Below are 113,743 nucleotides of genomic sequence, written 5' to 3' on the forward strand. Positions count from 1 at the left end.
CGTGCCGGACGACCGCGGGCCGATGCTGTGGAGGGGACACCTTTGCGGTCCATGCCAGTTGCTGCCCTCCGGGGTTGGGGACGTCGACGGATACCAAACGCGGGGTGGGGACACTGCGTTCATCCGCAGAGTCCACGCCGCGGCCCCGGCGTTCAGCTCGCCCCCACTCCCGCCCACACCTCGGCTCCGAACGTCCCCTTGACGTCTGATGCCAGGGTTGTCGGGTCGACTCGTGCGGCCAAGGCGTAGCGGGTGGTGGTTTCGGGGCCGCGGACGGACAGGTGGACGGGGGTGGTTCCCGGGTGTTCGGCGAGGAGGCGTTTGAGGGCGGCGACGGTGGCGGGGGTGATGCGGTGGTGCGGGAGCAGCAACTGGACCGGGGGGTGGGTTCCGGTGTTGCTGATGTCGAGTTGGCGTAGGTCTTTGGCGTGGAGGTTGACGGTGCCGTCACGGTCTTCGAGGCGGCCGAGGACGCTGATGGCGTTGTCTTCGGCGAGGGCGTGTTCGGCGAGGTGGTAGTCGGCGGGGAAGAACAGGACGTCGAGGGAGGCGTCGCGGTCGGCGAGGGTGATGATTGCCCACGCGTTGCCTTGTTTGGTGAGTTTGCGTTGGAGGCCTGTGACGAGGCCGGCGAGGCGGACGTCGCCGGAGGTGCGGCCGGAGGCCAGGAGGTCGGTGATGGTGCAGTCGCGGGCGGGGGAGAGGATGTGGTCGGCGCCGTCGAGGGGGTGGGCGGAGACGTAGAGGCCGAGCATGTCGCGTTCCGCGGCGAGGAGTTCGCGGCGGGGCCATTCGGTGTCGTCGACGGCGAGGTCGAGGGCGAAGGCCGGGTTGTCGGCGGGGGAGCCGGCGGCGAAGAGGTCGTCCTGGCCGAAGGCGGCGGCCTTCTTCACCGGGATGACGGCGTCGACGGCCTGTTCGTGGATGGCGGCGAGGCCTTTGCGGGTGTGGCCGAGTGAGTCGAACGCGCCGGCCTTGATGAGGGACTCGACGGCGCGTTTGTTGAGCGCGGGCAGGTCGGACTTGTCGAGGAAGTCGGTGAACGAGGCGTACTTGCCGCGGGTGCGGCGGGCTTCGGTGATGGCGGTGATCACCCCGTCGCCGACGTTGCGTACGGACAGGAGGCCGAACCGGACGTCGTCGCCGACGGCGGTGAATTCCGCCGCGGACTCGTTGACGTCCGGTGGCAGCACCCGAACCGCGTTGGCGCGGGCGTCGGCGAGGTAGGCCGCGGCGCGGTCCTTGTCGTCGCCGACCGAGGTGAGCAGCGCGGCCATGTACTCGGCGGGGTAGTTGGCTTTCAGGTAAGCCGTCCAGTAGGAGACGAGGCCGTAGCCGGCGGTGTGCGACTTGTTGAAGGCGTAGCCGGAGAACGGCAGCATCACGTCCCACAGCGACTGGATCGCCGCATCCGAAAACCCGTTCGTGCGCATGCCTCCGTGGAACTTCTCCCACTCGGCGGCCAGCACCTCCGGCTTCTTCTTGCCCATGGCGCGGCGCAGCATGTCCGCGCCGCCGAGGGTGTAGCCGGCGAGTTGCCGGGCGATCGCCATGATCTGCTCTTGGTAGATCAGCAGGTGGTGGGTGGATCCGAGGATGGGTTCGAGGGCGTCGGCGAGTTCCGGGTGGATCGGGTCCGGGTCCTGTTTGCCGTTCTGCCGCAGGGCGTAGTTGGTGTGCGCGTTCGCGGCCATCGGGCCCGGGCGGTAGAGGGCGTTGGCGGCGGCGATGTCCTCGAATCGGGTGGGTTCCATGAGCTTGAGGAGGGACCGCATGCCGGTGCCGTCGAGTTGGAAGACGCCGAGGGTGTTGCCGTCGGCGAGGAGGCGGTAGGTCTTGGCGTCGTCGAGCGGGATGACGGTGACCGGGTCTCGGCGCTCGTCGAGGGGGTCGACGGTGGCGAGGGAGACGCCGCGGTTCTCGCGGATGTTGGCGATGGCCATGTCGATGACGCCGAGGTTCCGCAGCCCGAGGAAGTCCATCTTGATCAGCCCCATCGCCTCGCACGACGGGTAGTCGAAACCGGTGATCTTCGCGCCGTCGGCGGCGCGCATGTGCAGCGGGATGCGGTCGGTGAGCCTGGTCTTGGACAGGATGACCGCGGCGGCGTGCACACCGGTGCCGCGGGTGAGGCCTTCGACGCCGCGGGCGGTGTCGACGACGCTGCGCACGTCCGCTTCGGCCTCGTACATCCGCCGGATCTCGCCCGCCTCGGCGTGGCGCGGGTGGGCGGGGTCGAAGATCGCGTCGAGCGGGGCGGATTTGCCGTTCTGGTCGGGCGGCAGGGCTTTGGTGATGCGTTCGCCGTGTGCGTAGGGGTAGCCGAGGATGCGGGCGGAGTCCTTGATCGCGTTCTTGGCTTTGATGCGGCCGAAGGTGTTGACGAAGGCGGTGTATTCATCGCCGTACTTCTCGGTGACGTACCGGACCATGCGGTCGCGGCGGCGGTCGTCGAAGTCGAGGTCGACGTCGGGCGGGTTGATGCGTTCCGGGTTGAGGAACCGTTCGAACAGGAGTCCGTGTTCGAGCGGGCACAGTTCGGTGATGCGGGTGGCGTACGCGACGATCGACCCGGTCGCCGAGCCGCGCCCCGGCCCGACCGGAATGCCGTTGTCGCGCGCGTACCGGCAGATGTCGGCGACGACGAGGAAGTACGCGCTGAAGCCCATCGGCCCGATGACCTTCATCTCGGTCTCGAACCGGTCGAGGACGTGTGCGGGGACCGGCTCGCCGTAGCGCAGCGCGAGGCCGCGCAGGACTTCGCGGCGCAGCCAGGACTCCTGCGTCTCGCCGTCGGGGACGTCGGGGTATTGCGGCATCTCGTCGGCGAAGTCGAACACTTCGTCGTACTTTTCGATGCGTTCGGCGATGCGGAGGGTGTTGTCGCAGGCCTCGGGGAGTTCGGCGAAGAGCGCCCGCATTTCGGCGGCGGATTTGAGGTAGTAGCCGGTGCCCGCGAAACGGAAGCGGTTCGGGGCGTCTTTGTTCTTGCCGACGCCGATGCAGAGGAGGTTGTCGTGGGCGTCGGCCTGGTCCTCGGTCGTGTAGTGCGCGTCGTTGGTGGCCAGGGGAGGGAGGCCGAGTTCGCGGGAGAGGCGGAGGAGGTCGTCGCGCACGGTGCGTTCGATCGCGAGGCCGTGGTCCATCAGTTCGAGGAAGTAGTTGTCCCGGCCGAAGATGTCCTGGTAGGCCGCCGCGGCGGCCTTGGCCTCGTCGTATTGCCCGAGCCGGAGCCGGGTCTGGACTTCGCCGGACGGGCAGCCGGTGGTGGCGATGATGCCCTCGGGGCGCTCGGCGATCAGCTCGCGGTCCATGCGGGGTTTTCCGGCGGGGAACTGGCCTTCGTAGCTGGCCTGCGTGCTCAGCCGGAACAGGTTCCGCAGCCCCTGCGTGTCGCGGGCCCACATGGTCATGTGGGTGAAGCGGCCGCCGCCGGAGACGTCCTTGGAGTTCTCGCCGTCGTCGGCGGGTGCGCGCCGCCCGCCGGGAGCCCAGAATTCCTGGCGGCGGGCGAACCGCGACGACGGGGCGACGTAGGCTTCGATGCCGATGATCGGGCGGACGGTCCCGACGTCCTTGGCGACTTGCACGAACTCGTACGCGCCGAACATGTTGCCGTGGTCGCTCATCGCGATCGCCGGCATGTTCTGACGTGCGGCCTCCTGGAACATGGGCCGCAAGCGCTGGGCTCCGTCCAGCATGGAGTACTCGGTATGGTTGTGCAGGTGAACGAATGAATCGGTCATAGTGGCGCCGCCTCCGCACAAAAACTGATGGCCAGCGCCATCAAAGCGACCGCCTACGGGACCGATCAAACAACCGCCACGCGGGCTGCCTACAACGGATGGTTGTCCTATTAGGCTGGGGCGCGTGGACCTCAACACCGTGCGCACGTTCATCGCCGTGGCCGACAGCGGCCAGTTCCAGCGGGCAGCCGCCGACCTCGGACTCAGCCAGCAGGCCGTGTCCAAGCGGGTGGCGGCGCTGGAGGAGGAACTCGGCGTCGGCCTGTTCGCGCGGACGCCGCGCGGGGCCGAGCTGACGATCGACGGGCAGGCGTTCCTGCCGCACGCACGGGCGCTCCTGTCGGCCGAGGAGCGCGCCGCGGCCTCGGTGCGGCCGGGGACGCGGGCGCTGCGCGTGGACGTCATCGGACGGCGCCTGTGCGTGGCGGGGCTGCTCCGGGACTTCCACAGCGCGCACCGGCAGACGCCACTCGACGTGGTGACCCTGTTCGATGCGGACACGGCGATCGCGGCCTTGCAAGCCGGGACGATCGACGCCACGTTCCGCTCGGTACGGAACGGCGTGCCGCTGCCGGACGGCATCACCGCCGTACCGGTCTACGACGAACCGCTGCAGCTGTGCACCGGCCGCGCACACCCGCTGGCCCACGCGTCGACGATCACCCCGGGTGAGTTGGCGGGCCACCGGATATGGATGCCGGCCAACGCACCCGGCACGGAATGGGCTGCGTACTACGACGAATTGGCCGCGGCCTTCGGCTGCACCATCGAGACCACGGGACCGGACTTCGGCATCGAGGCCCTACTGGACACCATCAGCCAGTCGACCACCCTGGGCACCTTCGTGGGCGAGCACACCCCACGGGTCTGGCCGATGGGCTACGACCTGCGCCGCGTCGTCGTGCACAAGCCCACCCCCGTCTACCGGCACTCCCTGCTGTGGCGAGCGGACAACCCACACCCCGGCCTCGCGGCCCTGCGCGAGTATCTGGTGGCACTGGAGGGGCTGCGCCCGGAGGACGAGGTATGGGTCCCGGATTGGGCCAGGCGGGCTCGGTAGTGTCTGACCCCATGCCTCCCCACGCCGCGCCCGATCCCCGCCGCCTCGTCCTCGCCAATTACCCCCACCATCGCGAGATCCCCGCACGGTTTGCGGATATGGATCTGCAGCGGCATATCAACAACGTTGCCATCGCGTCGTTCTACGAGGACGGGCGGGCGACGCTCAATATGCGTCTCTTCGGTGAGGACCTCATTACGCGTCGCCGGGACTTCCGCTTTGTCGTGCTCGAATCCCGCATGCGTTATCTGAGCGAGGCCCCGTATCCGGCGACTTACGTCGTGGGTGCGGCGGTGACGCGTATCGGCTCCTCATCCGCCGAATACGGCATGGGGCTGTTCCACGACGGCACCTGTGTCGGCCTTTGTGACTCGATCATCGTGCACATGACCGATGCCGGTCCCACCCCGATTCCGCCGGAGCGGCACGCGCTGATGGAGGCGTACCAACTCGGCTGACCTCACTCCCACTTCACCGACGTGGCGGCGAAGTACGTGCGTCCTGCCCGCCGCCACGCCGGTGCCTGGGTCGCGAGGCGCCGTGCGTAGTCCTCCCACGTGTAGGCCTCGCGCGGTGCCCAGGCCTTCTCGGCCACGCCCGCCAGCCGCGGCAGCAGGAGGAACTCCAGCTCGGTGACGTTCTCCACCGTCTCGCACCACACCGCCGCCTCGACGCCGGCGATGGCCTCGTCGCCGGGGATGTCGGTGTGGTGCGTCGACGGATCCCAGTCCAGGGCCGATTCGAGCGTGTTGCCCGGGTACACCTGGAGTCCGAGCCGGGCGCGGAGTTCCTCCTGCTCGGCGGGTCCCGCGTCGCGGTACGGCTGGTCCAGGTAGGCGACCGCGTTCGGGGAGAGCAGGATCTGCGCCCCGCCCTTCAACGCCGCGGTCACGTCGCGTTCGGCCTTGGCGAACATCTCCAGCAGCATCGGCAGCAGGACCTCGCGGAAGTTCTCCGGCAGCTCCATCCCCGCGGGCAGGTTCGCGAGGTCCACGTGGTCCGCGTCGAGGCTCGTGCTGCTGATCCAGTGCTGGGCGATGTCGCCCGGCGCGAGCCCCGCGCGGGCGGTCTCCTGCCAGCCGACGACGCGCTTGCCCAGCGAGGCGACGATGCCGCGGATGCCCGCCACGAACCGGGCGTACGCGTCCTCCCCGATGAGCGCCTCGTCCCCGCCGATGTGCAGGTACCGGCCCGGCGTCAGCGCGGCCACCTCGGTCAGTACGTCGGTGAGGAACGGCCAGGTCGCGGGATTGTCCGGGTCGAGCGCGTTCATGGCCGCGGCCTCGCCGCCCGGTTCGGGAGCCGCAAGCGCCCCCAGCCGGCTGCCCGGACTCCACCCTGCGGGCGCCAGCTCCGGATACGCCGCGAACACCGCCTCGCAGTGCCCCGGGACGTCGATCTCGGGCACGACCGTGACATGCCGCTCCGCTGCGTACCGCACGATCTCCCGGTAGTCGTCCTGTGTGTAGAACCCGCCGGGCCGACCGGCGAACGCGCCGCGGGCGCCGATCCGGGTGAGGTCGGGGCGCGCGTCGATGTGTAGCCGCCAGCCCTGGTCGTCGGTGAGGTGCAGGTGGAGCACGTTGAGCTTGTAGTACGCGAGCAGGTCGATCACCGACTTGACCTGGTCGACGCCGAAGAACGTCCGTGCCACATCCAGCGACAGCCCCCGCCACGCGAACCGCGGCGCGTCGAGGATCCGTTGCGCGGACAGGACGGGGCGCTCGGACGTGCCGGCGAGCTGACGCAGCGTCGTCAGGCCGCGGCCGATTCCCTCCGCCGAGCCCGCCCACACGCGGACGCCGTCCGCGCCGACCTCCAGCCCGTAGCGCTCGTCGGCCGGGTCGCCGTCGGTCGCCCGCACTCCCGCCGTAGCCGGTAGCGCGTCGAACTCGGCGGTGTCATCCGTCAGCTCCAGCCGAATCGCCCCCGCGGCCTCGGTGACGCGCAGCTCCGGCCCGCCGCCCGATGTCAGGTCGCGCACGAACAGCTCGGCCACGGGGCGGAGTTCCGCGGGCGCGGAAACCGCATCTCCGGGACGGAGCACGAAAGCGTCCGCCGAATCGCCGGGACGGGACCAGGCAGGGGCGGGGATCAGCGCGGGCATGACGGGCTCCCGGGGCCGAGGCGGGTCGAGGAATTCGACCGTAGAGGGCGCTCGCTTCCCCGGTCAATGACTTTCTCACGACCATGGAAAAGTGGTGTCAGGGGAAGGGGACCAGACTCGGGCCGCCCGCTGTGGGCCGCCGCGGCCACCCCATGCCCCGCCGCGGACTGCCGGAGCCGCGAACTGCCCCGCCGCGGCCCGCCCCCGCCTACCCCGCCTCCGGCGCCGCCCCCAGCACCCGGTCCAGATACGCGTTCCCGAACACCCCCGCCGGGTCCACCCGGTCCCGCAGCGCCACGAAATCGTCGAAGCGGGCGTACCGCGGCCGCAGCTGTTCCGCGCCGAGCGTATGCATCTTGCCCCAGTGCGGCCGCCCGCCGAACGACCCCAGGATGTCCTCGCATGCCCGGAAATACCGCTCGTGCGGCATCCGGTGGTACTGGTGGAAAGCGATGTAGCAGCTCTCCCGCTCGTGCGCCGTCGACAGCCACACGTCGTCGGCCGGCGCGAACCGCACCTCCAAGGGGAACGACACTCGTTCGTCGTTTGCGTCGATCCACCGCTTGATCTCTCGCAGCGCCTCCTGTGCCCGCTCGCGCGGAATGGCGAACTCGCCTTCCAGGAAGCGGACATCGCGTACCGAGGCGAAGACGCGGTGGGACAGATCCGTCCACTCTCGCGCCGACATCGCGCGCGCCGCGAACCGGGTGATGCCGGGGATCAGGGCCGGGAGCCGCGTCCCGATCCGGTTCAGCGCCTCGAACCCGGTGCCGCTGACCCGCTCGTCGAGCCGCCGCGCGAAGTCGCCGATGGGCTTCAGCGGAGTGCCGCCGGGCAGGCGGCGGAAGCGGCGGGTCAGCGTCCGGTCGCTGTGCGGGAACCAGAAGAATTCGAAGTGGTCGTTCTCGTCCGCGAGTTCCTGCATGCGTTCGAGTGTCTCGGCGACCGGCATGCCGGTGTCGCGGGCATGCAGGACGAACGAGGGGACGCACTGCAGCGTGACCTTCGTGAGGATCCCGAGCGCGCCGATCCCCACCCGGGCGGCGGCGAACAGGTCCGCACGCTCGGTCGCCGAGCAGGTGACGAGCGAACCGTCGGCGAGGACCATCTCCAGGCCGCGGACCTGCGTGGCGATGCCGCCGTACCGCAGTCCGCTGCCGTGGGTGCCGGTGGAGATGGCGCCCGAGATGGTCTGCCGGTCGATGTCGCCGAGGTTCTCCATCGCCAGGCCGTGCGCGGCCAGCACCGGGTTGAGCTGCCACAGCGGCATGCCCGCCTCGACGGTCACCAGCCCGGTGCCGCGGTCGACGGACACCAGCCCGGACAGCCCGCTCATGTCCATCTGCACACCCGGCGCCACCGCCGCGCCCGTGAACGAGTGCCCGGACCCGACCGCCTTGATCCGCAGCCCGTCCCGCACCGCGCCCTTGACCGCGGCGGCGGCCTCGGCCGGGTCCGCCGGGCGCTCCACGCGCACCGGAGACGCCTGCTCGTTGCCCGCCCAGTTGCGCCAGACGCTGCCCATGACGGTGAACCTCCCGGGAGAACGGCGGGCCGCATCCCGCTCGCGGCTCCACCGGAAGGCTGGACTTGGTCGACCGTCCAAGTCAAGAGTTTCGGCCGATCGACTTGGACAGGTGACCTGGACGAGTGTCCACAACCGGGTGGCCAAACAGCGGCGGCCGGGCACCCGCTGGGATACGTTGGCTCGACGACCCGCGCCACCCGGCGCCGCACAACCCCGGAGACCGCCCATGCCCCGCCGCTCGGCCGAAGAGAGCCGCGAAAACCTGGTCGACGCCGCGATCCGGGTGATGGTCCGGGACGGCGTCGCCGCGGCTTCGACCCGGGCCATCGTCGCCGAGGCCGGACTGCCGCTCGGCGCGTTCCACTACTGCTTCCGCTCCAAGGCGGAACTCCTGCACAGCGTCATCGAGACGATCATGGCCAAGACGCTGCCGCCGACCGTGACCGACGGCGCCGCGCCGGCGGGCGACGGCCGCCGGGACCCCGCCGCGGTCATCGGCGGCAGCATCGACGCCTACTGGCGCCGCATCCAGGCCGAGCCCGACGAGCAGATGGTCACCTACGAGCTGACCCAGTACGCGTTGCGCCACCCCGAGCTTGCCGATGTGGCGCGTGCCCAGTACCGGCAGTACCGGGACGTCTTCCGCGAGTACCTGGAGACCATCGCCACGGTCGCCGACGTGCGCTGGAAGGTCGACGTGGCCGTCCTCGCCCGCTACGGCTTCGGCGTCATGGACGGCCTCACCCTCAACTGGCTCATCGACCGCGACGACGCCCAAGCCCGCGCCGCGCTCGACGAGTTCGCCGGCTACCTGATCGCCGCCGCCGAGCCGCGCGGGGACTGAGCGGGGCTCGGCGGGTGCGCGGCTTCGGCCGCCGGTCGGCCGCCAGAGTCTCCGACCCGCTGCCAACCGGACCAGCCACCCGCTATCCGGCCACCTCCACGGACGCCCGTGCCGTCGCCGCGAGTTCCGGCAGCGTCCCGGCGAACTCGGGCAGCAGCCGCACCGCGACCACCCAGGCCTCCACGTCGTCGCCCCAGTGCGCGGCGAACAACTCGGCGAGGTCGGGGTGCGGGGTGTCGGCGTGCCAGTGCGCGCGGTTGACCCGGTAGTCGTCGTGGACGAACAGCTGCAGCGTGTCGCGTGCGGGGCGCAGGTGGGTGAGTACGTCGACGGGGGAGAGGCGGCCGTGGATGAGCGCCCCGTCCAGCCAGTCCGGCGCGAGCCGTGCCGGTTCGCCGTACCAGTGCGTGGTGTCGGCCTCGGGAATGCCGGCCTGGAGCAGGTCGATGAGCATCGGCCGCGGGCAGTCGGCCCGCGCCGCAAGCGCGTTCCGGATTTCGGTGCGGAACGGGCGCTCGCGGTGCGCCGCCACGATCGCGTCCCACGGCAGCGCGGTGCCTTCGGCCACCAAATGGTCGATCTCGTCGGCGTTTTCCTCCAGCGAGTGGAGCTGCTCGACGATCTCGGCCGCGCTCTCGTGGACGGCGAGCTGGGCCCGCAGCCTGTCGAGGCCGTCGTCCGCGTCGAGTGCCGCGGCGACCGCGAGCGCGGACGCGTCCTCGAACGCCGGTGCGGTCAGCGTCCCGCCGAGTTCCTCCGGGAAGGAGGCCTCGGCGAACACCGCGCGAGCGGCGTCGCGGCCGTGCCGCTCCCAGACCGCGGCGACGACCCGGATCCGGCCCGCCTCGGTCTTCAACGGCACCCGGTTGACCACGACGCGGGCGGTCTCCGGGTCGCCCGACGCGATCATGCGCGGCAGCCATGGGCGCAGCTTGTCCTGCTCCAACGCCCACAGCTCCGCCGCGTCCGGCGGCACCGGGTCCGCCGGACGCGGACGGCCGGGCAGCCGCAGGATCTTCGGCGGTACGTCCGGACCGGACGCCAGCGCCGCCGTGAACTGCTCGGTCGGCAACGGCGCAGGCTCGCGCTGCTCGACCGCGGACGGCTCGCCGATCCGGGCGGCGACCGCCGCCGCGGTCTCCGACGGCGCGAACGCGAGCACGAGACCGGCGAGCGACCGGTCGTTGTCGGTCATGGAACTCCTTCGAACGGCTGAACGACTGGACGATTCAACGGCTGGACGACTCAACGGCTGACGACTCAACGGCCGAAGCGCCGAAGCACGGCAGGGCAGGGCACGCCTGAGCAGGGGCCGCAGGCGCCCGTTCGGGCGCCCGCGGGGGAGGGGAGCGGAAGCTCAGACGGTTTCGCCGAGCTTGGCGACGGCGTTGGCCAGCTCTTCCGGGGTGCGCCGGTAGTAGTTGTAGGAGCCGGGGTAGGCGCGGGCCGTGAAGTCGACGTACGTCGCCGCGACGTCCTCCAGCGTGCAGGCGTCCGCACCGATCGTCTCGCGCAGCAGGACGAGGGTCTCCGGCAGCGGGTCGCGGTCCATGCTCACCCGGGACAGCAGCGCGTCCAGGCCCTCCTCGCGCACCAGCTCGCGCAGGCGTTCGACCGCCGGGGCGAGCAGCGCGGCGCGGCGGGCGTATCCGTCGGCGGGCGGCTCGGCGGCGGCCTCCGCGAACGTCGGGGCGAGCGCGGCCTTCAGTCGCTCCAGCAACTGCTCGATGCTGTCCGGAACCTCCGGGTAGTCCTTGCGGAACTCGTCCGCGTCCACGTCGATGTCGTCCAGGAACGCGGTGGTGATGCGCTGCCCGGCCCACGACGCGTCCGACGACACGAGGCTGCGCAGCAGCAAGTCGGCGGAGAGCGAGCCGGCTTCGGCGAGGAGGACGGCGTCGTACAGGTCCTTGCCCTGCGGATAGGTGTCGGTCACCAGCCACAGCAGCTTCCACGCGAGAGACTGCGCGGGCGTGGCGGCCAGGATGCGGTGCCCGGCGGCGTTGCCGTGGCCCGCGTGGCGGGCCGGGATGTGGGTGAACTCCGGTGTGTGCGGGATGCGTTCGTTGAACACGAAGTCCAGCTGCACGCTGCCCGACGGTAGGCCGTCGGCGTGCCACGGAAGGACCAGGCGGCGGCCGGGGACCCGGTCGTACGTCCAGATCTCGTCGCTCGCCGCGCCCGCGGCGTCGATCCGCACCGTGCTGCCGGCGTCCGCCTTCGACACCTCGGCCGCGGCGGCGGCCAGGTCTTCGAGCATGCGGTCGGTGCGCGGCTCCTCCATGACCCAGGTCGGCGGCACGACGACGAAGTCGAGGTCGCGCGGCTCCCGGGCGGCGTCGCCGTACCAGGCCTTGAGGAGGATGCTGCCGCGCAGCACCAGATGCTCGGCCCACGCCGACGAGGCGATGCCGGCGAGGACGTGGTCGAGGGCGCGGTGCCGGGCCGCGTACCAGCGCGCGGCGGTCTCGGCGGACGCGAACTGCGGCTCACCGGGCCGCATCGCCCGCGAATAGTGCTGCAACGCCGGCTCGAACACCGGCCGCTGCAGGACACCTTCGCCGCGGACCACGGACAGCGACGTCGGCAGGCCCTGGTTCTCGCGAGTCTCGTCGTCCAGCGGCTCCTGCGGTACGACGTCGGTCTCGGGCCAGGGCCCCCACTCCATCTCGTCCCAGGACGTCGGCCGTTCGTCGATCGTCATGTGCGGTCGCCTCTCCCGTAGTACTTGCCGCTGTCGTTCATGCGCGCGCGGCGGCCTCGTCGATCCAGCCGCGATCCAGCGCCTCGTGGTCGTCGTGGACCACGAACTCCCGCTCCACCGAGTGGATTGCGTAACCACCGTCGCGAAGCTCGGCCAGCAGCGCGGTCAACGCCCGCTCCGCGGTCGCGTCCCCCACTCCGCGGCACCGCTGCGTCACGAACCGCTCCGCTCGGCCGTCGTCACGCACCCGACGGGCATTGTGCGACAGATGCGCGTCGTGCCGCACCGCGATATCCGCCAACTCCCGCGTATCCACAGCGGGTTCCAGAACCACTTTGACGTGGTGCTCGAAATGGTAGGACGCCGCCATCACCGCCGCGTCCGCGTCCGTGCGCGGCACCCCCGGATGCCACGGCGCCGCCTCGATCTTGACCCGCACCACCTCGAACCCGGCACTCCGCGCCGCGCCGGCCCACACCGCCCCGGCACTCCGTGCCGCCTCCAGCGTCGTCCGCGCCCGCACCGTCACCATCGGCTGCGACACGACCTCCCCGCGCCCCAGCACGATGTGCGTCACGCCGGCCCCGCGAGCCCCCGCCCATGCGGCAAGCCGACCCACCTCCGCCTCCGCACACCGCACCGTGACATGCGTCTCGAACTCCCCCGCCACATCGGCAGGAAACGCCACCCCAGACCTGACATCCGTCACCACGCACCGATCTTGTCAGCGGGGACCGACACGGAGCCGACTCGGCATCCGGACCCGGGCGACGCGCCCCCCTCCGCCGCCCGGAGAAGCAATCCGAAAGGCTTACTTGTTGCCCGTATGGCCTATATGACCTTAATTGCACCCTGGGTGAGCCTGCGAATAAATATGTACTCAATGGGCAAATCCCACATGTCGGCCATGGATGTCTCGGCCTGCTCGAACGAAAGTCGACGCCTGTGACACGCGGACAATCCTCATGACGGCCACAGCCGGGTCCATCGTCCGGGTCGGGGCGGACGGGCGGTTGCTGGGGTTCGACCGGCGTTTCGAGCGTGCCACCGGCCTGACCCCGGAGGCGCGGGAGAAGCCTCTGCTCGAGGTGCTCGGCAGTCGGCTGTCCCCGCGGGCTACCGCGGCTTGGGCCGAACTCGTCGCCGCGGCCCACGCCGCGCCGGACGGGGTGGCCGTGCGGGTGGTGGAGATTCCCGCCCCCGACGGGGCTCCGGTGGCGTGCATGTTCGAGGCGCGTGCCGTCGGCGAGGAGACCGAACTGCGTGAGGTGCCCGGCAGCGTGGATGTGGACGTGCAACTGGCCACGTTCCGCCTCGCCGCCACACTCGGCGGTTTCGGCCTGTGGACTTACGACATCGCCGCGAGCACCTGGCGATGGCACGGCGGTCGCGCGCAGGTCTCGCCCGCACGCGGCGCCGCGGACTGGATGGCGCGGGTGCACGCCGACGACCGGCCCTCCTTGAAGCGCCTGCAGGCGGCACTGGTCGCGGGCGAACGCACCGAGGCGCGCGTCGAGTACCGGCTGCTCGACGCCGCCGATCAGTGGCATTGGATCGAATCCCATGTGCAGCGCCTGCGTCTGGGCCTGGACGGGCGGGAAGTCCTGGTCGGCGTCAACCGCGACCGGAGCGACGTCGTCGGGGTGCAGGCGGAGGGGAAGCGGCGTCTGGCCGCCGAACGCGAGCGCGGGGCCCGATTGGCCGAGGTCTCGGCGGCGATGATCGCGGCCGTCACCGAGGAGGCCCTGGGCGAGGTGATGATGGCCCGTGTCGCCCCCCTCTTCGGCGGCACCGGAGCCTTCGTGGGGTTCGTCCACGGCGATCGCTTCCGGATGACGAACGCCTCGCGTCCCGACGACATGGCCCTCGCCCGACTCGACGGCACCGCACTCGACGAACGCCGCCCTCTGCATCACGCGATCCGCAGCGGCGAGGCGATCTTCGTCCCCTCGCTGCGCGCGCACGAACTCGCCTGGCCGAACGCCACCGAACTGATCGCGGCGACCGGCGCGCACGCGTACGCGGTGATCCCCTTCGAAGTCGGCAAAGGCCCCATCGGCGCTCTCGTCATCATCTACGACCACGAGCACCACCCGAGCCCGGACGAGCGCGCGCTGATGCGCACGCTGGGGCAGCTCGCCGGGCAGGCCGTCGAGCGCATCCGACTCCAGCAGGCGCTGACCGAACTCGCCCGGGCGCTCCAACGCACCATGATGCCCTCCGCCCCGCCGGTCGTACCCGGCCTGGAGATCGCCGCCCGATACTCGCCGGCCGCGCACGGACTTTCGATGGGCGGCGACTGGTACGACGTGGTCCCCGGCGACGACGGCACCGCGCTGCTCAGCATCGGGGACGCCCAGGGACACGACGTGGACGCGGCCGCGCACATGGGCCAACTGGTCACCACGGGACGGGCCTTCGCATCGCACGACCCCACGCCGTCGCTCATCCTCGGCCGCGTCAACAACCTCCTCGCGAGCCTCGGCCGCGACAACTTCGCCACATGCACGCTGCTGCGCCTCGACCCGGCCACGGGCGAGTGCGCGGTCGCACGGGCGGGCCACGTCCCGATGATCGTGATCGACCCGGACGGCAGGGCGGACGTCCTCGAAACCCCGGGCGGCCCCATCCTGGGCGCCTTGCAAGGTGCCGAGTACCCCCAGCACGAGACGGTGCTGCGGCCGGGAACCATCATCGTGCTGGTCACCGACGGTGTCGTGGAGTCCCGCGACATGCCGATCGAGGTCGGCATGCGCCGGGCCGCGGACCGGGCGGCCGCATGTGCCGGCGACGGTGTCGAGGCGATCGCCGACGCGATGCTCGCGGCCGCCGCCGAGACCGGCGGCGAAGACGACGACGCCGCGGTCCTCGTCGTTCGCGTCCCACCGGCCTCGGCGCCGGACGGCCGGTGACCGCGGCCACATGCTTCCACTGGCTGAGCCCGGGGCGAACGGTCAGATACCGAACGGGGCCGCGTAGTGGATCGTCCCCGACGGGATGGGCTGCGACGGGTCCAGCGTGAGCACCATCAGGGCGTCGTCGGGGACGTCGATGGTCAGCCCGATGCCGTGGGCGGAAGCGCGGGTGAACCCGAAGCGGGGGTAGTAGTCGGGGTGGCCGAGGACGGCTACGGCGTGTTCGCCTTGGGCGGCCGCGGTGGCCAGGGCCGCGCGGATGGCGGCCGCGCCGGCGCCGGATTTCTGGTGGGCGGGGAGGACCGCGACGGGAGCCAGGCAGAGGGCCGGGGTGGTGTCGATGTGGCAGCGGGTCAGGAGGGCGTAGCCGACGGGGATGTCCGCGTTGTCGACGGCGACGACCGAGAGGCCTTCGAGCCAGGCCTGGGAGTCGGCGCGGAGGGCGTCGACGAGGTCGGCTTCTTCCGGGGTGGGGAAGGCGGCTTCGACGATCGCCCGGATGGCGGGGACGTCGGCGGGGGTTTCGGGGCGGGTGAGCCAGCTGGTCATTGCGCATGTATAGCGAATCCCGCACCTCCTGATGCTCTGCTGCGCGCCGCGGTCGGGACGCGCCGGGGGCGTCGAAGAACTGCCGCCCCGGTCAGGGCGCCTGGTGCAGGTGTGTCCGGCGGCCGTCGTGGTCGAACATGCAGAGGATTTCGGCGGGGCCGTCGTCGGAGCCGAAGGTGTGCGGGATCATCGTGGAGAACTCGGCCGCTTCTCCGGTTTCGACGACGATGCGGCGTTCGCCGAGGAGCAGCGTCACCGTGCCGGACAGCACCGTGAACCAGTCGTGCCCGGGGTGTGCGTTCATCGCGTCGGGCCGGGCGGGCTTGGTGAGCCGCATGCGGGCGACGGTCACGCCCTGGGTGCCGGGGCCGCGGCTGAGGATCCAGGTGCTGACGCCGCGCGACTCGTCGTGCCGGGGGCGGATCACCACGTCCTCGTCGTCGACGGTCTCCACGAGCTGGTCGAGCGTGGTGCCGAGGGCGCGGGCGATCGCGGTCAGCTGGTCGAGGCCGATCCGGCGCTGTCCGGTTTCGATGCGGCTCAGCGTCGACGGGCTCAGGTAGCAGCGGGCCGCGAGGTCGTCGAGCGACCAGCCGAGGGCGACCCGCAGGGCGCGGATCCGCTTCCGCACGAGGGTGTCGAGAGCGTCGTCGTCTTGCTTCATACGCAAGATGGTATGTCATCAGCGCAAGAGGCGCTTAGAGTCGAAGCATGGACGAGCGACAGCACCCGAACCACCACGGCCACGCCCACAGCCACGGCCACGGCCGCCATGCCCACGACGCAGCCCCCGGGTCCTTCGGCGACTCGGCCGGCCTGGCCGATCTGCTGGACCTCGACATCGAGATCCTGGACGCCTGCTTCACCGACGTGACCCGGCGCATCCGCAAGGCCTCCGCCGAGCAGCCGCCGCGCCGCCTCGTCGACCTCGGGGCCGGGACCGGCGCCGGCACCCTCTCCCTCCTTGCGTGCTTCCCGGACGCCGACGCGACCGCGGTCGACGTCGACCCGCAGATGCTCGCCCGGCTCGCCGAGAAGGCCGAGCAGCGGGGCCTGGGGGCGCGGGTGCGGACGGTGCAGGCCGATCTGGACGCCGCGTGGCCTGAACTGGGCCCCGCCGACGTGGTCTGGGCGTCCGCGTCGCTGCACCACACCGCCGACCCGCTCCGGGCCCTCGGCGAGATCGGTCGCGTGCTGCGGCCGGGCGGACTGTTCGCCCTGCTGGAGATGGACGGTCTCCCGCGCTTCCTCCCCGACGACCTCGGCTTCGGGACGCCGGGCCTGGAAGACCGCTGCCACGAGGCCATGGCCAAGGAGACCGCCGACCACGTCCCGCACCTCGGTGCGGACTGGGACGCCGTGCTGGCCACGGCGGGCTACACGGTGGTCGACGCCCACACCTACGACATCCGCCTCGCCGGCGCCGACCTCCCCGAGGCCGCCGGACGCTACGCCCGCGGCTACCTGACCCGCGTCCGCGCCGGCTTGGCGGACGCGCTGTCACCCGACGACCTTGCCGCCCTCGACCGCCTCGTGGCCGACGACGGACCCGACAGCGTCCTCCGGCGCGACGACCTGATCATCCGCACGACGCGGGAACTGCGTTTGGCGCGACCGGCCTGACCTGCCCGAGCCGCCCGAGTCCCGGCGCGCCGCCGCACGGGCCGCGCCGCGGCTCACCACGGCACCCGGCAAGCCGGTCGTGGCGCCGAACCTCAGCGCGGCCCGACCTTCTCCCACCCCCGCCGCTCCGCCCGCACCCCCACATTCCGCGGGTCGCGCGCGCGGTAGACGATGTACGGCCGGAACACGTACTGAATCGGCGCGCTGAACATGTGCACCAGTCGCGTGAACGGGATCAGCGCGAACAGCACCAGCCCGATCACCGCATGGATCTGGTACAGCGTCGGCGCGTCCGCCATCAGTGCCGTCTTCGGCTGCAGGGAGAACAAGCTCCGCACCCATACCGCGATGGTGTCGCGGTAGTTGTAGCCGCTGGAGATCGACGAGTGGGCGAGCTTCGCGATCATCCCGAAGGCGATCGCCGCCGCGAGCACGACGTACATCAGCTTGTCGTTGCGCGTCGTGGCCCGGAAGACGGCCCGATTGGTCCGGCGGCGGTAGATCAGCGCGGCGATGCCCAGCAGGGTCAGGACGCCCGCCGCGGTGCCGGCGAACAGGGACATCAGGTGGTAGGCGTGTTCGGTGACGCCGAGCGAGTCCGTCCACGACTTCGGCACGAGCAGGCCCATCAGGTGCCCGACCAGCACGAAGAGGATGCCGTAGTGGAAGACCGGAGAGGCGATCGTGAGGATCTTCGACTCGTAGCTTTCCGAGGACCGGGTCGTCCAGCCGAAGCGGTCGTAGCGGTAGCGCCAGACCAGGCCGGACACCAGCAGTGCCACCGCGATGTAGGGCAGGGCGCCCCAGAGGAACGTGCGCATCAGTGGCCTCCGGAGCCGTCCGCGCCGACGATGGGCAGCATGTCGAGGTGTCCGTAAGGGCGTTCTGCGTACCCGGCGAGCCCCACCTCTTCGCGCGCCGGACCGCTGCGCGCCAGCGCCCGCGCTTCGGCGCGGTCCCGCGGCGATGGGCCGGGCAGCACCGCGCAGACCGCGGCGACGACGTGCGCGTACGGGGTGCCGTGCTCGGCGAGCGCGATCCGCAGCAGTTCCAGCCCCGCCCGGTGCTCGCGCAGGAGCGTGTCCGACCCGGTCGCGGCGGCGAACTCCAGCACCACGGGCAGGAAGTCGGGGAGGTCCTCGCCCGTCGGTTCGAGCCCGTGTGCGCGGTAGGCCTCCTTGAACCGCACGAGCGATGTGCCGCGGCGCCGCGTGTCGCCGTCCGTCCACCAGCTCAGATACAGGCAGTGCCGGTTCTTGAAGTCGAACACGTCGACGTAGTGCGCGGCGAGATCGCCGACGGGGGTGGACACGGCATGGTCGAGGAACGGCCGCAATGCCGCTCCGCCTCGTCCCGCGGCATCCAACGCGGAGGAAACCAAGGGGAGTTCGACGGCGAACGCTTCGTCCGGATAGGCCAGGCACCGCGCCGCGGCCTGGCACAGTACGCGGTCGGCGTGGGGCAGAAGTCCGCTCACAGGTCCTCCTCCCGGTCGGCGGTCTGCCGACGCCGCGTCAGGTGGAACGCCTCGATCGTGACCAGCGGCAGCCGCCGATGCCCGAGCTTGGTCTCCGAGCCGGAACTCTCTCCGAACGGGCCCGGAGCGTCCTCGTAGACCCCGTCGTCGACGCTGCAGCCCGATCCGACCGCGGACTCCTCCAAGCGGTGCGCGTCGGCCATCGCCGCCGTCGGGATGACGTAGCGGTCGTCGTACTTGGCGATCGCCAGCAGGCGGTAGAGCGCCTCGATGCGTTCCGGGGCCAGCCCGAGGGCCGCCGCGGGTGCCAGGTCGGGTTCCCGCCCGAGGTTGACCGCGCGCATGAACGACCGCATGACCGCGAGGATTTCCAGCGACCGGCGGACCGGCTCGGGGTCGCCCGCGGTGAACAGTTCGGCGAGGTATTCGAGCGGGATGCGCAGCGTGTCGATCGCGCCGAACAGGTTGACCGGGTCCTCGCCGTCGTGCCCGCTCTCGGCGAGCGCCTCGACGACCGGGGAAAGCGGCGGGATGTACCACACCATCGGCAGCGTGCGGTATTCCGGGTGCAGCGGCAGCGCGACGCGGTAGTCCTTGATGAGGGTGTGGACGGGGGACCGGCGTGCGGCTTCCATCCACTCGAAGGGGATCCCGGCCGCCTCCGCGGCGCGCCCCACCTCGGGGGCGTGGGGGTCGAGGAAGACCTCCAACTGGGCCTCGTACAGGTCCTTCTCGTCGGGTTCCGCGGCCGCGGCGGCCACCCGGTCGGCGTCGTACAGCATCACGCCGATGTACCGCAGCCGTCCCACGCAGGTCTCCGAGCAGACCGTCGGCAGGCCGACCTCGACGCGCGGATAGCAGAAGTGGCACTTCTCGGCCTTGCCGGTGCGGTGGTTGAAGTACACCTTCTTGTACGGGCACCCGGTGACGCACTGCCGCCACCCGCGGCACCGGTCCTGGTCGACGAGCACGATGCCGTCCTCGACCCGCTTGTACAGCGCCCCCGACGGGCACGAGGCGACGCAGGACGGGTTGAGGCAGTGCTCGCAGATCCGCGGCACGTAGAACATGAAGGCCTCTTCGAAGGCGAACTTGACCTTGTCGCCGATCCGTTCCACCACCGGGTCCGCCGCGCCGTGCTCGGTCGCGCCGCCGAGGTCGTCGTCCCAGTTGGCCGACCACGCGACGGCCATCGGTTCGCCGGTGAGTACCGAGCGCGGCTGCGCGACGGGGTAGTCGTCGCCGAGCGGCGCCTTCGTGAGCTGGTCGTAGTCGTACGTCCAGGGCTCGTAGTAGTCCTTGATCTCGGGCAGCACCGGGTTGGCGAAGATCGTGGCGAGCTTCTTGAACCGGCCCCCGGCCTTGAGCTTGAGCCGGCCGCGCCGGTCGAGCGCCCAGCCGCCCTGCCAGCGGTCCTGGTCGCTCCAGCGGCGCGGGTAGCCCTGTCCGGGGCGGGTCTCCACGTTGTTGAACCACACGTACTCGACGCCGCCGCGGTTGGTCCACGTCTGCTTGCAGGTGACCGAGCAGGTGTGGCAGCCGATGCACTTGTCGAGGTTCATGACCATCGCGACCTGGGCCATTACGCGCATGGGTCAGTACTCCACCTTCCGGGTGCGGCGGCGGACGACGGTGACTTCGTCGCGCTGGTTGCCGGTGGGGCCGAGGTAGTTGAACGCGAACGACAGTTGCGCGTAGCCGCCGATCAAATGGGTCGGCTTCAGCAGGATCCGGGTCAGCGAGTTGTGGATGCCGCCGCGCTTGCCGGTCGTCTCCGCCTTGGGGGTGGCGACCGTGCGGTCCTGCGCGTGGTGCATGTAGACGGTCCCCGCCGGCATGCGGTGCGACACGATCGCACGCGCCGCGACCACTCCGTTGCGGTTGACCGCCTCGACCCAGTCGTTGTCGCGCACGCCGATCGCGGCGGCGTCCTGCGGCGCCATCCAGATGACCTGGCCGCCGCGCGACAGCGCGAGCATGAACAGGTTGTCCTGGTACTCGGAGTGGATCGACCACTTGTTGTGCGGGGTCAAATAGCGGACGGTCACTTCGCGTTGCCCGTCGGGCCCGAGCCGCGGTTCGCCGAACAGCCGGTGCATGTCCAGCGGCGGCCGGTACACCGGCAGCGCCTCGCCGAGTTCGTGCATCCAGTCGTGGTCGAGGAAGAAGTGCTGGCGCCCGGTGAGGGTGTGCCAGGGCTTGAGGTGCTCGACGTTGACGGTGAACGGACTGTAGCGGCGGCCGCCGGTCTCGCTGCCCGACCACTCCGGAGACGTGACGACCGGCACCGGCGCGGCCTGCGTGTCCGCGTAGGTGACCCGCTTGCCCTCGTTCTCCGCCGCGAGCGGCGTCAGGTCCCGCCCCACCCGCTCCGACAGTGCGGCGAAGCCCTGCACGGCGAGGCGGCCGTTGGTCGTTCCGGACAGCGCGAGGATCGTGTCGCAGGCCTTGACCGCCGTGTCCAGCAGCGGCCGCCCGTCGGCGGGGCCGCCGCGGGCCGTGCCGTTGCCGGCCTTGAGCAGCTCGACTTCCCGGTCGGGCAGCAGGGTGAGGCCCTTGGCGGACAGGCCCTTCGTCTCCACGAGCGGGCCGAGCGCCGCCATCTTCGCGGCGACCGCCGGGTAGTCGCGTGCCACCACGGTCAGCGTCGGCATCGTCTTGCCCGGGATCGGCGGGCATTCGCCGCGCCGCCAGTCCAGCGCGACCCCGCCCGGCTGCCCGGTCTCGCCGGGCGTGTCGTGCTGCAACGGGGTGGCCACGATGTCGGTACGCACGCCCAGGTGGTCGGCCGCCAGTTCGGAGAACCGGGCGGCGATCGCGTGGAACGCGTCGAAGTCGGTGCGGGCCTGCCACGGCGGATCCACCGCGGGAGTGAACGCGTGCACGAACGGGTGCATGTCGGTGGTCGACAGGTCGTGCTTCTCGTACCAGGTCGCGGCAGGCAGCGTGATGTCCGACAGCAGTGTCGACGACGTCATGCGGAAGTCCAGCGACAGCAACAGGTCGAGCTTGCCTTCCGGGGCTTCGTCCCGCCAGACGACGTCGCGCGGCCGGGCGTCCGGGGGCGCCTCCTCGGCGCGCAGGCTGTGGTGTGTGCCCAGCAGGTGCTTGGCGAAGTACTCGGCGCCCTTCGCCGACGAACCCAGCAGGTTCGCCCGCCACAGCGTCAGCACCCGCGGCCAGTTCTCCGGCGCGTCCGGGTCCTCGCACGCGAACCCCAGCCGCCCGGCGGCCAGTTCGCCCGCCGTGTACGGCACCGGGTCCACGCCCGTCCCGGCCGCCTCGTCGGCGAGGTCGAGCGGGTTGCGGTCGAACGTCGGATACGACGGCATCCACCCCGACCGCGCCGACTGCGCCACGCAGTCCGCGACCGTCATCTCCGCGAACCGGCCCTCGCCCAGCGGCGAGGCCAGCACGTCGGCCGGGAACTTGTCGTACCGCCACTGGTCGGAGTTGAGGAAGAAGAACCCGGTGCCGATCATCTGGCGCGGCGGCCGCTGCCAGTCCGTCGCCCCGGCGAGCGTCGCCCAACCGGTCGCCGGACGGCACTTCTCCTGCCCGACGTAGTGCGCCCAGCCGCCGCCGTTGCGGCCCTGGCAGCCGGTCAGGGTGAGCAGCGCGAGGAACGCCCGGTAGATCGTCTCGGAGTGGAACCAGTGGTTCGTGCCCGCGCCCATGAGGATCATGCAGCGGCCGCGCGTCTCCTCCGCGGTACGGGCGAACTCGCGGGCGATGCGCACGCACTTGGCGGCGGGGACGGAGGTGAGCTGCTCCTGCCAGGCGGGCGTGCCGGGCGCGTCGGCGTCCTCGTACGACGCCGGCCAGTCCCCGGGCAGATGCGGGCGGGCCACGCCGTACTGCGCGAGGAGCAGGTCGAACACCGTCGTCACCAGGCGGCCGCCGGCCTCCGCGACCGGCACGCCGCGCCGCACGACCGGGTCGCCGGTGCCGTCGAAGCGCGGCAGCAGCACCTCGGCCGCGTTGCCGGCCCCGTGCAGGGACAGCCGCGGCCGGATCGCCCCGAGGTCCAGGTTCCAGGCGCCCTTGCCGGACTCGGTCCACCGGAAGCCGAGGGAACCGCCGGGCACGGCGGGCGCGTCCGCGGCCTCGTCCCACACCGCGGTCTTCCACTCGGCGCCCTCCCCGGTGTCGCCGAGGTCGCTCGCGCGGAGGAACTTGTCGGGGACGTACGCGCCGTCCTTCTCCCGCAGCGTCACCAGGAACGGCAGGTCGGTGTACGTCCGCACGTAGTCGGCGAAGAACGGCACCTGCCGGTCGACGAAGAACTCCTTGAGCAGCACATGCCCCATGCCCAGCGCCAGCGCGCCGTCGGTGCCCGGATGGGGGTGCAGCCACTCGTCGGCGAACTTCGTGTTGTCCGCGTAGTCCGGCGACACCACGACGACTTTCTGGCCGCGGTAGCGCGCCTCGGCCATCCAATGCGCGTCGGGTGTGCGGGTCACCGGGACGTTCGAGCCCCACATCATCAGGTACGCGGCATCCCACCAGTCGCCCGACTCGGGGACGTCCGTCTGGTCACCGAAAACCTGCGGCGACGCGACCGGGAGGTCGGCGTACCAGTCGTAGAACGACAGCATCGGCGCGCCGATCAGCGACATGAACCGGGCGCCGGAGGCGTGCGACACCATCGACATCGCGGGGATCGGCGAGAAGCCCGCGATCCGGTCCGGGCCGTACTTCTTGATCGTGTGCACGTGCGCGGCGGCGATGATCTCGACCGCCTCGTCCCACGAGACCCGCACCAACCCGCCCTTGCCTCGGGCGCGTTGGTAGCGGCGGCGGCGCTCGGGGTCGTCCTGGATGTCGGCCCACGCGTCCACCGGGTCGCCGAGGCGCGTCTTCGCCTCGCGGTACATGTCGATGAGGACGCGGCGGGCGTACGGGTAGCGCACCCGGGTGGGGGAGTAGGTGTACCAGGAGAACGCGGCGCCGCGCGGGCAGCCGCGCGGCTCGTACTCGGGGCGGTCCGGGCCCACCGACGGGTAGTCGGTGCCCTGGGTCTCCCACGTGATGATGCCGTCCTTGACGTACACCTTCCAGCGGCAGGAGCCCGTGCAGTTGACGCCGTGCGTCGAGTACACGACCTTGTCGTGGCTCCACCGGTCGCGGTAGAAGACGTCGCCCTCGCGGCCGCCGGTCACCCGCACGCTGTGCAGGTCCGCCGCGGTCTGCGCGCCGCGCCGCAGGAACCGGCCGGTGCGCAGCAGCATCGCGTCCGGCTCCGTCGGTACGTCCTGCGGCACCGCTGCCTCCCGGGCGATCGGCTCGGCGGCGCGTCCCGTTGCGGGGCCGTTCGCGCGCCGACACTACTGGTACGTGTAGTCATACAAACGGCAATTCGGTGTGGGGGTTGGGCGACACTCCGGGCAAACACCGCAATTCCACCGCGCCGCGACGCACGTCCTGCATGATCGCCGGGTGACCGCCGAGAGCGCCACCCCGGCCCACAGCGCCCCGCACGCCGCCCCGCCTGCGCCGTGGTGGTCCGCGGTGCCGCCCGCATCCGGGTCGATCGTGATGGCGACGGGCATCGTCTCGATCGGGCTGTTCGTCGCCGGGTTCGACACGCTGTCGAAGATCCTCATGGGGATCGACATCGCGGTGTGGCTGCTCCTCGCCGCGGCCTTCGTGACCCGGGCGTTCCGCGACCCGCACGGCTGGAAGACCGCCGCCGACACCCCGCCCGCCCTCACCGCCGTCGCCGCCACCACCGTGCTCGGCACCCGGCTCGCGCTGTTCGGCTGGACGCACACCGCCTACGCGCTGCTGGCCATCGCCGCGCTCGCGTGGCCGATGCTGCTCGGCGGGGTGGCGCGGCACCTCGGCCACCGCATGCCGGGGGCGGTCTTCCTGGTCTGCGTCGCCACCCAGGGCCTGGCCGTGCTCGCCGGGCAACTCGCGCTGCTGGGCGAGGGGGAGTGGCTCGCGTGGGCGGCGCTCGTGCTGTTCGCCCTGGGCCTCGTGCTGTATGCGGTGGTGCTCACCCGCTTCGACATCCGCCAGATCCGCACCGGCGCGGGTGACCACTGGGTCGCAGGCGGCGCGCTCGCCATCTCGGCGGTCGCGGGGTCGAAACTCGTCGCGTCGCCGGTGTGGAAGGGGACCGCGCACGACATCCTGCGCACCACGACGCTGGTCGTGCTCGGCGTCGCGCTCGGCTGGTACATCGTTCTGGCCGTCGCCGAAATCGCCTACCCGCGCCTGCGCTACGACATCCGCCGCTGGGCCACGGTCTTCCCGCTGGGCATGACCGCGGCGGCTTGCCTGCTGGTGTCGGCGGCCGCGCATGTGGCGTGGCTGGACACGGTGGGGCGGGTTCTGCTGTGGATCGCGTTTCCGGTGTGGGCGTTGGTGGGGGTCGGGTTGGTGCGGTCGTTGGCGGGGCCGGCGCGGGCGCGGTTCGGGTAGGGCGAGGTGGCGTGGGGGCGGGTCTTTACTTCTGCGGGTCGAACCGACACCATCCAGATGTTCCCAATGGGAACTTCTCGTCGTCGCTCCTTGAGCCCGCCCGCGGAGGCTGCCATGCCGCCCCTCTTCCCCCGAACCCTGGCCGCCGATCTGCCCCTGGCCGGGTGCACCGCCGCCGAGGTGTCCGAGCGCCTCACCGGGGCCGACCCGCGGGCGCTGCTCATGGCCCTCGTGCACCTCACCCGCGACGCCGACGCCCTCGCCGTGTTCGCGGCCGTGTGCGAACCCGGCCCGGCGGACGACGACCTGGCCGCGGCCCTGCGCGACCGCCTCGCCGCGGTGCTCACCGAGCCTCCGTCCGCCGAAGCCGGCGCCCCACTGCCCGATGCCCTGATGCAGGCCATGGCCGCCACCTTCGCCCGCGAGCCGGTGGCCGCCGAGTTCCTGCCCGTCCTGCGCGACCAGTGCGGGTTCGACACGCTCGACGCCGTTCCCACCCCGCCCGCCGCGCACGGCGGCTTCCACGTCGCCGTCATCGGCGCGGGCCTCACCGGGATCGCCGCAGCGGTCAAGCTCGCCGAAGCCGGGCACACGTACCGGATCTACGAGCGGAACTCCGACGTCGGCGGCGTCTGGCTCGTCAACCAATATCCGGGCGTCGGTGTGGACACGCCGAGCCACTTCTACTCCTACTCGTTCGCGGTCAACCCCGACTGGCCGGCGTTCTACTCCAGCGGCGACGTCGTCCTCGAATACCTGCGGCGCTGCGCCGACGCCTACGGCATACGCGCGCACACCTCCTTCGCCACCCACGTCGAGTCCTGCACGTGGGACGAAGCCGACCGCCGCTGGACCCTCACCACCCGGCACGCCGACGGCACCGTCTCCCGCGACCACGCCGACGCCGTGGTCAGCGCCATCGGTTTCTTCCAGGACCCCAAGTACCCGGACATCCCCGGCCTCGCCGACTTCGCCGGCACCGTCGTGCACACCGCCGCCTGGGACCCCGGGCTCGACCTCGCCGGGCGCCGCGTCGCCCTCGTCGGCACCGGCGCCAGCGCGATGCAGACCGCGCCCGCGATCGTCGACGACGTCGCCGCCCTCACCGTGTTCCAACGCCAGCCCGCGTGGATCCAACCCCGCCGCGCCGCCAACCTCACCGTGCCGGAAGGCGCGCTCTGGGCGATGCGGCATGTGCCGTACTACGCCGAGTGGTTCCGCACCATCACCTACTGGTTCGCGTCGGACGCCAACTATGCGACCATCACCGCCGACCCGGACTGGCGCGGCGCGGACACGGCGATCTCCGCGGCGAGCGACAAGCTCCGGCAGATCCTCGTCGCCTACGCGCAAGCCGAACTCGCCGACCGTCCCGACCTGCTCGCCAAGGCCATCCCCGCCTACCCGCCCTTCGGCAAGCGGATCCTCCGCGACGCCGACTGGTACCGCATGCTGCGCCGCGACCACGTCGACCTGTGCACCGAGCCGATCGACCGCATCGTCCCCGAAGGCATCCGCACCGCCGACGGCGCCTTCACCGAGGCCGACGTCCTGATCCTCGCCACCGGCTTCCACCTGCTGCCGATGCTCCGCTCCGTCACGGTCACCGGACGCGGCGGCACCGCCCTCGCCGACGTCTGGGGCGACGAAGACCCGCGCGCCCATCTCGGCGTCACGGTGCCGGGGTTCCCGAACCTGTTCGTCCTGTCCGGCCCCAACTCCAGCCCCGGGCACGGCGCCGGCAACAACTTCGTGTCCGAAGTCCAGATCCACTACGTGCTGGCCTGCCTCGACCTGCTCCGCGAACGCGGCCTCCGCACCCTCGAACCCACCGAGGAAGCCCACGCCGCCTATGCCGACGACGTCGACGCCACGATGGCGGGCCTGGTCTGGAGCCACCCATCGGTGCGCAGCTACTACCGCAATGCCGCGGGGCGCGTGGTCGTCACCAACCCGTGGCGGCTCGTCGACTACTGGCACATGCTGCGGAAGCCGGACCCGGCCGCGCACGTGCTCGGCTGACGCGCCCGCGTCGTCCTGTCGGCGCGACGACGGCTCAGGACTCGGCGTCGGCGATCCGCGCGACCCCCTCCACCAGCAGGTCGACACCGTCGATCGCGGCGGCGGTCTGGTGCTCGCCCCACCGGGCGATCAGCTCGGGGAACGCGAAGTGCGGATCGACCGCCGAGGATTCCTCCAACCGGCGCAACCCTTCCAGGGCTTCCTCGAGTCGGCGCCGGTGCTCGGCCAGCAGCTCGCGCAGCCGCTCCGGATCGGCGACGTGCCCGAGCCACGCCCGCAGCACCATCGAGTCGCGCAGCATCGGCGGCTCCACCGGCGCTTCCTCCACCCACCGCTTCAACTCGGCGCGACCCGTGTCGGTGATCCGATACGCGCGCTTGCTGCGCGCCGATTCGCCCGGCACCACCCGCGACGCGGCCAGACCGGCGGCCTCCAGCTTCTCCAACTCCCGGTAGATCTGGCTGGTCGCCGGGCTCGCGTAGAAGAACCGCAGGCTCAGATCGGCCCACTTCTTGACCTCGAAGCCCGACAGCTCGGGGGCGTACGACAGCAGCCCGAGGATCGAGTAGGTCGACGTCGGCAACCAGGCGTTACGTGCGGCAGACACCCGCCCAGCGTAGACACCCGCCGTCAGCCGCCGAGCAGCACACGGAGCCGCAGCGCCAGTGCGTCCATCTCGGCCTCCGGCACACCGGGGCTCTGCCCCAACGCCGCCGCGAAGATCCCCGGCCCGCGCTGCTCGGCGTCGAGCCCGGGCGGCCGCGGCACGACGTGGAAGTGCACGTGCGCGTAGCCCTCCGCCTCGGCGAACTGCGCCACGTAGGTCTTCACACAGCCGGTGGCCTCCTGCAGCGCCCGCGACAGCCGCACCTGCCACGAACCCAGCGCCGCCGCCTCGTCATCCGTCAACTCGGCAATCGTGGTGACATGCCGCCGCGGCACCAGGACCAGCCACCCGACCATGCCCGCCCCGACCGCATGCGCGACACGCCAATACCGGTCACCGGCGATCGCCTCCCAGGGCGCGGCTTCGACACCCCGGGCTTCCTGACGGCAGGTGAAACACCCTTCGGGAACGCCCATGACGCCGATGCTAGGCCGTGTCCGGTGCGCCACCGCCGAGTTCCGCGAGGAGGCCTGTGCCACAACCAGATCGTGAAGCGCCGCTGAGCCGTCGGCTGGCACAGCGGCCGCGGTGCGGCAGTGTCCGAAGCTCCGGTCCAGGACGTCGGCCCGGCCACATACCGGGATGCCGAGGCGCCGCCGTTTCGGCAACCGAGCCTGGGCCCTTCTGACGCCTGACGCCATCGCCGCGATCGCCCTCACCCGATTGGACACGAACAAACCCGTGCCGAACCCCGCAGGCCTCGCCTGACACCGGTCCGCCGGCGTAGCCGAAGAGCGTCAGCCGCGGAGGAGGGCCTCGCGGGCCGGTTTGACCATGGCGCGGACGGTGCGGCCCTTGCCGAACTCGCCGAGGGCGGTCATCGTCCAGGTATCGCCGCTGCGGGTGAGCTTGCACATCAACAGGCCGGTGGTCGGCTCGGATTCGGCGAGTTCGAAGCGGACGAGTTCGGTGTTGTCGCGGTCGTCGACCAGGCGGCAGAAGGCGCGGGAGACATTGGTGAACTTCTGGCCGGAGAACGAGTTCACGGTGAACACCAGCGCGGCGACCTGCGGCGGCAGCCGGTCCAGGTGGACCTTGATGACCTCGTCGTCGCCTTCGCCGCGTCCGGTGAGGTTGTCGCCGGAGTGCACGATCGCCCGGTCGAGGCCGGTGAGGCTGCCGAACCACACGGTGTCGAGCTTGCCCCCGTGCATGTCGAACGCGATGCACGAGGCGTCCAGGTCGACCCGCATGCCGCGCTTTGCGGGGTCCCAGCCGAGCCCCATCCGCACGCAGGTCAGCGGCGGCGCACCGGACTTCACCAGCGAGACGGACTGGTTCTTCGTGAGGGTGACCCGGCCCTTGTCGAGGTTGACCGGTGCGGGGGAGGCGGCGGGTGGGGGCCCGACGGGTGCGGTCGGGGGCGCGTGCATCGGGGGGAACGCGGCCGGGGGCGCACTCGGCGGCGCGCCAAGGGTGCCCGGGGCACTCGGGACCGGCGGGAAAGCCGCGGGCGCGGCGCCAGGGACCGGCGGGAAAGCCGCGGGCGGAGGCGCCGGGGCCGCCGGGGGAGTCGACGGGCTCGGCGACACGGCCACCGACGGCGTCCGCGGCGCGGCCGCGAGCGGCGCGGCCGGAGCGGGCGTCGGTGCCCCGGCGGTCTGCGGGGCCGCTGCCGGGCCCGGTTCGTCCTCCTCGTCCACCGCCACGCCGAAGTCGGTGGCGATGCCCGCCAGGCCGTTGGCGTAGCCCTGGCCCACCGCGCGGACCTTCCAGGCGTCGCCGCGCCGGTAGATCTCCAGGAGCAGCAGCGCGGTCTCGGTGCCGAGGCCGGGCGGGGCGAACGCGACCAGGTCGGTGCCGGACGCGGCGTCGCGTACCGAGGCCTGGACCGCCCCGGCCGCGCCGAACGTCGTCGGGCCGTTCCCGTCGAGGCTCGCCACCACGACCACCCGGACGATGTCCGCGGGCACCCCCGCGGTGTCGACCCGTACCGACGCGGCCGCCCTCGGCGCGCCCGGGCGGAACGTCACGCCGGGTGCCGACGGCTGGTTGTAGAACACGAAGTCGGCGTCGGAGCGCACCGATCCGGACGCGTCGAGGAGCAGCGCGGACACGTCGACCGCCGCGGCCGTGGCCAGTTCGACCACCACGGAAGCCGCGCCCAGCGGATGGTTCGCGCCCTTGGCGAGCTGCTCCGGCATTGTCGTGTCCACCCCTCGTAGCCGCGGCGTCCCCCGACGTCCGCCCTCTCGGATTGGGGACGAACGGCACAAGGCGGCGGTTCCCCGCCTGAGCCGCGCTGCCCGGGTCGGGCCGGGTCTAGAGCCGGTCGCGCCAGGGCAGATGGGTGTGCTGAAGCGCCACCAGCGCGACGGCGAGGCGGCCGTCGGCCCAGTCGGCCCGTACCGCGAAGTCCTGCCAGGTCGACTCCGCCGAGGTGAGGTGCAGGACCGGTGCGCCGTTCCGGCGCCAGATCGTGTTCACGGGCATCCGCCACACGTCCCCGCCGAGCAGCGCGGCGGCGAACAAGGCGGCCCACAGCGGCGAGAACAACCAGAACATGATCCACCCGAACACGCCGCCCTTGACCGCGCGGAGCGTCGTGCCGTCGGGCGTCTCGGCCAGCCACGACGTGCGCCGCATCCGGAGGACGCCGCCCTGACGGCGGGTCACCCGGGCGAGCGGCGCGCCGTTGCCGTCCACGATGCGGTAGACGGCGTGGGTGCCCTCGGCCGCTTCGGTCTCGACGACGGCGAGCGCCGTCGTGCGCGCCGCATCGGCCCACACGACGACGTGGCGCCAGCCCGACTTCTGCATGCCGTCGCGGCGTTCGATCTCCAGGAAGGCGATTTCGTCGTGCGTGCGGCCGCCGCGCGCCCGGTACTGCACCACGGGGTCGCGTGACGCCCCCGCGGGCAGCCGCGCCGCCTCCCGGTCGGACGCTCCCCTGCGGGCCCGCAGCCCGCCCCCCGCCTCGAGCCGAAGGTCCGCGAGCACCGTGCGCCTCCCCGCTGTGTGTGGAACCGGTCGTCCCGGGGCTCGTCGCCGTGCCCGCACGGATCACCCTAGAGGGTGAAGCCGGGGTGGGCGCCGACCGGGATTCCGCGACGGGTTACTGCGGCAGGTGCTGCTTGGCTTCTTCGTAACCGGCTTCCGGCGCCGGTGCGGACGGCGTGTAGACGAGGTGCACAACACCCTTGTCCAGCACGGTCGACGAGGCCAGCGCGAGCGGGATCGGCGCGTCGCCGTCGTCGAACAGCCGCATGCCCTTGCGTACCGCGATCGGGTGAACCAGCAGGTGCAGTTCGTCGAGCAGCCCGGCGGCGAGGAGCTGGCGGACGACCGACACCGAGCCGCTGAGGGCGATTTCGCCGCCCGGCTCGTTCTTCAGCGCGGTCACGGCCTCCACGAAGTCGCCTTGCAGCTGCTCGGAGTTGCGCCACGTGAAGGTGAGCGGCCGGTGCGAGAGCACGATCTTGCGCATGTCGCCGATCGTCTTCGCGAAGCCCGCGTCCTCGCCGCCGGCCGCTTCCCGGACCGGCCAGGCGCCCGCGAAGCTGTCGTACGTCTCCCGGCCGAAGAGCATGGTGTCCGCCCGGTCCATCGACGCGGCGACGGTCGCGCCCATGTCGTCGCTGAAGTACGGGAAGTGCCATTGGTCGGGCGCTTCCACGACGCCGTCGAGGGCGATGAACAGGCTGGCGGTGATCTTGCGCATGGCGGGTCCTCCGGCGTCCGGTGCGTGCTGTCGCAGATTCAGACTCTGCCGGGGCCGGAAACTCATCGGCGGGAGGCGCGGTAATCCGCGGCGGCGTGTCGCCGCCGCGGATTACCCGCGGCCGTAACACCGTCACACCGTCACAGCGCTTACTTCGTCACAGTGTCTTGAGGAAGTCGGCGATGTGGCCGGTGACGCGGGCGATGTCCGCGTCGCCGAGTCCGTGGTTGCCGGAGACGAGGATGCCCTGGCGCATGACCTGGTCGGCGTTGGGCAGTCCGCCGTCGGCGATGCGGAAGGCGCGGTTCTTCAGCATGGGGTGGCGGGTGATGTTGCCCGTCCACACGGTGCGGGTGTCGACGCCGCGCGGCTCCAGGTACTGCTGGAGGTCGGCGCGGGTGAACGGGGCGTCGGGGTGGATCTGGAAGGTGTAGGTGTGCCACGCGGTCTCCAGGTCCGCAAGCTGGCGCGGCAGGATGAAGTACTGCGGGTACTGCGCGAGGAAGTCGCTGTAGAGCGCGAAGTTGCGCTGCCGGCGGGCGAAGTTCACCGGCACCTTCTTGAGTTGTTCGACGCCGAACGCGGCGCTGATCTCGTTGGGCTCGAAGTTCCAGCCCAGCTCGTCGAAGATGAAGCCGCTGTCGTAGGCGACCCCGTCCAGGTCCTCCCAGAAGCTGCGCTCGCCTCCGCCGCCGAACACCTGCGTCTCCGAGCGGCGCCCCCAGCGGCGCAGCAGCAGGCAGCGCTCGCGCAGTCCGTCGTCGTCGAGCAGGACCATGCCGCCGGTGCCGCCCGCGGTGATGATGTGCGACAGCGCGAAACTGGTCACCGAGATGTCCGCACGCGTCGCGGTCGGCGTGCCGCGCAGCTTGGGCGCCAGCGAGTCGCAGCCGTCCTCGACGACCTTGAGGCCGTGCCGGTCCGCGACCTCGCGGATCACGTCCCAGTCCGGCGCGTTGCCGACCAGGTTCGGCAGCAGGATCGCCTTCGTCTTGTCCGACACCGCCGCTTCCAACAGCGACACGTCCACGTTGAACGTGTCCGGCTCGACATCGACGAACACCGGCACCGCACCCGCGCGCACGATCGGCGCAACGTCCGTGGAGAACGTCAGCGGCGAGGTGATCACCTCGTCACCCGGCTGCAGGTCCAGCAGCTCGACCGCCAAATACAGCGCGGACGAACCGGAGTTGCACATGATCCCGTGCCGCTTGCCGGTCATCTCCGCCACCCGGCGCTCCATCTCGGCGACGTTCGCGCCGATGCCGAGTTTCCCGCTGCGCAGGACACGGGTGACCGCTTCGATCTCGGCCTCGTCGTAGACGGCGGAGATGTAGAGCACGCGCTTGTCGTCGGGGGCAGGCGTGGTGTTCTCCGGCATGGGGGTCCTTCCGCGGGACGGTAGTCGTGTGCGGCCCGGGCGCGCGGCCGTACCGCCGCGCCGCGCTGGACCTAAACATGGCTATCATGGCCATAATTAAGAGGCAAGGGTGGTGCTCATGCCCGTCCTTATGGCGTGCCGTGCCGGATTGGCGCGGGATGCCGCAGTGGCAGCTCGTACCCTGGTGTCGTGACCGCATCCCGTGCCGACTCGCTCACCGCCCGCCGCAAGGCCGCCACCGAACTCGACATCGCGCGTGCCGCCGCGGGCCTGTTCGCGCGGCAAGGCGTCGAAGCGACCACGGCGGAGCAGATCGCCGCCGAGGCGGGTGTCGCCGTCCGCACCTTCTACCGCTACTTCCGCGCCAAGCAGGACGCGGTACGCCCGCTCCTCGCGTCCGGCGCCGCCGGCTGGTCCGCACTCCTCGACGCCACCGCCCCCGGCACCCCGCTCCCGGACGCCTTCGCGGACGCCGCCCGCGCCGCTCTCGTCGGCGAACGCCTCGGCGGGCCCGAAGCGCTCGCCCACCTCCGCGGCCTGCTGCGCGCCGCCCGCGAGGACAGCACGCTGCGCGCGGTCTGGTACCAGGTCATCCACGAATCGGAGGACCGCCTGCGCGACCGCATCCTCGCGTGGGGCGCCGCCGACGACCTGGAAGCCCGCCTGACCGCGGCCGCGGCCATCCACGCCCTGCGCATCGCCGTCGAGGCCTGGGCCGACCGTGAAGAACCCGTGCCGGGCGAACCGGACGTCCCCGCCGACCTCGCCGTCCGCTGCCTGGCCGAATTCGCCGACGGCATCCGCGGCTTGGACGGCACCGCGGTGGTCGGCGGCACGCTCTAGAGTGCCGACCCCGCGTCCGCGGCCATCCCCGCGAGGACGTAGTCGAGGCCGCGGGTGAACGTGCCGTCCCAGTCCTCCTGGAGCATGTAGTCGTGGGCGCTCAGCGTGGGGAATCGGTCGCTGTTCTTGCGTAGCCGTTCCTGTGCGGCGTCGCGGTCTTCGGCGGACAGCTCGTGGCTGGCCTTCGCCACGGTCGCGCCCATCACGTAGTTGTAGAGCGTCCAGGTCGCCGCGGTCAGCCGCGGCCCGGTGAAGCCGGTGCGCACCAGGGTGGCCTGGAGGAACTCCATACGGGTCAGCAGGTTCGGCCCCAGGGTGGGGCGTTGGAGCAGCGCGGCGGACCACGGGTGGCGCAGCATCGCGGCCCGCCAGTCGTGCAGCAGCGCGCTGATGTCGTCGCGCCAGCGCGCCGGGTCGGGATCGGCCGCCGGAACCGGCGTTTCCGCGAACACGGCGTCGAGCGCGAGGTCCACCACGTCGTCCTTGGTGTCGACGTGCCAATACAGCGTGGTCACCCCGGACCCGAGGCGTTCGGCGAGCCGCCGCATGGTCAGTCCGTCGATGCCTTGCTCGTCGAGGAGCGCCACCGCCTCGGCGACGATCCGGGCCTGGCTGAGCGGTGGTCCGTCCCGCGAGACCCGGGGTTCCCGGAACCAGACGCTCCTGTTCTTCGCCGGGCTCTTCTCCGCCTCACCACGGGCCTGGCGGCCCGGCTTTTCCCCTGCGATGACCGTCGCCTCCTCGCACTGACCGGGGCCGCGAGTCTAGTACGCTGTCCGCCTCTAGAACGCTGTACGGGTTCTAGAACACTGTACGAGCGACGGATGGGCAGGCCATGCAGCAACAGGAACTGCGGGACCCCGGCGGCATGACAGCCGCACACGACGCACGACAATCGAGCCGGTGGTGGGCGCTCCCGGTGATCACCCTCGCCCAGCTGATGATCGTGCTCGACGGCACGATCGTGAACATCGCCCTGCCGTCGATGCAGGCCGACTTGGGCATGTCCGACACCGACCGCCAATGGGCGGTCACCGCCTACGTCCTGGCGTTTGGCGGCCTCCTGCTGCTCGGCGGCCGGATCAGCGGGCTGTGCGGCCACCGCCGCACGTTCTGGGTCAGCCTCGTCGGCTTCGCGGCCGCATCGGCGCTCGGCGGCGCCGCGGAATCCTCCGGCACCTTGTTCGCCGCTCGCGCCGTCCAAGGGCTGTTCGCCGCCGCGATGGCCCCGGCGGCGCTGTCACTGCTCACCCTGACGTTCACCGATCCGCAGGACCGCGGCAAGGCGTTCGGCGTCTTCGGTGCGATGAGCGCCGCCGGGTCCGGCGTCGGCCTGCTCGCCGGCGGACTGCTCACCGAATACCTCAGCTGGCGCTGGTGCCTGTGGGTCAACGTGCCCATCGCCGCGCTCGCCCTGCTCGGCGTCCGCTTCCTGCCCCGCGACACACCCGCCGACCACGGTGGGCGTCCCGACATCTCCGGCGCCCTGCTCAGCGCCGTCGGCCTCGCCGCGCTCGTCTACGGCTTCACCGAAGCGGAACCCCGCGGCTGGGCCGATCCGTTGGTGCTCGCCCTGCTGATCGGCGGCGTGCTGCTGCTGGCCCTGTTCGTGCGCGTCGAATCCCGGGTCCGCAATCCACTGCTGCCGCTGCACATCGTCCTGCACCGCGCACGCGGCGGCGCGTACCTGATCAGCGCGCTGATGATGGCCTCGTTGTTCGGGTGCTTCCTGTTCCTCAGCTACTACACCCAGACGATCCTCGGATACTCGCCCGTCGAAGCGGGCCTCGCCATCATGGTGCTGGTCGCGGGCAGCCTCACCGGCTCCCTGCTCATCGCCGCGCGGCTGCTGGGCCGGGTGGACATCCGGGCGCTAACGATCCCCGGGCTTCTCGCGATGGCCGCCGGACTGGTCGTCCTGTCCCGCCTCGACGCCGACACCACGCAGGTCTTCGGGGCGTACTTGGTGCCCGCGCAACTGCTCATCGGTGCCGGTCTCGGCGTCGTGCTCACCGCGGCCACCAGCCTGGCCACCGCGGATGTGTCCTTCGCCGACATGGGGACCGCGTCGGCGACGTTCAATGCCGCGCAGCAGGTCGGCGGCGCGATCGGCACGGCGGTGTTCAACACCGTGGCGACGTCGGTTGCCGCGTCCTACCTCCGCGACCACCCGGGCGCGCTCGTTCCGACCGGAACCGTGCACGGGTTCGGTGCGGCGCTGCTGGTGTCCACGGCGGTGATGCTGGTCGCGGTCGTGGTGGGCCTGTTCACGGTCGACGCGCATCGCGAGACCGCCGGCCAGCCCGGGCCGGCCGCCGAGTAGTCCGAACCCTTCGACCGCCCGGCGCGGTGCGGGCGGTCGAAGGGGCGGTCTCAACTGCTGTGCTGCGACGCCGCCGACCGGGCCGCCGGGACGAGGGGCCGCCCGGCCTTCGGCGAGGTTTTCGCCCTCGCCTTGTCATGGGCCTCCGCGCGCCGCCACAGGCGGCGGCCTACCGCCCACCACAGCAGCGCCATGGCGGCGGCCAGGGCCGCGGCGCCGTAGGCCGCGTTGAAGAGGAACTCGCCCCACGAGGGCTGTTCGACGTTGACCTTGGTGACCCAGTACGGGCCTCCCCAGCTCAGGTCGAGCGGGGCCTTCTCGATGAACCGGGCCCAGAAGAACCACGCGAATATGCGGCAGGCGCCGTAGAGGAAGTACGCGCGGTAGAGGGCCAGCATCAGCACCTCGGACATCTTCAGCCGCCGCCGGAACCACGGCCAGACGGGGTCGTCCCCGACGACCCGGGTGAAGAAGTAGTTCCGGGTGAGGACCCGCCAGCTCACCAGCACCATGAGCAGCCAGAAGAAGTCCCAGACGCCGCCGAGGCTGGAGTAGTAGGCGGCGGCGTCTCCGTAGCGGCCTTGCTGGGCGGCGTAGGCCCACATGCCGATCGTGTAGTGCTGGGTGCTGAACGGGAAGAACAGCATGACGCCGACGCTGTCGCAGATGTCGGTGAAGACGTGCGCCCAATGACCGATCAGCAGGCCGAGGGCCCACTGGCGGCTCTTGGTGATCCACAGGACCAGCAGTGCGACGACGACGCCGTAGAACAGCGAGTGGGTGAAGCCGACGCCGGGCCAACCGCGGTGGTAGAGGTTCGGGTTCTTCGGGTGGAAGTGCCACCCGAAGGCGTCGAAGCCGTAGACCGTCCCCTTGGTGATCATGTCGGGCCAGAAGCAGCCCAGCAGGATCGCGAGGAAGGAGACCTTGGCCTTGATGTGCTTCTGGAGGACGTAGCTCTCCAGTTCGTGCGCGGCCCAGCTCACCCGGCACCCCCCGTCTTCCTGGCCTGGATGCGCCGGCCTATCCAGTGCACCGCGAGGATGATGCAGACGACCACGAACGGGCCGCGCGTCCAGGTGAGTACGTCGCGCTGCGTGAAGTAGCCGAGCAGGATCAGACCCACCGCGCCGACCACGTAGGCCACCAGGTCGACCACGCCTTCGCGGACGTCTTCGGGGCGGTATTCGGCGTCGTCCTCCGCGGGCGGATCGGCCTCGTCGGCGGGCTCGTCCGGGGGCGCGGGCTGGGACTGCTCGTCGCCGCCGTCCGCGGCTATCGGGGGTTCCGCCTCGCCCGGCGCGTCCGCCTCGTCGTCGGTCGATCTGTCGTGCCCGGTCGGCATCCAGCCCCCTCGGTACGCGGTCCGCAACGGCCGCGATCCTAGCGATTACCCGCCGCTGTCGAGTCCGTGCAGCCGGGCGCGCACGAGCAGATCGTGCAGCGCGTCGTAGGCGGAAGGCTGGTCCGGGAGCGCCGAGGCGTCCCGCGCGGATTCGAGGACCGCGTGCAGCCGCACGATGTCCGCGTGGGCGGTGTCCGTGTCCACCAGCCCAGCCGCGCCTGCGTGTTCGGCCTCGCGCTTGGCCGCGATGAGGGTGCCGAGGTACGGCGGGGCCTCCGCGGGCCACGTCCCGGCGAGTTCGCCCAGGTCGGCGACGACCGCGCCGGTGCGCATGAGGTGGATGCCGGTGAGCAGGACGCGGAAGGTGTAAAGCAGCGGCTTGAGTTCGCCGGTGCGGGTGTAGAGGCGCGTCTGCGTGCGGGCGAACCCGGCGTAGTGGTGCGCATGGTGACGGGTCGTCACGGCGGGCGCCAGATCGACGAGTTCGGCGTGGACGGCGGTGGTGTGCACGACCAGCGGCGACAGCAGTTGCTCCAGGACGTAGCCGTTGCGCCGCAGGAGCAGGCGGACGAACTTGCCGAGGTCGTGCGTCACGAGGTCGTTCTCGATGCCGTCCGCCTCCCAGATCCGCGCCCGAGTCTGCTCGCCTTCGCGCAGCCCGACCAGGTCGGCGAGCGGCAGCAGGTGAGCCCCGCGCAGGTCGATGTCGGAGTCGCCGGACGGGAACCCGTACAGATGCGCGCCCGACACGGTCGCGAACACCAGCGGGTCGGGCTGCGCCGCGACGACCGCGGACAGGTGGACGGCGTCGATCTCCAGCGGCATGCGGCTTCCCGGGGCGGGGCGGAACACGGACGCCGCGAGCCTAGGGCTCGCGGGCATCGCGGTGCCGAGGCCAAGCGGGCCAGTGGCGGAGAATAGGGTGATATCGCCCTATTGCTCAGGATCATGTGATGCCCGCCCCCACGGACGACCTCCGCCGACTGCTCCCCGTCGCCGGGCCGGTGTCCCGCCTACTGCGCCGGGCCGCCCGCCAGGGCCGTGCGGGCGCGGTTCAGGTAGTCGCGGAAAGCGTGGCGTTCGGCGCTGCTGAGGCCGCCGAGCATGCGCTCCTCCAGGGCGGCGACGTCGTCGCGGGTGTCGCTGAGGAGGGCCTGGCCGGCCGGGGTGAGGGCGATGAGCAGGCGGCGGCGGTGCGCCGGGTCGTGGCGGCGGGTGATCAGCTCGCGCTTCTCCAGCGTGGTCACCAGGTCGCGCATCGCCTGCGGGGTGACGAACGAGTTGCGGGCGAGTTCGGCGCTGGTCAGGCCGTCCCGCCGGTCGAGCACGGTGAGGGCCGTGTACTGCAGGGCGGTGATGCCGGTCGGCCGCAGCAGCTCGTCGAGGTGCGCGCGGACCGCCAGCTCGACCTGCTTGACCGCGTACAGCAGCAGGGGGGCGGCCTCGACCTGCGTGTCGTCTTCCATGGCCTGCGGCGCCATCGTCCCCACTCCTCATCGCCGGATGTGCGCCCCGAGTCTCGCATGACGAAACTTCCGTCCCGACCGGTGACCATTGCACGGAATCTTGATATAAGGAATCCTGTCATTGCCTCGACGCGGAGGACAACCCATCGATGAACACCGCAGCTGAGGGCACCCGCGCCAACTTCGGGCTGGGTACCTGGCCCGCCCGCCGCGCCCGGATCACCCCGGAGCGCACGGCCCTCGTCGAGGGCGGCCGCGCCCTCACGTACGGCGACCTCGCCGACCGCACCGCCCGCCTGGCCGGCCACCTGGCCGCGTACGGCGTGGGCCCGGGGGACCGGGTGGCCTACCTCGGCGTCAACGCGGCCGCCACGTTCGAGACGTTCTTCGCCACGTGGCTGCTCGGCGCCATCGCCGTCCCGCTCAACTTCCGGCTGTCCGGCCCCGAGATCCGCTACATGCTCGACGACTCCGGCGCCGCGGTCCTCGTGCACAGCCCGGACGCCGACGCGCTGCTCGATGCCGCCGCCCCGCTGCCGGAATCCCTGCGCCTGCGGATCCCTGTCTCCGACATCGACGCCGCCATCGCCGCCGGCCCCGTGCTCACCGTGCCCCCGCCCGTCGACCTCGACGACCCCGCGGTGCTGCTCTACACCTCCGGCACCACCGGGCGCCCCAAGGCCGCCGTCCTCAGCCACGGCAACCTGACCTGGAACACCGTCAACCAGCTCGCCCACATCGACATCCGCCCGGACGAGCGCGCGCTGTGCATCTCGCCGCTGTTCCACGCCACCGGGCTCGGCCAGATCACCCTGCCGACGTTCTTCAAGGGCGGCAGCGTCGAACCCGTCGCGAAGTTCGACGCCGGAGCGATCCTCGGCCGCATCGAGGAAGCCCGCATCACCAGCTTCTCCGCGGTCCCGACCATGCTCCAGATGATGTGCGAGCACCCGCGCTGGGCCGACGTCGACCTCGGCTCGCTGACCAGCGTCGTGTACGGCGGCTCGCCCGTGCAGGAACGCGTCGCCCGCGCCTGGCTCGACCGCGGCGTCCGCCTCCAGCAGGGCTACGGCATGACCGAGGCCTCACCCGGCGTCTACATGGCGCCCGCCGCGGGCGCCGCCGACCACCCCGTCGCCGTCGGCGTGCCGCACTTCTTCACCGACGTCGCGATGCTCCGCGACGGCCGCCCCGCCGAACCCGAGGGCATCCCCGGCGAACTCCTCGTCCGCGGCCCGCACGTGTTCTCCGGCTACTGGAACCGGCCGGAGGAATCCGCCGCGTCGTTCGTCGACGGCTGGTTCCGCACCGGCGACCTGCTCACCGTCGCCGCCGACGGCTGGGCGTCCGTCACCGACCGGGTCAAGGACATGATCATCTCCGGCGGCGAGAACGTGTACCCCGCCGAGGTGGAAGCCGTCCTCCTCCAGCTCGACGACATCGCCAACGCCGCCGTCGTCGGCGTCCCGGACCCCCGCTGGGGCGAAGTCGGCGCCGCCTACCTGCAACCGCGCGAGGACGCCGTCCTCGACGAGGCCGCGGTGCGCGCCCACCTGGCCGCGCACCTGGCCCGCTTCAAGATCCCCAAGTACGTCGTCTTCGTGACCGAACTCCCGGCCAATGCGACCGGCAAGATCCGCCGCGTCGAACTGCGCGCCCGGGCGGCGACCGAACTCGCCGACGTGGAAGGAACCCCATGACCAGCCCCGCCGTCCACTCGGCCGATGCCGCCCCCGCCCTGCCCGCCTCGCTCCGGGTGGAGCGGCACGGCCCCGTCGCCGTCGTCCGGCTGTCCCGCGCCGCCAAGCGCAACGCCCTCGACGACGCCACGGTCCTCGGCCTCGAAGGGTTCTTCGCGGCACCCCCGGCCGACGTCCGCGCCATCGTCCTGGACGCCGAAGGCGACCACTTCTGCGCCGGACTCGACCTCGCCGAACTCACCGAACGCGACACGTTCGAAGGACTCCGCCACTCCCGGATGTGGCACCGCGCCTTCGAACGCATCGAACGGGGGAGCGTGCCCGTCGTCGCCGTCCTCAAAGGCGCGGTCGTCGGCGGCGGGCTCGAACTGGCCTGCGCGGCCCACATCCGGGTCGCCGAAGCGACGACCTTCTACGCGCTCCCCGAAGGCCAGCGCGGCCTGTTCGTCGGCGGCGGCGCCTCGGTCCGCGTCCCGCGCCTCATCGGCGTGCACCGCATGACCGACATGATGCTCACCGGCCGCGTCGTCGACGCCGAGGAAGGCCAGGCCCTCGGCCTGTCCCAGTACCTGACCGAGGCCGGCACCGGACTCGACAAGGCCCTCGAACTCGCCACGCGCATCGCCGGCAACGCCGAGATCACCAACTTCGCCGTGCTCCAGGCCCTCCCGCGCATCGCGGAAGCCAACCCCGCCGAGGGATACCTCCTCGAAGCCCTCATGGCCGCCGTCGCCTCCGGCAGCGACGAAGCCAAGAGCCGCATGCGCGCGTTCCTCGACGGACGCGCCGGAAAGGTCGGCCGCCCGTGACCGCCCCCGCCACCCAGACCGGCACCGCGGAACTGCTGCGCGCCCCCGCCGCCGACGTCCTCGAAACGACCGAACTCGGCCGCTTCGTCCGCCATCAGGGCACCGCGCACGGCCGGCACTTCGCCGACTACCGGGCCTTGCACCAGTGGTCGATCACGAAGCCCGCGGAATTCTGGGACGCCGTCCGCGAGTTCTTCGACGTCCGGTTCACCGGACGCCCCCAGGGCGTCCTCGCCGACCGCGGCATGCCCGGCGCCCGGTGGTACCCCGGCGCCAAGCTCAACTACGCCGAGCACGCGCTCCGCGGCGCCGGTGCCGACGACGACGCCCCCGCGCTGATCGCCTACTCGCAGACCCGCGACCGTGTCGACCTGACCTGGGGCGAGCTTCGCGACCGGGTCGCGCGCGCCCGCGCCGGACTCCAGCGGCTCGGCGTCGGCCGCGGCGACCGCGTCGTCGCGTACCTGCCGAACATCCCCGAGACCATCGTCGCGTTCCTCGCCACCGCGAGCCTCGGAGCGGTCTGGGCAAGCTGCGCGCCGGAGTTCGGCGCCCGCAGCGTCGTCGACCGGTTCGCGCAGATCGAGCCGACCGTCCTGCTGGCCGTCCCCGGCTACGGCTACGGCGACAAGGACATCGACCGCCGCGCAACCGTCGACGAGATCCGCGCCGGCCTGCCGACGCTCCGCGCCGTCGTGTCCGTGCCCTACGGCCCGCACACCCTCGACGACACCGTCGGCTGGGACGACCTCCTCGCCACCCCGCCCGCGGACGCCGACCCGGGCATCGTGCAGGTCCCGTTCGACCACCCGCTCTACGTGCTGTTCTCCTCCGGCACCACCGGCCGCCCCAAGGCCATCGTGCACGGGCACGGCGGCATCCTGCTCGAACACCTCAAGAACCACGCGCTCAGCTGGGACCTCGGCCCCGGCGACCGCATGCTGTGGTTCACCACCACCGCGTGGATGATGTGGAACGCCCTGGTCTCCGGCCTGCTCGTGGGCGCCTGCCCGATCCTCATCGACGGCAACCCGCTGCACCCCGACCTCGACTTCCAGTGGCGCATCGCCGAGGAAACCCGTGCCACGCTCATGGGCGCCAGCCCTGGCTTCCTCATGGCCTGCCGCCGCGCCGGACTGAACCCGGGCCGCGACCACGACCTGTCGGCGCTGCGCCAGATCGGCGCGGCCGGCAGCCCGCTGCCGCCCGAGGGCTACCGCTGGGTGCACGAGCAGTTCGGCGACCGCGTCCTCCTCAACGTGGGCAGCGGCGGCACGGACGTGTGCAGCGGCATCGTGCAGGGCGGCCCCTGGCAGCCGGTGCGGGCCGGGGAGATCTCCGGGCCCGCGCTCGCCGTGGCGGCGGCCGCCTACGACGAGCACGGCACCGTCATCGTCGGCGACCTGGGCGAACTCGTCATCACCGTCCCGATGCCGTCGATGCCCGTCGGCTTCTGGGGCGACACCGACGGATCCCGCTACCGCGCCGCCTACTTCGACACCTACCCGGGCGTGTGGCGGCACGGCGACTGGGCGCGCTTCGACGCCGACGGCAGCTGCATCATCGCCGGACGTTCGGACGCCACCCTCAACCGCGGCGGCGTCCGCCTCGGCACCGCCGAGTTCTACCGTGTCGTCGAGGAGATCCCCGAGGTCGCCGACAGCATCGTCGTGCACCTTGAGGACCCGAACGGCGGCAACGGCGAACTCCTGCTGTTCGTCCTCCCCGCCGAAGGCGCCGACTTGGAGGCGGGGCTGCGGGACCGCATCGTCCGCGAACTCCGCGGCGCGCTCTCGCCCCGGCACGTGCCCGACGCCATCACCGCGGTCCCGTCGATCCCGCGCAACCGCACCGGCAAGAAGCTCGAACTGCCGGTCAAACGCATCCTGTTGGGTGCCGCGGTCGCGGACGTCGTCGGGCCCGACACGCTCGCCGACCCGGCGTCCCTCGACGTGTTCGTGGCGCTCGCGGCGGAACGGAGGCCCGCATGACCGGCATCTTGGGCGTTCGGCGTGTCGCGGTGATCGGCACCGGCGTCATCGGCGCGAGCTGGGCCGCGTACTTCCTGGCCCGCGGCCTGGACGTGGTCGCCGCCGACCCGGCGCCCGGCGCCGAAGACCGGCTGCGCGCCGACGTCGCCGCGCACTGGCCGACCCTGCTCGCCGCGGGCGTCGCCGACGGGGCGTCCCCCGACCGCCTGTCGTTCGTCGGCGACGCCGCCGAAGCCGCCGCCGCGGCCGACTTCGTCCAGGAGAACGGACCGGAGCGCGAGGACTTCAAGCGCGCCCTGTTCGCCCGCCTCGACGAGGCCGCACGCCCCGACGTCGTCCTCGCCAGCAGCTCGTCCGGCATGGGCGCCACCGCCATCGCCCGGGACTGCGCCGCCCACCCCGAACGCGTCCTCATCGGCCACCCGTTCAACCCGCCGCACGTCATCCCACTCGTCGAGGTCGTGCCCGGACAGCGCACCACCGAAGACGTCGTCGCCCGCACCCTGGCGTTCTACACGGCCATCGGCAAGAAGCCGATCCGCGTCCGCCAGGAGCTGCCCGGGCACATCGCGAACCGTCTGCAGGCCGCGCTGTGGCGGGAGGCGTACTCGCTCGTCGACCGCGGCGTCGCGACGGTCGCCGACATCGACACCGCGATCAGCTACGGCCCCGGCCTGCGCTGGGCGCTCCTCGGCCCGTTCGCCAACCAGCACCTGTCCGGCGGCCCCGGCGGCATCGCGCACATCCTCGAACACCTCGGCCCGCCTACCGAAGCCTGGTGGCGCGACCTCGGCGACCCGTCGCTCACCCCGGAACTCGCCGCCAAGCTGGTCGCGGGCGTCGACGAAGCCCTCGCCGGCACCGACAGCGCCGAACTCGCCGCGCGCCGCGACGCGCTCCTGCAGCTCCTGCTCGCCGCCAAGGCCGAGTCCGACCTGCCCTGACCCGGCGGGGACCCGCACCCGCCGCCCGGACGTGGCGGGACGGGCGGGACGCGCTGCCACGCGTCCCGCCGTCCCGCCACCACCCCCACCCTCCCGGAGACCTTCATGGACCTCAGCGCCCTCGACGCCATCGACGTGCACGTCCACGTCGAACAGGACGGCCACGGCTGCTACGCGCTCGACCAGGAACTCCTCGACGCGTCCGCCGCCTACTTCAAAGCCGACCAGGACCGCACCCCGACCCTGGAACGCATCGCCGCGCACTACCGCGCCCGCCGCACCGCCGCCGTCGTCTTCACCGTCGACGCCGCCGCCGCGACCGGCCACCCGGCGCTGTCCAGCGAGGAGATCGCCGACGCGGCCGCCGAACACGCCGACATCCTCATCCCGTTCGGCTCCGTCGACCCGCACGCGGGCAAGGCCGCCGTCGCGCGAGCCCGGCGACTCGTCGAGCAGCACGGCGTCCGCGGCTTCAAGTTCCACCCCAGCCTGCAAGGCTTCGACCCGAACGACACGGCGTTCTACCCGCTGTACGAGGCCATCACCGAAGCCGGCGTCCCCGCGCTCTTCCACACCGGCCAGACCGGCATCGGCGCGGGCCTGCCGGGCGGCCGCGGCATCAAGCTCCGCCATTCCAACCCGATGCTGATCGACGACGTCGCCGCGGACTTCCCGGATCTGACGGTCATCCTCGCCCACCCCTCGGTCCCGTGGCAGGACGAGGCGATCTCCATCGCCACCCACAAGGCCAACGTCTACATCGACCTGTCCGGCTGGTCGCCCAAGTACTTCCCGCCGCAGCTCGTCCGCGCCGCCAACGGCCTGCTGCGCCGCAAGGTGCTGTTCGGCTCCGACTACCCGGTCATCACCCCGGAGCGGTGGATGGCCGACTTCGCGCACCTCGACATCAAGGACGAGGTACGGCCGCTGATCCTCAAGGAGAACGCGGTCCGGGCGCTCGGGCTCGATGAGAAGGCTTCCGGCCGTGGCTAAGGGCACGACCCCTGCCGCGCGTCCGCTGTTCAATCGCGACCACGAGGAATTTCGTTCGGTGGTCCGCGAGTTCGTGGCACGCGAGGTCACGCCCCGACTGCCGGAATGGGAGGAGGCCGGGGCGGTCGACCGGGACCTGTTCCGGCGGGCCGGGGAACTGGGGCTGCTCGGTTTCGACGTCGAGGAACGGCACGGCGGGGGAGGCGTCCGGGACTTCCGCTACAACCTCGTGGTCATCGAGGAGCTGTGCCGGGCGGGCGCAACGGCGGTGTCGATGAACCTGAGCGGCTTCAACGACCTGGTGGCGCCCTACTTCACGTCGTTGGGTGCCGAGGAGCAGCAAGCGCGGTGGCTGCCCGACCTGTGCGCGGGGCGCACGGTGTCGGCGATCGCGATGACCGAGCCGGGGACGGGGAGCGACCTCAAGGCGATCCGGACGACCGCGGTACGGGACGGCGATCACTACGTCGTCAACGGCGCCAAGACGTTCATCAGCAACGGCATGCTGGCGGATGTCGTGATCACCGTGGTCACCACCGACCCGGCGGCGGGCTCCCGCGGGCTGACCCTGCTGGTGCTCGAACGCGGCATGCCGGGCTTCGAACGCGGCCGCAAGCTCGACAAGTTGGGACTGCGGGCGCAGGACACGGCCGAGTTGTTCTTCGACGGGGTCCATGTTCCGGTGGCGAACCGGCTGGGGGAAGAAGGCAAGGCCTTCGGCTACTTGATGGGTAATCTCCCCCAAGAGCGCCTGAGCGTCGCCGCGGCTTCGGCGGCGGCGATGGAGCGCACGCTTGAGGAGACCATCGCCTACACGCGCGAACGGACGGCCTTCGGGCAGCCGGTCGCGGACTTCCAGGCGACCCGCTTCACGCTCGCCGAACTCGCCACGGAGGTCCGGATCGCCCGGGTGTTCCTCGACGACTGCGCGCGGCGGCTGGTGGCGGGCGACCTGTCCGACACGGACGCGGCCATGGCGAAGTGGTGGATCACGGAGTTGCAGCAGCGGGTGGTGCAGCGGTGCCTGCAACTGCACGGCGGCTACGGCTACATGACCGAGTACGCGGTGGCACGGGACTTCCTGGACGCGCGGGGGAGCACGCTGTACGCGGGGACGACCGAGATCATGAAGGAGATCATCGGGAGGTCGGTGGCCGGCTGACCGCCGCTGCTTCCTCCTGGCGGTGGTGGTTGTGTGGAGATTCCGAAGTTGTGCGTTCCCACCTCCGGTTCTGTGCCTAGCATCGCGCGTAGTTGGTTGGGTACGGAGCGTGCCGTCCCGGCGAGGTCGTGCAGGAGGAGAGCATGACGGAGACGAGTTCCCAGCCGCCGATGGCGTGGCGGTACTGCGGGAATCAGGTGAAGTTGTGGCGTATGCGGGCGGGCGTCAGCCGGGAGGAGCTGGCGAAGGAGGCGGGGTACGGCGCCGAGACGATCAAGTCGATGGAGCAGGGCCGCCGCAGGGCGACGCTGCACGTGCTGACGGTCGCCGACGAGATGTGCAGTGCTAACGGGCTGCTGGTCGCGGCGCAGGACTACTTGAAGCCGGAGCGGTTTCCGGCGCGGACGCATGAGTTCATGGATGCGGAGGCGGCGGCGATCAGCATCAACTCGTACGAGTCGACGCTGATCCCGGGATTGCTGCAGACCGAGGCGTACATGCGTGCCCAGATCGGCGGCACGGTACCGCCGCTGGACGACGAGACGATCGAAGAGCGGGTGACCGCGCGCCTCCATCGCCAGGAAAAGCTGACGCGTAAGCCCTACACACAATTCGGCTTCGTGGTCTGTGAATTCGCGCTGCGCGGCATGGTCGGTGGACATGAGGTGATGAAAGACCAGTTGCGACACCTGCTCGACGTCGGTCGGCTGCGCAACGTCGAGATCCAGGTGCTTCGGGCCGACGGGGGTACGACGCTCGGCCTCAACGGCCCGATGGTGCTGCTGGAGAACAGTGAGCACGAGCGCTTCGCGTATGTGGAAGGGCCGAAGACCAGCGCTCTCTACTCCGATCCGGAGACGATCTACGAGCTGGACATGTGCCATGGCATGATCCAGGCGCAGGCCCTCAACGCCGAGGACTCTGCGCGGTTCATCGCCGAGGTGGAGGAGCATCTGTGAACGAGGAACTCGCATGGCGCAAGTCCAGTTACAGCGATAGCGATGGGGGTAACTGCGTCGAGGCCGCGGGTCTTCCGGGCGTTGTGCTCCTTCGGGACTCCAAGATCGTGGCCGGCCCTCGGATGGCGGTGGGTGCGGCGGCGTGGGACGGGTTCGTCTCGGTAACGGCGCGTCACTCGGCGGGATGAACTTCGCGTAGCCGACGTGTAGTTGCGGGAGGAGACCCGCAACTACACGCTTAGGAGGAGCAGCAGATGTGAACGTCGAACTCGCGTGGCGTACCCCGCGGGATGAGTGAGCGCCGCCCCCGGGACTTGGCGCGGCACTATGCGGCAGGCCCCAGCGCTGCGAACAACGTGTCGATGCGCAACCTCAGCTTGGCGTCGGTTGCCCCGGCAACGACGACCTCGATGAGGTCGCCCTCACAGGTGGCTTTTGCGACGTGAACGCGGAGCAACTCGGTCATGCCCTCCACCGAGTGTGTCTGCCACGTATCGAGGTCGTCCTCGTCGGTACTCGGTATCTGCGCAGCGACGTCGTCCCAGTCCGTCGGCGCGGCGTCGGCGTGCGTGAACTGCTCCAGCAGGCGCATGAACGGCCCGAGGTTCCGAAGCGGGATACGGCTGCCGAGGTCGTAGCCCAGAGGCGGCCTTCCGCCGTCGGGGAGGCTCGGCCGGAGAGCCCCGCTCACCGGCTGCTTGTCATCGAAAAACGCGCGGAGACGTACGGACAAGTCGAGCTGGCGGCAAGCGGTCTCGGGGTCGTACGCCGCGGTGGGAAGCTGCGGTATACGCCTGCTGCCCGTGTCGTCAAGGCGATACGGCTCCTCAAACGCATGGGCCCACAGGCTGATGGCAGGTGCGAACCGGTCGCGTGCGTCGGCCGCGTCCATGTCGAGGTACTGGGCGATGTCCTCCCATGAACTGCCACGCTCACGCTCGAAGATCACCGCGTTGGTCAGCAGGTGGTCAGCGAAGTCGCACACGGCAGCAGCTTCACTGACCCGTCCACCCAGGCCCGTCTGATCATCGAACCGGGTGATGGCAAGGTTCGCCGCCGCGTCGGCGAGGCCGACGCTGCTGTGACTGAGGACCAGGCGTGCCAGCGCCGCTCGCGTGAAGGCGCTCCGCTCGGCGTCGTAGGGCGTGGACTGCGTCAAAACCTGGTGCTCCCGTGAACGGTCTCGCGGCCCCGGCTGTCGGTCCCGCCGGGACACTGTGGCGCGCCGGGTCCATGAACTCCATCGGTTTTCGCGTGCCAACCCCAACACAGGAAGGTGAAGCCGGCGCTGAGAGAGCTTCGTCCCACCGGAACCCGTCCTTGACCTCTCGCGGCATCTCCGCGGTCACGACGCGTACACGACAGCACCGGCGTTCACGGATGTGTGCACCGATCGTGGGCGGCGGCAAGTGCCTCCAGTGGGACCGGCTTGACCGGAGGCCGGGCGGTGAACGGCCCGATGGCGGCGTGGGGCAGGGCCTTTTCGCGGTGGAGCAGGTCGGCGAGTGCGGGGCCGCACATTCTGCCCTGGCAGGGACCCATGCCGACGCGCGTGATCAGCTTGACCGCGTCGGCCGTGGCCAGCGACGGGTTGTCGGCGAGTGTGGCGCGAACCTCGCCGACGGTGACCTCTTCGCAGCGGCAGAGCAGGGTGTCGTCGTCGGCGAGCGCGCCGAGTGCGGCGCGGATCGGCGCGCACGTCCGGTCGAGCAGCGCCGCCATGCGTCCGGTGGCGGCCAATTCGCGCCGTACGTGCTTGAGTTCGTGGTCGGTGGCCGGCTTGTCGACGTCACCGAGGGCTTGGCATATGTCGAGCGCGGCGCGGCGGCCTTCGGCGACCGCACGTTCGGCGCCCGCGACGCCGGTGAGTTCGCCCGCGGCCCAGATCCGCGGACGGGTGGTGCGCATGGCCTCGTCGTGCACCAGGATCCAGCCGCCCGACACGTCGTCCCATCGCGCCTCGCATCCGGCCTGGCGGGCGAGTTCCGTGGCGGGGACGAACCCGAACCCGATGCCGACGGTGTCGCAGTCGACGACCCGTGCGGTGCCGGGCAGCGGCCGCCACTGGTCGTCCACTTTGCTGAGAACGGCTCCGGTGACCCGGTCGTCGCCCTCGGCGCGGACCAGCAGGGTGCGCGTGCGGACGGGGACACCCGCCCGGCGCAGGGTGCGCAGCGCGGTTGCCCCCTCGGTGATCTTGGCGCGGTTGCCCGGCAGCGCGGCCAGGGCCGGACCGGCGGTGCCGACGCCGGGCAGTCCCTGGGCGAAGGCGACTTCGGCGATGTCGGCGCCGGCGTGCAGCAGCTGTGCGGCGGCGACGAGCAGGAGCGGATGCGCGCCGGCCAGCACGATGCGTCGGCCGGCGAGCGTCTGCTGGCCCTTGAGCAGGGCCTGGATTCCGCCGACGGTGAGGAAGCCCGGGAGGGTCCAGCCGGGCATCGGCACCGGAAGGTCGAAGGCGCCGCCCGTGAGGAGGAGGGCGCGCGGACGAAGGACGTCGACGCCGCGGGGCCCGTGCACGGCGAGGCGCAGGCCCGGTTCGACGGGGGTGCCTTCGGGTGCGGCCCACCCGTCGGGCTCCGTCCGCGTGCCGAACACGCCCCAGGCGACCGTGTCGTGGCGGATGCGCAGGCCGGGGGTGTCCGCGGCCTCGGCGAGCAGCGCGCGTCCGGCGGCGTAGGCGGGCGCATCGAGGGGGTCGGCGGCGCCGAGGGCGGGGTCGGGTCGCCGCCAGATCTGCCCGCCGGGGCGGGGCTGTTCGTCGATGATCTCGACATCGACGCCGTGTCGCGCGGCCGTGACGGCGGCGGCGAGCCCGGCGGGGCCCGCGCCGACCACGACGAGGTCGGCGGGCCGGTGGGTGCTCATGTCCGCTCCTCACGGCCGGCGGCGGTCGATGCGGCGGTCGACGCGGCGTGCGGGCCGCGTCCGGTCTGCACGGTCATGCCCGCCCGCACCGGTTCATGGCAGGCGCGGACCAGCGGGACTCCGTCGACGGTCAGCGCGCATTCGAAGCACACCCCCATCGCGCAGAACGGTGCGCGCGGCCGTCCGGCGCGGTCGTGCCGGGTCACCGGGAGGTCCGCACCGATCAGCGCGGCGGCGAGCGACCGGCCGGGGAGGAGGTCGCGGCGCTCGCCGTCGACGGTCACCGCGACCGGACGGTGGTGGACGTGGGGCGGATGCTCAGACAAAGTTCAGGAACCCAAACCGTGCGGGCGAATAGTCGCCGATGGGCAGTTCGGTGCGGCCGGTGAGCACCTGCTGGGCGAGGAGCCTGCTGTAGGTCGGGCCGAGCGTGAACGCGGAGCCGCCGGTGGCCACATACAGGTCGGGCCGCCGGGGCACGGCGCCGAGGAGGGGGAGCTGATCGGGGGTCAGCGACGTCGCACCGGACCAGATGCGCAGCACCGGGAGCTGCTGCACCGCGGGCACCACCCGGGCGGCGTCGGCGCTGCCGAAGACGGAGTCGAGCCGCAGTTCGGGGCGTTCGTCGAGGTCGAGGTCGCCGCCGTGGTGCACGAACTTGGCGGGCCACCCGCCGCCGACCAGGACGTTGCCCTCCTCCGTCTGCTTGAGCGACAGCCTGCGGCCGACGTGCTGGACGAGGTGGGGTACCAGCGGAGCGGTCGCCGCGGTCACCGTCATGGACAGGGCGACCGGGACCACCGGGAGCCGCACGTCGGCCATCGCGGCGACCTGCGCCGTCCAGATTCCGGCGGCGATGACCACGGCCCGGGCCCGCATCGGTCGTTCGCGTCCGTCCTGGGTGACGGTGGCGATCCACTCGCGTCCGTCGTGGCGCAGCGCGCGGAGCCTGGTGCCGGCCGCGATGTGCGCGCCGTTGCGGGCGGCCGCGCGCGCGTACGCGTGGGTGACCAGGCGCGGGTTGGCTTTGCCCTCGCCGGGGCACCAGGCCGCGCCGAGGACGTGGTCGGACAGATAGGGCGCGAGCGCGTGGGTCTCGTCGGTCTCCAGGACGCGCACGTCCAGTCCGTGCGCCCGTTCCAATGCGGTCTTCTGGGCGAGGAGTTCGAGCTGCTCCGGGGTTTCGGCGAGCATCAGTCCGCCGCGGCGGCGGATGCCGCACGGCTCGCCGATGTCGTCCTCCAGGGAGGCCCACGCCCGCATCGCGTCGAGGTGCAGCGGCAGTGCCTCGGCGGCGCGTGCGGCGACCTCGGGGCCGTGCTGGATCATCCGGTATTCGAGTTGGAAGTGCAGGCTGCCCGCGTTCTGCCCGGACGCGTGCCGGTTGAGCTGGTCCTTCTCGACGAGCGCGACCGTCGCGCCGGCCCGGGTGAGATGGTGCGCGAGGGCGCAGCCGAGCAGTCCCCCGCCGATCACCAGGACGTCGTGGCGCTCCATCAGGAGACGAGTCCGAGTTCGGCCATCGTGTGGTGGACGAGGTCGCGTTCGGCGCCGGTGAGCGGGAGAAGAGGGCGGCGCGGGTGCCCCGCGGGGACGCCGCGCAGGCCGAGGGCGTGCTTGAGGATGGCGGGAGCGCTGCCGAAGCGCGGGCCGTAGTCCTTGGTGAACCAGGCGGACATGAGCACCCGGTCGCGGGCTCCGACGGCGAGCGCGGCGGCCTCGTCGCCGGCTGCCAGGTGCCGGAAGAACGCGGGGTGGTCGTTCCCGAGGACGGCGCCCGCGCCCATCAGTCCGTCGCCGCCGATGCCGCGCATCAGCGCGGCTCCGACCGCGTCGGTGGTGATCCCGAAGTAGCGGACGCGGTCGTGGAGGGCGACCAGGCCGCGCACGAAGCCGCCGAAATCGCCGGTGGAGTTCTTGACCGCGACCACGTTGGGGAGGTCGGCGAGGAGGCCGAGGGTTTCGGTGTCCAAGTCGATCCCGCAGCCGCGGGGCCAGTTGTAGACGCACGTCGGGATGTCCACCGCGGCGCCGACCTCGCGGTAGTACTCGACGGTCTCGCGCGGGTTGGGCACCACGTACGGGGGAGGCGTGAGCAGGATTCCGTCGAGTCCCGCCTCCCGGGCGGCGCGCGCGTGGCCGACGGCCTCGGCCGCGGTGTAGGCGTTGCAGCCGCCGATGAGGGTGTACCGGCCGCGGACCTGCCGTGCCGCGCGGGCGAAGAGCGTGGCGCGCTCGGCGGCGGAGAGGGTGTACCACTCGCCCGTGGTTCCGGCGATGACGACGCCGTCCAGGCCCTCGGCGGCGAACCACTCCAGCTGCGCGTCCCAGGCGGCCAGGTCGAGGTCGCCGTCGGCGGTGAAGGGTGTCGTGACGGCCGGGATGTAGCCGTGCCAGTCGACGGTGTGGCGGTCCATGCCCTCGGTCCTTTCGAGGCACAAGCGCGGGGATCCGGGCCGCCCGCCGCGCCGGTCAGGGCATCGGCGGGGTGACCGCGACCAGCAGCCGGGCCGGCTCGTCGGAGCTGTTGACGAAGCGGTGCGGCAAGCGGGAGTCGAAGGTGATCGCGTCGCCCTCGCCCAGCCGGTAGACCCGCCCGTCCACTTCGACGTCGAGACACCCGGCGAGCACCGTCGCGCATTCCGTGGACGGATGACTGTAGGGCTCGTCGGAGGACGCCTGGCCGGGTTCGATGTCCGCCTCCAGCACTTCGAGATCGCCTGTTCCGGGGGTGAGCCTGGAGTAGGTGATGTGCTGGCGGGCGGCACCGAGCCGCATGCGGTTCTCGCGGGTGGTCACCGCGACGCGTGGTACGTCGGGGTCGTCGAACAGCGTGGCGATCGAGGTGTCGAAAACACGGGCGAGTTTCCGGAGCGTGGACAGGCTCGGTTCGGTGCTGCCGTTCTCCAACTGACTCAGCATCCCGGCGGAAATGCCTGCCTCCGCCGCCAACTGACGAAGGCTCAGATCGTGTGCCTGACGCAGCTCGCGCAGTCGGTCGCCCAACATGGTCGTTCCCCGTTCGTTCCGCTGTCCGCCACCCCGACGCGCGGATCCTAGCTTGTGCGTGATGGTGTGTTCAGTGGGATTGAACGTCTGGCGCCGAACATAAGCACGCCCGGCGCCTTTCGTCAAGGCCGCTGCCGGCTCGGCTGTTCGCTGACCTGATTCCCGCATCCGCTGGTCGGTTCCCCGGATGGCCGAAATGCTCCGCGCCGTCCGCCCGGTATGTCGAGAACCGCTGCTCTATCCGGTGATCCAACCGTTACGAATGCGAAGAATCATCGCTCTTCGTGGGCTGGTGATCACGGATTCCGGACATCCGATCCCACATCACGAGACCGAAAAAATGACCATTGACCGCCGGGTCTGTCGCCGCCTACCTTCAGGGCCACTGTTCAGTCACATCAAACACCCGGTCTCGTCCGCTCTGTGACCGGGCGCCCGAGGAAGGTGCGCCATGCAGGCCAATCACCCCAACGGGGCCAGTCGCGGCGGGATCGGCCGCCGGGCCCTCGCTCCGCTCGCGGTGACCGTGGTCGCCGCTGTGACACTGTCCGCCTGCGGCGGCGCGAAGAAGTCCTCCGACGGCGCGGGCGGCAGCGGCGGCGGCAACGACACCCTGGTCGTCGACACGTCGTTCAGCCTCAAGACCGCCGACCCGAGCCGGACGTTCGAGCCCACCGGCATCTTCGTCACGCGGGCCGCCTACGACACGCTGCTCACCTTCGCGAACGGCGACGTCACCAAGCCGGTGCCGCAGCTCGCCGCGTCATACGAGGTGTCGCCGGACGGCAAGACGTTCACGTTCCCGCTGCGTCCGGAGGCCAAGTTCAACGACGGCACCCCGGTCACCGCCAAGGACGTGGTGTTCTCCTTCAACCGGGTCAAGAACCTCAAGGGCAACCCGTCGTTCCTCCTCGACGGCGTGACCGTGTCCGCGAAGGACGAGCACACGGTGGTCCTCACCACCGAGAAGCCCGACGCCTCGCTGCCGTTCCGCATCCCCACCCCGGCGCTCGGCATCGTCAACTCGACGGCGGTCACCGCCCACGGCGGCTCCGACGCGGCCGGCGCGGACCAGAGCGACAAGGCGGAGCAGTACCTCAACACGGACTCGCAAGGCTCCGGCCCGTACAAGATCACCAAGTACGACGTGTCCACCGAGGTGGTGCTCACCCGCAACGACAACTACTGGGGCGCCAAGCCCAAGTACGGCAAGGTCGTGATCCGCAACGTGCCGGCGAGCACGCAGCAGCTGAACATCCTGTCCGGCGAAAGCCGGCTGTCCCTGGACATGTCGGCGGACCAGGCGGCCAAGGTGAAGGGCCAGGCCCAGGTCCTCCAGAAGCCCACCCCGACCACCGCCTTCCTGTTCAGCAACGACAACCCGGCGGTCTCGAAGATCACCTCGAACAAGGACTTCCAGGAAGCCGTGCGCTACGGCGTCGACTACCCGTCCCTCCTCGACGTCGCCGGCGAGGGCTCGGCCCAGGCGGCCGGCATCGTGCCGGGCTTCTTCACCGGCGCGCTCGACCCGTCCGCGGCGATCAAGCGCGACATCCCCCGCGCCAAGGCGGCCCTGGCCCGCGCCGGACTGAACAACCCGACCGTGGACCTGTACTACGCGTCCGACGTCACCATCAACGGCATCAACTTCGGTGACCTCGCCGCCCGCATCCAGGCGAACCTCAAGGACGTCGGCATCACCGTCGCGCTCAAGCCCGCGCCGACCCAGACCGCCCTGGACTCGTACCGCAACGGCACCGAGGCACTCGGCCTGTGGTGGTGGCAGGCGGACTACCCGGACGCGTCGGACTACCTGGCCTTCGCCCCCGGCGAGCTGGTCGGGAAGCGCGCCGGCTGGAACGAGGGCGCCAACCCGGCGGTGACCGCGCTCGCCGAGCAGGCCCGCACGGCGACCGACGAGGCCGCGCGCGTCGACGCCTTCCGCAAGCTCCAGGAAGCCATGCAGCAGACGAGCCCGTTCGTCCCGCTGCTCCAGACCGCCCAGGTCATCGCCGCGAACAACTCGGTGAAGAACGTGTACTACAACCCCATCTGGTACGTCGATGTCGACAAGCTCGGCTGACACCGGGGTCGACCGGGACACCTCCCGGCCGGGGAACCGCGTCGGCCAAACGGCGCTCCCACCCGTTCGCCCGGTTCGTCCTCGTGCGGCTCGGCGTGGGCGTGCTCCTCTGCCTCGGCATCACGATCCTGGCCTTCGGGCTCACCCACGCCGTCCCGGGCGACCCGGTCGCCGCGAACCTCGGCCAGCGGGCGCTGAACGACCCGGCCGCGGTGGCCGCGTTCAAGGCGAAGAACGGGCTCGACGACTCGCTGCCGTCGCAGTACTGGACCTACCTGACCAACCTGCTGCACGGCGACATGGGCACCTCGCAGCAGACCCACCGCCCCGTCTGGGACGACCTCGCGGACAAGATCCCGGCCAGCCTCGAACTCGCGCTGGCCGCCATCGTGCTCGCCCTGGTGATCGGGGTGGGCCTGGGCATCGTCGCGGCGGTGACCCGCGGCCGCTGGCCGGACCGGATCATCCGCGTCGTCTCGCTCGCCGGCGTGTCCGTCCCGGTGTTCTGGCTGGCCCAGGTGGCGTTCTACGTCTTCTCGTTCAAGCTCGGCTGGATCCAGGCCGGCGGGCGGCTCTCCCCCGGGGCGATTCCGCCGGACGACATCACCGGGCTGTACACCGTCGACTCGCTGCTGACCGGCGAGTGGGGCACGTTCGGCGAGGCGTTCTCCCGGATGGTCCTGCCCGCGTGCGTGCTGGCCGCGTTCAACATCGGCGTGCTCACCAGGTTCACCCGGGCCGCCGTCCTCGAGGCGCTGGGCAACGACTACGTGCGCGCCGCCCGCGCCAAGGGGCTCCCCGAGTCCACCGTGATCCGGCGGCACGCGCTGCGTCCGGCACTGACGTCGATCCTGACCGTCGCCGGCCTCACGTTCGGCGGCATGCTCGCCGGCACCGTGCTGGTGGAGAACGTGCTGTCCTGGCCGGGGCTGGGCCAGTACGCGTACAAGAGCGCGCTCAACCTCGACCTGCCGTCCATCATGGGCGTCTGCCTGTTCGTCGCGGTCGTGTACGTCGTCATCAACCTCCTCGTGGACCTGCTCTACGGGGTCATCGACCCGAGGATCCGCCTCTCGTGAACGCCACGCGCATATTCCTCGGCGACCGGCTCGGCGCCGGCCGCGGCAACCGCAGCGACCCCGGCCGCCCCGGCACCCCGGACGCGGCCGACGAGCGCGCCGCGCGGCGCCGGCGCCGCCGGGCGAACAAGTCCCCGTGGCGCAGCCCCCTCGCGGTCACCGGCCTCGTCATCATCGGCGTGTTCCTGGTGGCCGCGGTCTTCGCCTCGGTGATCTCGCCGGAAGACCCGCTCGCCCAGAAGTGGCCCAAGTACCAGGCTCCTTCCGCCGAGCACTGGTTCGGGACCGACCAACTCGGCCGGGACATCCTGTCCCGGGTCATCCACGGCACCCGGGTCTCCCTGCCGCTCGCCCTGCTGCTCGTCGTGCTGGCGATGGTGATCGGCACGGTGCTCGGCGCCGTCGCCGGCTACTTCGGCGGCTGGATCGACATGGTCGTGATGCGCTGCGCCGACCTGGTGCTGGCCTTCCCCGCGATCATCCTGGCGATGGCCGTCGTCGCGGCGCTCGGACCCAACCTGACCAACGCGGTGCTCGCGGTCGTGGTGGTCAGCTGGCCGACATACGCACGCGTGGTCCGCGGACTCGTGCTGAGCCTGCGGCAGTCCGACTTCGTGCAGGCCGACCGGCTCCTCGGCGCGTCCGGATGGCGGGTGCTGGCCGTGGACCTGCGGCCGAACCTCGCCGGTCCGGTGGCGGTGCTCGCCGCGCTCGACCTGGGCAACGCCGTACTGCTGCTGTCCGGTCTCTCCTTCCTGGGGCTCGGCGCACAACCCCCCGCGGCCGAATGGGGCGCGATGGTCAACGCCGGGTCCGCCAACTTCGACGCGTGGTGGGTCGCCGTGTTCCCCGGCGCGGCCATCCTGCTCTCCGTGCTCGCCTTCAACTTCCTGGGCGACACCCTGCGGGACGCGCTCGACCCCCGTACCGCACGGGCCATCCGAGGGTGACGACGATGAACGACACGATCTCCGCACGGGCCGGCGGCCCGCTCCTGGACATCCGCGACCTCGTGGTGGAACTTCCCGGCCCGGACGGCACGCCCCTGCGCGCCTTGGACGGCGTGAACCTGACCGTCGAACGCGGCGAGATCGTCGGCCTGGCCGGCGAGTCCGGATCCGGCAAGACGATGACCGCGCTGGCCCTGCTCGGCCTGCTTCCCCAGGGCGGCACCGCCCGCGGCGAGATGCGCGTCGAGGGCCGGGACGTCCTGTCCATGACCCCGCGCCAGGTCCGCGACCTGCGCGGCAACAAGGTCGCCATGGTCTTCCAGGACCCGATGACGTCCCTGCACCCGATGCTCTCCGTCGGCAAGCAGCTCACGGAACACCTGCGCCACCACAAGAAGCTCGGCAAGAAGGCCGCGAACGCACGTGCCGCCGAGCTGCTGGCCACGGTCCGCATCCCGGACCCGGAACAGGCCCTGAAGCGCTACCCCCACCAGTTCTCCGGCGGTATGCGCCAGCGCATCGCCATCGCCGTCGCGTTGGCCTGCGACCCGGACCTGCTGCTCGCCGACGAACCGACGACCGCTCTCGACGTGACCGTGCAGGCCGGCATCCTGCGGCTGCTCGACCGGCTGCGCCGGGAGAACGGCCTGTCCGTGCTGATCATCACCCACGACCTCGGCGTGATGTCGGCGCTCGCCGACCGGGTCTCCGTCATGTACGCGGGCCGGATCGCGGAGACCGGGCCCCGCGCCGAGGTGCTGCGCACCCCGCGCCACCCCTACACCCGCGGATTGCTGGACGCTCTCCCGCATCCGGGCGCGGGCACCACCGCACTGCTGCCGATCCCCGGCTCGCCTCCCAAGCTGGGCCTCGCGCCGAGCGGGTGCGCGTTCCACCCGCGCTGCCCGTTCGCCGTCGACGCCTGCGCGGGCGACCGCCCGGAACTGCTGCCGCTGACCGAACTGCACGCCACCGCCTGCCCGGTCGACCCGCTCGCCGACCGCACCTCCCCGGAAACCGAGACCACGGAAGCGGGTGCCCGATGAACGCGACCCCGGACGCCAGCCTGGTGCTGCGCGACCTGACGGTGTCCTACCACTCGCCCGGGCGCCCCGCGGTGCGCGCCGTCGCCGGTGTCGACCTGCGGGTCGAGCCGGGCCAGGTGGTCGGGCTGGTGGGCGAGTCCGGATGCGGCAAGTCGACCCTCGGCAAGGCCGCCGTGGGACTGCTGAAGCCCGCCTCCGGGAGCGTGGAGTTCGCCGGCGCGCCGGTCACCCCGCTGGGGCTGAAGCCCCGGCCGCCCGCGCAACGGGGCCTCCAGATGGTGTTCCAGGACCCGTACGCGTCGCTGAATCCACGGCGCAAGGTCGGCGAACAGATCTCCGACGCCGTGGTCCTGTCCGGCGGCACCCGCGCCGACGGACGCGCACTGGCCCGCGAACTGCTCGACCGCGTCGGCCTGTCCGCGGAGTTCGCCGAGCGGTTCCCGCACGAGTTCTCCGGCGGCCAGCGCCAGCGCATCGCCATCGCCCGGGTCCTCGCCGCCGACCCCAGCTGCATCGTCGCGGACGAGCCGATCGCCGCGCTCGACGCGTCCGCGCAGGCCTCCATCGCGAACCTGCTGCTGGACCTGGCACGCGAGCGCGGCGTAGGCCTGCTGTTCATCTCGCACGACCTGTCGATCGTCCGGCAGATCGCCGACACCGTCGCCGTGATGTACCTGGGGACCGTCGTCGAGAGCGGCCCGACCGACCAGGTGTGGGACGATCCGCGGCACCCCTACAGCCGGGCACTCATCTCCGCCGTGCCCCGGGCCGACGGCAACGGCGAACTGCCCCAGGACCTGCCCGGCGACGTGCCCGACCCGGCGTTCCCGCCGAGCGGCTGCCGGTTCCACCCGCGTTGCCCCATAGCCGTGGACGCCTGCGCGGACATCGAACCCGAGCCGACCGAATTCCTGCCCGGCCGACGCGCGGCGTGCTCCGTGCTCGCACCGGCTCTCCTCAAGATCGGGTGATCCCTGCCATGTGGCTGACCAACTGCCATGTCGTCGACGTGCTGACCGGAGAGCTGCTGCGCGACCGCAGCGTGCGCATCGAGGGCGGCTCCATCGCGGAGGTCCGCGGGGCGCTCCCGCCGGGCGCGGACGCGCACGATCTCGGCGGCAGGTACCTGCTGCCCGGCATCATCTCGTGCCACTCCCACCTGTCCGTGGTGTTCCCGTTCTCCGAAACCAGCGAGGACGAGTCGCCCGCGCTCACCGCGTTCCGGGCCGCGCAACGCGCCGGCGACGCGCTGCGGGCCGGCATCACGACGCTGCGCTGCGTGCACGAGCAGAACCAGATCGACCTGGTGCTCCGCGACGCGCACCGCCGCGGCTGGATCGACGCGCCGCGCATCTTCGGAGCGGGCCGGGCGCTGTCGACTCCGCAAGGCCACGGCGCGGGTGCGGACTGCTCCTACGCGAGCGGGCCGGACGCCTTCTACCGTGCGGCGCTCGGCGAACTCGCCGCGGGTGCCGACCATCTGAAGATCTTCATCAACTCCGGCCTGGCCCGCGAAGGCGAGGACTTCGAGCATGCCGAGATGACCCCGGAGGAAATCGCCGCGACAGTCAAGGCCGCGCACGAGCACGACTCGTACGTCGTCGCCCACTCGGGCGAGTCGGCCGCCATCCGCGAGGCCCTGTACCAGGGTGTCCGGTCCTTCGAGCACGCCTACGCGCTGGACGCCGACACCGCTCGCCTGCTGGCCGAGCGCAACGCGTTCGTCACGCCCACGTTGTGCGTCACCAACTCGCTGAGCTGGATGAAGGAGAACCGGTTCGACGAGGCGTCGATGGCCAACGCGCAGAACGCGATCGAGCCGCACAAGGCCTCGTTCCGGCGCGCCGTCGAGGCCGGCGTGCAGCTGGTCAACGGCACCGACATCCCGCCCGCCGACCTGGTCGAGGGGGTGCCCGCCGCGGTGTACGAGATGCTGCTGATGGCGGAGGGCGGCCTCGACAACCTGCGGGTCCTCCAGTCCGTCTCCACCACCGCGGCCCGCCTCGTGCAGGCCGAGGACCGCCTCGGTCAGATCGCCCCCGGCTTCACCGCCGACCTGATCGCGGTCGACGGCGACCCGCTGCGCGACATCTCGGCCATGTCCCGTCTGTCGTTCGTCATGCAGTCGGGCGTCGTCGTCCGCGACGACCTCGCCGCCTGAACCACCGCCCGATCTCCTTGTACGCCAGGAAAGGTGCCCGCTCCATGAACTCCGTGCCCGACCGGTCCGACTCGCGTGCCGCATACCGGCCTTCCGGCGACGCCGCCGACCGCGCGGCCGTGTGGTCCGCGCTGCTGGACATCTACGCGGGGTTCACCGCGTCCGACCGGGAGCGGATCGACGCACGCATCCACCCCGAGGCGACCGTCTGGGACTCGGCCGTGCCGGAGCTGCTGTTCGGACGCGCCGACCTCGACCGGATCCGCGCCGACCGGCCCACCGGCCCGGATGCCCCGAAGGTGGTCGCCATCCACGCGTTCGACGAGGTGATCGACGTCTGGGGCGACGTCGCCTTGGCGCGCTACGAGCTGCGCGTCGAGTTCGCCCCCGCGGCGGACGGCACCGTGGCCGCCCCCGAACGCATCCGCAATACCGCGGTGGCCCGCCGGTTCGGCTCCGAGTGGCTTGTCGTCCACAACCACGAGGACGTCCTGGCCTGATCGCGGGCCGCCGCCACGCCTCCGGTCACCTCGTCCGCGCCGCCACCGGCGGGCCTCACCGCCGCGGCGGTGTCGTCGACGCCCCCCACGCCTGCGGCTGCGCGTTCATCGTGAAGTCCAAGTCCCCGCCGCGCAGCAGCGCTTCGTGGCTCAGGAACGGCTTCGTGATGTTCGTGCCGTCCAAGGACAGCGCCTGCACGTACGGGCTCGACTCCGCTTGGCCGGCCGAGATGACCAGCGGGCGTCGGGCGCCGGGCAGGTCGAGCGTCACCTTGTCGAAGAAGGGGCTGCCGACGGCGTATTCGCCCGACGCCGGGTTGACCGGGTAGAAGCCGAGGGCGGAGAACAGGTACCACGCCGACATCTGGCCGCAGTCGTCGTTGCCGGACAGGCCGTCGGGGGCATGCCGGTAATTGGCCGCGGCGGTCTGGCGGACGAGTTCCTGGGTGCGCCACGGCTGCCCGGCGTAGTCGTACAGGTAAGGCACGTGGTGGCTCGGCTCGTTCGTGTGGTTGTTGTGGCCGCCCGCGAAGTAGCCGTCGAGCCAGGACGCGAACGCCGCGTCGCCGCCCTTGAGGGCGATCAGCCCCGGGGCGTCGTGCAGCACGTCGTTCGTGTAGACCCACTGGTCACCCTCGGTCCAGCCGCCCGCCGCCCAGGATCCGTCCGAGTTGCGGGCCTGCATGAAGCCGGTCGCCGGGTTGTACGCGTTCTTGTAGTTCGCGCTGCGCTTGAGGAACGCCGCCGCGTCGTCGGACCTGCCCGCGACGCGGGCGAGCTGCGCCGCCGCGTAGTCGCCGTACGCGAAGTCCAGCGTCCGGGTGCCGGCTTCGGCGGTGCGGTCGGCGGCGACCCAGCCGTTCTGCTCGTACGTGGTCAGGCCGGCGCGGGCCTCGACCGGCGTGCCCATCTGCCGGTCGTCGTACCGCAGCGTCGTGTCCTGGTCGGGCGGCGTCATCGCGTTCTTGTGGACCGCCTGATAGGCCTCGTCGAGGTCGAACCCGCGGAAGCCCTTGACCGCCGCTTCGGCGATGATCGATTCGGGTGCGGGGCCCTCCATGATGTTGGTCTCGGTGAGGTTCTTCCACAGCGGCAGCCAGCCGCCTTGCTCGTAGTCCTGGAGCATCGAGCGGACCATGTCGTCCACGCGTTCGGGCGCGAACAGGATCAGGAACGCGTTCTGCGCGCGGAAGGTGTCCCACAGCGAGTACCCGGTGTAGCTGACGCCGTCGTGGACCTTGTCGTCGTACGCGCTGTAGTACCGGCCATACTCCGCCATCTCCGACGGGTACTGCAGCGCGTGGTACATGCCCGTGTAGAACGTCGCCAGCTGGTCGGGCGTGCCGCCGGTGATGCGGACCCGGTCGAGCTTGTCCGCCCAGGCCGCCCTGGTGGTGGCGGCGACCGTGTCGAAGCCGGTGCCGTCGGGGGCTTCCTTCTCCAGGTTGGCCCGGGCCTGGTCGACCGAGATGAACGACGTGGCGATCCGCACGGTGACGGTCACCGTCCCGGCGGGGAAGCGGACGTAGCCCGACAACTCCTCCCCGGTGCCGTCCGCCCGGCCCTCGGACTGGGTCGCGCCGTTCGCCGTGCCGTAGCCGGCGAAGCCGGTGTCGAACCGCGCCACGAAGTAGCCCTTGAAGCCGGGGGCCTTGAACGGTCCGAGCAGCCGGTCCTGCCGGTCGGGGTTGCTGCCGCTGATCTCCCGCCGCGCCGGGTCGACCCGCACCTGGCCGGTGACCCCGGCGCGGGTCGCCTGCACGACGAAGTTCGCCGCCGCCCCGGCCGGATACGTCGTGCGCAGCACGCCCACCCGGGACGACGCGGTCAGCTCGGTGCGCAGGGTCTGCCCGGGCGCCGGGTGCAGGTTCACCGTGTACTTGTCCGGCGACGCGGTCTCGTCCGCGCGGGTGAACGGCATCCCGCGGTCGGCCTCCGCGGTCTTGACGTCGCCGACGCCCGGCATGCCGGCCACGTAGCCGGAGTCGCCCATCCAGATCGCGGGCTGGTGGGTGCCGATGAAGCCGGTCATCGTCGTGTCGCCGGAGCGGTAGGGCAGCTTCGCCACCGCGTTGGCGTGCGTCATCGGCGACCAGCGGGTCATCGCGAACGGCGGCGCGGCGCTGGGGATCATGCCGCCGTACTCGGTGGGGTCGGCGCCGGCGGTGCCGATGAAGGGGTCGACCTTGTCGACGTTGGAGCCGAGCGCGCGGGTGTCACCCGAGTCGCCTGTGCCGTCGGAGCCGCTGCCGATCAGCGGCAGGAGGATGGCCAGCAGCGCCAGCACGACCACCACGGCCGGCCACACGAGCATCCAGCCGCGCCACTTCCGCGGCGACGTGAAGATCGCCGGTCTGCGCGTCACGTGGTCACCGCCCGGAAATAGGGGAGCCGGGCAAGCGGCGCCGCCACCGTCACCGTGTCGGGCCCTTCGTAGACCGTCCCGTCGTCGGCCCGCCAGCGCCCGGGCGGGATCCGGACTTCGCGCACGGAGACACCGGGGGTCGTCACCGGAGCGACCATCAGCGTGTCGCCGATGAGGAATTGGTCGGTGACCTCCTCGTAGCCGCCGTCCGGGTACGCCCACGCCAGCGGCCGCTGCACGGGGTCGCCGGTCTTCGCCGACGCCTGCGCGACCGCAAGGATCTCGGCACCGAACTCGGCGTGCAGCAGCGCGGCTTCGCGGACGATGGCAAGGTGCTCCGCGTCCAGGACACGCCACGGGGCGGCGGAGAACTGCATCATCGGGAACAGCGCGGCGATCTGCGCGTAGCGGACGAAGAGTTCCTGGTCGTAGCCGTCCTCGGCCGGGACGAAGCGGAACTCGCCGCCGCCGATCATGTCCGGGCAGGTGAACGCGTGCCCGGTGACGGCCTGCGCGAGCGCGTTCGGGATCAGGCTCTCGACGCCGAACCGCCCGTCCCACTGGTGGTACTTGTCCTGCTGGCGTTGGGCGAGCGGCAGGCCCGCCGTGCGCCACGCGTCCCGGTACTCGTTGAGCGGCCACGCGAGCCCGAGCCGGTTCCAGGTGTGCGTGTACGCCTCCGGATCGGCCACCCCCAACTGCCGCCACCATTCCGCGTCGCCGCCGTCGAACTTGAAGCCGTCGATACCGACGTCGGTGTGCAGGCGCCGCAGCGTCTCCTGGAACCACGTCACCGCATCCGCGTTGCCGAGGTCGAGTGAGGCGCTGAGGCCGTTCCACCACAGCCCGACCGCCGCGGGATAGCGCTCGGCCGGATCGGGCAGCAGGTAGCCGGCCTCGAAGAGGGTGCGTGCCGTGGGGGAGTCGGGCGTCACGTACGGCACCAGCCACAGCATGACCTTGAAGCCCAGGTCGTGGAGCCGGGCCACCATCGCGGCCGGGTCGGGGAACCGGCCGCGGTGGAACGTCCAGTCGCCGTAGCTCGCGCTCCACTGGTCGTCGATCATCAGCACGCCGGGCGGGAAGCCCTCGGCGAGCAGGCGTTCGGCGTAGTCCAGGACCTTCTGCTGGGTGGGCTCGAAGACCGTCTCGATCCACAGGTTGTACTGCGGCGCGGTGAACAGCAGCGGATCGGGCAGCGCGCCGGCGGCGGGGTAGTAGCGGGACATGACGTCGCGGTAGGCGCCGCGCAAGCCGTCGAAGCCGTGGGCGTGTTCGACGACCGATGCGGCGGCGTGCGGGGTGACGGTCAGGGCGTCCGCGCCGACCTCGAAAGTGAACGTGCCGGTGCTGTGCACCCAGCGTCCGCGGTTCGACAGCAGCAGCGGCATGCCCTGATTGCCCCGCAAATCGCGCAGGTCGAAGGAGTAGTCGGCGGTGTACGGCATGCTCCGGCCTTCCGCCGCCGCTCCTCCCCACCAGCGTTCGCCGGGGAGGAGCGGCAGGCGGAGGACGGCGCCGGGGGCGGCCACGACAGGGTTCACGGTTGGCGTTCCTGTTCTGCGCGGGCGGGGACGACCGGTAGGGCGCTTGCTGACCGGACGACCTATTTGACGGTGAAGCCCTGTTCCTTGCCGTACGTCTTGAGCCGGTCCTGCCACGCCGCCAGCGCGGCGTTCAGGTCGCCGCCGTGCTGCAGGGACTGGCCGACCGTGTCCTTGAAGATGCTGTCGGCGTACACCTGGTACGGCAGGTACTGGAAGCCGGGGCGCACCGCCCTCGACATGTCGGCGAAGACCTCGTTGGGCTTCTCGCCCGGGAAGTACGGCAGTTCGGCCGAGCGGAACGCCGGGTCGTCGAGGATGGCCTTGGTGGCGGGGAACAGCCCGACCTCGGCGTTCAGCGACTTGACGGCCTCCGGGTCGGAGTTGAGCCACTCGCTGAAGGCGACCGAGGCTTCCTTGTTCTTGGCCTGCGTGGTGACCGCGACCGCCGAGCCGCCGTTCTCCGCGCTGACGCCGCCGGGCATCGGTGCGACGCCCCACTGGCCCTTGCCTCCGGGGAGGTACTTGTCGAGCACGGCCGGGGCCCAGGCGCCGGTCATCCACACCGCGTACTTGCCGGCGGTGATCGACTGGAACCAGTCGTTGGTGAAGCTCGCGTTGCCGTCGACGAGCTTGTCCTTGATCAGCTGACCGAAGAGGTCCGCGTACGCCTTGGTGCCCGCATCGCCCTTGAGGTCCACCTTGACGTCGGTGCCGTCGACGGCGAACGGCTTGCCGCCGAGATCCGCGATCATGCTGCTCGCCGAGCCGGAGTCGGACGGGTCCGCGAAGGTCATGAACACCGACGGGTCGGCGTCGTGGATCCGCTTGGCGATCGCGGTGAACTCCTCCCAGGTCCTGGGCGGCGCCGCGCCGAGCCTCTGGAAGATGTCCTTCCGGTAGAACATCGCCATCGGCCCGGTGTCCTGCGGCACGCCGTAGATGCCCCCGGCCACGTTGACCTGCGACCACGCGGACGGTGCGAACGCGTCCTTCAGCCCGGCGGCGCCGTAGTCGGCCAGGTTGATCAGCGACTTGGTGAGCGCGAACTGCGGCAGCGCGGAGTACTCGATCTGCGCGACGTCCGGGGCGCCCTTGCCGGCCTTCAGCGCGCCGGTGAGCTTGGTGTACTGGTCCTTCGACTCGCCGACGTTGACCACGTTGACCTTGATGTTCGGGTACTTCTTCTCGAACAGGTCGACGGTCTTCCCGATGTTCGGTACCCAGGTCCAGAACGTGATCTCGGCCGGCTGGTCCAATGCGGCCTTCACGGCCGACGGGTCGACCTTGCTGCCGGACGACGCGTTGCCGCCCCCGGAACCCCCGCCGCACGCGGTGAGCGCGAGTGCCAGGGCGGCGGCGGTGACCGCGGTCGAGCCGCGGCCGATCGAGCGGATATTCAGGGGTGAAGTACGCATTTCGACGGCTCCTGGCGCAGGCGGATCGGACAAGGGGCGGGACGACGGGTGGGGGTGGCCCGGGGTGCGGCGGTGGTCGGAAGTGCGCGGCTACTGCTTGACGCCGCCCGCGGTCAGGCCCGACTGCCAGAACCGCTGGAGGAAGAGGAACGCGGCGATCAGCGGCAGGATCGCCAGCAGGCTGCCGGTCAGGACGAGCGGCAGCGTGGGCGTGCCCGCTCCGCCGCCGCCCTGCGCCATGGTGTTCCACTGGTGCAGGCCGACCGTCAGGGGGAACAGGTCGGGGTCGTTGAGCACGATGAGCGGCAGGAAGTAGTTGTTCCAGGTCGCCACGAGCGTGAACAGCAGCACGGTGACGAAGCCGGGGACGAGCGGGCGCAGCGCGATGGTGAAGAAGATCCGCAGTTCTCCGGCGCCGTCGATGCGGGCGGCTTCGAGCATGGCGTCGGGGACGGCGTCGCGTGCGTAGACCTGCATGAGGTACAGGCCGAACGGGCTGGCCAGGCTGGGCAGGAGCACGGCCCACGGGGTGTTGACGATGCCCATGTCGGTGAACAGCAGGAAGGTCGGCACGGCAATCGCCGTGGCGGGGATGGAGATTGCGCCGAGGACGAGTGCGGACAGGAAGCGACGGCCGACGAAGTCGAATTTGGCGAGGGCGTAGCCGCCCATGGTGGCGATCAGTGCCGCGCCGCCCGCTCCGACCACGGAGTAGAGCAGCGTGTTGCCGAACCAGCGCAGGTAGATGCCGTCGTCGTAGGTCAGCACGTCGTGGATGTTCGTGAACAGGTGGAACCCGTCGCCGAACCACAGGCCGGGGGAGTCGAACAGGGTGCGGTTGGACTTGGTGGCGCTGATGAACAGCCAGACCAGGGGGATCAGCGTGTAGACCAGCATCAGGCCCATGGCCACGGTCAGCGCGGTGCTCTTGGCGCGCCGCCGGGGCCGGCGGCTGAGCGGGCGAATCGCCTTGCGGGGACGGCTGCGTGCTTCCGGTATGCGGGTGCTCGCGTCGACGCTCACAGCATCCGCTCCCTTCGGGCCGTCACGAGCTGGACGGCGTAGGCGACGAGGACCGTCACCAGCCCCAGCACCACGGCGATCGCCGCGGAGTAGTTGAACTGGCGGCCGTCGAAGGCGAGGCTGAACGCGTACATGTTGGGCGTGTAGTTCGTGGTGATGACGGCGGGCGACAGCGCTTGGAGCACGCTCGGCTCGTTGAACAGCTGGAACGTGCCGATCACCGAGAAGATCGTGGTCAACAGCAACGCCGGGCGCAGTGCGGGGAGTTTGATGCTCCAGGCCTGCCGGATGTGGCCGGCGCCGTCCATCTCCGCGGCCTCGTACAGCTCGTCGGGGATGGCCCGCAGAGCGGCGTAGAGGATCAGCATGTTGTAGCCGACGTACGACCAGGTGACGATGTTGCCGATCGAGGCGAGCATCCAGCCTTGGGACAGGAAGTCCGGCAGGTCGACGTGCAGCAGGTCCTCGATCTCGCCGACCAGGCCGAACCGGTCGCCGTACAGGTAGCCCCACATGAGGGCGGCGACGACGCCGGGCACCGCGTACGGGATGAACAGGCCGACCCGGAACAGCCCCGGCGCCCGCAGCCGTCCGCTGTCGATCGCCAAGGCGGCGGCGAGCGCGAGCAGCAGCATCAGCGGGACCTGGACGACGAAGAACAGCGCCACCCGGCCGAGGCCGACGTGGAACAGGTCGTCCTTGAACGCCTTCGTGTAGTTGTCGAAGCCGGTGAAGGTGGTGCCGCCGATCATCTTGTCCTGGTACAGGCTCAGATTGATCGCGTAGGCCAGCGGCGCGATGACGGCGAGGGCGAAGACGACGAGGAACGGCAGGAAGAACGCGTGTGCGGTGAGGTTGCGCCGGAGGGCGGCGCGTCTCATCGCCCGCCCCGGTGGGCGGCGATCAGGTCGCGGTACCACGCGAAGCTGGCGCGGGGCGTGCGGGCCTGGGTGTCGAAGTCGACCTCGACGAGGCCGAAGCGCTGGTGGAATCCCTCGGCCCACTCGAAGTTGTCCATCAGCGACCAGGTGAAGTAGCCGCGGACGTCGACGCCTTGGTCGACGGCGTCGGCGATGGCGCCGATGTGCCCGGCGAGGAAGTCGATGCGGGCGTCGTCCTGCAGCCCGGCGGGTTCGGAGCAGCCGTTCTCGGTGATCCAGATCGGCGGGAGCGCGGCCCCGTAGCGGGCCTTGAGATCCGTGAGGAGCTGGGTGAGGCCGTCCGGGACGACCGGCCAGTCGAACGCCGTGCGGCGGTACGGCTCGTCGGGTTCGACCGCGTCGAAGGGGAGCCCGGTGGTCTCCGCGGGGGCGGTGAGCCACGTCGGGTTGTAGTAGTTGATGCCGAGGCCGTCGAGGGGAGCCGAGATGGCCTTGAGATCGCCGTCGTGGACGAGCCCGCCCCAGGACGGATCGGCGAGGCCGAACGCCGACAGGTCGGGGTACGTGCCGAGCAGCAGCGGGTCGTTGAACAGCCGATTGTGCAGGGCGTCGTAGGCGTCGGCGGCGGCCGCGTCGGCTTCGGAGCGGGCGTCGGGGCGCAGGCGCACGGGGGAGCAGTTGTTGGCGACCAGGATCTCGGCCTGCGGAACGGCGGCGCGCAGCGCGGGGGTCGCGAGGCCGTGGCCGAGGAGCTGGTGGTGGCCGACCGGCAGGGCGTCGAGCATGAGCGTGCGGCCGGGGGCGTGCGACCCGAAGCCGTAGCCGAAGACCATGTGCACGAAGGGCTCGTTGAGGGTGATCCAGCTCTGCACGCGGTCGCCCAGGCGCTCGGCGGTGACGTGCGCGAACTCGGCGAAGTGGTAGGCGGTGTCGCGGTTGAGCCAGCCGCCTTCGTCCTCCAGGACCTGGGGGAGGTCCCAGTGGAAGAGCGTGGGGGTGGGGGTGATGCCGGCGGCGAGGAGACGGTCGACGAGGCGGTCGTAGAAGTCGAGGCCGCGCGGCTCGACGCGGCCGGTGCCTTCGGGGAGGACGCGCGCCCAGGAGATCGAGAACCGGTAGGCGTCGAGGCCGAGTTGCCGCATGAGGTCGACGTCTTCGTCGAGCCGGTGGTAGTGGTCGCAGGCGACGTCGCCGGTGTGGCCGTCGCGAACGGCGCCGGGGCGGCGGACGAAGGTGTCCCAGATCGACGGGCCCTTGCCGTCCGCGTCGGCCGCACCCTCGATCTGGTAGGCCGCGGTGGAGGCGCCCCAGACGAAGGAAGCAGGGAGCCGGGGCGGTGTGGCCGGGCGGGGCGAGGGGGCCGACATGCGCACCACTTTCTTGGGGGATTGGGCTTGGGGGCGGGGGTGTTCGTGGACGGGATCATCGTGGGCGGGGTCTTCGTGGGCGCGGGACTTTGTGCACTGGGTCTTTGTGCGCTCGGGTCTTCGTGCAGTGGGGTCATCGTGCGCTGGGTCTTCGGGCGCGCGGTGACGCGGTGGTTCCGGTTCGCGGTCGAGGGCGCCGGGCGGGACGCGGACCGCAAAACATGAACCTGTGTTCGCGTATTGTCTACAGGGCGCAGCGGGGGGTTTACCATGTGATGTGGGTCACACGATGATGAACTGCTCGACGGATCAGGCCGGATCGTTTGCGGGCGGGCGCATGGCGCGCGGGCGCGGTTGAACGGGCTCTGTCGGGTAGGGGAGTTGCCGACGGCGCCGCGGAGCTTTGCCGGGCTATTCCGGGCTTTGCCGAGCCCTACGGGGATTTTCTGAGCTCTGCGGGGCTTTACGCGCCCGTCAGTTCGGTGCTCAAGTCGGCCCAGTAGAGGCGCAGCATGCGCTTCAGCTCGTCGAGGGTGTCCGGGCTTGCCGGGCTGTCCGGCCGGGAGACCTGGTGGAGGACCGCGTCGGCGACCCAGACGACCATGCGGGAGGCCCGGGCCGCGCGTTCGTCGTCCGCGGTGCCGGTCAGGTGCTCGACGATGCGGCGCACACCGTCGGCGACGACCGCGTTCGTGGCGTCGTCGGCGCGCGCGAGTTCGGGGCTGAGGCGGCGGCCGGACCACAGGGCGACGCCGCCGGGCTGGCGGCGGAACAGGTCGGCGTACACGTCCACGATGGTGTCGACGGGATCGCGGAGATCCCCGGCGGTGGCGCGGGCGACCAGGTCGTCGATGGCGGCCTTGAAGTTCGCGAGGTACTGCTGCCCGAGCGCGTCCACGACGGCGCCCTTGTCCGGGTAGAACTGGTAGATACTGCCGACCGGGACGGCCGCCTCCTCGGCGATCCGCCGCATCGTCAGCGCCTCGAAGCCGTCCCGCGCGAGGATCCGGTCCGCGGCGGCCAGCACCGCCTCGACCCGGGCGCGGCTGCGCGCCTGCTGCGGCTGACGCCGCAACCTCGGCTGCGCTGCTTCGTTCACCACGGCTCCCGGGTCGTCGGTCGAGGGCGACCGTAGCAGGTCGGTTGTGCGCGGGCCGTCGAGGCTCGGAAGCGCGGCGGGGGTGGGGCGAGGGCTGTGCCGGAACGTTTCTGGCCGTTCGCCGGCGCTTCGTTGCCGCTTACCGGGCGGTTTCCGGTCGGTAAGCATGTGCGGTTGGTGCGAATCGTTACGCGGCTCTTTGCTTGCAAATGCGATCAGTTCGGACCTTCCCGAGAATTCGATCTTGACGTGCGCTTTTGCCGAGCGGGAGCCTTGGCTGCCCCATTTAGGGGCATGCGCTCCCCGTCCACGGAGCCCCGGTTCGCCCGCCGTCGCGGCTGCTTGCGTCCGCACGCCGCCGGCCGAAAACCGTCCCGTAGCGCACCCACATCGACCATCGCCGAGGTGCCCAACTCCATGTCGTCGCGTTCCATAGCCCGTTGGGGCGCTGTACTCGCCGCCCCCGTGCTGGCGGTGTCCGCGGGGCTGTCGCCCGCGTCTGCCACGTCCACTTACACCGTGCCGCTGCACCAGGCCAAGGACCTTCCGATCACCGCCACGGGCTTCACCAGCCACGAGGCGAAGTGCGGCAGCATCCCCGCGTCGCAGGACGGCTGGCACTTCGTGCTGACCGGCAACTCGACCGACTTCGTCAAGCTCACGGTCACGTTCCAGTCGGGTGGCCAGGTCGTCGTGACCAGCTTCGGCCCGCCGACCAACAAGCACGCTTACGTCGCCTCGGCGCCGGGTGCGACGCTCGTCGCCGCGTCCGCCGAGGTCGTCGGTGGCGGCGTGGAGTGGTTCAACCTGTCCCACACCTGCCCCGCGTCGGAGAAGCCCCCGACGACGCAGCCGCCGACCACCCAGCCGCCGACCACCCAGCCGCCGACCACGGCGCCGCCGGCCACCACCAAGCCGCCGACGACCCCGCCGGCGACCGGCGGCACGAAGACCCCGCCGCCCGGTGAGACCCCGAGCGGCACCCCGTCGGCCTCCGAGTCGGCGACGGTCTCCCCGACCAGCAGCCCGTCCGCGTCGACCGGCGGCAGCTCCGGCGGTGGCGGCGGCTCGCTCGCCCAGACCGGCGGCATCGCCGTCGGCGGCATCCTCGCGGTCAGCGCCGCGATGGTGGCGGGCGGCTACTACATCCGCCGCCGCGCGGCCGGTGGCAACGCGGCGTCCTGACCGCGGCATTGCCGATGGTTGAGCAGCACACGGGTCCGCCGACGACGGCACTGAAGCCGTCGGACCTGCCGGGGAATACGGCAACGGCGTGATCCGGAAGGGTCCGGCTCCGGGGGGAGCCGGACCCTTTGTGCGTGTGGGGGTGGGTGAGGGCCGGTCGGGGCGGTCACCGGGTGGGGCGCGATACCTGGGGGCGTGGGTCCTCCGGGGGCCGGGCCCTTTGCGCGTGTTGCGGCGGGCGGGCCCGCGCAACCCCCCCGCCCGACTCCCCTGGCCGGCCCGAAAGCCACCAGCCCGACACCGGCACCCGCCACCAACCCGACGCGATTGGGACCCGACCCGACCTGACCCGCAAACCGGTCACGTCGGCCCCAGTCACGGCCGGAAACCACCGGCCGCATTCCGACCCCAGCCGTCCGGCCTGGCCCAACGCGGCCCGACACGACTCGACATGACCCGCAAGCCGACCACCGTCGGCCCCGGTCACGGGGGTTACCCGGCAGCATCCGGAAGCCTGCCGACGCCAGAGCCCCCCGTGACAGCAGCGCCCCGCGTCCCCAAACCGGACGTCAAGAACTCCGCCGGAAGCCACAGGCCGCACCCCCACGCAGCCGCAGCCGCGACGGCGCGAAGCCGGCAGCGACGTCCCAGCGAGCCGCCCGCTCTGGCGCTGCCTCACCCGAACGGCAAGGGCCTCGCCGCACCCCCACGCAGCCGCAGCCGCGACGGCGCGAAGCCGGCAGCGACGCCCCAGCGAACCGCCCACGCCGGCGCTGCCTCACTCGAACGGCAAGGGCCTCGCCGCACCCCCACGCAGCCGCAACCGCGACAGCGCGAAGCCGGCAGCCACGGCCCAGCGAACCGCCCGCTCTGGCGCCGCCCCATCCGAACGGCAAAGGCCTCGCCGCACCCACTCACGCACGGCCCGGAGATAGTGCCCCCGGTCCGCTCCCCGCCGAAGCCCTCGACCGGCGACGAAGAAGCCGAACGTGGCGACGCCGCCGTTGTCGGCGTGTGTCACCGGCCCTTCGGTCGGCCGACGACCGGCCAAGGCACGTGCCGGTGCATGCATCTGCCGCGACGCTGACCGGACTTGGCGCGACGGTGGCGATGGCGCGGTTGCGCCGGACCGCCTCGGCGGTGTGCGGGTGCGTCCCCCGCTGTCCCCGAACCGCTGCGATGTTCGCCTGTTGTCCGGCCGCCGCCGAGGGACGGGTTGGGAGCCGCGACACACGCTCGCGGACACGGTCTCGCCGCCCCGCGGCTGATTCGCCGACTGGCGCGGCACGAACGCAACGACCGGTGCTGCGAGCCTGCGATCAGCCGCCGCCGTGGCCGCTCAGGTAGATGGCCAGCCAGATGCCGCCGCCGATCAGGTGAGTGGCGAAGAAGAACACGAACATCCAGCGGATGATGCCGCGTTCGATGTCGCGCTGGGATTCCCCGCGGCGGGGCGGGGGAGGCGGGGTGAGAGTGGGCTGTTGGCGTGGGGTGCCGGTTGCGGCTTCCGCCTTCGGTGAGGCTGCAGCATCAGCCATCGCCGCCGCTTCCGCCTTGGTTATGGCCTCCGCCTCGGTCCCGGGTTCCGCCACTGCCCCTGCCCTGGCCTCCGCCTGTGCCTCTGTCTCTGCCTTGGCTTCAGCCACGGCCGCCATTTCCGCCTCGGCCGCTGTCTCCGCCCCGGTCGCAGCCTCGGCTGCTGTCCGGGCCGCAGCCGCAGCCTCCGCTGTGGCCTCCGCCTCGGCCGCAGCCTGGGGCTCAGTCATGGCCGGCACCTCCGCCACCAGCCCCATCAAAGCCGCCGCTTCCGCGCTGGTCGGGGCTGCCGGTGCAGCAGCCTCCGCCTCCACTTCAGCGTCTGCCGCTGCCGCTGCCGCTGCCGCTGCCGCTGCCGCCTGGGCCCCGGCCATGGCCCCGGCCTCCGTCACTACCCCGGTCACGGCCACTGCCACCGTCCTGATCGCGGTCACCGCCAGCGCCTCCCCCTCCGCCCCGGTCTTCAGCCCGGCGTCGGCCTCCGTCACCGCCCTGGCCTCGGCCTCGGCTTCGGCTGCGGTTCCGGTGTTGGTCTTGGCGGGCTTGTCGGTCATGACGGCTGTCCCTGCACGATGCGGTCGTCCTGGTCGTCCTCGATCGCGGCGGTGCGGGCGATCGGGCGGATCCGGAGCGTCGTGCCGTTCGCCGCGGCTCGGGCGAGGGCAGCCGGGACTTGGGCGGCCGGGATCCGCGTCGGCGGGACGGGGGAGCCGTCCTGGGCGATGACGGTGACTTCGTATGCCATGAGAGGCCCCTTTCGGAGGTGCGTGGGGATCGTCGGCCGACCTTCAGCGGCTTGCGGCGGCGGGCAGGATCCCCGTGTGGTGCAGGTGTCGGCGGGCCTCGGCGATGGCTTCCGGCGTGGTCGCGAACACGCGGCCCGCGTCGCGCAGATGGTCGATGACACCGAGGGCGTCGAGGGTGCGATGGTGGCCGGTGCGTACGCCGGAGACGTAGACCGTGATGCCGCGGTGTTCGAGGCGCTCGACGGCGTCCTTGAGTACCAGCGCACCGGACGCGTCGAGGGCGCTGACCCGGGACATGCGGAGGATGACGGCCTGGACGTCGGCCACGTCCGACAGTTCGAGCAGAAAGCGGTGCGCCCCGGCGAAGAACAGCGGGCCGTCGATGCGGTACGCCACGATGTGCTCGGCCAGCAGGGCGTGTTCCTCGGCGCTGTGGTCCGCGGGCAGGTCGTCGTCCAGCGGGACGTTCTCCAGGCGGGCGTTCTTCGCGACCGCGCGCAGCGCGAGCGCGCCGGCCACCAGCAGACCGAGGATCACCGCCTTGACCAGGTCCAGGGCCAGGGTCGCCGCGGCGGTCAGTACCAGGATCACCGCGTCGGCGCGGGTCGCCCGCGCCATCGCGCGTACCGAGCCGACCTCGACCATGCGGATCGCGGTGGCCAGCAATACCCCGGCCAGCGCGGCCAGCGGGATCTTCGCGACCAGCGGCGCGGCGGCGAAGACCACCGCCGCGAGCACAACGGCGTGGGTGATGGCGGCGAGACGGGACCCGGCGCCGGTGCGGACGTTCACGGCGGTCCGGGCGATGGCCGCGGTGGCCGGGACTCCGCCGAAGAGCGGCGTGGCCAGGTTGGCGATGCCCTGGCCGAACAACTCCCGGTCGGGGTCGTGCTTCTGGTTGACCGTCATGCCGTCGGCGACGGTCGCCGACAGCAGCGATTCCAGCGCGGCGAGGGCGGCGACCGCGACGGCGGGGGCGAGCAGGGAGGAGAGCGCGGATGCTTCGAAGAAGCCGAAGTCGGGTGCCGGGAGTCCGGACGGCAGTTCGCCGATCCGGCCGACGTCCAGGTGCGTGAGCTGGGCGAGGACCGTCGCGGAGGCGACGGCGACCAGGGAGAACGGGATGGTGGGACGCAGCCGGGCGCCCAGCAGCATCACCGTCGCGACCCCGACGGCCAACGCGAGCGCGGCGCCGTGCGGTTCGGCCGCGAACGCGCGTACCGCACGCCACGCCACCACCGCCGTGTTGTCGCCTTCGGGCGTCGGCACGCCGAGCGCGGCGGGCACTTGTTGGAGGCCGATGACCCCCGCGATGCCGAGCGTGAAGCCCTCCACGACCGGTGCCGGGATATATGCCATGGAGCGCCCGGCGCGCAGGAGCGCGAGCGCGATGAGGAGAAGGCCGGCCAGGAACCCGACGGTGAGGACGCCGTTGGCGCCGTACTTGTGCACGATCGGGACGAGTACGACGGTCATCGCACCCGTAGGCCCGGACACCTGCAGATTCGAGCCGCCGAACACGGCGGCGATGACGGCGGTGGCGAGCCCGGCTTCGGCGCCCAGCCCGGAAGCGATGCCGAAGCCGAGGGCGAGCGGTAGGGCGACGATGGCGACGGTGAACCCGGCCAGGAGGTCGCGGCGCGGTTGCCGGCGCATGGCGGCGACGTCCGCACGTCCGGGCAGCAGGGCACCCAGCCGGGACCCGGCCCGACGCAGCGGCGTGCTCACTGGGTGGAGGCCTCCGCCTCGCGGAGCTCCTCGAGCAGTTCGTGCTGGCCGGCGAGCATTTCGGTGAGGATGCGGCGCGCGGCCCGCATCAGGTCGGCGACGTCGCCGCCGGCGAGCTGGTAGACGACCGTGGAGCCGTCGCGCGCCGACGTGACGATGCCGGACCGGCGCAGCACGGCAAGCTGTTGGGACAGGCTGGACGGTTCGATCTCGATCGCGGCCAGCAGGTCACGGACCGGCATCGGACCGTTCTGCAGCAGCTCCAGGACGCGAATGCGGACGGGATGCCCGAGCATCCGGAAGAACTCCGCCTTCGCCTGATAGAGCGGGACCGGTCCCATGCTCAGCCCCGCTCCCCGTCGGCCGCGTCGTCGTGGGCGACGGCGGCCGGGGGGACGTCGACGCCGTGCGCGCGGGCGGCGGCGAGGGCGTCCTCCAACTCGTCCATCGCGATCTGCACGATGGTGCCCTCGGGATGCGCGGCGGCGTCCGCGAGGTCGGCCCGCGCCTGCCGCACGCGCGTCCGCAGCGCTTCGGCGAAGTCGTCTGTGGTCCCGTCGTCTCCGGCGCTCACGCTGTCACCCGCTCTCTCGGGACGCGCGCCCGCGCCCCACTAGTCGACATCACCGCGCCCCGGCCTACACACCGGCGCAACGCCGCCGCGTGCCCGACAAGCGCGGTCGGCTGCGCACTCCAAGGCCGGACGACCCTCATGGCCCGTCGGGCGGCCCTTCTGGAACCCGCGGACACCATGATGTAGCGAATTGAAGAATTTTGCAATTGATGACACGTCGAGGGAGGAGAGGCGCTGTCCCCTGCGGCACGCGCGGCGGGAGGAGCGCCGGCAGGCGGGAACGGTCGGGACGGAGCAGGGCCGGGTGCTGGGGCGGCGCTCCCCACAGGCTTCGCCGCCCTGATGTCGCGTCAGGAGCGCTTGCTCTTGGCAAGCCCAAGTCCGACGTGCGGCAACGAACCGCATGCCCGGGCGAGAAGGGTGCGGAGAGCATTCCATGCCGAGTGGGCTGCCGTCCGCGGCGGTGCGGCGGTGCGGCGTTCGGTCGCGGTCGCTCCCGGACCGCCGAGGCGAACACAACCATAGTTCGGCGAGCGCCGACGCGTCGCCTGCCTAGCATCGGCCGCCATGGAAACGAGCCACTCGCGCCATGCCGTGATCGAACCGAGCATCCTCTACGTCGGAACGCCCGTGGTGCTTTTGAGCACCGAGAACGACGACGGATCCGCCAATCTCGCTCCCATGTCCTCCGCCTGGGCGCTGGGCCACACCGTCGTGCTCGGCATCGGGCGGTCCGGCCAGACCGCGTACAACCTCGCACGCCGACCGGATGTGGTCATCAATCTGCCCGGCCCCGCACAGTGGGAGGCCGTCGAGAGGCTCGCGCCGCTGACCGGCCGTCACCCCGTGCCTCCGACCAAACCTGCCGGATGCCGTTACGAGCCCGACAAGTTCGCGGCAGCGGGCCTGCATATGCAACCGTCAGAGGTCATACGCCCGCCCCGCGTCGCCGAGTGTGCGCTCCAACTCGAGGCCACCGCGACATCGGTGCGGCTGGACGCCTCGGATTCCTTCGTCATCGTCGAAGCAGCCGTCCACCGCGTCCATGCCGATCCGCGGATCGTGGTTCCCGGCACCCATCACATCGACCCTGGTTCCTGGGCACCTCTGATCTACAGCTTCCGCCACTACTTCGCACTTGGGCAGGAACTCGGGCACAGCTACCGCACCGACACACCGTCGCGGGGCGCGGCCACGGCGCGACCGCGACCCGGCCGTGTGTCGAAAGTGGATCTCGGGCCGTGAATGATCACAGGTCCAGGACGGGGGGAACTCACGGACGACAGCTGATCGACGGCAGACGGCTCCGCGCCAGGAAACCGGAGTTCCGGGGCAGCCGGTCGGCGGCGGACACGAAGCAGAGCGACAGCCGCGGCACCGGCGTTGGTTCGACGGAATCAGACGCGGGGAGGTCGGCGCAGCAGCGTCAGGCACACGTCCCCGGCAGCCGGGCCGCATCGCCGGGGGATTCCGGCGGAATCAAGGGCGCCACATCCGCTGATCACGCTTCAGGGCCGCTGGGGCGTGCGGGTGGGCACTTCGCACTTCGGGCGCCACCCCGGGAACTTCGGGAGCAGACATCGGGCCGCACGCGGCACGGAGAGTGGCGGTCGCCGCCCCCGCGCAGCATCGGCACTGCCGTCATGACCTCCAGTGCGGTCCTGGAACCCGCCTACCGGAATGCCCGCACCCCGATTTCGCGCGCCGGCTCGGGCATCCTGGGCTCACACCCACTGCGGGTGCTTCGGCGGCCCCTGTTGCCCCTGGCCGCCCGGCCGCTGTGACCCGTCCCGTCCCGGCCCGCTGCGGGTGGTGTCGCCGGGCCTGCCCGACCCGCGGCCCCGGCTGGTGCGGTCACCGTGTCCGCCACCTTGCGGTCGTTTGCAGCCGACGTCCTTCACCGCGCCTCCCCGACGGATCGTTCCCGATGGGAAGATCCTCCGGGCGGGCCGGCGCGGACGGCGATGTACGGCGCAACAGTGTCGCCCCGGGAGTCGCTGTCCGTCGGAACAACGGTGCCGCCGAAGGGGTGAGAGTTCCGCAAACCGACCGCACGCGTGTCCTCGGTCGACCAGACTTGTCCACTCTTGTGAGGGCGGCGGAACCGATGGCGGGACGCGGCCGCGGTCGAACACCAAGTGAGGCGCAGGCGTGGGCAACGCAGTTCCGGATCCGATCGTCACCGGCCTCGCGCAGGCGCTGGCGGCCCGCTTGGAGACCGTCGTCACGGTCATGGGCGAGGTCATCGTGCGCGAGATCGACCTGTACCGGAACGCCGACGTCAAGCTCGACGACCTGCACGCCAGTCTGCGCCACAACGTTTCGCTCACCATCGCGCACCTGGTGTCCGGCGAGGCCCTCGACGTGACCGCGCCCGTCGCGATCGGGCGGCTCCGGGCCGCCCAAGGCGTCCCGCTGCACGACGTGCTCCGCGCCTACCGGGTCGGCTTCGCCAACTTCTGGGACCAACTGCTCGCCGAGGCGCGGCACTCCGGAACGCGAGCGGAGTCGGCGCTGCTCGACGCCGCGTCCCGGATCTGGGACATCGCCGACAGCTACTCCACCGCCATGGCGAGCGCGTACCGCGACACCCTCGCCGAACGCATGCTCGAAACCGACCGGCGCCGCTCGGCGCTCGTCGCGGCGCTGGTCGACGGACCGCCGCCGGGCAGCGACACCGCGTGGGAGATCGCGCACCTGCTGGGGTTCCCGTACCGCGGCACGTTCGTCCTCGTCATGGCGGAAGTCCTCGCCGTCGGCGAACCGCCGCTCCCCGGGCTGGACGCCAAACTCCGGGCGATCGAGATCGGTTCGGCCTGGCGCGCGCAGCCCGGCCACGAAGTCGGCGTGCTGACCTGTCCCGAACGCGGCCTCGCCGACCGCGCCTTGGACGCCGTCCGCGCCTCGGCGACGGGCCGCGTCGGGGTGAGCCCGGCGTACGAGCAGCTCGAACACACCCCGCGCGCGCTGCGCTACGCCCAGGTCGGCCTCGAATCCCTCCCCGAAGGCCTCCCCGGCGTCCGCCAACTCGACGACACACCCCTCACCGAAATGGTGATGACCAACCTGGAGACCACCCGCCGCGCCGTCAACCGCATCCTCGGCGGCCTCCTCTCCCTCCCCGAGGACGACCGCACCACCCTCCTCGCCACCGCCCGAGCCTGGCTCGACGCCCACGGCTCCGCCGCCGACGCCGCCCCCGCCCTCTACTGCCACCCCAACACCGTCCGCTACCGCATGCACCGCATCGAGGAATACCTCCGCGGACCGCTGCACGACCCGAAGATCGTCGCGGAACTGACGATGGCGTTGGACGCGGTGGGAACGTTCCCGGCCCTCCTCAGCCACGCCGGCACGGGCACGGTGGGCAGCCAACGCAGCGCCGGGTAGCCGAGGCGCCGACCTCGATCGTCTTCGACCGGGTGCGGGCGGGCACAGCCCGGTAAGCCGGGCCGGTCCGCCCGGGCCGGGCCCTACGATGGGCGCATGACCTCGGGCCGGCCGACCGCACCTGCGCACGATTCGCACGAGCAGCCCGACGGCGACCGGCTCGACGCCGCGGCATCGCTGCTCGGACTGCTCTCCGACCGGACGCGGCTGGCCATCATGCGGCGGCTCGGCGAGGGCGAGGCGGACGTCACCACCCTCACCGAGGACTGCGGTGCGCCGCGCACCTCGGTCAGCCAGCACCTGGCCAAGCTGCGGCTGTCCGGACTGGTCGTCGCGCGCAAGGACGGACGCCGGGTGGTGTACTCGCTGCGGCACGGGCACCTGCGACGCTTGGTGGACGAGGCGTTGAGCGCGGCCGACCACCAGATCCGGTCGCTGCCGCCGCACGATTGACGCTTCCCTGTACGGGTCTTTCCTCGCCTGAACGGGTACTCCCTCGCCGGTGGTCTCGACATCATGTGCATACGTACGCACATGTTGTTCTAGAGTGGAGAGGTCATCCCTGCGTCCCAGGACGGGAGGACGCGGCCTCATGCTGTCCGTGCTCCGGAACCGCACCTACCGCCGCCTGTTCACCGCGCAGGTCGTCGCGCTGGTCGGCACCGGGCTGGCGACGGTCGCGCTGAGCCTGCTCGCGTACGACCTCGCCGGGGCCGACGCGTCCGCGGTGCTCGGCACGGCGCTGGCGATCAAGATGGTCGCCTACGTGGCGATCGCCCCGCTGGCCGGCGCGGCCGCCGGCCGCATCCCGCGCCGGGCCCTGATGGTCGCCATGGATCTCACCCGCGCCGCGGTCGCACTCGCGCTGCCGTTCGTGACGCAGGTTTGGCAGGTGTACGTCCTGATCTTCCTGCTCCAGGCCGCGTCCGCGGCGTTCACGCCGATCTTCCAGGCGACCATCCCGGAGGTGCTGCCGGACGAGCGGGACTACACGGCGGCGCTGTCGATGTCCCGGATGGCATACGACCTGGAGAGCCTGTTCAGCCCGGCCCTGGCGGCAGGGCTGCTGGCCTTCGTGTCCTACGGCTGGCTGTTCGCGGGGACCGTGGTCGGCTTCGCGGCCTCCGCGGCCTTGGTGGTCTCGTCGGTCCTGCCGAAGCCGGTGGCGGGGGAGCGGTGCGGCAGCGTGTGCGCGCAGGCCGCGTCCGGCGTACGCCTTTTCTGGGCGACTCCGCAACTGCGCGCGCTGCTGGCCTTGGACCTGGCGGTGGCCGCGGCCGGAGCGATCGTCTTCGTGGACACCGTCGGCGTGGTCCGCGACCACTTCGGGCGGTCGGCGGGCGCCGTGTCCGTGGCGCTGGGCGCTTACGGCGCCGGGTCGATCGCGGTGGCTTCGGTGTTGCCGCGGGTGTTGGCGCGGTGGGGCGATCGGGCGGTCATGCTCGGTGCGGCGTACGCATTTCCCGTGGTGCTGGCGGTGGTTGCCGCGGTGACGGCCGGATCGGCGGGCACCGGCGACTGGTGGGGGCTGCTCGGCGCGTGGGCCGCGATCGGGGCGGCGAGTTCGGCGGTATTGACGCCGGGCGGCCGGCTGATCCGCCGATCGGCCGGGGATGCGGACCTTCCGGCGGCTTTCGCCGCGCAGTTCTCGCTGTCGCACGGGTGCTGGCTGCTCACCTACCCGCTGGCCGGGTGGCTCGCCGCCGCGGCCGGAGTCCCTCTGACGGCCGGGGTGTTGGGCGGTGTGGCGCTGGCCGCCGCGGCGACGGCCACGGTGATCCGGCCGGTGCGCGCTCCGGTGCCGACGGCGCCGATGGTCCCGGCCTGACACGTCCGCCACGGACGCCGGGTATGCCGGGTCACCGGTTCAGGCGGTTTCGGCGCGCTCCGGGCTGTCGGGGAGGCCGAGCCGCAGGTGTTCGGCGTGGTAGATCGCCTGGTCGAGAAGCTCGGCGACGTGGTGGTCGTACAGCGCGTAGATCATCGAACGGCCCTGGCGGGTCGCGGTGACCAGCCCGAGGTTGCGCAGCAGGCGGAGCTGGTGCGAGCAGGCGGACTGCTCCATGCCGACTTCGTGCGCGAGTTCGGTCGCGGGGAGGGCGCCTTCGCGCAGCCGGGCGAGGATGAGCAGTCGCGACGGGGTGGCGAGTGCTTGCAGGGTCGAGGCGATGCGCGCGGCGCCCGCGGGGTCCAGCGGCGTGCGCGGGACGCTGTCGGCGGCTGGTGGTGCTCCGTGACCCATGGTGTCCATGCTAGTGGGGATGACAAGCACATGAATAAGTGTTCATGTGTTCCTGTTAGGGTGGCGGGCGGCAGCACCGTTTCCGGCTGCTCCTGTCTGCGCTGCCTCCCCCTTCCGTGAGGAATCTCCTCGATGTCGTCCACTGTTGTTCGCCCGGCTCCCGCTCCCGGCCCGGTGGCGGAGGGTGCGCCGCGGCACGGCCGGACGCGTGTCTTCGCGCTGCCCGAGCCGCGCTGGGCCGCCGCGGCGCTCGGGTTCTTCCTGGCCGCGCTGGTCCTGGACCTGGCCGGGGCACCGGCGTGGGCGTGGGGTCCGCTGTACGCGCTGACCTACGTGACCGGCGGCTGGGAGCCCGGATGGGCCGGACTGCGGGCGCTCCGCGAGAAGACGCTGGACGTCGACCTGCTGATGGTCGTGGCCGCGATCGGCGCGGCGGCGATCGGGCAGGTGCCGGACGGGGCACTCCTGATCGTCATCTTCGCCACGTCGGGGGCGTTGGAGGCGGTGGCGACGGCACGCACCGCCGACTCGGTGCGCGGACTCCTCGACCTGGCGCCGGACACGGCGACCCGGCTCTCGGCCGACGGCGGCGAGGACGTCGTGCCGACGGCGCGGCTGCGCGTCGGCGACCTCGTGCTGGTGCGCCCGGGCGAGCGGATCGGCGCGGACGGCCGGGTGGTGGACGGCGGGAGCGACGTCGACCAGGCGACGATCACCGGCGAACCGCTGCCCGTCGCGAAGCGCCCCGGCGACGAGGTCTTCGCGGGCACCCTCAACGGCACCGGCGCCCTGCGGGTCCGCGTCGGACGCGACCCGTCGGAGTCGGTCATCGCCCGGATCGTGGCGATGGTGCAGGAGGCGTCGGAGACGAAGGCGCCGACACAGCTGTTCATCGAAAAGGTGGAGCAGCGCTACAGCGTCGGCATGGTCGCGGCCACCCTGCTGGTCTTCGCGGTGCCGTTGCTCCTCGGGTCGGATCTGCGGCCGGCGCTGCTGCGGGCGATGACGTTCATGATCGTGGCATCGCCGTGCGCGGTGGTGCTCGCGACGATGCCGCCGCTGCTGTCCGCGATGGCGAACGCGGGCCGGCACGGCGTGCTGGTGAAGTCGGCCGTGGTGATGGAACGGCTCGGCGCGGTCGACGCGGTGGCGTTGGACAAGACGGGCACCCTGACATCGGGGACGCCGTACGTCACCGGGATCCGGCCGCTCGCCGGCCTCGACGCCGCCGAACTGCTGCGCCTGGCCGCCGCGGCCGAGTACCCGAGTGAGCACCCGCTGGGCCGGGCCGTCGTCGAAGCCGCTCGCGTCCGCGGGGTGCGTGTGCCGGATGCGGAGGAGTTCGCGGCGTCGCCGGGCATGGGGGTTGCCGCGCTGGTGGAAGGGCGGCGGGTGGCCGTCGGGAGCCCGCGGCTGGTGCCGGGCGGCGCGGCCGGTGCGGTGGCCGCGGAACTGGAGGACGACGGGCACACGGCGGTCGTCGTCGTGGCCGACGGCGTCCCGGTCGGGGTGCTGGGCATCGCCGACCGCCTGCGTCCGGACGCCGCGGACGCCGTCGCCGCGCTCGGACGGCTGACCGGCCGTCCGCCGGTCCTGGTCACCGGCGACAACCCGCGCTCCGCCGCCCGCGTGGCGGCCTCGGTCGGAATCACGGACGTCCGCGCCGATCTGCTGCCGCAGGCCAAGGTCGACGCGGTGCGGGAGTTGGAGGCGGCCGGCCGCAAGGTGCTGGTCGTCGGCGACGGCGTCAACGACGCCCCGGCGCTGGCCGCCGCCCACACCGGCCTCGCGATGGGCCGCGCCGGATCGGACCTCGCACTGGAAACCGCGGACGCGGTCGTGGTGCGCGACGAACTGGCCGCGGTGCCCGCGGCCGTGGCATTGTCCCGCCGCGCCCGGCGCCTGGTGGTGCAGAACCTGGTCATCGCCGGCACGTTCATCGCGGCGCTGGTGGTCTGGGATCTGGCGGGGACCTTGCCGCTGCCGCTCGGCGTCGCCGGGCATGAAGGCTCGACGGTGATCGTGGGCCTCAACGGCCTGCGGCTGCTGGCGGACCGGGCGTGGCCGGGGTCGGACGGGTCGTGAGCGCGAGGGCTCGTCGGCCGCGGTCGACGAGTCGCCGACGCGGCCAGGGCCTACGTCGCCGGGCGCCGCCGCCGGTGGAAGAGCGCGCGGACCGCGTCGACGAACTGGATGCTGGCGCCGGAGAGCAGGTCGTACTCCGGCGGGGTGTCGCGGGTCTGGAGGTGCGGGTGCGTGCGCGCGTACTTCATGGCGCGGCGGACCTCGTCGCCCATCGTCTCCAGGTCCGCGGCCGAGAACGCCTCGTGGAGGCGGACGAACAGGCGGTCTTCGTCGTCGTGCTCCTGGCGCACGACGGCGGCTTCGAGTTCGACGACGAGGCGGTCGAAGTCGGCGTCCGAGGCCTCGTGGGTCTCCAGTTCGGCCAGGATCCGTTCGATCTCGCCGAGGTCGTGCATCTCCCGGTCGACGAGTTCCTTGCCGTCCGGGGCGCGCTCGCGGACGGCCGGGAGGACGCACTGCTCCTCCGCGACGGCCAATCGGACGAGTTCCGTCGTGAGCCTGTCGACCAGGCGCTTGCGGACGGGGTCGTGGGGCGGGGCGGCGTCCAGCTCTTCGATCGTGTGGTCGACGTCGCGGTGGTCCGCCGTCAGTTCGTGGATGACATCGCCGTCGTGGTTCATGGCGGGCAATCCGTCTCGTCGCCGAGGGTGCGCGAAGCGCTACTGGGCACCGGCCCGAAAAGGGCCGATTGTTTTTCGCCTACCCAGAAGACCACGCCTGTAACAGCCCCGGACATCGGACGTCCCGGAAGCCCCGCAGGCCACACGGGCACCACCGGTCGTGTGCGCGTTCGAGCCGTGCGCCCGGTGGCCGACTCCGTGCGCCCTGCCGTGCCCCCGCCGCGAGGCCCCAGGCTGACTTGTTGTCTGCGGGCAAGTCCCGCTCCCTGCAGCGCACTTGGGAGGACTCACGTGACCGGCAGGCGCCACGACGTACGGGACGTGCGATGACGCGGCGGGGCGGGCGGGACCAGGCCGCCGAGACCATCGCCGCCGGGGTCGAATCCGGACAGGAGCTGTTCGGCGGAAAGCTGGACTGGGACGACGGGTACTTCAGCCACCGGGGCGCGGCGGTGGAACTGTCGTTCGCGTCGACGTTCCGGCGGCTGCCGCAGCTCGTCGCGGCATCCGCGCGCCTCGCCTGGCGGGCGGACCGTGTCGCGCTGGTCATGGTGGCCGCGGCCGAACTGGGCCGCGGGGTGACCGGCGCGTTCAGCCTGCTCGCCACCAACCAGGTCCTGATCCAGCTGTTCGCCGCCGGACCGACCCCCGGCCGCGTGCGCGCCGCGCTGCCCGCGCTGACGGCCGTGGCGATCTCCGGCATCGTGACCGCGCTGCTCCGGGCCGCCTCCGCGGTGGCCGCCGGACGGCTGGAGCCGAAGGTGGAGCGGGCCGCGGAAGTCGCGCTGATGACGAAGGTGTCGCGCGTCGAGCAAGCCACCTTGGAAGACGGGGACTTCAAGCGGCTGCTGCAGTCCGCGCGCTGGGGCACCGACGCGGCCCGGCGGATGATCGGCAACGCGATCGGCATCGCCACCGCGCTGGTGTCGCTGGCCGCCACCGGCACCGTCCTGACCGTGCTGCACCCGGTCCTGCTGCCGCTCATGGTGCTGATCACGCTGCCCCAGGCGTGGGGGGCGGTCCGCGACGCGCGCCGCCGCTACGCCTCGGTGCAGCGTTGGATCGACCACAACCGGCAGCAGCAGGAAGTGGAATGGCACCTGGGGAACCTGGGGTCGGGCCCGGAGATCCGGGTGCACGGCGCGGGCAAGTACCTGCTGCACCACTACCGCCGGATGGCCGCCGCGAGCGAGGCCGAGGAGACGCGGCTCGTGCGGGCGGAAGCCGTCACCGACCTCGCCTCGGCGGGGCTGGCCGGGCTCGCAGCCGGGCTGACGTACACGGTGCTGGGCTGGCTGGTGTGGACGGGCCGCACCGACCTGGCCGCCTCCGGCACCGCCGTGCTGGCGATCCGGACCGGGACGGGGGCGCTGGGGCAGCTCGTCCAACAGGTCCAAGCCGCCTACAAGCAGAGCCTGTTCCTCGGTGATTACGACCGCGCGTGCGCCATCGCCGAGGAACACGCGATCCCGGTAGGCGGGATGGCCGTCGAGCGGTTCCCGGACGAGATCCGGCTGGAGAAGGTCAGCTACAGCTACCCCGACCGCGACGCGCCCGCCGTCGACGCGGTCTCGCTGACCATCCCGCGCGGCAAGATCGTCGCGCTGGTGGGGGAGAACGGCTCCGGCAAGACCACCCTCGCCAAGATCGTCGCGGGGCTGTACCGGCCGCACGCCGGACGCATCCTGTGGGACGGCGTCGACGACACGGAACTCGACCGCGACCAGGTGTTCGACCGAGTGGCGCTGGTATCCCAGTCGTTCGTGGAGTGGCCGTTCACGGCGGCGGCCAACGTCCGTATCGGGCGGGCGGTCCCGGACGCGGACGGCCGCCGTCCGGCACTGCCCGAGCCCCGATCCGGCGACGCCGCCGAGTCCGCCGGCCCCGGCGGGCCCATGGTGGTCCCCGACGACCTGACCGCCGCCGCCCGCTACGCCGAAGCCGACCAGGTCGTCGACGAACTCCCCAAGAAATGGGACACGTTGCTCGACCGCTCGTACGTGGGCGGAGTCGCCCTCTCCGGCGGCCAGTGGCAGCGCATGCTGCTCGCCCGCGGTGTGTTCCGCGACGCCGAACTCGTCATCGCGGACGAACCCACCTCGGCCCTGGACGCCAAGGCGGAGATCGCCGCGTTCACCAAGATCCGCGCCCTGGCCGACCGCGGCCACACCGTCATCCTCATCACCCACCGGCTCGCCAGCACCCGGCTCGCCGACCGCATCTACGTCCTCGATCACGGCCGCCTGATCGAGGAGGGTACCCACACCGAACTCCTGGCCCAGGGCGGCCAGTACGCCACGGCGTACCGCATGCAGGCCGACCAATACGACACCGGTCCGCGCGCGGGCTAGGGTCGGAGGGGGCGGGCGGCGTGGCGGCGGTCCCGGGCGCCCGGAGTCCCGTGTGGGCCCGAAGCCCTCGGGCGGCGCGGAATCCCGGCGGAAAGCCCCGGCGGCGCGGCGATGAGTTTGCCGCCGTCCCGGGGTCTACCCCGATGACCGCGACACCACGATGCCTGGGGAGTAAGCCATGGGTCTCATCCACCTCGAATTGTTCGCCACCCTCGACCTGGTCGGCCAGTCGCCCGGCGGCCCCGACGAGGACCCCGAGGGCTTCGCGTTCGGGGGCTGGCAGGTGCCGCTGCTGGAGGAGACCTTCGGGGCGCAGGTGCTCGCCGCCTACGAGGGCACCGACGCGCTGCTGCTCGGGCGGCGGACGTACGACATCTTCGCCGCGTACTGGCCGCACCAGGACGACGCGTTCGGCAAGCTCTTCAACCGGATCCCGAAGTACGTCGCCTCCCGCGGCAAGCCCGACCTCCCGTGGGAGGGCTCCACACAGCTCGGCCCGGACCTGCCCGCCGCGGTGCGCGAGATCCGCGACCGGCACGAGCACATCAAGGTCGTCGGCAGCCTGGACCTGGTGCAGACCCTGCTGCGCGAAAAGCTGTTCGACCGGATCGACCTGTGGGTGCACCCGCTGGTCCTGGGCAGCGGGAAGAAGGTGTTCGACGGCGGCGCGGTGCCCACGAACCTCACCCTCCTCACCCCGCCGGTGGCCAGCCCGAACGGCACCCTGTACCTGCGCTACGCGCGCGGCGAGGGCATCCCGGAGACAGGGGACATGGCCGCACAGTAAACGCTTCGGCCGTGCACCGGAGGCGGCTTCGGTGCATAGCGGCTTATCCGACAAGTCGGATTTACCGGCGGGTCTGCTGCGGAATCGGGCGCCCCGTTTGCGACGATCCGGGGATGGCTTCGAATCCGGCGGCGGCGGAACCGGCACGGGAACCGGGCGGGGCGCGCGGTGTCCTGGTCACCCTGGCCGCCGCCCAGTTCCTGATGACGCTCGACAGCTCCGTCATGAACGTGTCCATCGCGACCGTCGCCGACGACGTGGACACCACGGTGACCGGGATCCAGGGCGCGATCACCGCGTACACGCTGGTCATGGCGATGCTGATGATCCCGGGCGGCAAAGTCGGGGCGCTGATCGGCCGCACCCGCGCGTTCGGCATCGGGTGTGCCATCTACGGCTGCGGGTCGTTGGTCACCGCGCTCGCCCCGAACCTGCCGGTGCTGCTGCTCGGCTGGTCGTTCCTGGAGGGCGTTGGCGCGTCGCTGATCCTGCCGGCGATCGTGTCGCTGGTCGCGGGCAACTTCCCGACCGCGCGCCGCCCCGCCGCCTACGGCCTGGTCGCCGCGGCGGGCGCGGTCGCCGTCGCGCTCGGCCCGCTGATCGGCGGGATCGCCACGACGTACTTCTCGTGGCGTTGGGTCTTCGTCGCCGAGGTGGTCGTGGCGATCGCCATCCTCGCGGCCGCCCGCCGGATGGTCGACGCGCCCGCGCCGGGCAAGCCGCACCTCGACGTCCCCGGCGTGCTGCTGTCCGCCGCCGGGCTGGGCGTCTTCGTCTACGGCGTCCTGCGCTCCGACGAATGGGGCTGGTTCCGCCCCAAGAGCGGCGCCCCGGCCTGGCTCGGCGTCTCGCTCACGGTGTGGCTCATGATGGCCGGGCTCCTGCTGCTCTGGCTGTTCCTCGCATGGGAGCGGTACGTCGCCAAGCGCGGCCGGGAGCCCCTCGTCGACCCGGAGCTGCTGCACAACCGCCGTCTGACCGGCGGCCTCACCATGTTCTTCTTCCAATATCTGGTGCAGATGGGCGTCTTCTTCGTCGTCCCGCTGTATCTGTCGGTGGCGCTCGGCCTGTCCGCGCTGAGCACGGGTGCGCGCATCCTGCCGCTGTCGGTCACGCTGCTGGCCGCCGCGATCCTCATCCCACGGCTGCTGCCCCATGCGTCGCCGCGGCGGGTCGTCCAGGTGGGCATCCTTGCGCTGTTCGCCGGCGCCGTGGTGCTCATGGCCGCGCTCGACGCGGATGCGGACGCGAGCGTCGTGACGATCCCGCTGCTGCTCATCGGCCTCGGCATCGGCGCGCTGGCCTCGCAGCTCGGGGCGGTGACGGTGTCGGCGGTCCCCGACGAGCAGAGCGCCGAAGTGGGCGGCGTGCAGAACGCGGTGACCAACCTCGGCGCGTCGATCGGCACCGCGCTGGCCGGCTCGATCCTCATCGCGGCGATGACCGGCTCGTTCCTGAGCAGCGTCGACAACAACCCGGCGGTCCCCGCCGACGTGAAGAGCCAGGCATCGGTGCAATTGGAGAGCGGCGTCCCGTTCCTCAGCGACGCCCAGCTCCGCGACGCCCTCGACGCGGCCCAGGTCAGCCCCGAAGTCGCCGACGCCGCCCTCGACGCCAACACCTCGGCACGCCTGGACGGCCTGCGCGCGGCCTTGGCCGTCCTGGCCTTCATGTCGATCGTGGCGCTGTTCTTCACCCGCCGCATGCCCACGCGCCCGGTCGGGTCTCCCGGAGGCTGAGACCGTCGCGGAGCGGCAGGGGGCCCGGTCAGCCCACGTGGACGTGCGGGCGGCGGGCCGGGTCGGGCTCCGCCTCGCGGAGCACTTCGCGGGTCACCGGGGCGACTTCGCCTTGTCCGAAGAGGAAGAACCGCAGGAAGTTGGCGAGCGGGTTGCCTTCCGTCCACTCGAAGTAGATGTGCGGGAGCTGCCCGGAGGCGTCGCGGACGTGCAGGAGCAGCGCGGCGAGCGCGTTCGGTACCGAGGAGCTTTCCAGCGTGAGCACCCGGTACCTGTTGTGCAGGACTTCGCCCTTGACCCGCATGCCCGCCTCGAATTCGGACGGGTCCACGATCGTCACCTCGACGAAGATCACGTCGTCGCCCTCCGGGATGAGGTTGTCGGCGCGGATCTGCGCGGACTTGTCGCGGTACTCGGCCTCGTCGCGGGTGCCCGGCTGGTTGGCGATGAAGCGGATGGTGCGGCGCGTGGAGTCGCGGACGAACCGCTCCGCCATATTGTCGAGTTCCATGTCGGTCACCCGCAGCTCGAACGACCGCACGAGGCGCGAGAGCAGCGACAGCGCCATGATCCCGGCGATGAAGCACGCGCCGATCTTGACGCCGTCCGGGCGCTCGATGACGTTGACCGCGGTCGTGTAGACGAACACGGCCGCGATGACCCCGAACCCGATCGTCCAGCCGCGCTGCCGGGCCCGGCGCGCGGCGATGGTGACGGCGATCGCCGCCGACGTGATGAGGACGAGCACGCCGGTCGCGTAGGCGCCGCCCTGCTCGTCGACGCTGGCATCGAAGATCGAGGTGACGAGGAAGCCGACGAGGGTGAAGACGATGACCATCGGGCGGACGGCGCGCGCCCACTGCGGGGCCATGCCGTACCGCGGGAGGTAGCGCGGCATCAGATTGAGCAGGCCCGCCATCGCGGAGGCCCCGGCGAACCACAGGATGAGGATCGTGGAGACGTCGTACACGGTGCCGAACGCGGACCCGAGGTTCTCGTGGGCGAGGTACGCCAGCGCGCGCCCGTTGGCCGGGCCGCCTTCCTTGAAGTCGTCCTTCGGGATGAGCACCGTGGTGATGAAGCTGCTGCAGATGAGGAAGACGCTCATGATGAGCGCCGCGGTGGTGAGCAGCTTCTTGGTGTCCCTGATCCGCGCCGCGGGCCGGTCCGGGTCGTCGTCCGCCGCGCCCTGCACATGCGGCATGACGGCGACGCCGGTCTCGAACCCGGACAGGCCCAGCGCGAGCTTCGGGAAGACCACCAGCGAGACGCCGATCATCAGCCATATGCTGCCGCGCTCGGCGACCAGCGCGTGCCGCCAGTCGCCGACCACGTGCGGGTGGGCGAAGACCTGCCACAGGCCGTCCGCCACGACGACGGCGTTGAGCACGAGGTACACGCCGACCAGCAGCACGGCCAGGTTGATCGCCTCGCCGAAGCCCTTGAGGAAGACCGCCCCGAGCAGCGCGACCATCAGCAGCGTGATGAGGACCTCGTGGCCGCTGAGGGTGGCCGTGAAGTGCGGGTTCTCGGTGACGTGCGCGGTGGCGTCCGCGGCGGACAGCGTGATGGTGATGAGGAAGTCGGTCGCCGCGAAGCCCAGCAGCGTCAGGACGAACAGCTTGCCCTTCCAGAACGACAGCAGCCGCTCCAGCATCGCGATCGAGCCCTCGCCGTGCGGGCTCTCCTCGGCGACGCGCCGGTAGACCGGCAGCGCGCCGAAGAGCGTCAGCGCCACGAGCACGACGGTCGCGAGCGGCGAGAGCAGCCCGGCCGCCAGCGCGGCGATACCGGGCTGGTAGCCGAGCGTGGAGAAGTAGTCGAGACCCGTCAGGCACATCACGCGCCACCAGGGCCGGCCCTGCTGGGGGGCACCCGACGTTTCCGCCGCCGCCCGTGTCCCCCCGGTCTCCCCGGTCCCCGCGGGAGCGTGTTTGCCGATGTCGGCCTGGTCCTCGAGGAGCCACGCGCGCAGGCGTGAGCGGGGTATGGCGGGCGCGGACATGGCGGTGGCGGTTCTCCTGTCGAGCGTGCGGGTCCGGAGGGTCCGGGAGCCCACGCCGCCGACCGGCGGCTGCGCGACGTCGAACGTACACACGGCGGAGCGTCAGGAACCCCCGTCCGGGCGTCAAGATCGCGTCAGGATTCGGGCCCTAACATTGCTTGACCGTCCCTTGGTCCCCGCTTGAATCGACTGCGTCGATCGGGTCGACGGCGTCCATCGGGTCGACCGCGCCCCCGTCCGCCGCGGGTGCGGTGCGGAGCCCCTGCGTCCACTTCTCCTCGATCCGGCCGAAGCGCCACACCGCGACCGCGACCGCCCAGATGGCGAAGAAGAGCCCCACGATCGCGTAGCCGACGAGGTTGAGGTCCACCCCGCTCACCCGGTCCCAGAACGAGCCGTGCAGGTCGAAGCGGTCGGCGAGCAGGGCGAGGATCTCGACGCTGCCGATGATCAGCGCGACGGCGACGGACAGCGCCGTGATGGTGAGGTTGTAGTAGACCTTCCGCACCGGCTTGGAGAACGCCCAGCCGTAGGCGAAATTCATGAACGTGCCGTCGATCGTGTCCAACAGCGTCATCCCGGCGGCGAACAGCACCGGCAGGCACAGGATCGCGTACCACGGCAGCCCCGAGGCGGAGCCGGAGCCGGCCAGCACCAGCAGCGACACTTCGGTGGCGGTCTCGAAGCCGAGGCCGAAGAGCAGGCCGACCGGGAACATCTGCCACGGCTTGGTGATCGACTTCATGACCCCGCCGAGCAGCCGGTTCATGAAGCCCCGGTTGTTCAACTGGTCTTCGAGCGCGGCTTCGTCGTAGCTGCCGCCGCGCATGGTCCGGAAGACCTTCCAAATACCCACCAGGATCACGATGTTGACGATCGCGATGACGTACAGGAAGGTGCCGGATATTCCCGTGCCGACGACCCCGGTGACGTCGTGCAGGGTGGAGTCGTCCGCAAGCGGTCCGACGAACACCTTGATGCCGAGCGACAGCAGCAGCGCCAGGCCGAACACCACGGACGAGTGCCCCAGCGAGAACCAGAACCCCACCGACAGCGGGCGCTTGCCGTCGTGCATCAGCTTGCGGGTGGTGTTGTCGATCGCCGCGATGTGGTCGGCGTCGAACGCGTGCCGCATGCCCAACGTGTACGCGGTGACGCCGATGCCGATGCCGAACGTCTTGGTGCCGACGCTGTAATGCTCGGGCGCGACCAGGACGACGAGCACGAACCAGCCGACGACGTGCAGCCCGACGACGACGCCCGCCATCGCGGCCAACCGCAGCCACTCGGCCCGCTCCAGCGACCCGCCCGCGCTACGCCATCCTCCGGTGGCGGGTGTTGCGCTGCTCATCGGGAAACCCCCGTCGTACGGGGGACGTTCGGGCGCAGCACAACAGACACGGCGAATCACCGGCCTCTCTCGGGGAAATCCGCCCCGGGTTGTCGAGGGAGGCGACGACGTGAGTCTCCTGGCTCTCGGATCAACGCTCGTCCCGGCCTTCCAACCCCTGGGTGGGGCCGTGGCCGTCGCGGGATTCGCTCCCCGATCACAGTGGCGGGACCGCACCGGATTCGCACCGGTTTCCTCGGGCCGCCGTCGCCTTGCGCCCGTAGCATCGCACGCCGCGGTGCCCGGGCGATGCGGGGGGAGCGGCGGGGCGGCGCACGCTGCATGCGCGCGTGGCCTCGTCGGCGGGACCATCCCCGGTCACCGGTCGACGAGGCCACGCGGGTTCTACAAGGTTGTCATTGGTGCTGTGCCGTGGGGAACGTCAGCCGGCGGGCACGGCGATCGCGGTGACGACGATGCCGCCGGCGACCTTCCACCGCCCCGTGAAGCCGTCCAGGCCCGCGGGGCGGTCGTCGGGCAGCAGACGGGCGTGGAAGGTGCCGGCGGCGGGGTCGAACCGCACCTCGGCGTCCTCGAAGCCGAGCCAGCGGCGGGTGAGCGGGAACCAGGCCTTGTAGACGGCTTCCTTGGCGCTGAAGAGCAGGCGGTCCCACGGGACTTCCGGCATGTCCGCGGCCGGCCCGGCGAGCGCGGTGCGCTCGCCGGGGGAGGAGACCGAACAGAGGACGCCGCCGGGCAGCGGCGCCGCTTCCTCGGCGTCGATGCCGAGGGTCCGGATCCGGGTGGCCGGCGCGACCGCCGCGGCCCGGTACCCCGCACAGTGCGTCATGCTGCCGACCAGCCCGTCCGGCCAGGCCGGGGCCCCGCGCTCGCCGGGCAGCAGCGGTGCCGCGGGCACGCCCAGTAGGGCGAGCGCCTCCCGGGCGCACCGGCGTACCGTCGTGAACTCCCGCCTCCGCTTGTCGACGGCGCGGGCGATCGCCGCCTCCTCCTCGGGGAACAGCACCGTCCCGGGCGGGTCGTCGAAGCACGCGACGGCCACCACGTCCGGCGGCAGCACGGCGGCCAGCAGGTCACCGGCGGCATGCACCGGGGCGGCTTCCGACGTCATGTTTCCCCCTGGCTCGGTCCGGCTCGACGCAGTTCTGCTTCATGTGGTTCTGCTTCCGGCGGCAGCGCCGCCGTCAGAGAAGACTAGGCTGCCGGACCCTCCGGCCCCGGCCCGACCTCCCGGACGACCGTGTACGTCGGCACGCCGCTCATCCGCGGCTCCGCCTTCCCCGTCAGCCCTTCCAAGGCCTTGCCGATGGCCGCCATGCGGCCGTCGGTATCGGACGTCTCCACGAAGTGGCGGTAGTCCGCTTCGCTCTCCCAATGCACGATGTTGTAGACGCGGGTGCCGTCGGTACTGACGTGGAAACGCGCCGAGCGGTAGCCGGGGTAGAAGCGCACCCAGCGCTCCTGGATCTCCGCGAACGCGGCGACCAGTTCGCGCTGGGTCGCGGGGCCGTCGACGGTGTAGTCGATGATCGAGTAGAAGCCGGAATCGGTGGTCATCGGGACACTCCTCGGCAGGGCATCAAGGGCGATGCGGTGGGGTTGGTCGGCCATCCTGCAACGTGAAGTCAGGTTGAAGTCAACGGATCCGACCTGCGCGCGGTCCGGTTGCCGTGCCCGTGCCCCTGCACCTGCCCTTGCCCCTGCCCCTGCCCCTGCCCTGCTGGGTCTGCCCCCCGGTGTCAGGCCGCGTCGCGGGACAGCCAGATCTCCCGGTTGGCGTCCTCGCTCGTGACCTGCCACCCCAACGGGCGGGCGAGGGCGGCGACGTCGTCGGCGGTGAGCGTGCGCCGGTCGCAGGCCATCAGCGAGATCTTCGGCTGCGGCAGCGGCTCGTCCCCCGGCGCGGCCTTCGCCCGCTTCTTGGCGTCGGCGGCGGTGGCCTTGGCGGTGGTCACCCGCAGCTTCTCGGCGGCCCATTCCCGCCACTCGGCCTCGGTCCCGCGCAGTTCCAGCCGCAGCCGGCGGCGGCCGATCCACACGTTGGAGGACGACGTCCGGCTGACCCCGCGGCCGCTCGAACCCGACCCGGGCGAACCGATGTTCCCGAGCGCCGCGACGACCACCCACGCGAGGATCAGCACACACCCGACGACGATGCCCAGCACGATCAACGGCTGGCCGTAGAACTGCGCCCGCACCCCGGCGGGGGAGCGGCGCGGCGCGGGGCCGCGGGCCGGGGCGTCGGCCGGTTCCCCCGGCGGGATCGGCTGCGTGGTCGACATGCGGCCATGCTGGCAGCGGGCCCGCTCTGCGGAAGGGCGTTGGGTCAGCGATTGGTCAAGCCGGGTTCTGGGGTGTGCCGGGTCGCGGCACCGGGTTCTGAGGTACGCCGCTCCCGTAGCGGGCCGCGAGGGCGGTGGCGCGGTCGCGCAGGGATTCCCGCAGCCATTCCGGGGACAACGCTTCGGCGCCGGTAGCGAGTTGCCAGAGAGCCCATTCGGCGTGGCGGGCGTCTTGGAAGGTGGCGTGCAGGCGCAGCAGGCCGTCGTCGTCTGTCTCCGCGCCGTCGACGGTCAGCGCGGTTTTCGCCAGTTCGTCCCGGCGGGCCGGGTCGAGCCGGAGCAGCACGGTGACTTGGTCGCCGCCGGTACGGAACCGCGTGCTGCGGTCCCGCCACGCACGGTCGAGGTCGACCCGGTCCGGCCGCTGTGCCGGTTCGTCGAGTTCCTCGGCGGCGGCGATCCGGGACAGCCGGTAGGTGCGGTCGGCACCCGACCGCGCGGCCAGGAGGTAGCCCTGGCCGCGGACGGTGACCAGGCCGACGGGGTCGACGGTGCGCCAGGCTGGGGCCCGGTCGCCGTCCGCCGCCGCGTAGCGGATGCGCAGCTTGTGCCCGGCGAGGACCGCGCGCCGGACTTCGGCCACGACCGCGTCCGGCAGTTCCTCGTCGACCGTGCTGCGGGCCAGCAGATCGGTCTCCGGGTCGACGAGCAGCCGCCGCGCCGCGCCGGCCGCGGTGGCTTGCTGGTCCTCCGGGAGCGCGTCGACGACTTTGCGCATGGCCGAGGCCAGTGGCGTGCCGAGGCCGAACGCCTGGGCACCGCGGCGTGATCCGGCGACGAGCAGGGCGAGCGCCTCGTCGTGGTTCAGGCCGGTGAGCTCCGTGCGGAAGCCGGGCAGCAGCGTGAAGCCGCCGTTCCGGCCGCGCTCGGCGTACACGGGGACGCCGGACGCCGAGAGCGCCTCGATGTCCCGCAGCACCGTCCGCGTGGACACCTCCAGCTCGCGGGCCAATGCGGTCGCGGACAGCCGGCCGTGCTGCCGCAGCAGCAGGACCATCGAGACCAGCCGATCGGCACGCATCCGAAAACGCTACCGGAATACATGACATTCGATGTCGTGTATTCGCTGCGAGGCTTCACCCGACTCCCGTTCGCCACCCAGGAGAGGTGACTCCCATGGCCCACACCCTCGTCAACCCGGACGGCCTGCACGACCCGACCCCGTTCGGCTACGCACACACCGCCGCGGTCCCGGCCGGTGCCGAACTGGTCCTGATCGCAGGCCAGTACGCCTCGGACCCGGACGGCGCCGTCGTCTCCGCCGACTTCGCCGAGCAGGTGAAGCGGACGTTCCACAACCTCGGCACCGCCCTCGCCGCGCACGGCCTCGACTTCGCCGACGTCGTCCAGCTGCGGACCTACGTAGTCGACCACGATGTCACCAAGCTGGGCCCGATCGCGGGAACGGTAGCCGAGCTGTGGGGCGGCAATCCACCGGTCCAGACCCTCCTCGGCGTGGCGAGCCTGGCGGCCCCGGACGTGCTGTTCGAGGTGGAAGCGGTGGCGGTACGGGCGTGACGCGCGGCACGGCGGCCCCGCAGGTGAGGCACCTGCGGGGCCGCCGTGCGCTCCGGGCCCGCGGACATCCCGCGCCTGCTTCGCCCGCTCGGCCCGGCGGCGGTGGGGCGGTTCGGGTGACGCGCACGACACGACGCCAACCATCTGGCTTTTTGGTGATGATGCCATTACTTTCTGTGATCGCCGCAGCTGTGCGGCGACCCTACGTGGAGGCAAAGAACGTGAAGATGCGCAAGCAATGGGCCGTGGGCGCCGCGGTGGTCGCGATGTCCACCGGGCTGGTGGCGGGTTCGGCCGGCGCCAGCGACTCCGCGGACGAGGCGGCTGCGGCCCCGGCGTCGCAGGCGCGGTCCATCGTGGCCCAGCAGTTCACGCTGCGGCTGGCGAGCGACGCCAAGCAGGTCGCGAACGTCCGAGGCGCGGGCACCGCGGACGGCGTGCCGATCATCCAGTACCCGTGGTCCGGCACGACCAACGAGCGCTGGGAGCTGGACTCCGCGCTCGGCGGCTACTACCGCCTCAAGGCGGTCAACAGCGGCAAGTGCCTCAATGTGCAGGGCAGCGGAAACGCCAACGGCACGCAGGTGATCCAGTACACCTGCGGCAGCTCCGACAACGAGCTGTGGAAGTTCGTCCCGGTCGGCACCGGCTACCAGGTCGTCGTCAAGTCCAGCGGCAAGTGCCTCAACGTGGAAGGCGGGGTCGGCACGGGCCGCAACCTGATCCAGTACGACTGCGTTTCCGGCGGCGCCCCGAACGACGTCTGGCTGCCGGTCTGGGAGCCGAACAACCTCTGATCACCGGCCGGCCCCGGCCCGTCGTTCCGGGCCGGGGCCGGAACCGGCCTCCGCCTCCGCGCCGAAGAACCGCAGCGCGTTGCCGCCGAGGATCATGTCCCGCTCCGCGGCGCTCAGCCCGGCGCACTCGCGCACCACCCGCCCGGGCTCCCGCTCGCCCAACGGGAACGGGAAATCCGTGCCGAGCATGACCCGTTCGGCGCCCATGACGTCGACGAGCAGGCGCAAGGCGCGCGGGTCGAACACCGCCGAGTCGACGAAGAAACGGTCGACGTACGCCGACGGCGGCTTCGGTGAATCCGCCCGCACCAGGTCGCGGTGGTGCCAGGCGTTGTCCGCCCGCCCGAGCAGGTACGCGAAGCTTCCCCCGCCGTGGCAGAAGCACAGGCGCAGGCTCGTCGGCAGCTTCTCGAACGCCCCGCCCAGCGCCATGCCGAGGATGCTCAGCTGCGTCTCCGCGGGCATCCCCACCAGCCACGCCAGCATGTGCCCGGGCATGCGCTCCGGAGCCAGCATGTCCCACGGATGCACGAGCACGGGGATGTCCTCGTGCGCGCAGTGCGTCAGGAACGCGACGATCGCCTCGTCGGCCAGGTAGCGCTCGCCGACGTGGTTGCCGATGTGCACGCCGCGGTGTCCGGCCGCCTTGGCGGCCGAAGCCGCCGCGCATGCCGACGCGAGGTCTTGCAAAGGAACTTGGGCGAGCGGCAGCAGCCGCGCCGGATCGGTCGCACAGAAGGCGAGAATGCGGTCGTTGACGAGATCGCACCACTCGGCGGCCCGCACCGGATCGGCGTCGTAGCCGAACATCAGCGGCGTCGGGGACACGACCTGGACATCGACGCCGGCCGCGTCCATGTCCGCCAGCCGCCGGTGCGGATCCCACAGCGGCGCGACGACCGGGCGGTACTCGTCCTCGCCGCTCATCATCATCCCCGTGCCGTCCCCGTGCACGCGCAGCCACGGCTCGCCCGCGCCCGCGAGGATGCGCGACTCGGTGCGGGACAGGCGCGGGAAGACGTGCGTGTGGACGTCGATGATGGTCACGGAACCTCCGGGTTGTGCGGTTGCGGCATGCGAGGGGGACGGGACGGGGACGGTCAGACCGTGCGCCCCGTCGAAGGCCGCATCTCCTCCGGCCAGGTGCGTCCGGGATGCTCGGCTCCGCAGTGCCCGCACGTCCGGTCGCCGCCGTAGAACGCCTCGAACACCGGCGGCAGATCCGTCACGATCGACCGCAGTCGGATCTCCGCCCGGTGCACCAGCCGGTGGCAGGCGACGCAGTACCACTCGAACGCGTCGACCAGGCCCGCGGAGCGGGCGAACTCCACGACCAAGCCGACGCTCCCCGGCTCCGGGCGCTGCGGCGAGTGCCGCACATGCGGCGGCAGCAGGAACACGTCCCCTTCCCGGATCGGCACGTCGACCGGCGGGCGGCCTTCCTCCTCCATGACGCGCAACACCATGTCGCCCTTGAGCTGGTAGAAGAACTCCTCGATCGGGTCGTCGTGGAAGTCCGTGCGCTGGTTGGGCCCGCCGACCACGGTGACCATCAGGTCGGCCTCGCGCCACACCTGGATGTTCCCGACCGGCGGCCGCAGCAGGTCGCGGTGCTCGTCGATCCACGCGCCGAAGTTGAACGGCATCCCGTGGACGAGCTTCGGGAGTGCCGCGGGTCCGGTGGTCGTCATCTCGGTGCCTCCTCGGAACGGCTGCGGTCCACGGGCACGTGGGCCGTGCAGGAGATCTCGATCAGCAGGTGGGGGTGGGGGAGTTGGTGGACGGCGACGGTCGTGCGCGCGGGCCCGGTCTCGTCGAAGTACTCGGCGTACACCTCGTTGTAGCCGCCGAAGTCGTTCATGCCGACCAGGTACGTGGTGACCGCCACGACATCCGCCAAGCCGCCTCCGACCGCCGCCAGCAGGTCGCGGATGTTCTCGATGACCGCGCGCGTCTGCTCCCGGATGTCCAGGTCGGTGACGCCCATGGCGTCCGCGCTCGCCCCCGCGAACGTCCCGTCGGGACGCCGCGAACTGGTGCCGGACACGAACACCAGGTCCCCGGCCCGCTTCAGATGCGGGAACCGGCCGCGCGGCACGGCCTTCCCCGGCACCACAACACCGTCGGAGGCACTCACCGCGCCGTCACCTCCACCCGCCCCAACCCGGACGCCACCACGCGCACATGGGCCCCCGCAGCCAGCGGAACCGCGGCCGTGGCGGCCCCGGCCAGCACGATGTCGCCCGGCCGCAGCGGCGATCCGGCGGCGTCGGCGAGCCGCGCCGCGGCGGCGAAGGACCGCAGCGGACCCCCGAGGATGGCCGCGGACGACCCGGCCGCGACCGGGCGGCCGTCCACTTCCATGACCAGGCCGAGGTTGCCGGCCGCCACCCCGTCCGGCGCATGCCACGGGCCGACGCCGAACGCGCAGGCGGAGGCGTTGTCCGCGACGACATCCCGGAGGGTGAAGCGGAAGTCGGCGTACCGCGAGTCGATCACCTCGTAGGCGACCGCGATCCCGGCCGCCGCCCGCGCCGCCTCGGCGGGGGTGATCCGGCCGGACAGCGGTTCCCCGACGAGGAACGCGATCTCCGGCTCGATACGCGGATGGATCAGCCCCTCGGTGGCCAGCGTCCCGCCGTCCTCCACCTGCATGGCGTCGGTCAGGAGGCCCCAGATGACGTCGTCGACGCCCATCTGCGCCATCTTCGCCCGGCTGGTGAAGCCCATCTTGGCGCCGATGACGGACTCGCCGCGGGCCTGGCGGCTGGCGATCACGGCGCGCTGCACGCGGTAGGCCGCGTCCAGGGAGAGGTCCGGGGCGTCCGCGGTGAGCAGGCCGGTGGTGCGGCCGGTGCGGGCGGCGTCGTCGAGCGTCCGCGCGAACGCCGCGATCTGCGGATGATCGGTCATCTGGGGAACTCCCGGGGTGTCGGGGCCGGTCGGGGTGCTCACGAAGCGTCCGCCGCGGCGAACGCGACCCGCACGTCCCCGAGCCCGTCGACGCGCGCCTCGAACACATCGCCGGGCACCGCGGCGACCATCGGGCCGAGCGCGCCGGTCAGCACGGTGTCGCCCGCGCGCAGCGGCCGCCCGACCCGGACGAGCGTGTCCGCGAGCCACAGCGCGGCATTGAGCGGATGGCCCAGGCACGCCGCGCCCGCGCCGACGGACACCTGGGCGCCGCGCCGGTCGAGCACCATGCCGGCCAAGCGCAGGTCGACGTCGGCCAACGCCACCGGACGGCTGCCGAGGACGTACATGCCGGACGACGCGTTGTCGGCGACCGTGTCCGCGAGCGTGATGTCCCAGTCCCGGATCCGGCTGCCGGCCACCTCGATCGCGGGCAGGGCGAACGCCGTCGCCCGGATGAGGTCCGCGACGGTGTGCCGTTCGTGCGTCAGGTCCCGGTCGAGCACCAGGGCGACCTCGGTCTCGACGCGGGGCTGCAGGACCGCGCCGACCGGGATCTCGGCACCGTCCGGCACCGCCATGTCCGCGTACAGCATGCCGAAGTCGGGCGTGTCGACGCCGAGTTGCTGCTGCACCGCGCGCGAGGTGAGGCCGATCTTGCGGCCGACCAGCCGCCGTCCTTCGGCGAGGCGGGCGCGGGTCAGGTGCTCCTGGACGGCGTAGGCGTCCTCCGCGGTGGTGACGAGGTCGCGGACGGGGGCACAGGGGACGCCGGTGCGTTCCGCGTCGGCGAGGCGGCGCGCCGCGGCGTCGACACGGTCCGCGGTCCCGTTGTTGGTGGGATCGGTGTCCGCGGTGGGGGTGTCCCCGGTCTCGGTGGCCATCGTTCGGGTCCCTTCGCTGCTCGGGTGCGCCGCGCCTTCGGTGATGTCCGTCAGTACGCGATGCAGATGTTGACGGGCTCGGAGAAGAAGTCGAGCGAGTATTCCCCACCTTCCCGCCCGATGCCGGACGCTTTGACACCGCCGAACGGGGTGCGCAGGTCGCGCAGGTTCCAGGTGTTGACCCACACGATCCCGGCGTCGAGCCGGGGTGCGAAGCGGTGCGCGCGGGCCAGATCCCGGGTCCACACGGTCGCGGCGAGCCCGTAGCGCGAGTCGTTGGCCAGCGCGAGGGCCTCCTCCTCGGTGTCGAACGGGGCGATGTGGCAGACCGGGCCGAAGATCTCCTCCTGGAGCGTCCGCGCGCTGTTCGGCAGCCCGGTCAGCACGGTCGGCTCGACGTGGAAGCCGCCGTCGCGCGCGTCGCCGAACCGCGGCTCCCCACCCCCCGCGACCGCCGTCGCCCCTTCCTCGACGGCCAGCCGGTAGTACGACAGCACCTTGTCGCGATGCAGGGCCGCGGCGCGCTTGCCGAGCTCGTCGACGAATCGGTCGAAGACCGGGCGTTCGACATACACGCGTTCGGTGCACAGGCAGATCTGCCCCGCGTGGGTGAACGCCGAGCGGACAGTGCCGGCGACCGCCTCCTCGAGGTCCGCGTCCGCGAACACCACCGCCGGGTTCTTGCCGCCGAGTTCGAACGACACCGCGGTCACGTGATCGGCGGCATTGCGCATGATCGCGCTGCCGGTCGCCGACTCGCCGGTGAACGCCACCGCATCCACCCCCGGGTGCCGGGTCAGGAACTCGCCGGCCGCGCCCGCGCCGTGGCCGTGCACGAGATTGAACGCGCCCGCGGGCAGCCCGGCGGCGTCGACCACCTCGGCCAGCAGCGTCGCGGTGGACGGCGACTCCTCCGACGGCTTGGCGACCACCGCATTCCCGGCCGCCAGCGCGGGCGCGACCTTCCACGTGAGCAGCAGCAGCGGCAGGTTCCACGGGGAGATGACCGCGACGACGCCCAGCGGCTTGCGCACGGTGTAGTTGAGGGCGTGTCCGGAGCCGCCGCTCCACGCCGGGACGGCGGTGGAGTAGCTGCGCTCCGGTCGCCCGTAGAGCAGATCGGCGTAGGCCCGGAAGTTGCCGATCGCGCGCGGCACGTCGACCGTCTCCGCCAGCTCGCGCGGCCTACCGGTGTCCGCGACTTCCGCGGCGACGAAATCGTCGAACCGGGCCTCGATCCCGTCGGCGATCCGGCGCAACACCGCCGTGCGCTCCGCCGCAGCGGCCGAGCCCCACGGGCCCGCCAGCGCCTGCCGGGCGGCGCGCACGGCCGCGTCCACGACGGCTTCGTCGGCCTCCGGCACGCTGCCACGCACGGCCCCGTCGACCGGGTCCACCAGCGGGAACGTCTGCGACCCGCCGGGCACGAACGCCCCGTCGACGTAGTGCGCGACCTGCCCGGCCCGGATGCCGGATGTGTGTGCCATGCCCGTTCCCCTCGTGGCCCGCCGCGGGTTCGGCGCTGCCACGAGAATGGCGAGTCGGGGGTATGACCGTCTAATGCTCTTTGGCGGCCTGTGTATAACCGTTCCGATATAGCGTGCGGGCCGCCCCAGGCACAGCGGGGAACCCGCTCGCGCCCTCGGCGCCGAGCAAGCCACCGGACGAGGCACGATGTCCGGCATGACCGTGACCTCGCCACCGCCTCCTTCCCGTGCCGACGTGCTCCGGGGACTTGCCTGGAACCGCTCCGCCCCGCACTCCGTGTTCGCCCGCCTGCTCGCGGTCGACCCACTGCCGGGCGACGGCGACTTCCTCTCCAAGGGCGCCTGGGGATTGACGCCGGCTCAGGTCGACGCTGTCGTCGCCTGCCCGAATCCGGCGGTGCGCCGACTGGTCGTCGACAGCGACCACATCGAGGACCCGGCAATCCGGCTGCGCTTCCTCGACGACCCGGACGCGACGATTCGCTTCCGCGCGCTGCGGGAAGCGTCCGGCTGGGTCGATCCCTGGGGTAAGGCCCTCGTCTCCGAGGCGGTGCTGTCCCGCCTCGTGCGGGACCCCGATCCGAGGGTGCGCCGATCATTGCTCCTGCACGGCAACCTTCCCGAAACCGATCTGCTCGCCCTTACTGCCGACGCCGACGACAAGGTCCGCACCGCGGCTGTGGGCGAGCTGCTCCGCCGTCGGCAAGCAGCCGCGAGAGACGACGCGGTCCCGCGGGCACGGATGGACCACGACCCGTTTGACTACGAATACCGCAGCAACTCCCACGCGCGCCTGTCCGACGACCCTGACCTAGCCCCCGAACTCCTTGCCGAACTCGCCGAGTCCGACGACGACAGAATCCGGATCGCCATATCGCTGCGCCCCGAACTCACCGACGCCGAACGGCTCGCGATCCGCGACACCGTGCACCCCTACCGGCATACGATTCCGCGCTGGATACGCGCCGCCTACGGAAGCCCCGACACGCTGCGGCGCATCGCCTCCTCGGCGCACCCGCTTATGCGCCGCAGCGCCGCCACCGCGCCCCGGCTCCCGGCCGATGTCGTGGCGGCCCTTGCCTCGGACGAGGATCTTTTCGTGCGCCTGACCCTCGCCCAGCACTGCGACGATGCCCCGGCCGAACTCGTGCTCGACATGTACGCGAACTGGAACGGAGCCCGCTGGGACGACCTGCGGTTCCGTCCCACCTACCCGTGGCACGACATCGAGCGCCTTGTCTCCCACCCCAGTCGCCGCGTGCGCTGGACCGCGACGATGAGCGATTACCTCACCCCGGACCTGGCCGTCCGGCTGATTGCGGACGAGTACGCAGAGGTCCGCGCGGGCGCCCTGCGCAGCCGCCACCTGCCCGTCGAGGTGCTGATGAAGCTCCTGCCGCAGCATCCGCGGCACGCCGCGGCGAACCCGAACCTCCCCTGGCACGTCATGCACCAGCTCCTCGACGACCTGGGCATCCCCGCGTTCGAGCCGCCCTCTTTCCCTGCCGACGGGTCTCGACTCGGCGATTAATCATAGCTATAAAAAGCATCTTAGCTATGACAAGCGCCGGTCCGGGCGGAGCGTGCCCCGGGTCCGGCGGAACGGAGGTTCGCCGTGACCGACGCATCGCCCATCCTGGACCTGACCGCCGAGGAGGTGCTGACCACCACGCGCACCGTCCGCCGCCGACTCGACCTCGCGCGCCCGGTGCCCCGAGACGTGGTCGAAGAGTGCCTGCGCATCGCGTTCCAGGCGCCGAACGGGTCGAACGTGCAGAGCTACCGCTGGGTCGTCGTCGACGATCCGGCGGTCCGCGCCGGCATGGCCGCGATCTACCGGGCGTCGCTGGCCGACCAGCTCGCCGCGTCGCAGCGGGCCCGGGAGGCCGGCAAGCGGTCCATCTATCCCAGCAGCCCCGCGCAGGACCGCATCTCCCGCTCGGTCACCCACCTCGTCGATCACCTCCACGAGGTCCCGGTCCTGGTGGTCCCGACGTTCACCGGCCGCGTCGAGCGGCGCGCCATGTTCGACCAGGCCAGCGCGTGGGGGTCGGTGCTGCCCGGCGTCTGGAACTTCATGCTCGCGCTGCGCACCCGCGGCCTGGGCAGTGCGTGGACGACGCTGCACCTGCACCGCGAGAAGGAGATGGCCGACCTGCTCGGCATCCCGTACGAGCGCACCAGCCAGGCCGGCCTGTTCCCGGTCGCCTACACCCTCGGCACGGACTTCCGCCCCGGCCCGCGCGCCGACCTGGAGCGCCACGTGCACTGGAACCGCTGGTCCGAGGAGGATCGCCCCGACGCGGTCGCCTTCGGCCACGACAGCTGAGCTGCCTCCCCGTCTCCCGGCCCGACAGGAACCGACCATGGAACGCATCGACTTGATGGACCCGGATGTGTTCGTCTCCGGCGTCCCGCACGACTACTTCACCTGGCTGCGCGCACACGACCCGGTGGCCTGGCACGACGAGAAGGACGGCACCGGCTACTGGCTGATCGCCCGCTTCGACGACGTCGTCGAGGTCAACCGCGACTGGCGCCGCTACTCGAACTGGCTGCGCGCGTCGTCATTGGAAGACCCGGTCAGCGAAGAGGAACTGCGGGTGCGGCGCCTGGTGTTCGTCAACCAGGACCCCAAGCAGCACACCCGCACCCGCAAACTCGTCCGCGGCGCGTTCACGCCCCGCAGGCTCCAGCAGCTCACCGGGCAGATCGAGGCCATCTGTGCCGACCTGGTCGACGACCTGCTCGCGGCGGACGAGGTCGACTTCGTGCACGACATCAGCCGGCACCTGCCGTTCCGCATGGTCGCCCGGATGTTCGGCGTGCCGGAGGCCGACTGGGACATGGTCCTGCCGTGGGTCGAGCAGGTCACCAACAACCAGGAGCCCGCGCACAATCCGGGTCTGTCCTCGCGCTTCGAAGTGCAGCGCAAGGCGCTCGAGTACGGGCACGAACTGATCGCGCGAGCCCGTCGCGACGGAGGCGACGGGATCCTCGCCGAGCTGCTCGACGCCCGGATCGAACGCGAGGACGGCACCTTCGACCAGCTGTCCGACGACGAGATCGCCTCGTTCATCCTCGTCGTGGTCATCGGCGGCGTCGAAACCACCAGCCACACCGTGGCCGAAGCGATCGGCCTCTTTGCCGACCGGCCGGACCTGTACGACCGGCTCACCGCCGCCGGAGAGTGCCCGCCGAGCCTCGTCGAGGAACTCGTGCGCTGGGGAAGCCCCGCCATGAACTTCCGCCGCACCGCCACCGAAGACCACCAACTCGGCGGCCAGGCGATCAAGGCGGGCGACAAGGTCGTCATGTCCTTCTCCTCCGCCAACCGCGACGAACACCACTTCGCCGACCCCCACACCTTCGACCCCTGGCGCACCCCCAACAACCACATCGGCTTCGGCGGCGGGGGCCCGCACTTCTGCGTCGGCGCCCAACTCGCCCGCCTCGACGTCCGCCTCATGCTCGACGAAATCCTCCGCCGGGTGACCCGCTTCGAACGCACCGGCGACCCGCAACGCCTCCGCTCGAATGCCTTCGCGGGCTGGCTCCGCCTCCCGGTGACAGCCACCGGGCGGTGACGGGGGAGCCGTAGGGGGAGCCGCCCGGAAACGCCTGTGCGGCACCACCGGAGACCGATGGTGCCGCACAGGATCGTTCGGGGTCGTTCGGGGCCGTTCGGGATCGTTCCAGGGTCGCGCCGAAGCGCCCCGGTCAGCCCTGCGGTCGGACCGGCACCCGGTCCCACACCCGGAGCACGTTGTTCAGCACGCGCTCGGGGGCCGTGTCCGGGTCGGCGGCCAGGTTGGGGCAGTGCTTGCCGAGTGCGGTGAAGATCGCGTCGAACTCCATGAGCGCGAGGTGGTTTCCGGCGCACAGGTGGGCGCCGAAGCCCAGGGCGAGGTGTTGGTCGGTGCCCGGGCGGCGGACGTCGAAGCGGTCCGCGTCCGGGCCCCACTTGTCGGTGTCGCGGCCCGAGGAGCCGAACATCAGCCAGACCTGGTCGCCCGCCGGGACGGTGACGTCGCCGATCTTCGTGTCGGCGGTGACGCGGCGGCCGAAGCCCTGGATCGGGGCGTCGTAGCGGAGCGTCTCGCCGAAGAGCGCCTCGTACGACGCGTCGCCGTTGCGCACCAGCTTCCACTGCTCGGGGTCGGCGGTCAGGTGGTGCACGGCCGTCGCGATGGAGTGGATGGTGGTGTCCATGCCGGCCGTCAGGTAGGCCGCCATGGTCATCACGCACTCGTGCTCGGCGATCTCGCCGCGGTCGGCGGCCGCGTGGGCGGCGGCGAGCCAGCTGCCCGGGCGGACGTTCTCCCGCGTGGCCACGGTCTGCAGGAACTCGAACATCGCCTGCGCGGCCGGAAGTCCCGCGTACACCCGCGGGTTCGGGGCGCCGAAGGTGTCGAAGACCGACTCGATCTGCTTCATCAGGTCGCCGGGGTCGACGTCCGGCAGGCCCATCAGCTCGAAGATCACGTCCGTGACGTACGGCGCGGCCAGGTCACGCACGGCGTCGAACGACTCGCGCCCGGCGAGCCCGGCGACCAGCGCGTCGGCGCGCGCCCGCAGGTTGTCGCCGAGGTCCTTGATGGCGCGCGGCGCGAGTTCCTTGGACAGGACGCGCTTGAGGCGGGCGTGCTCCAGGCCGTCGGTGGCGAGGACGGAGTTCGCCGTCACCCACTGGTTGCCCTCGGGGTTGAGGTGCAGGCCGTTGACGCTGGAGAACGTGTCGGGGTCGCTCAGCGCGGCCTTGACGGACGCGTACTGCGGCAGCGCCCAGGTCTGCGCGCGTTCGAGGTAGACGACCGGTCCGAGCGCCCGGAGTTCGGCGTACGTCGGATACGGGTCGGCGACCACGGCGTCGTCGAAGAGGTCGACGGGCGTGGATATCGCGGACGAGACGTCAAGGGGAGGCATGGCGGTCGTACTTCCTTTCGGAAAGCCGAATCAAGCGATGGAGGGTGGACGGAAGCACGGAGGATCAGACCCGGGCGGCGGATTCGGCCCGGGCGATGACCCGGTCCATGAGGGCGAGCATCACGTCGCGGGCCGAAGCCCTCTGCCGGGCGTCGAGCATGAGGACGGGGGTCGTGGGGTCGACGAGGTCGAGGGCGTCGCGGATCGCGTCGGGGGTGTACGCCTGTTTCCCGTCGAAGCAGTTCGCGCCGATGACGAACGGCGTGCCGCGCTTCTCGAAGAAGTCCACGGCGGCGAAACTGCGGTCCAGCCGACGCGTGTCGACGAGGACGATCGCCCCGTACGCGCCGCGCAGGAGGTCGTCCCACATGAACCAGAAGCGGTCCTGGCCGGGCGTGCCGAAGAGGTACACGGTGGCGTCCGGCAGGGTGATCCGGCCGAAGTCCATGGCCACGGTGGTGGCCGTCTTGTTCTCGACGCCGTGCAGATCGTCCACGCCGACCCCGGCCGCCGTGAGGCGTTCTTCCGTGCGCAGCGGGCGGATCTCGCTCACGGTGCCCACGTAGGTGGTCTTTCCGACCCCGAAGCCCCCGGCGACCAGGATCTTGATCTGCGGTATGCCGGACGCCGTCGCGGCGTCATAGTTTGCGGGCAAGGCCGTCCCTGACTCGGTGGAGGAGGTGGATGTTGGAGGCGTGGTCCGCGCTCTCCGCGGGCTGGTGCGTGATCAGCCCACGGGCGAGCAGCTCGCCCAGCATGGCGCTGAGCGGCGTGACGAACACGTGCAGCCGGGCCGCGAGTTCGGTGACGATCACGGTCTGCGCCGGGGCCGAATGGCACACCGCGAGGATCGCGCGCCATTCGTCGGGCAGGGTGTTCGTCGCCTCGGCGGGCACGGCGGCGGTCACCAGGGAGTTCATGGTGATGCGCACCGCGTCGGACCGGGCGGAGGACCCGGCCAGGGCGAACGGGCGGGTGCGCCGCGCGGGTATGCCGTCGGTGTGCCGCCCCGTCATGTGGCCGCCGCGTTCGACCGGGGTGCGGTGCCCATGAAGTCGCCGACGGCGCGGGCGACGCGGAGCACTTCGTACATCACGGCGCCCATGTCGGCCTTGGCGCCGGTCACCACGACGATGGTGCTGCCTTCGCCGCAGTTGGTGATGATCATGGTGCGGTCGGCCATCTTGATCACGCTGTGCAGCAGCGGTCCGCCCTGGATGCCGTTCGCGAGGCCGCGGCCCAGGCTGGCGTAGCCGGTGCCGGCGGCGGCCAGGTGCTCGACCGTCTCGCGGTCGAAGCCGAACGAGGACTTGGCCAGGCCGTCGTCGGACAGCAGGACGGCGCCCAGGAGTTCCGGGACGTCCGCAAGGTTCGCGTGCAGCATCCGGTAGATCTGCTCGTCGAACGGATTGCTGGAGTAGGAGTTGTCGCTGAACATGCGTTTTCCGTTCCCTATCGCGGCGCCGGGGTGTCCTCGGCGCTGTCTGCGTTGTCGATCCGGTCGGGCTGCTCGGCCTGGTCGAAAGCAGCCTGGAGGCCGCGGTACATGTCGCGAGCCGCCTCGGGCGAGTCGGCGGCGAAGGCGGCCTGCTCCACCTCGCCGGTTTCGTCGCGCAGTTGCGCGGCCAGGTGGGTGCCACGTGCCCGCCGGGGGAGCGGGGCGAGACCGGTGTCCTCGGCCGGACGGTACGTCGCGGCCTCGGCCACCGGGGTGGTGGGGCGCTGCTCCGGGACGGCCGCGTGCCGGGGGCCGGCAGGGGCGGCGGGAGCGGCGGCGGGGTGCGGAACGTCGGCGGCCGGGGACGGGGCCGCCGCGGGGGGTGCGGCGTGCGCGGCGCGGGGGACCAGCGGCCGCACCGGGAGACCGTTCTGCGTCTCCGGCCGGTCGTGCTGCACCGCGGCGGGTACCTGCGGTGCCGCCGGCTCGTCGCCCGCGTGGGCGAGCAGCGAGCGCGGGATGAGCACGATCGCCGCGGTGCCGCCGTACACCGAGCGGCGCAGAGTGACTTCGAGACCGATCTGGGCGGCCAGGCGGCCGACCACGAACAGGCCGAGCTGGGCGGCGTTGTCCGCCATCTCGGCGTAGAGCGGGACCTTGGCGAGACGCGCGTTCAGCGCTTCGTACTGGGCGGGGGTGAGGCCCATGCCGCGGTCTTCGATCTCGACGGTGAGGCCGTGCACGGCGTGCTGCGCGCGTACCACGACCTTGAAGTCCGGCGGCGAGTAGCGCGCGCCGTTCTCGATCAGTTCGGCGAGCACGTGGGTGAGCTGGCTCGCCACCGACGGGATGACGCGCGCGTCGGCGAGGAAGTGCTTGTCGACGCGTTCGTGGCCGGCCGCTTCGCCGGCCGCGTCCATCAGGAGGTTCGCGATGTGCGCGGGCTCCTCGTGCGGGCTGCTGATCGCGCCGCCGGACAGTACCTGAAGGTTCTCGATCTGGCGGCGCAGCCGGACGGTCTGGTGGTCCAGGCCGTAGAGTTTGCCGATCAGTTCGGGGTCCCGGTCGTGCTCGCGCATGAGCACTTCGAGCTGGTGCAGCTGGACGCCGATCAGTACGACCGCGCGGCCGGTGACGCCCTCGGCGAACCGCTCGAAGCCCTGGCGCTCGCGGTACACCAGTTCGGCGCCGTCGGACGCCTGCCGGGCCAAGGTGGCCACCGCGTCGCCGATCTGGCCGATCTCGTCCTTGGCGTGCGTGGGCTCCGGGAGGACCGAGGTGTCGACCTCCTCGCCGCGCTGGAGCGCGGTGACGATGCCGGGCAGCTGGTGCTCCGCCAGATCGAGGGCGTGCTTGCGGAGGGTGTTGGTGCGCCGCAGGACGGTGCGGATGGTGAGCAGGACCAGCAGCACGATGAACAGCACCGCGGCGGCGCTGGCGCCGGCCAGCCACCATGCGCCGTGGCGCAGGTCGGCGGCCTTGCCGAAGGAGTTGTTCAGCAGGCCTTGGACACGGGTGACGTTCAGCCCGGTGCTCGGGCCGCGCAGCTGGTCGCGGGCGGTCTGCCACTGGTCGATCTCGTTCGGCAGGACGACCCCGCCGTTCGGGGCCGCCTTGTGCCGGGAGATGACGAGGTCTTCGATGCGGGTCTGGGTGGCCCACGCCGGCGAGGACACCAGCGCGTCGTAGATCGCCTTGTCCTTGGCGGGCAGGTACGGCGCGACCCAGGTGCCGTAGACGAACCGCTGCACACCCGCGCTGCGGGCGAACTCGGAGTACTGGGCCTCGGTGAGGATGCGGTTCGGGCCGGACAGCGCGATCAGCGCGTCCTCGCGCGACAGCGCCTCGGTGGCGTGCATCAGACCGACCAACTGGCGGGTCTCGTAGGTGAGGTGCCCGTCGTCCATGTTGGACATTTCCTGGTACAGCCGGATCGTCTGGTCGATCGCGACGGTGTAGAAGTCCAGGACCTTCTGCGGGTCGCCGGTGCGGCTGTCGGCCAGACGGCGCTGCTCCTGGAGGCCGACCAGCTTGTCCTTGACCATCACGATGTAGTCGTAGACGTACCGGTCGGACTCCGGGAGTTCCGGGCCGGACAGGCGCTGGAAGTCCGCCTCGGCCTTGTCCGTCGCGGCGCGCTGCTTCTCCAGGTCCTGCTGCGCCACCGGGCTGCCGCCGAGGCGGGCCGCGGTGAGCCGGCGTTCCGCCTGCATCTGGTCGAGCAGCATGTAACTCGGCAGACCGGCCTTGTTTCCCGTGACCGAGTCGTCCCGAATCCTGTCTGCTTGATCGAGCAACCGCATGGCCGTGATCGCCACCTGGGTGCCCAGCGCGGCCGTGACCACGAGCGCGACCAGGACCAGCAGGGTGCGGATCCGCACCGCGCGCGGCGCCTCGGACTTGCGGGTTGCGTGGGCAGCCTCGGCCTGTTCACCGGATTTTTGGGGACGAAATTTCATAGGCCCTCGTCTGAGCTCGGATGGGCGTGCCAAAGACCCTCGCCGCATGGCGGCAAGCGCCCGCACCGCGTTCCGGCCGACGTCCGCACTTCACGCGCTTGGCCCTCCCGTTGCTGCGGCGCGTGGATCGGTGAACTCTACTGCGCCGGCAACGGGAGTTGCCAATGGTGAACAAGTGACAAGCGGGGCAGAAGATGAACTCCCGGGCTTATAGCCCTGGTCAGACAGCGATCACATCCTCGACCAATACCGACCGAATCCGCTCACGGACTATCCGGCAAGCGCGGCCGTCAAGTCCGATTCGCGTGTGTAGACCGCGGCGGCGCGCGACTTGTGGTCGAATACCATGCCCTGGCGCTCCGTCCGGTCGTAGGACGGCCAACCGGGGTCGCCGTCCCGGATGAACGCGACCCACGCGGCGTGCGCGGTGTCCGCGAGGTGCTGCGGCGGGTTCGGTCCGGCGCTCGCCGCGACGTTGTCGCTCTCCAGGCAGTCCCACGTGAACGGCAGCTCGATGCAGTGGCCGGCGATGCCGTCGTCCGGGTTCGTGAAGCGGAAGTCGTACGCGAACGTGCCGGCTTCCCGGTTCTTGTCCCGCGCCGCGAGGGTGCGCACCACGCAGAACCGGAACGTGTAGTCCGTCATGATCCGGCCGAGCAGCAGCCGCGGCTTGCCCGGTGTCACGGCGCCGTACGCCTTGCCGCGCGCCCCGGTCAGCCCGGACATGCGCAGGGCAAGGCCGCGCGGCAGCCAGTCGAGCGCCGCCGGCAGCATCGTCGACACCATCTCGAACTCGCCCGCGGTCGAGCCGACGATCAGCGGCTTGTCGGCGCCGACCCCCTTGTCCAGGGCCTGTTCCATCCCGTACGGCACCAGGTCGCCGTCGACGAACGGCGCCCAGGCGGAGAGTTCGGCGTCGCCCGTCAGGCTCTTGACCATCCGCGGGCCCATTTCCTCGTCGGTCATCTTCTTCTGCGCGGTGAAGACGGCCTCCTCGTCGAGCGCCGCGAACGCCTCGCGGGTCGGCGCGACCCCGACGCGCTCGGCGAATCGGGCGGCGCGCTCGGCAGCCGCCTCGCGGCTCGAACCGAACGCCCCGGGCGACTCGGCGATCACCGCCCGGAACAGGTGCTGCGCCGACGGCATGCCCAGCAGCGTCAGCACCGCGCTGCCGCCCGCGCTCTGGCCGCCGATCGTCACCCGGCCGGGGTCGCCGCCGAACGCCGCGATGCTCTCCTGCACCCACTCCAAGGCCATCACCCAGTCCCGCACGCCGCGGTTGTCCGGCGCGCCCTCCAGGCACGCGAACCCGTCGAAGCCGAGGCGGTAGGACACCGACACGACCACGACGCCGTCGCGCGGGAAGGCCCCGCCGTCGTACCAGCACGACGACGGCGAGCCGCTCATGAAGCCGCCGCCGTGGATCCAGGCGAACACCGGCAGCTTCGCCTCGGGGTCGTTCGGCTTCGGGGTGAACACGTTGACCAGCAGCGTGTCGTCGCCCGGGAACGACGGCTCCGGAATCAGCGTCACGCCGGTCATGTACATCCGCTGCGGCGTGGCACCGTAGCGGGACGCGTCCCGCACCCCGTCCCACGGCGCGCGCTTGACCGGCGCGGCGTAGCGCAGGTCGCCGACCGGCGGCTCGGCGTAGGGGATGCCCAAGTACGCGGCGCTGGTCTCGGTGAGCATGACCCCGCGGACCGCGCCGGCCGGGGTTTCGACGACCGGCGCCTCGCCCAGCGGTTCCGAGGGCTGGGCGTCCGGGCTGTGCGCAATGGCGGCCATGGCGGTCCTTTCGAACGGCACCGGATCCGGGTGCCTCGGTCTGCGGCGTCGGGCGAGCGCAGGCGAGAATACCGAGTGATCGGTAGGTTTTGGTATGGGTGGGCGCACGGCGTCTTCGCGCCGCATTCCGCACTCCCGCGTCGCTCCCCGAAATGGAGCAACCCCCCCCGCGGAGCTCGACAGGCGGGTGGGCGAATTGTCTGATTTACTC

99 protein-coding genes and 1 riboswitch are annotated in these 113,743 nt (G+C 71.6%); of the genes, 38 read left to right on the top strand and 61 right to left on the bottom strand.

Translation table 11 applies throughout. The features are described from left to right. Positions 1–152: 152 nt before the first annotated feature. The gene (gene dnaE, locus ACPA54_RS18280; protein ID WP_423531034.1) at positions 153–3,746 is read right to left on the bottom strand and encodes a DNA polymerase III subunit alpha; all 3,594 of its coding nucleotides are present in this window, start codon (positions 3,744–3,746) and stop codon (positions 153–155) included. Between the two features lie 124 nt (positions 3,747–3,870). Between dnaE and ACPA54_RS18285 the strand changes: the two genes are divergently transcribed. Next, complete coding sequence (locus tag ACPA54_RS18285; protein WP_423531036.1) at positions 3,871–4,806, top strand: LysR family transcriptional regulator; 936 nt, start codon at positions 3,871–3,873, stop codon at positions 4,804–4,806. Between the two features lie 11 nt (positions 4,807–4,817). Next, positions 4,818–5,264, top strand: a complete 447-nt coding sequence (locus ACPA54_RS18290; RefSeq protein ID WP_423531038.1) for an acyl-CoA thioesterase — start codon at positions 4,818–4,820, stop codon at positions 5,262–5,264. A 2-nt stretch (positions 5,265–5,266) separates the two neighbouring features. Here ACPA54_RS18290 and ACPA54_RS18295 read toward each other — a convergent pair whose 3' ends face one another. Further along, positions 5,267–6,913, bottom strand: a complete 1,647-nt coding sequence (locus ACPA54_RS18295; RefSeq protein ID WP_423531040.1) for a family 20 glycosylhydrolase — start codon at positions 6,911–6,913, stop codon at positions 5,267–5,269. 208 nt (positions 6,914–7,121) lie between these two features. Beyond that, positions 7,122–8,438, bottom strand: coding sequence for a D-arabinono-1,4-lactone oxidase (locus ACPA54_RS18300; protein ID WP_423531042.1), 1,317 nt, complete (start codon positions 8,436–8,438; stop codon positions 7,122–7,124). Between the two features lie 229 nt (positions 8,439–8,667). On the opposite strand from ACPA54_RS18300, the gene ACPA54_RS18305 reads away from it, so the two are divergent. Then, entirely contained in the window at positions 8,668–9,285 is a 618-nt protein-coding gene (locus tag ACPA54_RS18305) for a TetR/AcrR family transcriptional regulator (RefSeq protein WP_423531044.1), read from the top strand. 82 nt (positions 9,286–9,367) lie between these two features. On the opposite strand, the gene ACPA54_RS18310 is transcribed toward ACPA54_RS18305, so the two are convergent. From ACPA54_RS18310 to ACPA54_RS18320, 3 genes are all read right to left on the bottom strand, one after another. Beyond that, entirely contained in the window at positions 9,368–10,480 is a 1,113-nt protein-coding gene (locus ACPA54_RS18310) for a hypothetical protein (RefSeq protein ID WP_423531046.1), read from the bottom strand. Between the two features lie 162 nt (positions 10,481–10,642). Continuing rightward, positions 10,643–11,989: a nucleotidyl transferase AbiEii/AbiGii toxin family protein gene (locus ACPA54_RS18315; RefSeq protein WP_423531048.1), complete on the bottom strand. Its 1,347-nt coding sequence runs from the start codon at positions 11,987–11,989 to the stop codon at positions 10,643–10,645. Positions 11,990–12,026: 37 nt separating this feature from the next. Next, the gene (locus ACPA54_RS18320; protein WP_423531050.1) at positions 12,027–12,701 is read right to left on the bottom strand and encodes a hypothetical protein; all 675 of its coding nucleotides are present in this window, start codon (positions 12,699–12,701) and stop codon (positions 12,027–12,029) included. Between the two features lie 253 nt (positions 12,702–12,954). Here ACPA54_RS18320 and ACPA54_RS18325 point away from each other — a divergent pair, with 253 nt between their 5' ends. Beyond that, entirely contained in the window at positions 12,955–14,901 is a 1,947-nt protein-coding gene (locus ACPA54_RS18325; RefSeq protein ID WP_423531052.1) for a SpoIIE family protein phosphatase, read from the top strand. Positions 14,902–14,943: 42 nt separating this feature from the next. On the opposite strand, the gene ACPA54_RS18330 is transcribed toward ACPA54_RS18325, so the two are convergent. Beyond that, the gene (locus ACPA54_RS18330; RefSeq protein ID WP_423531054.1) at positions 14,944–15,453 is read right to left on the bottom strand and encodes a GNAT family N-acetyltransferase; all 510 of its coding nucleotides are present in this window, start codon (positions 15,451–15,453) and stop codon (positions 14,944–14,946) included. 91 nt (positions 15,454–15,544) lie between these two features. Then, positions 15,545–16,117, bottom strand: a complete 573-nt coding sequence (locus ACPA54_RS18335; protein ID WP_423531056.1) for a helix-turn-helix domain-containing protein — start codon at positions 16,115–16,117, stop codon at positions 15,545–15,547. Positions 16,118–16,164: 47 nt separating this feature from the next. On the opposite strand from ACPA54_RS18335, the gene ACPA54_RS18340 reads away from it, so the two are divergent. Beyond that, positions 16,165–17,076 (top strand): class I SAM-dependent methyltransferase, encoded by a 912-nt coding sequence (locus tag ACPA54_RS18340; protein WP_423531058.1) that lies wholly within the window; start codon positions 16,165–16,167, stop codon positions 17,074–17,076. Between the two features lie 92 nt (positions 17,077–17,168). Here the strand turns inward: ACPA54_RS18340 and narI are convergent, their stop codons facing one another. From narI to ACPA54_RS18360, 4 genes are read right to left on the bottom strand one after another with little or no spacing between them, the layout of a single operon-like run. Then, complete coding sequence (gene narI, locus ACPA54_RS18345) at positions 17,169–17,897, bottom strand: respiratory nitrate reductase subunit gamma (RefSeq protein WP_423531060.1); 729 nt, start codon at positions 17,895–17,897, stop codon at positions 17,169–17,171. After that, positions 17,897–18,553, bottom strand: coding sequence for a nitrate reductase molybdenum cofactor assembly chaperone (narJ, locus tag ACPA54_RS18350; RefSeq protein WP_423531062.1), 657 nt, complete (start codon positions 18,551–18,553; stop codon positions 17,897–17,899). The genes narI and narJ overlap by 1 nt, the downstream gene beginning before the upstream one ends. Further along, on the bottom strand, positions 18,550–20,145 hold the full coding sequence (gene narH / locus ACPA54_RS18355; protein WP_423531064.1) for a nitrate reductase subunit beta: 1,596 nt from the start codon (positions 20,143–20,145) through the stop codon (positions 18,550–18,552). Before narH ends, narJ begins: the two co-directional genes overlap by 4 nt. 3 nt (positions 20,146–20,148) lie before the next feature. Then, entirely contained in the window at positions 20,149–23,784 is a 3,636-nt protein-coding gene (locus ACPA54_RS18360) for a nitrate reductase subunit alpha (RefSeq protein WP_423531296.1), read from the bottom strand. Positions 23,785–23,992: 208 nt separating this feature from the next. Here ACPA54_RS18360 and ACPA54_RS18365 point away from each other — a divergent pair, with 208 nt between their 5' ends. Both ACPA54_RS18365 and ACPA54_RS18370 read left to right on the top strand, forming a co-directional pair. Further along, on the top strand, positions 23,993–24,982 hold the full coding sequence (locus tag ACPA54_RS18365) for a tellurite resistance/C4-dicarboxylate transporter family protein (protein WP_423531065.1): 990 nt from the start codon (positions 23,993–23,995) through the stop codon (positions 24,980–24,982). Between the two features lie 114 nt (positions 24,983–25,096). Beyond that, positions 25,097–27,004: a flavin-containing monooxygenase gene (locus ACPA54_RS18370; protein ID WP_423531067.1), complete on the top strand. Its 1,908-nt coding sequence runs from the start codon at positions 25,097–25,099 to the stop codon at positions 27,002–27,004. A gap of 34 nt (positions 27,005–27,038) precedes the next feature. Here the strand turns inward: ACPA54_RS18370 and ACPA54_RS18375 are convergent, their stop codons facing one another. The 6 genes from ACPA54_RS18375 to ACPA54_RS18400 all read right to left on the bottom strand — a co-directional run bounded on the left by ACPA54_RS18375 (position 27,039) and on the right by ACPA54_RS18400 (position 32,713). Beyond that, a complete protein-coding gene (locus tag ACPA54_RS18375; RefSeq protein ID WP_423531069.1) occupies positions 27,039–27,611 on the bottom strand; it encodes a PadR family transcriptional regulator in 573 nt (190 codons plus the stop codon). A gap of 23 nt (positions 27,612–27,634) precedes the next feature. Next, the gene (locus ACPA54_RS18380) at positions 27,635–28,087 is read right to left on the bottom strand and encodes an HIT family protein (protein ID WP_423531071.1); all 453 of its coding nucleotides are present in this window, start codon (positions 28,085–28,087) and stop codon (positions 27,635–27,637) included. 321 nt (positions 28,088–28,408) lie between these two features. Further along, positions 28,409–29,815, bottom strand: coding sequence for a TerD family protein (locus ACPA54_RS18385; protein ID WP_423531073.1), 1,407 nt, complete (start codon positions 29,813–29,815; stop codon positions 28,409–28,411). 118 nt (positions 29,816–29,933) lie between these two features. Beyond that, positions 29,934–30,611, bottom strand: coding sequence for a hypothetical protein (locus ACPA54_RS18390; protein ID WP_423531075.1), 678 nt, complete (start codon positions 30,609–30,611; stop codon positions 29,934–29,936). A 115-nt stretch (positions 30,612–30,726) separates the two neighbouring features. Beyond that, positions 30,727–31,332, bottom strand: coding sequence for a dihydrofolate reductase family protein (locus ACPA54_RS18395; RefSeq protein WP_423531076.1), 606 nt, complete (start codon positions 31,330–31,332; stop codon positions 30,727–30,729). 157 nt (positions 31,333–31,489) lie between these two features. Next, positions 31,490–32,713: a DegT/DnrJ/EryC1/StrS family aminotransferase gene (locus tag ACPA54_RS18400; protein ID WP_423531078.1), complete on the bottom strand. Its 1,224-nt coding sequence runs from the start codon at positions 32,711–32,713 to the stop codon at positions 31,490–31,492. A 189-nt stretch (positions 32,714–32,902) separates the two neighbouring features. On the opposite strand from ACPA54_RS18400, the gene ACPA54_RS18405 reads away from it, so the two are divergent. Continuing rightward, positions 32,903–33,556, top strand: a complete 654-nt coding sequence (locus tag ACPA54_RS18405) for a TetR/AcrR family transcriptional regulator (protein WP_423531080.1) — start codon at positions 32,903–32,905, stop codon at positions 33,554–33,556. Here the strand turns inward: ACPA54_RS18405 and ACPA54_RS18410 are convergent. After that, a complete protein-coding gene (locus ACPA54_RS18410) occupies positions 33,553–34,284 on the bottom strand; it encodes a TetR/AcrR family transcriptional regulator C-terminal domain-containing protein (protein ID WP_423531298.1) in 732 nt (243 codons plus the stop codon). The two genes, ACPA54_RS18405 and ACPA54_RS18410, sit on opposite strands and share 4 nt — an antisense overlap. Before the next feature lie 107 nt (positions 34,285–34,391). On the opposite strand from ACPA54_RS18410, the gene ACPA54_RS18415 reads away from it, so the two are divergent. Continuing rightward, positions 34,392–35,879, top strand: coding sequence for an MFS transporter (locus tag ACPA54_RS18415; protein WP_423531082.1), 1,488 nt, complete (start codon positions 34,392–34,394; stop codon positions 35,877–35,879). 50 nt (positions 35,880–35,929) lie between these two features. Here the strand turns inward: ACPA54_RS18415 and ACPA54_RS18420 are convergent, their stop codons facing one another. The 4 genes from ACPA54_RS18420 to ACPA54_RS18435 form a co-directional block, all read right to left on the bottom strand. Next, the gene (locus ACPA54_RS18420; protein WP_423531084.1) at positions 35,930–36,865 is read right to left on the bottom strand and encodes a metal-dependent hydrolase; all 936 of its coding nucleotides are present in this window, start codon (positions 36,863–36,865) and stop codon (positions 35,930–35,932) included. Continuing rightward, positions 36,862–37,224, bottom strand: a complete 363-nt coding sequence (locus ACPA54_RS18425) for a hypothetical protein (RefSeq protein ID WP_423531086.1) — start codon at positions 37,222–37,224, stop codon at positions 36,862–36,864. Before ACPA54_RS18425 ends, ACPA54_RS18420 begins: the two co-directional genes overlap by 4 nt. 45 nt (positions 37,225–37,269) lie before the next feature. Next, positions 37,270–38,049 (bottom strand): nucleotidyltransferase domain-containing protein, encoded by a 780-nt coding sequence (locus tag ACPA54_RS18430; protein ID WP_423531088.1) that lies wholly within the window; start codon positions 38,047–38,049, stop codon positions 37,270–37,272. 188 nt (positions 38,050–38,237) lie between these two features. Then, entirely contained in the window at positions 38,238–38,705 is a 468-nt protein-coding gene (locus ACPA54_RS18435; RefSeq protein ID WP_423531090.1) for a MarR family winged helix-turn-helix transcriptional regulator, read from the bottom strand. Positions 38,706–38,839: 134 nt separating this feature from the next. On the opposite strand from ACPA54_RS18435, the gene ACPA54_RS18440 reads away from it, so the two are divergent. The 8 genes from ACPA54_RS18440 to ACPA54_RS18475 all read left to right on the top strand — a co-directional run bounded on the left by ACPA54_RS18440 (position 38,840) and on the right by ACPA54_RS18475 (position 47,436). Further along, a complete protein-coding gene (locus ACPA54_RS18440; RefSeq protein WP_423531092.1) occupies positions 38,840–40,390 on the top strand; it encodes an acyl-CoA synthetase in 1,551 nt (516 codons plus the stop codon). Continuing rightward, complete coding sequence (locus ACPA54_RS18445; RefSeq protein WP_423531094.1) at positions 40,387–41,199, top strand: crotonase/enoyl-CoA hydratase family protein; 813 nt, start codon at positions 40,387–40,389, stop codon at positions 41,197–41,199. The genes ACPA54_RS18440 and ACPA54_RS18445 overlap by 4 nt, the downstream gene beginning before the upstream one ends. Next, on the top strand, positions 41,196–43,190 hold the full coding sequence (locus ACPA54_RS18450) for an acetoacetate--CoA ligase (protein WP_423531096.1): 1,995 nt from the start codon (positions 41,196–41,198) through the stop codon (positions 43,188–43,190). The genes ACPA54_RS18445 and ACPA54_RS18450 overlap by 4 nt, the downstream gene beginning before the upstream one ends. After that, positions 43,187–44,134 (top strand): 3-hydroxyacyl-CoA dehydrogenase NAD-binding domain-containing protein, encoded by a 948-nt coding sequence (locus ACPA54_RS18455; protein ID WP_423531098.1) that lies wholly within the window; start codon positions 43,187–43,189, stop codon positions 44,132–44,134. The genes ACPA54_RS18450 and ACPA54_RS18455 overlap by 4 nt, the downstream gene beginning before the upstream one ends. A 105-nt stretch (positions 44,135–44,239) precedes the next feature. Beyond that, positions 44,240–45,127, top strand: coding sequence for a 4-hydroxyphenyl-beta-ketoacyl-CoA hydrolase (gene couO / locus ACPA54_RS18460; RefSeq protein WP_423531100.1), 888 nt, complete (start codon positions 44,240–44,242; stop codon positions 45,125–45,127). Then, the gene (locus ACPA54_RS18465; protein WP_423531102.1) at positions 45,120–46,289 is read left to right on the top strand and encodes an acyl-CoA dehydrogenase family protein; all 1,170 of its coding nucleotides are present in this window, start codon (positions 45,120–45,122) and stop codon (positions 46,287–46,289) included. The genes couO and ACPA54_RS18465 overlap by 8 nt, the downstream gene beginning before the upstream one ends. A 143-nt stretch (positions 46,290–46,432) precedes the next feature. Then, the gene (locus tag ACPA54_RS18470; protein WP_423531104.1) at positions 46,433–47,248 is read left to right on the top strand and encodes a helix-turn-helix domain-containing protein; all 816 of its coding nucleotides are present in this window, start codon (positions 46,433–46,435) and stop codon (positions 47,246–47,248) included. Further along, complete coding sequence (locus tag ACPA54_RS18475; protein WP_423531106.1) at positions 47,245–47,436, top strand: DUF397 domain-containing protein; 192 nt, start codon at positions 47,245–47,247, stop codon at positions 47,434–47,436. The genes ACPA54_RS18470 and ACPA54_RS18475 overlap by 4 nt, the downstream gene beginning before the upstream one ends. A 137-nt stretch (positions 47,437–47,573) precedes the next feature. Here the strand turns inward: ACPA54_RS18475 and ACPA54_RS18480 are convergent, their stop codons facing one another. From ACPA54_RS18480 to ACPA54_RS18505, 6 genes are all read right to left on the bottom strand, one after another. Next, the gene (locus ACPA54_RS18480) at positions 47,574–48,407 is read right to left on the bottom strand and encodes a hypothetical protein (RefSeq protein WP_423531108.1); all 834 of its coding nucleotides are present in this window, start codon (positions 48,405–48,407) and stop codon (positions 47,574–47,576) included. A 215-nt stretch (positions 48,408–48,622) separates the two neighbouring features. Further along, a complete protein-coding gene (locus ACPA54_RS18485) occupies positions 48,623–50,116 on the bottom strand; it encodes an FAD/NAD(P)-dependent oxidoreductase (RefSeq protein ID WP_423531110.1) in 1,494 nt (497 codons plus the stop codon). Continuing rightward, complete coding sequence (locus ACPA54_RS18490; RefSeq protein ID WP_423531112.1) at positions 50,113–50,400, bottom strand: (2Fe-2S)-binding protein; 288 nt, start codon at positions 50,398–50,400, stop codon at positions 50,113–50,115. The genes ACPA54_RS18485 and ACPA54_RS18490 overlap by 4 nt, the downstream gene beginning before the upstream one ends. 34 nt (positions 50,401–50,434) lie before the next feature. Then, positions 50,435–51,613 (bottom strand): NAD(P)/FAD-dependent oxidoreductase, encoded by a 1,179-nt coding sequence (locus ACPA54_RS18495; RefSeq protein ID WP_423531114.1) that lies wholly within the window; start codon positions 51,611–51,613, stop codon positions 50,435–50,437. Beyond that, positions 51,613–52,533, bottom strand: a complete 921-nt coding sequence (locus tag ACPA54_RS18500; RefSeq protein ID WP_423531116.1) for a dihydrodipicolinate synthase family protein — start codon at positions 52,531–52,533, stop codon at positions 51,613–51,615. The genes ACPA54_RS18495 and ACPA54_RS18500 overlap by 1 nt, the downstream gene beginning before the upstream one ends. Positions 52,534–52,588: 55 nt before the next feature. After that, entirely contained in the window at positions 52,589–53,125 is a 537-nt protein-coding gene (locus ACPA54_RS18505) for a helix-turn-helix domain-containing protein (RefSeq protein ID WP_423531118.1), read from the bottom strand. 451 nt (positions 53,126–53,576) lie between these two features. Between ACPA54_RS18505 and ACPA54_RS18510 the strand changes: the two genes are divergently transcribed. The 7 genes from ACPA54_RS18510 to ACPA54_RS18540 all read left to right on the top strand — a co-directional run bounded on the left by ACPA54_RS18510 (position 53,577) and on the right by ACPA54_RS18540 (position 60,944). After that, positions 53,577–55,208: an ABC transporter substrate-binding protein gene (locus ACPA54_RS18510; protein WP_423531120.1), complete on the top strand. Its 1,632-nt coding sequence runs from the start codon at positions 53,577–53,579 to the stop codon at positions 55,206–55,208. Positions 55,209–55,291: 83 nt separating this feature from the next. Beyond that, the gene (locus ACPA54_RS18515) at positions 55,292–56,287 is read left to right on the top strand and encodes an ABC transporter permease (RefSeq protein WP_423531122.1); all 996 of its coding nucleotides are present in this window, start codon (positions 55,292–55,294) and stop codon (positions 56,285–56,287) included. Beyond that, positions 56,284–57,237 (top strand): ABC transporter permease, encoded by a 954-nt coding sequence (locus ACPA54_RS18520; RefSeq protein ID WP_423531124.1) that lies wholly within the window; start codon positions 56,284–56,286, stop codon positions 57,235–57,237. Before ACPA54_RS18515 ends, ACPA54_RS18520 begins: the two co-directional genes overlap by 4 nt. Then, positions 57,234–58,283, top strand: coding sequence for an ABC transporter ATP-binding protein (locus ACPA54_RS18525; protein WP_423531126.1), 1,050 nt, complete (start codon positions 57,234–57,236; stop codon positions 58,281–58,283). Before ACPA54_RS18520 ends, ACPA54_RS18525 begins: the two co-directional genes overlap by 4 nt. Then, positions 58,280–59,254: an oligopeptide/dipeptide ABC transporter ATP-binding protein gene (locus ACPA54_RS18530; protein WP_423531128.1), complete on the top strand. Its 975-nt coding sequence runs from the start codon at positions 58,280–58,282 to the stop codon at positions 59,252–59,254. Before ACPA54_RS18525 ends, ACPA54_RS18530 begins: the two co-directional genes overlap by 4 nt. Then, on the top strand, positions 59,251–60,444 hold the full coding sequence (locus ACPA54_RS18535) for an amidohydrolase family protein (protein WP_423531130.1): 1,194 nt from the start codon (positions 59,251–59,253) through the stop codon (positions 60,442–60,444). The genes ACPA54_RS18530 and ACPA54_RS18535 overlap by 4 nt, the downstream gene beginning before the upstream one ends. Positions 60,445–60,488: 44 nt before the next feature. Further along, positions 60,489–60,944, top strand: coding sequence for a DUF4440 domain-containing protein (locus ACPA54_RS18540; protein ID WP_423531132.1), 456 nt, complete (start codon positions 60,489–60,491; stop codon positions 60,942–60,944). Positions 60,945–60,999: 55 nt separating this feature from the next. Here ACPA54_RS18540 and ACPA54_RS18545 read toward each other — a convergent pair whose 3' ends face one another. From ACPA54_RS18545 to ACPA54_RS18575, 7 genes are all read right to left on the bottom strand, one after another. Continuing rightward, a complete protein-coding gene (locus ACPA54_RS18545) occupies positions 61,000–63,309 on the bottom strand; it encodes a GH92 family glycosyl hydrolase (RefSeq protein ID WP_423531134.1) in 2,310 nt (769 codons plus the stop codon). Further along, on the bottom strand, positions 63,306–64,853 hold the full coding sequence (locus ACPA54_RS18550; protein WP_423531136.1) for a glycoside hydrolase family 31 protein: 1,548 nt from the start codon (positions 64,851–64,853) through the stop codon (positions 63,306–63,308). Before ACPA54_RS18550 ends, ACPA54_RS18545 begins: the two co-directional genes overlap by 4 nt. A 62-nt stretch (positions 64,854–64,915) precedes the next feature. After that, the gene (locus ACPA54_RS18555; RefSeq protein ID WP_423531138.1) at positions 64,916–66,271 is read right to left on the bottom strand and encodes an ABC transporter substrate-binding protein; all 1,356 of its coding nucleotides are present in this window, start codon (positions 66,269–66,271) and stop codon (positions 64,916–64,918) included. 90 nt (positions 66,272–66,361) lie between these two features. Beyond that, positions 66,362–67,294, bottom strand: coding sequence for a carbohydrate ABC transporter permease (locus ACPA54_RS18560; protein WP_423531140.1), 933 nt, complete (start codon positions 67,292–67,294; stop codon positions 66,362–66,364). Next, on the bottom strand, positions 67,291–68,175 hold the full coding sequence (locus ACPA54_RS18565; RefSeq protein WP_423531142.1) for a carbohydrate ABC transporter permease: 885 nt from the start codon (positions 68,173–68,175) through the stop codon (positions 67,291–67,293). The genes ACPA54_RS18560 and ACPA54_RS18565 overlap by 4 nt, the downstream gene beginning before the upstream one ends. Beyond that, a complete protein-coding gene (locus ACPA54_RS18570; protein ID WP_423531144.1) occupies positions 68,172–69,542 on the bottom strand; it encodes a GH1 family beta-glucosidase in 1,371 nt (456 codons plus the stop codon). The genes ACPA54_RS18565 and ACPA54_RS18570 overlap by 4 nt, the downstream gene beginning before the upstream one ends. 463 nt (positions 69,543–70,005) lie before the next feature. Next, positions 70,006–70,641 carry a TetR/AcrR family transcriptional regulator gene (locus tag ACPA54_RS18575; RefSeq protein WP_423531146.1) on the bottom strand — a complete coding sequence of 212 codons (636 nt, stop codon included), beginning with the start codon at positions 70,639–70,641 and terminating at the stop codon, positions 70,006–70,008. A 405-nt stretch (positions 70,642–71,046) separates the two neighbouring features. Between ACPA54_RS18575 and ACPA54_RS18580 the strand changes: the two genes are divergently transcribed. After that, positions 71,047–71,826, top strand: a complete 780-nt coding sequence (locus ACPA54_RS18580) for an LPXTG cell wall anchor domain-containing protein (RefSeq protein ID WP_423531148.1) — start codon at positions 71,047–71,049, stop codon at positions 71,824–71,826. A 1,319-nt stretch (positions 71,827–73,145) separates the two neighbouring features. Here ACPA54_RS18580 and ACPA54_RS18585 read toward each other — a convergent pair. From ACPA54_RS18585 to ACPA54_RS18605, 5 genes are read right to left on the bottom strand one after another with little or no spacing between them, the layout of a single operon-like run. Continuing rightward, a complete protein-coding gene (locus ACPA54_RS18585; protein WP_423531150.1) occupies positions 73,146–73,916 on the bottom strand; it encodes a hypothetical protein in 771 nt (256 codons plus the stop codon). After that, entirely contained in the window at positions 73,913–74,107 is a 195-nt protein-coding gene (locus ACPA54_RS18590; RefSeq protein WP_423531152.1) for a hypothetical protein, read from the bottom strand. Before ACPA54_RS18590 ends, ACPA54_RS18585 begins: the two co-directional genes overlap by 4 nt. A 43-nt stretch (positions 74,108–74,150) precedes the next feature. Next, a complete protein-coding gene (locus tag ACPA54_RS18595) occupies positions 74,151–75,836 on the bottom strand; it encodes a SulP family inorganic anion transporter (protein ID WP_423531153.1) in 1,686 nt (561 codons plus the stop codon). After that, positions 75,833–76,177: an ArsR/SmtB family transcription factor gene (locus ACPA54_RS18600; RefSeq protein WP_423531155.1), complete on the bottom strand. Its 345-nt coding sequence runs from the start codon at positions 76,175–76,177 to the stop codon at positions 75,833–75,835. Before ACPA54_RS18600 ends, ACPA54_RS18595 begins: the two co-directional genes overlap by 4 nt. Before the next feature lie 2 nt (positions 76,178–76,179). Continuing rightward, complete coding sequence (locus tag ACPA54_RS18605; protein WP_423531157.1) at positions 76,180–76,410, bottom strand: hypothetical protein; 231 nt, start codon at positions 76,408–76,410, stop codon at positions 76,180–76,182. A gap of 567 nt (positions 76,411–76,977) precedes the next feature. Between ACPA54_RS18605 and ACPA54_RS18610 the strand changes: the two genes are divergently transcribed. The 4 genes from ACPA54_RS18610 to ACPA54_RS18625 all read left to right on the top strand — a co-directional run bounded on the left by ACPA54_RS18610 (position 76,978) and on the right by ACPA54_RS18625 (position 81,628). Then, entirely contained in the window at positions 76,978–77,655 is a 678-nt protein-coding gene (locus ACPA54_RS18610) for a flavin reductase family protein (RefSeq protein WP_423531159.1), read from the top strand. Positions 77,656–78,561: 906 nt separating this feature from the next. Next, positions 78,562–79,800, top strand: coding sequence for a PucR family transcriptional regulator (locus tag ACPA54_RS18615; RefSeq protein ID WP_423531161.1), 1,239 nt, complete (start codon positions 78,562–78,564; stop codon positions 79,798–79,800). Between the two features lie 96 nt (positions 79,801–79,896). Further along, positions 79,897–80,253, top strand: coding sequence for an ArsR/SmtB family transcription factor (locus ACPA54_RS18620; RefSeq protein WP_423531163.1), 357 nt, complete (start codon positions 79,897–79,899; stop codon positions 80,251–80,253). 139 nt (positions 80,254–80,392) lie between these two features. Then, complete coding sequence (locus tag ACPA54_RS18625; protein WP_423531165.1) at positions 80,393–81,628, top strand: MFS transporter; 1,236 nt, start codon at positions 80,393–80,395, stop codon at positions 81,626–81,628. 39 nt (positions 81,629–81,667) lie between these two features. On the opposite strand, the gene ACPA54_RS18630 is transcribed toward ACPA54_RS18625, so the two are convergent. Then, on the bottom strand, positions 81,668–82,042 hold the full coding sequence (locus ACPA54_RS18630) for an ArsR/SmtB family transcription factor (RefSeq protein WP_423531167.1): 375 nt from the start codon (positions 82,040–82,042) through the stop codon (positions 81,668–81,670). 132 nt (positions 82,043–82,174) lie between these two features. Between ACPA54_RS18630 and ACPA54_RS18635 the strand changes: the two genes are divergently transcribed. After that, positions 82,175–84,127 carry a heavy metal translocating P-type ATPase gene (locus tag ACPA54_RS18635; protein ID WP_423531169.1) on the top strand — a complete coding sequence of 651 codons (1,953 nt, stop codon included), beginning with the start codon at positions 82,175–82,177 and terminating at the stop codon, positions 84,125–84,127. A gap of 50 nt (positions 84,128–84,177) precedes the next feature. On the opposite strand, the gene ACPA54_RS18640 is transcribed toward ACPA54_RS18635, so the two are convergent. Continuing rightward, positions 84,178–84,747, bottom strand: coding sequence for a hemerythrin domain-containing protein (locus tag ACPA54_RS18640; RefSeq protein WP_423531171.1), 570 nt, complete (start codon positions 84,745–84,747; stop codon positions 84,178–84,180). A gap of 326 nt (positions 84,748–85,073) precedes the next feature. Between ACPA54_RS18640 and ACPA54_RS18645 the strand changes: the two genes are divergently transcribed. From ACPA54_RS18645 to ACPA54_RS18655, 3 genes are all read left to right on the top strand, one after another. Further along, positions 85,074–87,098, top strand: coding sequence for an ABC transporter ATP-binding protein (locus tag ACPA54_RS18645; RefSeq protein ID WP_423531173.1), 2,025 nt, complete (start codon positions 85,074–85,076; stop codon positions 87,096–87,098). A gap of 178 nt (positions 87,099–87,276) precedes the next feature. After that, positions 87,277–87,885, top strand: a complete 609-nt coding sequence (locus ACPA54_RS18650; protein ID WP_423531175.1) for a dihydrofolate reductase family protein — start codon at positions 87,277–87,279, stop codon at positions 87,883–87,885. A 113-nt stretch (positions 87,886–87,998) separates the two neighbouring features. Then, positions 87,999–89,624, top strand: coding sequence for an MFS transporter (locus ACPA54_RS18655; RefSeq protein WP_423531177.1), 1,626 nt, complete (start codon positions 87,999–88,001; stop codon positions 89,622–89,624). A gap of 28 nt (positions 89,625–89,652) precedes the next feature. On the opposite strand, the gene ACPA54_RS18660 is transcribed toward ACPA54_RS18655, so the two are convergent. The 6 genes from ACPA54_RS18660 to ACPA54_RS18685 all read right to left on the bottom strand — a co-directional run bounded on the left by ACPA54_RS18660 (position 89,653) and on the right by ACPA54_RS18685 (position 96,343). Next, positions 89,653–91,629: an APC family permease gene (locus ACPA54_RS18660; protein WP_423531179.1), complete on the bottom strand. Its 1,977-nt coding sequence runs from the start codon at positions 91,627–91,629 to the stop codon at positions 89,653–89,655. Between the two features lie 148 nt (positions 91,630–91,777). After that, entirely contained in the window at positions 91,778–92,980 is a 1,203-nt protein-coding gene (gene nicT, locus ACPA54_RS18665) for a Nickel transporter NicT (RefSeq protein WP_423531181.1), read from the bottom strand. Positions 92,981–93,091: 111 nt separating this feature from the next. Continuing rightward, a riboswitch (cobalamin riboswitch) is annotated at positions 93,092–93,217 on the bottom strand. Between the two features lie 184 nt (positions 93,218–93,401). Continuing rightward, complete coding sequence (locus ACPA54_RS18670) at positions 93,402–94,091, bottom strand: 4'-phosphopantetheinyl transferase family protein (protein ID WP_423531183.1); 690 nt, start codon at positions 94,089–94,091, stop codon at positions 93,402–93,404. 83 nt (positions 94,092–94,174) lie between these two features. Then, complete coding sequence (locus ACPA54_RS18675; protein ID WP_423531185.1) at positions 94,175–94,537, bottom strand: antibiotic biosynthesis monooxygenase family protein; 363 nt, start codon at positions 94,535–94,537, stop codon at positions 94,175–94,177. Positions 94,538–94,719: 182 nt separating this feature from the next. Beyond that, positions 94,720–95,262: a hypothetical protein gene (locus tag ACPA54_RS18680; protein WP_423531187.1), complete on the bottom strand. Its 543-nt coding sequence runs from the start codon at positions 95,260–95,262 to the stop codon at positions 94,720–94,722. A 55-nt stretch (positions 95,263–95,317) separates the two neighbouring features. Next, a complete protein-coding gene (locus ACPA54_RS18685; protein ID WP_423531189.1) occupies positions 95,318–96,343 on the bottom strand; it encodes a helix-turn-helix transcriptional regulator in 1,026 nt (341 codons plus the stop codon). 95 nt (positions 96,344–96,438) lie between these two features. Here ACPA54_RS18685 and ACPA54_RS18690 point away from each other — a divergent pair, with 95 nt between their 5' ends. Both ACPA54_RS18690 and ACPA54_RS18695 read left to right on the top strand, forming a co-directional pair. Beyond that, positions 96,439–96,840 carry a RidA family protein gene (locus ACPA54_RS18690; RefSeq protein WP_423531191.1) on the top strand — a complete coding sequence of 134 codons (402 nt, stop codon included), beginning with the start codon at positions 96,439–96,441 and terminating at the stop codon, positions 96,838–96,840. 227 nt (positions 96,841–97,067) lie between these two features. Continuing rightward, on the top strand, positions 97,068–97,637 hold the full coding sequence (locus tag ACPA54_RS18695; protein WP_423531300.1) for an RICIN domain-containing protein: 570 nt from the start codon (positions 97,068–97,070) through the stop codon (positions 97,635–97,637). Here ACPA54_RS18695 and ACPA54_RS18700 read toward each other — a convergent pair whose 3' ends face one another. From ACPA54_RS18700 to ACPA54_RS18725, 6 genes are read right to left on the bottom strand one after another with little or no spacing between them, the layout of a single operon-like run. Then, on the bottom strand, positions 97,638–98,684 hold the full coding sequence (locus tag ACPA54_RS18700; protein ID WP_423531193.1) for an amidohydrolase family protein: 1,047 nt from the start codon (positions 98,682–98,684) through the stop codon (positions 97,638–97,640). It lies immediately after the preceding gene. A 53-nt stretch (positions 98,685–98,737) separates the two neighbouring features. Then, positions 98,738–99,328, bottom strand: coding sequence for a 3-hydroxyanthranilate 3,4-dioxygenase (locus tag ACPA54_RS18705; protein ID WP_423531195.1), 591 nt, complete (start codon positions 99,326–99,328; stop codon positions 98,738–98,740). Then, positions 99,325–99,774: a RidA family protein gene (locus ACPA54_RS18710; RefSeq protein ID WP_423531197.1), complete on the bottom strand. Its 450-nt coding sequence runs from the start codon at positions 99,772–99,774 to the stop codon at positions 99,325–99,327. The genes ACPA54_RS18705 and ACPA54_RS18710 overlap by 4 nt, the downstream gene beginning before the upstream one ends. Then, positions 99,771–100,550, bottom strand: coding sequence for a 2-keto-4-pentenoate hydratase (locus ACPA54_RS18715; RefSeq protein WP_423531199.1), 780 nt, complete (start codon positions 100,548–100,550; stop codon positions 99,771–99,773). The genes ACPA54_RS18710 and ACPA54_RS18715 overlap by 4 nt, the downstream gene beginning before the upstream one ends. 38 nt (positions 100,551–100,588) lie before the next feature. Continuing rightward, positions 100,589–101,434: a 2-keto-4-pentenoate hydratase gene (locus ACPA54_RS18720; protein ID WP_423531201.1), complete on the bottom strand. Its 846-nt coding sequence runs from the start codon at positions 101,432–101,434 to the stop codon at positions 100,589–100,591. Positions 101,435–101,484: 50 nt separating this feature from the next. After that, on the bottom strand, positions 101,485–102,921 hold the full coding sequence (locus ACPA54_RS18725; RefSeq protein ID WP_423531203.1) for an aldehyde dehydrogenase family protein: 1,437 nt from the start codon (positions 102,919–102,921) through the stop codon (positions 101,485–101,487). A 196-nt stretch (positions 102,922–103,117) separates the two neighbouring features. Here ACPA54_RS18725 and ACPA54_RS18730 point away from each other — a divergent pair, with 196 nt between their 5' ends. The 3 genes from ACPA54_RS18730 (at position 103,118) to ACPA54_RS18740 (ending at position 106,508) form a co-directional block, all read left to right on the top strand. After that, the gene (locus ACPA54_RS18730; RefSeq protein ID WP_423531205.1) at positions 103,118–104,452 is read left to right on the top strand and encodes a periplasmic substrate-binding domain-containing protein; all 1,335 of its coding nucleotides are present in this window, start codon (positions 103,118–103,120) and stop codon (positions 104,450–104,452) included. An 84-nt stretch (positions 104,453–104,536) separates the two neighbouring features. Then, positions 104,537–105,250 (top strand): nitroreductase family protein, encoded by a 714-nt coding sequence (locus ACPA54_RS18735; RefSeq protein WP_423531207.1) that lies wholly within the window; start codon positions 104,537–104,539, stop codon positions 105,248–105,250. Between the two features lie 37 nt (positions 105,251–105,287). Next, a complete protein-coding gene (locus ACPA54_RS18740) occupies positions 105,288–106,508 on the top strand; it encodes a cytochrome P450 (RefSeq protein WP_423531209.1) in 1,221 nt (406 codons plus the stop codon). 133 nt (positions 106,509–106,641) lie between these two features. Here the strand turns inward: ACPA54_RS18740 and ACPA54_RS18745 are convergent, their stop codons facing one another. The 6 genes from ACPA54_RS18745 to ACPA54_RS18770 all read right to left on the bottom strand — a co-directional run bounded on the left by ACPA54_RS18745 (position 106,642) and on the right by ACPA54_RS18770 (position 113,532). Then, positions 106,642–107,847, bottom strand: a complete 1,206-nt coding sequence (locus tag ACPA54_RS18745) for a cytochrome P450 (protein WP_423531211.1) — start codon at positions 107,845–107,847, stop codon at positions 106,642–106,644. 64 nt (positions 107,848–107,911) lie between these two features. After that, entirely contained in the window at positions 107,912–108,502 is a 591-nt protein-coding gene (locus tag ACPA54_RS18750; protein ID WP_423531213.1) for a GTP-binding protein, read from the bottom strand. After that, complete coding sequence (locus ACPA54_RS18755; protein ID WP_423531215.1) at positions 108,486–108,863, bottom strand: DUF742 domain-containing protein; 378 nt, start codon at positions 108,861–108,863, stop codon at positions 108,486–108,488. The genes ACPA54_RS18750 and ACPA54_RS18755 overlap by 17 nt, the downstream gene beginning before the upstream one ends. Then, entirely contained in the window at positions 108,860–109,285 is a 426-nt protein-coding gene (locus ACPA54_RS18760; protein WP_345677787.1) for a roadblock/LC7 domain-containing protein, read from the bottom strand. Before ACPA54_RS18760 ends, ACPA54_RS18755 begins: the two co-directional genes overlap by 4 nt. Positions 109,286–109,299: 14 nt before the next feature. Beyond that, positions 109,300–111,744 carry a sensor histidine kinase gene (locus ACPA54_RS18765; protein ID WP_423531217.1) on the bottom strand — a complete coding sequence of 815 codons (2,445 nt, stop codon included), beginning with the start codon at positions 111,742–111,744 and terminating at the stop codon, positions 109,300–109,302. Positions 111,745–112,014: 270 nt separating this feature from the next. After that, positions 112,015–113,532 (bottom strand): carboxylesterase/lipase family protein, encoded by a 1,518-nt coding sequence (locus ACPA54_RS18770; protein ID WP_423531219.1) that lies wholly within the window; start codon positions 113,530–113,532, stop codon positions 112,015–112,017. Positions 113,533–113,743: the final 211 nt, after the last annotated feature.

Origin of the sequence: Uniformispora flossi (assembly GCF_049534875.1) — a bacterium.
Lineage (GTDB): Bacteria > Actinomycetota > Actinomycetes > Streptomycetales > Streptomycetaceae > Yinghuangia > Yinghuangia aomiensis.

What these genes read in the sequence shown, in the direction of transcription:
- ACPA54_RS18630 (WP_423531167.1), bottom strand. Translation starts at nt 82,042, where the DNA reads ATGGGTCACGGAGCACCACCAGCCGCCGACAGCGTCCCGCGCACGCCG.
- ACPA54_RS18290 (WP_423531038.1), top strand. Translation starts at nt 4,818, where the DNA reads ATGCCTCCCCACGCCGCGCCCGATCCCCGCCGCCTCGTCCTCGCCAAT.
- ACPA54_RS18510 (WP_423531120.1), top strand. Translation starts at nt 53,577, where the DNA reads ATGCAGGCCAATCACCCCAACGGGGCCAGTCGCGGCGGGATCGGCCGC.
- ACPA54_RS18540 (WP_423531132.1), top strand. Translation starts at nt 60,489, where the DNA reads ATGAACTCCGTGCCCGACCGGTCCGACTCGCGTGCCGCATACCGGCCT.
- ACPA54_RS18305 (WP_423531044.1), top strand. Translation starts at nt 8,668, where the DNA reads ATGCCCCGCCGCTCGGCCGAAGAGAGCCGCGAAAACCTGGTCGACGCC.
- ACPA54_RS18730 (WP_423531205.1), top strand. Translation starts at nt 103,118, where the DNA reads ATGACCGTGACCTCGCCACCGCCTCCTTCCCGTGCCGACGTGCTCCGG.
- ACPA54_RS18660 (WP_423531179.1), bottom strand. Translation starts at nt 91,629, where the DNA reads ATGTCCGCGCCCGCCATACCCCGCTCACGCCTGCGCGCGTGGCTCCTC.
- ACPA54_RS18705 (WP_423531195.1), bottom strand. Translation starts at nt 99,328, where the DNA reads ATGACGACCACCGGACCCGCGGCACTCCCGAAGCTCGTCCACGGGATG.
- nicT (WP_423531181.1), bottom strand. Translation starts at nt 92,980, where the DNA reads ATGAGCAGCGCAACACCCGCCACCGGAGGATGGCGTAGCGCGGGCGGG.
- ACPA54_RS18725 (WP_423531203.1), bottom strand. Translation starts at nt 102,921, where the DNA reads ATGGCACACACATCCGGCATCCGGGCCGGGCAGGTCGCGCACTACGTC.
- ACPA54_RS18715 (WP_423531199.1), bottom strand. Translation starts at nt 100,550, where the DNA reads ATGACCGATCATCCGCAGATCGCGGCGTTCGCGCGGACGCTCGACGAC.
- ACPA54_RS18425 (WP_423531086.1), bottom strand. Translation starts at nt 37,224, where the DNA reads ATGCCGACCGGGCACGACAGATCGACCGACGACGAGGCGGACGCGCCG.
- ACPA54_RS18655 (WP_423531177.1), top strand. Translation starts at nt 87,999, where the DNA reads ATGGCTTCGAATCCGGCGGCGGCGGAACCGGCACGGGAACCGGGCGGG.
- ACPA54_RS18585 (WP_423531150.1), bottom strand. Translation starts at nt 73,916, where the DNA reads ATGACCGACAAGCCCGCCAAGACCAACACCGGAACCGCAGCCGAAGCC.
- ACPA54_RS18720 (WP_423531201.1), bottom strand. Translation starts at nt 101,434, where the DNA reads ATGGCCACCGAGACCGGGGACACCCCCACCGCGGACACCGATCCCACC.
- ACPA54_RS18315 (WP_423531048.1), bottom strand. Translation starts at nt 11,989, where the DNA reads ATGACGATCGACGAACGGCCGACGTCCTGGGACGAGATGGAGTGGGGG.
- ACPA54_RS18620 (WP_423531163.1), top strand. Translation starts at nt 79,897, where the DNA reads ATGACCTCGGGCCGGCCGACCGCACCTGCGCACGATTCGCACGAGCAG.
- ACPA54_RS18325 (WP_423531052.1), top strand. Translation starts at nt 12,955, where the DNA reads ATGACGGCCACAGCCGGGTCCATCGTCCGGGTCGGGGCGGACGGGCGG.
- ACPA54_RS18695 (WP_423531300.1), top strand. Translation starts at nt 97,068, where the DNA reads ATGCGCAAGCAATGGGCCGTGGGCGCCGCGGTGGTCGCGATGTCCACC.
- ACPA54_RS18455 (WP_423531098.1), top strand. Translation starts at nt 43,187, where the DNA reads ATGACCGGCATCTTGGGCGTTCGGCGTGTCGCGGTGATCGGCACCGGC.
- ACPA54_RS18650 (WP_423531175.1), top strand. Translation starts at nt 87,277, where the DNA reads ATGGGTCTCATCCACCTCGAATTGTTCGCCACCCTCGACCTGGTCGGC.
- ACPA54_RS18485 (WP_423531110.1), bottom strand. Translation starts at nt 50,116, where the DNA reads ATGAGCACCCACCGGCCCGCCGACCTCGTCGTGGTCGGCGCGGGCCCC.
- ACPA54_RS18505 (WP_423531118.1), bottom strand. Translation starts at nt 53,125, where the DNA reads ATGTTGGGCGACCGACTGCGCGAGCTGCGTCAGGCACACGATCTGAGC.
- ACPA54_RS18470 (WP_423531104.1), top strand. Translation starts at nt 46,433, where the DNA reads ATGACGGAGACGAGTTCCCAGCCGCCGATGGCGTGGCGGTACTGCGGG.
- ACPA54_RS18670 (WP_423531183.1), bottom strand. Translation starts at nt 94,091, where the DNA reads ATGACGTCGGAAGCCGCCCCGGTGCATGCCGCCGGTGACCTGCTGGCC.
- ACPA54_RS18685 (WP_423531189.1), bottom strand. Translation starts at nt 96,343, where the DNA reads ATGCGTGCCGATCGGCTGGTCTCGATGGTCCTGCTGCTGCGGCAGCAC.
- ACPA54_RS18640 (WP_423531171.1), bottom strand. Translation starts at nt 84,747, where the DNA reads ATGAACCACGACGGCGATGTCATCCACGAACTGACGGCGGACCACCGC.
- ACPA54_RS18755 (WP_423531215.1), bottom strand. Translation starts at nt 108,863, where the DNA reads ATGACGGGGCGGCACACCGACGGCATACCCGCGCGGCGCACCCGCCCG.
- ACPA54_RS18745 (WP_423531211.1), bottom strand. Translation starts at nt 107,847, where the DNA reads ATGCCTCCCCTTGACGTCTCGTCCGCGATATCCACGCCCGTCGACCTC.
- ACPA54_RS18675 (WP_423531185.1), bottom strand. Translation starts at nt 94,537, where the DNA reads ATGACCACCGATTCCGGCTTCTACTCGATCATCGACTACACCGTCGAC.
- ACPA54_RS18765 (WP_423531217.1), bottom strand. Translation starts at nt 111,744, where the DNA reads ATGAAATTTCGTCCCCAAAAATCCGGTGAACAGGCCGAGGCTGCCCAC.
- ACPA54_RS18385 (WP_423531073.1), bottom strand. Translation starts at nt 29,815, where the DNA reads ATGCCGGAGCAGCTCGCCAAGGGCGCGAACCATCCGCTGGGCGCGGCT.
- ACPA54_RS18330 (WP_423531054.1), bottom strand. Translation starts at nt 15,453, where the DNA reads ATGACCAGCTGGCTCACCCGCCCCGAAACCCCCGCCGACGTCCCCGCC.
- ACPA54_RS18590 (WP_423531152.1), bottom strand. Translation starts at nt 74,107, where the DNA reads ATGGCATACGAAGTCACCGTCATCGCCCAGGACGGCTCCCCCGTCCCG.
- ACPA54_RS18495 (WP_423531114.1), bottom strand. Translation starts at nt 51,613, where the DNA reads ATGGAGCGCCACGACGTCCTGGTGATCGGCGGGGGACTGCTCGGCTGC.
- ACPA54_RS18415 (WP_423531082.1), top strand. Translation starts at nt 34,392, where the DNA reads ATGCAGCAACAGGAACTGCGGGACCCCGGCGGCATGACAGCCGCACAC.
- couO (WP_423531100.1), top strand. Translation starts at nt 44,240, where the DNA reads ATGGACCTCAGCGCCCTCGACGCCATCGACGTGCACGTCCACGTCGAA.
- ACPA54_RS18395 (WP_423531076.1), bottom strand. Translation starts at nt 31,332, where the DNA reads ATGCGCAAGATCACCGCCAGCCTGTTCATCGCCCTCGACGGCGTCGTG.
- ACPA54_RS18370 (WP_423531067.1), top strand. Translation starts at nt 25,097, where the DNA reads ATGCCGCCCCTCTTCCCCCGAACCCTGGCCGCCGATCTGCCCCTGGCC.
- ACPA54_RS18645 (WP_423531173.1), top strand. Translation starts at nt 85,074, where the DNA reads ATGACGCGGCGGGGCGGGCGGGACCAGGCCGCCGAGACCATCGCCGCC.
- dnaE (WP_423531034.1), bottom strand. Translation starts at nt 3,746, where the DNA reads ATGACCGATTCATTCGTTCACCTGCACAACCATACCGAGTACTCCATG.
- ACPA54_RS18760 (WP_345677787.1), bottom strand. Translation starts at nt 109,285, where the DNA reads ATGTTCAGCGACAACTCCTACTCCAGCAATCCGTTCGACGAGCAGATC.
- ACPA54_RS18400 (WP_423531078.1), bottom strand. Translation starts at nt 32,713, where the DNA reads ATGCCGGAGAACACCACGCCTGCCCCCGACGACAAGCGCGTGCTCTAC.
- ACPA54_RS18500 (WP_423531116.1), bottom strand. Translation starts at nt 52,533, where the DNA reads ATGGACCGCCACACCGTCGACTGGCACGGCTACATCCCGGCCGTCACG.
- ACPA54_RS18440 (WP_423531092.1), top strand. Translation starts at nt 38,840, where the DNA reads ATGAACACCGCAGCTGAGGGCACCCGCGCCAACTTCGGGCTGGGTACC.
- ACPA54_RS18680 (WP_423531187.1), bottom strand. Translation starts at nt 95,262, where the DNA reads ATGTCGACCACGCAGCCGATCCCGCCGGGGGAACCGGCCGACGCCCCG.
- ACPA54_RS18300 (WP_423531042.1), bottom strand. Translation starts at nt 8,438, where the DNA reads ATGGGCAGCGTCTGGCGCAACTGGGCGGGCAACGAGCAGGCGTCTCCG.
- ACPA54_RS18430 (WP_423531088.1), bottom strand. Translation starts at nt 38,049, where the DNA reads ATGCCGCTGGAGATCGACGCCGTCCACCTGTCCGCGGTCGTCGCGGCG.
- ACPA54_RS18610 (WP_423531159.1), top strand. Translation starts at nt 76,978, where the DNA reads ATGGAAACGAGCCACTCGCGCCATGCCGTGATCGAACCGAGCATCCTC.
- ACPA54_RS18360 (WP_423531296.1), bottom strand. Translation starts at nt 23,784, where the DNA reads ATGCTGCTGCGCACCGGCCGGTTCCTGCGGCGCGGCGCGCAGACCGCG.
- ACPA54_RS18690 (WP_423531191.1), top strand. Translation starts at nt 96,439, where the DNA reads ATGGCCCACACCCTCGTCAACCCGGACGGCCTGCACGACCCGACCCCG.
- narH (WP_423531064.1), bottom strand. Translation starts at nt 20,145, where the DNA reads ATGCGCGTAATGGCCCAGGTCGCGATGGTCATGAACCTCGACAAGTGC.
- ACPA54_RS18335 (WP_423531056.1), bottom strand. Translation starts at nt 16,117, where the DNA reads ATGAAGCAAGACGACGACGCTCTCGACACCCTCGTGCGGAAGCGGATC.
- ACPA54_RS18380 (WP_423531071.1), bottom strand. Translation starts at nt 28,087, where the DNA reads ATGGGCGTTCCCGAAGGGTGTTTCACCTGCCGTCAGGAAGCCCGGGGT.
- ACPA54_RS18625 (WP_423531165.1), top strand. Translation starts at nt 80,393, where the DNA reads ATGCTGTCCGTGCTCCGGAACCGCACCTACCGCCGCCTGTTCACCGCG.
- ACPA54_RS18435 (WP_423531090.1), bottom strand. Translation starts at nt 38,705, where the DNA reads ATGGCGCCGCAGGCCATGGAAGACGACACGCAGGTCGAGGCCGCCCCC.
- ACPA54_RS18635 (WP_423531169.1), top strand. Translation starts at nt 82,175, where the DNA reads ATGTCGTCCACTGTTGTTCGCCCGGCTCCCGCTCCCGGCCCGGTGGCG.
- ACPA54_RS18530 (WP_423531128.1), top strand. Translation starts at nt 58,280, where the DNA reads ATGAACGCGACCCCGGACGCCAGCCTGGTGCTGCGCGACCTGACGGTG.
- ACPA54_RS18295 (WP_423531040.1), bottom strand. Translation starts at nt 6,913, where the DNA reads ATGCCCGCGCTGATCCCCGCCCCTGCCTGGTCCCGTCCCGGCGATTCG.
- ACPA54_RS18740 (WP_423531209.1), top strand. Translation starts at nt 105,288, where the DNA reads ATGGAACGCATCGACTTGATGGACCCGGATGTGTTCGTCTCCGGCGTC.
- ACPA54_RS18770 (WP_423531219.1), bottom strand. Translation starts at nt 113,532, where the DNA reads ATGGCCGCCATTGCGCACAGCCCGGACGCCCAGCCCTCGGAACCGCTG.
- ACPA54_RS18555 (WP_423531138.1), bottom strand. Translation starts at nt 66,271, where the DNA reads ATGCGTACTTCACCCCTGAATATCCGCTCGATCGGCCGCGGCTCGACC.
- ACPA54_RS18565 (WP_423531142.1), bottom strand. Translation starts at nt 68,175, where the DNA reads ATGAGACGCGCCGCCCTCCGGCGCAACCTCACCGCACACGCGTTCTTC.
- ACPA54_RS18445 (WP_423531094.1), top strand. Translation starts at nt 40,387, where the DNA reads ATGACCAGCCCCGCCGTCCACTCGGCCGATGCCGCCCCCGCCCTGCCC.
- narI (WP_423531060.1), bottom strand. Translation starts at nt 17,897, where the DNA reads ATGCGCACGTTCCTCTGGGGCGCCCTGCCCTACATCGCGGTGGCACTG.
- ACPA54_RS18570 (WP_423531144.1), bottom strand. Translation starts at nt 69,542, where the DNA reads ATGTCGGCCCCCTCGCCCCGCCCGGCCACACCGCCCCGGCTCCCTGCT.
- ACPA54_RS18310 (WP_423531046.1), bottom strand. Translation starts at nt 10,480, where the DNA reads ATGACCGACAACGACCGGTCGCTCGCCGGTCTCGTGCTCGCGTTCGCG.
- ACPA54_RS18600 (WP_423531155.1), bottom strand. Translation starts at nt 76,177, where the DNA reads ATGGGACCGGTCCCGCTCTATCAGGCGAAGGCGGAGTTCTTCCGGATG.
- ACPA54_RS18340 (WP_423531058.1), top strand. Translation starts at nt 16,165, where the DNA reads ATGGACGAGCGACAGCACCCGAACCACCACGGCCACGCCCACAGCCAC.